Origin of the sequence: Sulfolobus tengchongensis (genome assembly GCF_036967215.1) — an archaeon.
Taxonomy (GTDB): Archaea; Thermoproteota; Thermoprotei_A; order Sulfolobales; family Sulfolobaceae; genus Saccharolobus; species Saccharolobus tengchongensis_A.
The window spans coordinates 1420439-1535781 of the sequence record NZ_CP146016.1; the positions used below are offsets into that span (position 1 = coordinate 1420439).

The following is a 115343-nucleotide window of genomic DNA, read 5'->3' on the forward strand; positions in this document are numbered from 1 at the left end:
GTTTGCTGTTGAGGTATAAGGACGATTTTCTGGGAAGCGTTAAACATCCATTTACTTTAGTTTCCACATGGTTAGCTAGGGTTTACATAAGGTTAGGTGAGATAGATAAGGCTAAGAAGGTTATTGAAAGGTTAATTAACTGTTCCACTTCGTCCTTATTATTAGCAGAGCACGTAGATCAAAATACGTGTGAGCCCAGAGGTAATTTCCCTCAAGCTTTTCCTCATGCGGGATTAGCAATTGCCATAGTGGAATTAGAGGAAAGGTATAAATGAACAGGCTAAAGCAAATCCTAAAAGAGGCGTTAGACGAAGTAGAAGTTTACGGTTCATGGATTTCCCTTTATTATATACTGAAATCAATTGAGAACGATATAGAGAAATTATGTAAGGAGCCAGAAGTCAAATACGATATAACCGTTGATTCGTTAATACTCTTTACGATTTATAGATATAATGATAAGATAGATAAGACTAGATTATTTGCCCTTTCTTTTATATTATATGATTATTTAAGCAAAAATTACAAGGTCCAAGAACCGCTATTTTCAATTAGATGGAATAGGAGATATTTTATATATAGCTACAGAATAGAGTCTCATCTAAATACTTTGCTAAAGAAAGGACTCTTAATAAAAAGGAGAACTGTATATTATTTGAGTGAATTAGGTAAAAATGAGGCCGAGAATTTATCTATTAGGGAGAAAGATATGGTGAAGGTAAATGAGATAGTGAATAATTTTAAGGCACTAAGAAGAGTTAAAGAGATTAGGATATACATACGAAAATATCTGATGGGAAGTTAGCATTCTATTGCGTAAATTAATAGTATTATTAGAAGTAAAGCACGTACATCTTCTACAAATTTGCATTGCAAAATCGTAATAGATGCAAAAGATTCCTTATTTTAATCTCTTATTTTAGCAAGTAAAAATATGGGATATACTTCACTACCTTACAAATTTCACACAATCAATTTCTATACCAATAACTGTTATATATGGTTATAATTTTAGTTGAATCTAAATAAATTAATTTTTATAAATTATATATTTTTACAAGATGAAACTGAAACATCCCTATATTCTGGATGGGATTGGAACCGCCTATGGGGGGAACATCTGTTTTACTTCACATTGCAAGATGGAATGATCTATTCGTAAGGGCAGAGTAGTTTACAAAAATAGGCGGGCAGAAAGACTCTTAGAGTCGAGGAGAAGTCAGAATATAACTCATTAAACTTCCAACGATCTCTCATTCGAGAAAAGTTAAATAGAGATTGCTTAAGATACTCACTGTCAAGTTTTAACTTAAAAACTCTAGATTGAATCTCTTATTGTGAGAGATGAAGCAAGAAAGTGGTTAGAGCAAGCAATAGAGGATCTCAACACAGCCAAAGATATTATTAATGCTGGCCATTATTATGCTTCTGCATTTTGGTCTCAGCAAGCTGCCGAAAAAGCACTAAAAGCTTTCCTAATTGAGAAAGGAAAAATAGTGAGAACTCATGATTTAAATGAAATTGTTGAGATAATTAAGCAAGAACTAGGAGTATCAGTGGACGAGATATTCGAAGATGCAAACAAACTTACTGTACATTATACAATCTCCAGATATCCAGATGCTGCGAACGGTGTTCCAGCAAGAATATATACGAGGTCTGATGCCGAAGAGTTATTGGTTAGAGCTCAAAGGGTGATAGAATGGGTAAAGCGAAATCTACAATAGAAAGCCAAAAACAAATGTTAAAGAGAGCTAAAGAATTTATTATAGAGCTAAAGAGAATTATTAATATAGAAGATATTTACGTAGTTGGTTCAAGAGCCAGAGGAGACTATCTAGATGTAAGTGATATTGATCTAGTCATAATAAGTGATGATTTTAAGAATATGTCCTATATTAACAGAATAGAATTACTATCTAAATATTTAAGACCAAGAATAGAGTTTTTTGCATATACTAGAGAAGAGTGGGAAAATCATTCCTCACCATATGTCAAAGAAATGAAAAAAGAGGCTAAAAGATTAGATGAATTATTGAAGTTATACAATGTAGAGTAATGAAGGAGAGTTAGGAATTCTACAATTATTTTTAACTTAGGAATTTAAAGAATTTCCTCTATATATTTGTTTAGTATCTTCTAGAAAAAATCATAATTAATAACAATTAGAAGATCAGAGTTGTAAAAATTGATTAGGAACGTTTCCTTTGTTACAAAAATTGCGGGCAGAAAGCTTCGCCTTTTTACGGTAGTCCCTAAAATCACCTCCTTAAAAATAAATTGAAGTTAATAAAAAGCGGTTCCATAACTTTAATAAATCGTGATATAAACTCATTCTCTATCTCATTTACAAAGATTAAGGCAAGGAAAAGCTTGAAATCAACCCTCTTGACAACACCCTTGAAAAACAAGAACAAAGAGTACAAAAACATAGCTAAAACGAAAACAAACAAGCGAAAAACCCAACTCCTAGAACAAGTAAAAACAAGAAAACTCTTAATCTCTCTATAAGAAGTCTCAATGGGATTCCTAACCTCATCATACAACCTCAAAACCTCATGTTTAGGTAAATCAAGATTAGTACCCCTAGCAACATACTCAACACGACACTTACCCTTCCTCGTAACCTCACGGGCATGAACAATCAACCTAAAACTAACTTGATCCTTCTCCCTCTTACTCCTTGTAGTATAAGTACCATCATACTCATCATAAATCTTAACATCACCAACTGGAACAGAAATAATGTACTTGAATTGCGAGAGGAACCTTATAACCTCAATACTATAAAAGCCTGCATCAAGTGCTATTATACCGATTTTGAATCCTAGGGAAAGGACTTGTTCCACTAGCATTTTCACTATCTCATCCTTGCTCATTCCACTTGTGTATTGTGTGAACGCTAGGATTATGGTTTTGTCGTTGTGTTTTGTTGTTGCTGTTGCGTAGTTCCATTGGTATCCTTTTTCTCCGCTTCCTAGTCCTTCTACCTTTTTCCCCCAATATTTTATTCCCGTCCAGTCTATGCTTATGTTCACTTCCTCTACTCCTTTTAGTTGTTCTAGTGCAATTTTTTGTATTTCTTGTAGCATTTTGTCTACTAGTTGTATTCCTTGTTCTTCTATGTAATTTCTTATGGTTTGTGGTGATGTTTTGTATTCTTTTGATTTGTTTTCTATTGAGTCTTGCCATATGGAAGCTGATATTAGTGTTTTTGCTGTTTCTTCTCCTTTTCTTCCCTTGAAGTTTAGTAAGGAAAGTGTTATATAGGCTAGTTTTTGAATGTTTATATTGTGGGAGGGTAGGGGGTTCATGGGTATTATCACTATTCTAGTATTACCTACTCTCCCACAAGTATTTTTCTCTCGTTGAGTTCAGTTTGTTTCTTGAGTTTTAATTCGTGTTCTTTTCTGTTATCTTAAAATAAATTTCAAGTAATATTTTTCATAAATTGAATTTGGGGACTACCGTTTTAAGGCGGAGATGAATACCCGCGAAAAGTTAAAATAAAAGCAAAAACAGAAAAACACTCATGCTACAAGCTCCAGAGCGAGCTGTCCGCGAGGACAGCTCCATCGAGGAGGAGATCGTGACAATCAAAATGAAGATCTCCTCCTCGGCTCTGGAGCCCTTAGCCGAGAAATATATGCGTGCCAAGAGGTTCGTTCTACAATGGTTGTATGAACACAAAACCACCTCTCTAAAAGAAGTCCACAAAGCATTGTATGAAGTCCTCAGGGAGAAATTTGGTTTGAAACCAAAACTTGCTCAAGATTGCTATCGTGATGCTATTGCCGTGTATAAGAGTTGGCTAAAGAATCCCAAAAAAGGGAGATTTCCAATCTTAAGGAACGTTTCCTTATGGTTAACGCCAAAAGCTAGTTATACTGTTGATTTCAACACGATGACTGCAAAGATACTGGGAGAGGAAGTGAAAATCATTGGATATCCTCACAATCTTTCACAGTACAAGGACTTCAAAGTGAAAGAAGCAAGACTAGTTAAGAGAGGAGATAATTGGTATCTCAACGTGACAATGAAAAAGAAAGTACAAGTAGAGAAGCAAGTTAAGGGGCTTATGGCTGTTGACATAAACATGGACTTCATCACGTTAGGTAACGAGAGTAAAGTTATAGAAATTCCAACACGTCTAGATGATTCAGCGCATTATAAGAAACTTGCTGAGAATCTGCAGAAAAAGTACCCCAAGAGGTGGAGGGAGAATAAGAGAATTCTCGGTAGGATTAGGAGTTTTCATATAAAGGCGAGGAATATTGTGCAGGATTTTGCCAAAAAGGTTGGTAAGTGGGTAGTTGAGGAAGCAAAGAGGCTAAACGCTAACTACATAGTCCTAGAGGATCTGAATAAGATGATTTCTCATGTGAAGGGGTTGAAGAAGAATTATAGGGAGAAACTATATTTGATGCAATATAGACGTGTTCAACAATGGGTTGAATGGCAGGCTAAGAAGCATGGATTAAATGTAATATATGTTAAGCCAGCGTATAGTTCAACTACTTGTCCCAAGTGTGGAGAGAAAATGGTTGAATCTGGGTATAGGATGCTTAAGTGTGTAAAATGTGGTTTTGAGGATCATCGTGATTTCATAGCTGTAATGAATCTTTGTGCGAGGGGGTCTCTGACCCTCTTAAGTGCCCCTCAAATGAGAGATGTAATCACGAATCGATGAGGGGAATCCTCGCCATTTTGATGGCGGGGAGGAAGTCAGTTTTAGTATGCTTACAACATAAGGTGTGGATTGATAAGTGTTTATTATTGAAAAAGCTATGAAATTGCTCCTTATCTTACTAATTCACTTTAAGATTTCATTACTTCATAGTGTCATCATGAAGTTATAAATTCTGGAACCAGCCCTCTCTCCCATAATACTAACGCTAATGAGCACTTCATCATGTTTATGCTCCTATTAACTGCCTTGGTAGCCCTCTTACTAGCCTATCACGTAGGGATGAGTGGAGGGACTCGTTAGGATTAACTGGAGAAACAACAGTATGTTGGGGTAGGAGGAAGTACAAGTTGTAATCGTCAGTTACCCAAGTTCCCTTCTCTGGGGGATATTGCCTAAGTTCATTGAATGTCTTCTCATCACGATTTCCAACAGAGAAGGAAACATACATACCCTTAGTAGAGAAGAGAAATCCGGTAAAAACCCACTTGTAGAATGCTTTCTTATTCAAATAGGTCCATATTTCATCAACAACTTTAACACCCTCACCCACTACATCCTTAGCCTTACTCCAAAGTTCAGTTAGTTTTTCATACTTTCTCTTGCCATACCTCTTGATCCATGTGAAAACAGTACCTAAAGGCACTTTTAGAACTTAAAATAGCCCTCATGCTCATACTATTTCTAAAGCCTTCTCTCTTACACTTTCATCATAACGATGCTTAGCACCCTTAAGGAATTGCCTACCACAATTCCTACAAAGATACTCCTGCTTACCCCTCACCCTACCCTTTTTAACTACATGATTACTGCCACACGAAGGGCAAGCTATCTCCCTATAAACTGGTTTTCTACCCCTTTTACCCATAGTAATGCTTTAATTATACAAATATTTATACCTTTATGACGACACTATGTGAAAACTCTAAATACTTACTACACGGGCGTTTTACGTCTCCATTGCGAATTGCAAAATTGAATAATAGCAAAAAATTCTAAGAGAATCTATTATTTTCAAGTAATACAATTAAAGGTGTGAATACGAGATATTACTATGAGTTTACAACTCATGAACACGAGGGTGCTTATGCTCGCACCAAAAATAAATAGTGAAAACTGGTTATTGAGCAAAACCTCAGAAGAAATCTAGAGACTAGCCCTCAAAGAAAAATAAGCCCTAAACACAAAAGAGAAAAACAATAAAAAGAAGAAGGGATACCAAAACTACAAATTCATCAAAACTTCTCTATAATGCTAGGATTTGGTCATCCAAGGACGCATAGTATAAGATAACTTTTGGAAATTATTGATGTAAGAGTATGCAATATTCCCTTTTACTTCTTATCAGAAGAACGTGAAATTTGTAGGAAAGTCGTACTTTGCTTTACTTAAGTTCCATGGTAAATTAAAATGCTAAAAGTTCTACATTTGTCTCTTTGTAATGTATTTAAAAATTAAAAGTAGTTTTACATAGTTAGTTAACAGGAAATAATAATATAAATATCTTTACTTATTTATATTATTATTTTTTCTTAATGAGAAATTTTATTATAGCAACTGCAATAACTATTATAATAACACCTATGATACCAAATATTAGCGGATTGAAGGAATAAGAAATTAACCTATTAGATGGTATTGTTGTCGTACTATTTGTTACTTGGTCTGTTGATACTGAGTTGTGTGTATAATTTATTGGTAATTTGTACGTTTCTAAGTATAGTGATGTTATATTTTGAGTTACATTACGTAAAGCATAAGTAATGTAGAGCATATTATCATGTAATAAGAATAATATCTTATTATGACGATATAAAAGTAATGATAGTAAACCATTAACCTTAGTAACGTGAGGTAATTGTATGGTAGTTAAAATACTACCGTTATCACTTAAGATAATTAAATAAGTATTATTATCTTTAACACCAAGTATTATATTTGAAATATGGGAAACTGGTATCACACTTGTGAAATAATAAGGAGTTGTGTAACTATAACTACCATTCATTGTGTAAACAGTAACATTGAATAAGGATGAAGATATATTAACCTCAGATATGAAATAATTTCCATTATAGAATATTTTGTTCTCAAGCGTATCATAACCTGTAAATATTACTGGGATAGTTATAATTTTTGATAATCCTTCCTCTGTTACGAAGTATACTACTAGTTCATTGTCCTTGTAAACAACGAGTGATGGCTCATTACCAAACATCATTAATCCTAATTGAGTGCCATTAACATTGAAAGTACGAGTGACATCACCGTTAAGCAAATTAGCAACAACTAACTTTGAATATCCAATTGTACTATTGATTGCATATAATATATTCCCTACTGCTAATATTAAGGAGGAACCTTTTAAATAAATTCTTGGCATAGGTGGTAAATTAAGTGGTAGTGTAAATTTAGATATTAATTTCCCATTCCAACTATAGTAGTAGAAAGTATAATTTAATATTATTGGATATATCATTGCTACCGGAGATATAGTACAAGAATATATAGCTATTATCACACCATTCTGCGTAGCTAAGCATACTGCTCGTGTCTCTGAAAATTGGTTTGTTGATAAAAATGGTAAGGTAACTGTCTTATTATTGCTAAATGTAATTGACATGGAAGTATTAGTCGTAGTTAATAAGGCAGAATGGTTTCCATAACTCAATACACTAAGTGATAATTTTCCTTTATATTGTAACAACTCCTTTAAATAAGACCCATTATAAACATACACGTAAGTAGACACTGATGTAAAAGTTTTGATTCTTATACCATTGGAAACATTTACGCCAACAGAAGCAGGCACTGGTAGAATACCTTCGTGACCATTGGAAGTGCTTATGCCATATTGTCCAAAAAATCCACCATTATCTGGACTACCATATATAACAAGACAACCTAATGTAAGTTTATATAGGGTTATCTCTATGTATAATTTTCCGTCATAAGTTAATAGACTTCCCGAATATGTATAGTTTGGTTGGCTTTCCTCCTCAATTAGTATTGTTGATGAACCATTCGTGACTTTTACTATATAAAATGTGGTTGAATTATCAGTAGTGTTAAAAACGTCATAAGCTATATAAATTGACCCATTATAGAAGGTGATGGAAAGTGGCATTATTTCTATGTTTTGATTAGATGAGTATAGCACTTGTGTGCCAGCAATTGAAGTTAAAGAAATTGTAAATAAAGATAGAATTAACATCACTGAGATTATATTTCTTCTCATGATTAAGCATTAGATACTATAAGTTTAAAAACCTTATCGTAAGAGTATAAAAATCTAGCTTTTAATATATGAATAGAAAAATCTCTCTTAAGCAATGAAAGAAACTTAAACTAGAATTATATTTATAAAAATAATTTTTAAAAAGGTCTGTTAACTCGCTTTGTCATAACTAGGGGAAAAGTATGAAGAATTTGATTACTGTAGTTTCAATTGTAACGTTTATTCTATCTTTATCGTCATTATCAGCATATTCTTCAGGTGTAAAATTTTTCTTATGTAGGAACTGCTCAATGGACTAATGCCGTAGTAGCAACGGGAATGCACTTCAGCCTTTGGCAATCACAATTACCAATTAGGGAGTTTTTGTAAATGAGACCACTACAGTTGTTATACTTTTAAATTAAAGGATCTTTTTAACCTATTATGTAACAAACTGGAATTACAGAGAATTGATACAGATCACAAGTTATGTAAATATAAGTACTAAAGCCACTGATGGAGTTTATACAATACATGCTTTAATAGAAGCATTATGCTATTACGCTCCTCTCCAAATCTCGATAAACGGTTATGTTAACTTATCTATTACTGGCATATTAAATAGCGAAAATAATGAAACCACATTTACTGTTTTAAATCTTGGTAATGCAAATCGTGGAATTATTGACTTTAATGTACTTGATAATTCAGAATTAAAGTTTATATTAAACAGTTACACTATTCCTAACCTTGAAAAACTAGAAAATTACATAAATAAAGAAAAACAACTAGACGAGAGAGTGTCTGGATTGCATAAAATTCGGCTTGTTTTTGATATAGATAGATAGATAGTATTAAATTAACTCTACGTCTCAAGTTATCACCTTAATCTAAGGTTAATTTGATTAGCTTAGATGTCAGTATCCAGTAAGAAAGGAGAAAAAGAGAGTGAAAGTATTCTGTTAACTCAGATATCCTATCCCCTCAAACTTAAGTATTATCAACACTATTCATTAACGAGACGTATCTCAAATAATTACTCACTGAATTTTTCTCACTTTGAACACTATCTCATCACCTTAAACTCGTAGCAGAGATTATATATATTATATATTTCTTACGATAATTACCAAATTAATTATTCTATAATTTTAAGGAGAATACCATATTTATTTAATAAATCTTTTGCTTTAATGAATTCTTTGCCCGCAGTCACTAGCTCAGTAGCTCCTAATAATATTGCATAACTTATACGAATTAAATCCAAAGTTCTTAGCTTTGCAACATTAGCTAATTTTATTCCATAATAAAATACCTCAAGAATAATGCCTAATGGTGTATTTGTATAATTAGATGTACTTCTAACATTTATGTTAAACTGTGCGAGAATTTTTATTGCATAAGGTAATGGCGAATCATTTAGATTTCTTGATAAATAGCTAATCAGCTCAATTAATCCTAAACCTGAGATAATTCCTCCACTTTCTAATTCTTTTATTGCTTTTTTCTTCTACGATCATTGAGAATCGATAATATAATAACACTTGTATCAAAATATTTCAATATCTCTCCCTTTCTGCTAGAAAGTCTTCTAGAGTTTTATCTATTGTTGGCAGATCAACTTTCCTAGACTTTTCAATAATTTCTTTCCATTCGTTAGCTTCCCTTAAACCTTGAGATATTATAAAATTCAGCGCCTCATTTCTTGACGAAAATATACCAGAAGAGACTAATTCATCAATAGCCTTAACAATTTCCCTCTTCACTCTTATCGAAATGACTTCATTCATAGTATGCTATTTAACGTAAACTAATAAAAGCTTTTTTAGTATCCCTTCTATTCATAAAATGATATATTTAGAAAAAACCTAAAATTTTTAGCTTATCATTTAACAAAGTGTTACTAATATCATTTCTAAACGAATATAATTTCCTTTACATTGTCTAGAATAATTTAGTTAAAAATTGCTTTAAGTCTTAAGGAGAAATCCTCATAACATCTACTACTTAATTATCGTATAAGTACACTAATACTCCCATTATATAGTCGAAAATTATACTATTATGTTACGTTTAGCTTATCCTTAAAAATCTTTAAAGTTAAGCCGCGGCCGGGATTTGAACCCGGGACCTCTGCCTTACCAGGGCAGCGCTCTGGCCAGGCTGAGCTACCGCGGCATCATAATGATTAATCTGCTGAGGATTATAAAAGTATTTGCGGTCAGATTTGGTTGTAAAGGTTAAATTGATTCTCGTATCTGACGGTTAAGATTGAAATTACCCAATATGAACAGAAATAAACATAGAGGAAAGTGAGGTCATTTCAGTAAACACCTTGCTTTTATTATTCTCCCTTATATTATGATCATTCTCACTCCTTTAATTAAAATTAATTGCTTTTGGCTCATCTCTTTTAATGGCATATTTCTTTATGGTTATTCTAACTAACTAGATTCATTGTTAGCAAGCAGGGCACTCTCTTGAGGGAAATTCCCTTCATTCTCTCTATTTCCAAGATTCTAGTACGTCCAATTTACGAACTATGGAAGATATTTTCTTGTGTTTAAAATCTGTCAGTAAAATTAAGATATATTAGTTAATTTCTGTATTTTTTGTCCCGTTTTTGCAAGTGTATTCCCTTAAACCTAACTTTCCTTAAAGGTAGGACGTTAACCTAAAACAATTACCTCTATAGAGAAGACGTGAAAATCCCAACAAAACCCGGGAATAGAATAAAATAAAAAGAAGGAGGAGAAAAATACAAGATTTAGAGAAGGAAAGATTTATAAGGAAAAATAGTAAGAGATGTAACTGTAAAGTAGGGTTTAAAAACTCTCAGTTAATCCTCTATGGAATTGAAAGTCACCCTTTCCTACCCTACCTCCGTCCCGTGAGACCGCAACGTTAATCCTCTATGGAATTGAAAGACACCTACACGTCACCAATACGCCACCATCTCTTACTTAGTTAATCCTCTATGGAATTGAAAGTCTTTCTCCTTTATTGCAACCTCATCCAGCATCTGATTTGTTAATCCTCTATGGAATTGAAAGTTATCTTCTCGCGATACTTTTCGACTAAGTCAGTCTCTTCTTGTTAATCCTCTATGGAATTGAAAGGCGCTCTTCATAGTGAGCAACATCTCACGGCTGACGATGGGGTTAATCCTCTATGGAATTGAAAGAGGGGAGTGCCCCACTGCCCCTAGAGCCGTAACCGTGGTTAATCCTCTATGGAATTGAAAGCTACGTACGTTGTTTATGATGTTCTTTACGAATGTGTTGGTTAATCCTCTATGGAATTGAAAGTTCTTGCTATCTCAACGATTATAGCTGACGTTAACTTCAGCGTTAATCCTCTATGGAATTGAAAGTGGTATTGGATATAACTGAGGTAAGTAAGGGTCATGTGTTGGTTAATCCTCTATGGAATTGAAATACTAATGCCGAATTCTGTGAAACTATTATTAGTTCTAAGTGTTAATCCTCTATGGAATTGAAAGGTTGGTACTACTTCGTTCGTTATCATTTGCCCTGACCCGTTAATCCTCTATGGAATTGAAAGCTGAGATATACGTATACCGTTCTTCTACTCTTTCCTGTTGCTAATCCTCTATGGAATTGAAATAACTGACGATATGAGATGTAATAGGTCTCTATATTTTATATAGAAATTCTTAAAAGTACAATAGTATAATCTGATATATGAATAAATGGATACTACTTTCCTTTTTTGCAGTATTTCTGATTTTAACTAGTCTTCGTTCTTATGCCGTGACTACTGTAACTCCAATTACTCACGTAATTATAATAATAGAGGAGAATCATTCATTTGACAATCTATTTGGAGTGTATCCCTTCGGATATCCTCCAATAATAAATAACGTTACACTATCGGTAATGTGGCCATATGGTTTGTATTCGAATTACACTCAGCTTGTAAAGAGTAATGGAGTATTATCATGGGTCTCCGTACCAGATATACCTTGGCTTCCAATGTCGTATTCTCATCCATATTACGCTGATTCATGGACTACAGCAGATCCCTATGAGGGATGGACTGCTTACCATGGCGATTATTGGTTTGGGAAGCCAATTGGTTTCGTATATTACTCTGGTCCTCAATCAATGGCATACTTTTCCTACCAACAAGCCTGGATACTTTGGGATTACGCTGAAGAATACGTACTTGCGGATAACTACTTTTCTCCGGTCTTAGGGTTAACAGAGCCAAACAGAGTGGCGTATCTAACAGGATTTCCACCTAATTTTTACAGTGATGACGCGTCAGATGTGATTCCGTTTAACGAGACAATTATGTACCAATTACAAATAAACAATATAAGTTGGGGTTACTTTGTTTATATGTTAAATGGAATTCCATTTCCTCTAAATGCATTTACAAGTTTTAACGCGTCTCATGTTTATAACTTGTCTAAGTTCTTTGACGATCTAAAAAACGGTAATTTGCCAGCAGTTAGTTGGGTAATGTTCATAGGAGGAGAGAGTGATAGTTATGATATGCACCCCCCATCTAATATTGCTAGCGGAGAAATTATGTTAACAAAGGTAATAAATGCCGTAATGGAAAGTAAATATTGGAACTCGTCAGCGATATTTATAACGTTTGATGAAGGAGGGGGATATTACGATCAAGTGGTGCCTCCAGCAATTAATTACTATGGATTAGGGCAAAGAATACCCCTATTAATTATCTCTCCTTACGCTAAGGAAGCTTATATCGATAATTATACGCTTTCTGGATACACGCTATTAGCCTTTATAGATTATAATTGGCATCTCCCATGGATAACCAAGTATGTAGAGAACAGTGATTTACAGGGGTTATTATATGCCTTTAATTTCTCGTTTACTGAACCCAGAGCACCAATAATATTGACGTCATCGAATTGGACATACCCCTTACCTTTACAATACCCAGTACATTACGGCTACGTTGCTGTGGTTACAACTTATAAAAGTTATGCGGAAATTTACCCTTCACCGGCTTTAAACCTCCTTTTGCCTCTGGAAATATTAGGCTTAGTTATAATATTGGTTTACTTCCTGTTTAGAAAAGATAACGTAAAGATATTAGCGGTAGGAATGATGTTGCTATTAATGGTTATTAGTGTTTCTCTATACTACTATTCTTTCTATAACATTTACAGCTTTATTTCGGAGTACTTCCTCTTCTCCTCATTTACAAGCTTCCTTATTGTCTTAATGTTGGTTGCTAGGAAACTTATAAGAAGGTGAAATAGTTTGTGTTTACAAGCTTATTTATATTAGTAACTTAGTTTGTGTAACATTTTGAATACCTTACGCTAATTACGAGAAGGACCTTAATTTTCAGATACTTCATCAACTATCCATTACAGAGTAGCGTAAATCTACCGTTTCTGGAAGGAAGTGTTTGCATAATAATTTTTAGGCAAAATCTAGTCTAGTACCCTTCTTCTGTACTTTGTGGGTTTTTCCGAAATTTTTCGTATTTTCTCTATAAACGATGACGTGCTAAATTAGATGGTTCACAAATATAGTTAACAAAGTACTAAAAACAAGAGAAAAACACTAATCACTTTTAGCACCTCTGCTAAGAGAACGCTAAAATTATTTATAGTATTTTCAAGTAATATGGTTTGACTGCTATGCATAGTGAAGTTGACGAGATTGTGGAAATAACTCCCACCCAAATCTCCCTATTTGAGGAAATGTATCCACTTTATCAGCAACTATTTCTTGTAAATGAAGAAGCAGAAACTTTAGAGAACTTAAAAAAGGTATCATAGTTATACCTAGTATAAATTCTCGCTGCATTGTCAACATCTAATGGTTAACACTACTTTTTGGATTATGGTATTTTATCTGATTATATCGTCAACAAATCCCTTGCTGATAAGTAGCGAAACCATTAATGTTTATTTATCATATAATAATTTGTTCCTTACGATCTCTAATAGTAATAAGGCCGAATTCTTAACCAGTGTTACGTTATTTAACACTTCGTTTTTTGTTAATCCCTCTGCGAAAATTATCCTTGATATCTGAATAGCCTTTGGGTTTTGGTCATCTGGTGTGAAGAAGAATTCTACGTTCATCTTAAATAACTCCCTTTTTATTTCACTTATAATATCTGGTCTGTTCTTCAGCTTCTCTTGCTCCAATTCTATTGATACTGCTACAATATAATATGTTGAATCTGGTCTCGGTCTTATAATAGATATTGGCATCATTCCAGATGGGGGAGCTACTGTGAAATGAAAATAAAGATCACTGCTCCTAATGAGTTCAACTTTCATTCCAAGTTCCTTAAACCAATTGAAAATTTCGGTATCCGTTGCCATCATGTACACCTTAACGAGGAATCACCCATTAATGAATCCACGTTATGCTGGGCTGTAATTTCAACTAATTCTTTTAAACTCCTTCTACTCTCCACTTTAGGTAATTGAGAATTTTTATTTTTTATTAATAAAATTGTTCGTATTCCTAAAGAGCTGGTAAATAATGCGTATTCCACGTTAGGTGTTATAAATGCAACTGTAGCTAACGAAGTGTTATATCTTTTGGAAATATAAGTAAGGATCTCTCTAGAAGGAAAGTAATTTCCAGTGTCTTCTGGAGATATCACGTCTTGAATGAAAACGTCTATGTTGTATCTCATCAGTTGTATTTTCACGTCGATTTTAGGCAAATTGGTTATTACGAGTATCCTGCCTCTATAGCTTAATTCATCTAGATATAGAAAATCGGGAAATGGTTTTATGTTTTTAATATCAAAATTATCCATAACTATTTTTACTAATTTGTCAGGGGGATAATATCTGGATAAGGATGATGTAATACTGTTGTAAACCTCTAGGGGAGAAAGGTCAAATATTGATGCCAAATCTAACAGATAGGTTATCATTTGGTATTTACACCCTTTTTAATATTTAAATATCTCTCTATCCAAATTTTAGTTAATAACTTTTGTTTGCAATCATTACAGATATCAGTATACTGGGCAGTTCCCGCAAATCCATATTGTAATAATAGAGTGTCCACTTTATTCTTCACCTTCTCAGATCCTATGGGTTTTCCACAGAACCTACACTTAGTTACGCTCGCTTTATTTACAATTTTCACCTTGAGATCAGATATTCTAGCAAAACCAGTTAGTGTTATTGCATTTTCTGGACAATTTTTCACACATCTCTGAGAGCCTATGCAATAAGGTATATTATAACTTAATTCTAGTACGTTATTGTTCTTAAGTTCTGGAACAAGCATTTGGCATGCTCTCACACATACTCCGCACAATACACATTTAGTAGGATCAACTTCAACGTTATAGACACCAGGGACGAAGTCGTCTTGATTAAGCTGAATTTTCTTAGACATTTCTTCAATTGACCATATTAGGAGTGACCTTCTTCTGCTACGTTGTAATATCACATCTAGAGGTATTTCGGATTTCTCTATTTTAATAGGCTTTAATGTCGAGAGTATTTTCTCTAGTTCTTCATCATCCTTAGCCTTTAAAATATTTAAATTTGTGCCAGGAAAATGAGAGGGTAATTCTTCTAACCTTTTTAAGGCTATCTCTCTACTTTCACATTTAGACGAAACATGAACTATTGGCATTAGTCCAGCAGAATATGATGCCATCACAAAGGAATCGTGAACTCCAGCTGTGCAGGGCATTATAAATGGGAATACACCCTCTGGTATTTCATCTATGATTGAATCCGTAAATAATATTGAAGCCGGCTTTTCCTTATAATGTTGCGTTATCGTATTGATGAATTGTACAACTTGATCAGTTGTCGCTACAGGGATTTCGAGATATCCCAAATACGTTGAGGCAGAACAATATCCACAAGCTGTACATTTTTCTGGATAGGCTACTGATGGACCTTCTGGAGCTTTTACTATTAACCCTTGCGGGCATGACTCAATTGCTTTGTTTATCTCCTTTTCAGCATGAACCTCTGCAAATAACACTGGATATGGCTTATATTCATACATTTTTAATTTCAGAAGGGATCTTCTAGAAACTGAAGAGGAACGAGTAGGCTGAACTCTATAGACTAAGTCCATGAGTTCTGCTCTTATCGAATACGCAGTAAGTAATGTGAAAATGTAATCTTCAGTTTTACCCTTAAACCAATTTGTGGGAATTATTAAGATAGCTAATGGCGAGACTCCTAACTTTTGATCTATATCTTCCATCCACCTTTCCTTTCCGTTCTCATTTACTAATAATAATGCTCTTAACTCGTTATTTCTGATATCCTCTAAGATGTAATCTCCCATTTCTGCTACATAAGATAATTTAGCTTCATCGAAAACCCTTTTTAAGATCTCATCTCCTATTATTTCCCTAGCTTTCTTTGAGACTATTAAACCTGCGTTCAACATTTAATTTACACCTAGATATTTCTTCTCAAATTTTAACCAATGATCAAGCTCAGAACAGACCACCTTATATATTTTAGATCTTGGATCACGAATAACATCGTTAATCCAATCAGGTATCCATGAGAAAATGTGAGTTGTTGCAAAGTTTTTCTCGTCTTGAATAATCCTAAACGGATCTTTACCTTGATTTCTATATTCGTATTCCTCCTCAATTAGTACTGACATAAATGCCAATAATGAGGAAATGTGATCTGGTTCTGGGTTAAACTGTGAGGTGAACCTCATAACAAGATTTCTGCTTTTATAAAATCTTATGACATCATTATACTTAAAAGTAGCTATCTTCTCTCCCATTAAATTAAAGAGTCTCTTACTCTCCACTGGTATTAACGACTTAACTCCAACTCCGGCTATGAAAAGCGTAGAATATTCTATAAGGTAGTTTTTCCTCTCTAAGTCACTAAAAACCTTCCTTATCTCCTTGACTCTAATACCTATCTCCTCTAACTGTTTTCCTATCTCCCTATCAATTAGGTCCAGTTTTTCTTGAAGCTGTTTGTATTCTTCCTCGTAGAATTTGTAAAGGAATAGATCTGCAAACAAATCATAAGTTGCATGTCTTAAATTTAATAAAGCTGTAACTGACAAAATACAATCACCAAATCTAAAAAATTACTCACTTGAAGTTGAATTGGAACTATTTCCTTCAGTATATGTTGAGTTATTCCCCTGCGAACCAAGCTGTACTACTCCGTTTGCTGTCCACACGTTATAATATTCTGCCTCACTTAGTAGTTGCACATCATTATCTGCCGCGTAACTACTTCTCCACGGTAAGTAACCACTAGCCGGCTGGGCTCCAGTTTCTGGTCCTAATACAAATCCTCCTTTATCGTAGAACATTATTGTCCCTGGATCTGTAGGATCAAGAATGTTAGCCCATATTCTAGCCTGTACCATACAGCCATGGATACATGCTGGTATTCTCTCCTCTGGAGGTAATGTTGGATCATAAATTCTATCGAAACAATGAGTACACTTCTTTGTTACACCTTCTACGTAGTCAAAGAATCTATTTCCATATGGGCATGCATATATACAGTATTTTGTGCCTATGCATTCATTATAGTCTACCAATACTATACCATCCTCAGTTCTCTTAAAGGTAGCACCTACTGGGCAAACTTCTGTACAAGGCGCATTAATGCAATGGAAGCAGTTTATTGGAATATTATATACCTTAGTTTGAGGATACGTTCCCACTTCCACATAAAGTACTCTTAACCAGAACATTACATCTAATTCTCCATATGGATTTAGATCTGGCAAAGGTCCAAACATACCTGAGGTGTTCCATTCTTTGCATGACATCTGACAGCCTGCACAACCGAAACATTTGTTTAAGTCAGTTATTATTGCATAGTTCGCCTTTAATTTAAATGGTGGAGCGTGTTGAACTCCACCTTGCCTTATATCCAATTTAATTTGAGGTGTGGATTGAGACATGGGGGATCACCTTAAGAGGGTTCAGTTGCGAAACCATACCTTATCTTATATTGACCTATAGTATATGTGGGGGCTAACGATCCGGGAAAGACATAACTCCATAAACTGGATGAGACTATGTTATTACTATCAAATCGTAAATGAGGTATGGAAACTGGCTGTGCAAATGTGGGTTGAGAGGGAGCGTTATTTATGGATATTTGGCCTCCCATTTGGGTTATTATCGTTGTGAGTATGTCTTTGTTAGAAAAGTCTTGTCCCATGTAGATAAACTTATTGGATATTACTTGAACTTGAGTTGAAGTGCTCTTACCTACAATCTTTATTCTACTATCATGCCATGCGGTCTGTCCAGTAATCGGATCAAGATATAGTATTGGAAACGCATTATCCTTTACCGGATCTAACATTCCTCCTCTAGATGGAGGCATATAGGAAATGTTAGCCCAATTATTCAGAATACTGTATTTTACTTGAGGTGAATCCACACTCTGACTTCTAAACCCTGGTAATGCTTGAGAGGATACTATAACCCAAGCTGCACCGGGTCTAGTTGCGTTATCTAGAAAAGCCACTGCAGTTATAGTCGTTCTTATTCCTCCACTCCACGGCTGGTTAACTGCCTCAAATTGCACCATATCGCCGCTTTGAATTCCCATATTCTTAACATAAGGATCTGCTGCGCTTAGCATAACTGGACTATATGGCATTATAGCAGTTAGCCATGGAACGGTATAGGACCAAGAATGATACGTTCTATCATGTCTTCTGACAAAGAACGTTAATGGATATTCGCTTAAGTTTATACCATCTGGGGTTATATCAGATTCCCATGCCGGTGGAGGATAATAACCACCAAATGGCTTAAAGTAATCTAGGATAGTTTTTCTTAAGGCCTGCCCATAGCTGTCGTTAGGTAATGTTGAATTAACAAGGAAGTTGGGATTTTTAGTTTTTAAATAATAATAGTAATACGCTGCATTATATCCAGTCCACTTCCCTGCTGCTGCTAATCTAAACTTTTGCAAATATTCTAAGTAGATTCTATGTAGATATGGTAAACCAATTGGTCCATAAGCTCCCGGCATGTAGGCTCCCCATCCCAAGAAGTAGAACATATTAACGTTCCTCATGTACCTTATAGAAGGTGGTAGTACGTACACCGCACCGCCTTTTCCTACCTTAACGTACCCTGGGTTAATATCGTCTATTGTCATTTGCCCTGAAGCATATTTATTAATAATGTTTTGTAACATTTTCTCTAATGTAGGCTGAAATTGAATTGGAATCCTAAAATAGTGTTCTACTCCGCTTGATCTATTACTAGCACTTATCTTATACGTCATAGCAGTAGAGAAAGTCTGCCCATTAGGTATGTTACTTAAGATCTGATTAATTACGTTCTCTTGGGTAGAGTTATTAGGCACGAAGGAAGCATAAAGTTTTAACTGTTGCGGGTTTGGCACTTGCTGATCTTTTTCATTTTTTAAGATATATTGGAAATTATCTCCATACCCTGCTAAGAGTATTCCTTGCTTTAAAATAAACATACCCGTAGATATTAAGCCGGGTTGTCCTTGTTGCAATATTGTGGCTCCAGATAGTGGATCGTGCAAAGTTATAGGACTAATTAAAGCCCCACCAGTTATGGGATCTTGTGTGGTATAGAATGGGTTTTTAGTTGGATCGATCGTCTGTCCTTGATTTGGATAAGCTCTTAATATCCATAATAAAGTTAATAATGTATCTCCAGTACTCAAAACTGGATATAGAGATGGAAGAGCTGGCCAGTTTAGTGAATCTGAAGGACCTTGAGGTAATGAAGTAGGTCTGTCGAAGGTGCTATGAAATCCATATACTTCAAGGAATGATAAATCTGGCATTATTAAGTCAACAACATTATTGGTTTCGTGCATGAATAGATCGTACGATACTGTGAAAGGAATTATGTAATTGCCATTACTATCCTTTTCTGTGACCATCTGAAGTATCTCCGCTAAGCTATAAGCATTATTCCAGAATGGTGATGTTATATACCACATCATTGCGTTTATTGTATACGGTATCACTTGGTTGGGATACTTGTTCATAAGATACGTGGTAGGAACTACGGCTGATATTGATCTCTGCGTCGTTAATGGTAATTCCCAAGAGTAACCTCTGTCTACTAATAGAGGTCTTCCATTCTTATACACTACTAGGTCATCAGGACCATCTGGGAATCCATAGGGTCCTGCGCTGACTACGGTAACGTTCTTTATATCTACTGTTCCGTCATTGTAAATATATTCAGTCTTTAGAAATCCACTTCTACCTTTTGGTATTGTAATATTTAACCCTTGTATCGCAGACTCTATATCTGGATCTATTGAGGGCGAATTAGCTAACGGATGAGGAGGTACAGTATGACCGGGTAAATAATGAGGATATGGATATTTGTATCCGTTAGCTCCGGGATTATCCCAGGCTCCGACCATTAACACTAAGTAGTAAAGTGACGCGGCACTCTGAAATCCATTAGCGTGAGCAGCTAGGCCTCTCATAAAATAAATGGAAACTGGTCTTCCTATGACGTGGTCGTGATATCTCCCAAGGTAGTCTATCCACTTCACTGGTTCATATATTGCTTTCTGAAAAGCTGCGTTAGCAATTTCATTAGCTATTCTAACTATAGTTTCATGAGGAATTCCCGATACATTTGCCACATTTAAGGCTCCATATTGTGCAGGCTGAGTGTAAGGAGTATAGGGATCGTAATTAAGAAGTTCCGCTCTAAATAACTCAAACGCAGTAGTAACTGTTAGAGTGATCATTTGCTGAGAACCTAAAGCTTTAGGAACTGTAATTTGTATAGCGGGGACCTTTATTACCGTTCCATTCTTTAACTTGTAAGGTACTTGAATTATCTGGGATTGCATATTTTGGGGAAGCTCATCTAAGGTAAGTATTGGCGCTACTCCATTCTGCCACGGAATATCGACGTATGCATATACATTTCCATCATTACCTAGCACTGCTTCTAACCACGGATTGTTGCTACTGTATTGTGGATTGTTTACATTAACTCTTACATGTAAACCTACATTATTACCTGCTGTTGGATCTGATGGATCTAAGCAATCACCATTTTGTGGATTTGGATTTACAATTACAAGCCATGATAAGTTGGTATAATACCTTAAGAATTCTTCATCAATATGTGGGTATACCGCAGTAGAGGGAATATCTCCTAAATATGAAAGAGATACAAGTTGACCAGAAGGAGTTATAGTTTGCATAACTAATTGTCCAGTGGCTAGATCGTATGCTGGCTGTATTGGCTGAAGTGTTATGGGATTTAATACCGGTTTTGCTTGCCCTATAGAAGCGAGATAAGCCTTATATACATAATAATGAAAGTCTACTAAAACCCTTATCCATCCCATTACTAGAGCTCCATCTGTAGCTGGATTTACGTATAAATGTTCATCAGATACTGAATAGAATCCATATCTTTCTGGTGCTATTGTTACAACTTTACCTCCGTTTTCTCTTATTCTCGCAATTATTCTCCTCATCCAGTTAGGAAAGTGGTCTCCAGCTAATCCGGCCAATATGAAGTATTGAGCTCTCTCTTCATCTGGTCCAGCGTATTCCCAAACCGGTGCTCCAGTTATATAGCAACCAGCTGTATATACGTTCATTGAGCAAAAACCGCCGTGTGCTGCAGCATTTGCTGTACCATAGTTACCAGCGAAGTAACCACCGGTTATACCAGGTATTAGTTGATCTCTCCCTTCCCAAAAGGCTAACGAATGAGGGTTTGTCTCTCTTATTTTAAGCAATCCTTGGAAGTTGCCTATTCCGAGACTCTGTGGATTTAACCCCAATTTACTCCAACTCTGAGCTGATGAGCCATTAACGAGAATGTCAAAGGCTGTGTCATAGTCTATTGCTATCCACTTTCCTGACCCTCTATCTCCAGCTCTTAGCAATGGATATCTAAGTCTAGATGGGGCAAAGTAATAAAATACGTCAGCTGCGCCTCTTGGACATACTCCTCCATCATTAATATGCCATCCTATAGTCCCAGTTACAAATCTTGGAAAACCAGTCGGAGTTCTAACAACTTCTATTGCACATCTTCCCAAGCATTGGAAACAGTTAGTGTATACTATCTCGTCACTAGGATAGTTTAAGGTATAATTAGTTTCTTCTGATAAGCTATCAAAGATTTTCTTAGCTACGCTATTTCCTCCTAATACTAGTCCCGTTACGGCTGCAGTGGCTCCAGCTACTTTAAGAAAATCCCTCCTAGTTAGCTTAAGCATTATATATCTTTGTTCACTTCTCTGTGTTATTTATTTAAATATTCATTTCATTTATGCGATATTTTCACCTAGACATATTTCTATTCATGAATAGATTCTCTATTATCGATTTAGCTGAAGGGTCTAACTTTATCGCGATTTCTATTTCTTTTGAGAAATCAGCTTTCAGTTCTTTGAGGATAAGAGCTTTTAATATGTAGTATATTGCCTTTTCCTCCTTAGTTAATGCGAGATTAATATAAGTCAATGCTTCATTATACATCTTTAAATTATAATAGCAAAATGCGGTCCAGTAATAATGTTCGGGATTGTTAGGTTCGTAGTGAATGGCTATTTTAAACTCGCTTAAGGCTAACTTATAATACCCTGTCTCAAAATATATCTTCCCTTTTAGGGCATGAAGTAAAGGCTCATCTTTCCTAAAATTTAATGCCCGATTTATTTCAGATAGCGCATCTAATCTTAGCCCTACATTATAATAGCATAATGCCCTCAAGATCCTAGCTTCCACATTGGCCGGATTCATTCTTAGCACTTCTGATAACTCAATATTTGCCTCTTCATATCTTTCCAGCTTGAACAATATTCTAGCCTTTTTGAATCTATACTCTGAAGAGAATGGTACAATTTCAAGAGTTCTATTTATGGTCTCCAACGCTTCCTCTAATTTACCCTCATTTTCGAGTATTTCAGCCTTCATTGATAAGATTGAGTAACTATAGGGAAAAGTTTCTACACCTTTTTCTAGCTCTTCTATCGCTTTTCCTACATCTCCAATCTTTAGATAAGCTTGCGCTTTAAGTAAGTAAGCTTCTACTGCTTGTACGTTATCTAGAATTTTAATTACCTCTTCATAATTTTTATTTTCCATTAGCTCTTCTGCTCTTCTAAGTACATCTTCCACAATTTGAAGTAAACTAGTAAGGAAATAAATTTATTGGAAAATATGTATGAAAAATCATATCGATTTAATGAAATGAAACTTTATTTAAATTTTATACCTAATTTAGTTTAGGGCAAGCATGGGTCTATTCACATCACCAGCATCTAACACATCATTTGGTATACAAGCTCCAATAATTCAAATAAACCAATACCCACTATGGGGGGAATATGTAGCTTTAGCGTTATACTTCACTGAAATAGCAGGAATGTTAATGGCTATCATAGGCTTAATGGAAATAAGTGGGAAATTCACCGCATTTGTTAGAAGAGCTTCAGTAGGAGCATTCATTGCTTCAGTTTTAGCCCTACTGTTTTTTGACCTTGATTTAGGTAAACCAGCATCAGCCATTTTGGCACCTGCCGAAGCATTTATTTATTTTGCTTTCTCGTGGATGGCCAGAGGTATTATATTTGTAGGTGGCTTATTACTCTTCTCATTTCTATACATGATACTATCACTACTTAATGTAAAAAATAGATGGGTCAGAGGTATAATAGCCATAATAGGCATGTTTGCGGGTATATTTTCCACTACATATAGTGGATTTGAATTAGCAGCTACTACTGGGATTCCATTTTGGAATAATGGTGGTTTACCTGCACTCTATTTGGCTGACGGAATATTTGCTTCAACGGGACTTGCGTATTTAATCGCATTAGTAGGAAATGGAGAGGATATTATACGTGCTAGAGTTACATTAACCAAACTTATGTTTTACTCAACTATTGGTATATTAGCTACTTGGTTCTTGTTTCTTGCAAGTGTTAATTACCTAAATGTCTTCAATCAAGTAGCATATGGTTATCTGTTATCACAGATCACTTTTTATGTAGATATGGCATTAACTGCGATAACTTTGATAATATCTGGAATTGGGTACATGTCAACCACAAGGTTATTATTAGTATTCAGACAAAAAATGCCAGAATCCGCAGTGGGACAAACACCAATAATTGACATACCAAATTTGATTAAATACATCATGATAGCTGCTGCAGTATTTGCATTAGTTGCCGGATTTCTCACAAGAGCTGATGTATTATTTGCGGGTCAATACGCCTATCAATTATCTCCAATTACCCCATTCCAATCAGTATCAAATCAGCCTATTCCCATAGGTTCCTTTGGTTGGAGAGGTTAATTCAAGTGTATCAATTTTTAATTAGTTAAATTGCTTGTATGTTAAAAGCATCCTATATTATTAGTAATAATGATGAAAAACTAAAATAAATCTTTTTGTCATCCTTCATTAATAATAAATATATATAAGTTGGACTAACATATTTATCATTAATGGCAATAAAAATACTCGACGACCGAGAGATGGAAGTACTAGAACTATTGGTTACTCTTAGCTATGTAACATCCTACAAGTTGTCCAAGATTTCAGAAATTCCAACTGCATCCGTATGGAGAATACTGATTAGGCTGAAATCGTTAAATCTTGTAGCGAAACAAAATAAGGGATTCTTAATTACACCTAGAGGTCTCGTATTTGCATATTATCTGAGTAAGAAGCAATCTGTACGTTTCCAAGCACTTCAACGCCTTAAAGAAGCTTGGAAATATGATGGTTCAACAGAAGAGTTAAAAGGCTTTTTAGATGCGTTAAGCGACTTTTTGAAAAAGTATGAAATTTCTTTAATAAGTATATGCTTTAATCAGCCCCTCTCTGTGATAAGTTTAATGTTACCTAGAGCGAAGGAGTTAGATGAGTCTAGCCAACGCGTATTAGCTAGATTCATGATGAAGATGTTTCCTACGGTTACTCTTCCAAATGGATGCAAAGCAATTATAAGTTTTGATGAAAATGGAGAGCCATATGCATTGGCAACTGACTGCAAGGAAGAGGGTGTTCATATATTTCATAGATGTAGTCTGATTAGTAAATACTTTAAAACCGTAGAGGCCAAGAAACAATGATAGATCTACGTAAGCGATTTCTTAATAATTCCTCTGAGTTAATAAGGCGTGGGATTCATCCTAATGTGCTTTTGAGTGGATGTCAGAGAAAGACTTTACCTAGCTTTAAATTTACAAATTCTAATGGGGATACGAGTAGTGGAGATAATAGGTTAACGCTTTGTATGAAGATGGGAATGAGTGAAACTAAATATTGTGATTTCTTTTACCCGTATACTAAAGGAGATAATCTCTATGTAAAGGAATTTTTGACTAACAGCGGTAAAGGACTACTTCTTGCTGGTGCAGAGGGATTGCTCTTTGTCGATATTATGAATCCAGAGAGGAATAAGGAAATATTAAGATCTATACTATCAAATATGGTAACTGCGTGGGGCGTAGAATGGTATAGAATGGAATTTAAGAATGACTTGGCTGGTTTCGTATGGGGTTTTTCTGATAAAAAACCTCCAATAATCAAGGAAGGAATGTCCGTTGGATTAGTGAATAGACCAGGAGGATTAATGCCAGTAAAAGCGCTTTATAGGGCTTTAAACGGTTTAGCTGAATATTTCGAAAAAAGGGGTATTACAATAAATGACCTTCTTAAGCTATCTGAAGAGACTTTTAATAGGGCTACTAAGGTTCTAAATCTAACTGGAAACGTATTGCCCATAAACATTACAAGGCTTGGAACCACTAATATAAGAGATTTACTTTCAAATTTAGGATATCCTTTAGAAATCCGAATCCCTTCTCCTTGGTATGAGGATATCATGGAAATTATAAGTCCAGTTATTAACGATCCTTTGCAGTCAGAATTGATGATACTCTTAATAGGAGAAAGGAGAGAAGTTGAGTATGCTTTAGAAGAAGCCGAAAAACAAGGGTTTCCATCATTTCTTGTAGGGCACACCTTAGAAAAGGGAAGAGAAAGTAAGATATTACGATGAGATACGTCCAAAAAATTGTATAAGTTTTTTAAAAATTATTTCTATACGCTTTGCCTCTAGCATTTTATAAGCAGTTCATGATTTTACGACCTAGATAAATTTCATTAATCTCAGTTTTATTTGTTTAATTTTATATCTCCTTATAATGAATTTTATAAAGACGATATCTTATCTTAAATACATTATAAATTGTTTAGATGAGTAATTTTAGGTAATGTTTTTAACTTCTTTATTCTCAGATAGCCTCACAAACAGAATGGAGCAGTAGAAGAAGTTTTAAGCTAATTTTTAATGAGTTCGATTTAGGATTTGTATAGTAGTTAACAACAGAAAATCACCTTATTCCTTAATTAAAAATTAATATAAATTCTCTTAATCAATTTTTCTGCCTAAATAGCAAATAACTGGTTAACGTCAGTAAAGGATTGATACCATACACAACTAAATACTTTAAAGTCTACGTCAATTTCTGGTAAAACCCAATTTATGTTTTAGTGTGAAAACTCTTTTATTAGTATACGTCGAATAGTATACTATGAGTGAAGTCATTTCAATAAGGCTGAAGAGAGAAATAATTAAGGCTATTGATGAATTAGTCTCAGCAGGTGTATTTTCATCAAGAAACGAGGCATTAAATTTCATAATATCTGAGGGTTTAAAAGAAGCTAATGAGTGGAAGGACGCAATAGAGAAATCTAAGAAAGTTGCCCTGCCAATAATAGATAAAACTCTTGAAGATTTTTTAGCAGAAAGGGATAGGTATTGAAATATTTTGATACAAGTGTTATTATATTATCAATTCTTAACGACTATAGAAGAGAAAAAGCATTAAGAGAGTTAAGAAGTGGGGGAATTACCTCAGATTTAGGACTAATTGAGCTGGTCAGTTATTTGTCGAGAAATCTAAACGGTTCACCATTACCTTATGCAATAAAAATTCTCTCACAGTTTAACATAAGTGTAAGAAGTTTATTCAGTTACGCAAATACACCGTTAGGAAATATTCTCGAAGTATTTTACAATGGAATAAAATTAGCTGAAACCGTAAAGCTGAAAACTTTAGATTTACTCCATGTCAGCTATGCTATATTGTTAGGGGTTAATGAACTAATTACTGCTGATAAGGAATTCATTAAAGCTGAAAATCTGTTAAACGAGAGAGGGATTATTCTTAAAATCATAGAATAATTTAGTTTTAGTAAATATATAGTCTGTAACTTCTTGAAGTTTTAAGAACCTAGATTATTTGAAATTAACGTTAGTTGAAATGCTTTAGGAGCATCTGTAAACTATCATAGTTTGGCACGTTGTCGTTACTGCAGAGAGTATGAAAAAAAGTAACGTAAGTTTTGGAAAAACCCCCCACAAAGCATACTTGAAATGTTGATAATTCCTGGAAGCTTTATATGCTATTGCCTCTAGCAACCGAACTGATTCATGCTGTGAACTAGTGGAGCCTTTAAGCTAGTCTTTATATATTTTGAAAGCCAAGATATCAGTAATAACTCTCAGGAAATAGTAGTTTGATTCTCTCATAATATTCACATTATCGAATATTGCTGTAATTTATTGCATCACATTTCTCTAAAAGAATTTGATATCCTACAACATTTGTAATAATTTTATTTTACTATTGTAGCTATCCCGTGAACTGCTATAGAGAGTATAAAAACCTAGCTTACAGAGATAAAGATTCTTCCATCTCTCTGGTTAGAGAATAGTTCCCTTAGAGCCTCTTTACCTTCTTCCAATTTAAATGTCTTCCAGGTTTTCACTTTGCAATCCTTGCATAAATCTAACAATTCTACAAAATCTTTCCTATTTCCTCTATTCACTCCCAGTATGCTAATATGCTTAGCATAGAGTTGGCTTATATCAACTTTTACGCTCGCACCTAACAATGTACCGAAGGTAACCAGTTTACCCTTAACTCCAACCACTGAAAAGCTCTTATCCCAAAATTGTTCTCCTAGAGAATTCACCACTATATCAGCCATTTTTCCATTAGTGAACTCTTTAACCTTTTCCTCTACTTCATTGTAATCGACTATCAAATCCGCACCAAAATCCCTTAGCCAGCTTTTTCTCGAAACAGCTATTACTTTTGCACCAAACTTCTTACCTAATTGAACTAGAAACATACCAGTATTACCAGACGCTCCAAATATCACTAACGTTTGCGACGGTCTGAGATCAGCCTCCTTTAACGCGTGGTATGCAGTAAGTGCTGCCACGGTCAGACTAGATCCCATTTCCCAAGAATATTCGTTAGGTAATTTAAACACGTATTTTTCTTCTAGTGCTATGTACTCAGCCCATCCACCATTAGCGTCAACTCCTATTCTGCCACCATTTCTGCAAACAGTCTCATATCCGGCCATGCACATATCGCAAGTCCCATCAAAAATCCTTCCATAGATTGTAACTCTATCCCCAACTTTCACACTTTTCACATGTTCTCCTACTTTAACTACCTCACCACTAAATTCAACTCCGGGTATATGAGGTATTGGATTTACTTTTAGCCTTTCTACAGTGTAATAGTCCACTGGATTAACGCCAGCCATCTTAATTTTAATTAACACTTCATGGTTTCCTATGTCTGGGTCTTTATAGTCCGAATACCTTAGGTTTTCTATGCCGTTTTTATCGAAAACTAAAGCTTTCATCAATTTCAATTCCGCACTATAGTTAATAAGCTAACTTTCAAGACTAGTGTAGGGTATAAATGGATATCTTCTGCAGGTTATGTAGCTGGAGTAACTAGAGATTATATGCTGTGTAAAAAATCATGAGAAAGATAGTAGCAATTTTGCTAATTAGTTACCTCATTATTTTTTAACTTACTCCTAAGGTTACTTACTACCGAGGAGATATGACGTTTATTTCAATGGATGATTTATTAAAAATAACTTGAAATCAAGAATAATTGAGCCTTTTTATATGATATTTCCAGCTTGAATTAAGTGTCCTAAATCTATTTTCCGATTCGTTACTAAGGACATGAAATTATTAAGGCTATATGCTATCGCCTCTAACGACATAATAGTTAACATTGTAAATTCATAGGAGATAAACAATAAAATTAGGGATGTGAAATACTCTTACTGATGTTAATACGAAACGCCAAAACGTTAGACGGAAGATTAGTGAATATCAAGATCGAGAACGAAAAAATTTCTTGTATAGGTGAGTGCAAAGGTGATGATGAAATTATAGATGCCGAAAGTAAATTGGTCATACCACCCTACTTTAACATGCATTTTCATTTAGATAGCGCGTTTACTAGGGTAGTTAATAATAGCGGTACATTATGGGAAGGTATAAAAATATGGCAGGAATTAAGGGATAAGTTAACTGAAGATGAAGTAATAAAGAACGCCTTGACAGCAGTGAAATTAATGGTGACCTATGGAACTTTATGGATAAGAACACATGTTGATGTTACTGAGAAATCGTTTAAGCTTTTAAGGGCTATAAAGAAGGTTAAAGAGCAAAGTAAGGAAATAGCTGATGTGCAAATTACGGCTTTTCCACAAGACGGTATATTTACAGACAAGGGAAACGATGAAGTCCTCAGAAAAGCAGTTGAGGATAAAGAAGTAGATAATGTTGGTCTTATACCTCATAACGAAATTACCAGAGAAGACGGTGTTAGATCTGTAAAGCTGGCCTTTGAATTAGCTAAGGAGTATGATAAGGATGTGGATGGTCATGTAGATGAGACGGACGATCCTAACTCTAGATATTTAGAGGTGGTCGTAAGGGAGACTTTGAATAATGGATGGTATAATAGGGTTACTGCAGGTCATGTCACGGCAATGCATAGTTGGGATTCGGCGTATAGATTTAGAATCCTACCCTTTATTAAGAAAGCAGGAATAACAATAGTACCAAATCCTTTAATTAATATAACGTTACAAGGAAGATTAGAGGGATATCCTAAAAGAAGAGGTATGGCTCCAATAAAGGAGATGATGAGAGCTGGTGTAAATGTAGCATTAGGCCACGATTGTATTATGGATCCTTGGTATCCTTTAGGAATAGGCAATATGCTACAAGTGCTATTTATGGCAATTCACATTGATCAATTAACCGGGTTTAATGAACTCATCTCATCAATCAATTTAATAACTTTTAATGGGGCTAATGCTTGGCATGTAAAGGATTATGGGATTGAGGTAAGTAACACCGCTAATCTTCTAGTAACGGATGCTGATGACGTGTTTGATCTAATTCGCTTCATGAATCCTCCAAGATTTGTAATAAGAAGGGGGAAGATTGTCGCTAAGGAAGGTAAATATGTTTTATTTAATGGTAAATGGGAAGAAGTAAAAAGGAAACCTTAATCGATTATGATGTGGGTATGATTGCAGAAATTTACGGAAATTCCTTAACGCCTAAATTTTATAAAGGGACTCTTGCATTAGAGCCTTCATAAGAATAAAATCTGTGCCTTTTTCATCGAGACTACAGCTGACTAATTTTTCATCATGCATGTTCTCTCATATGCAAGCAATTGCAAATGGTGTCGCACTTACTAAGTAGCTGTTTCATCAGTAGTTTTATTTAATTAATGGAGACTATTACTAAGTTTAGGAATCATAAATGCGTAATTTATAACCATACCACATCTATATCTGACCTGCTCATATATCTTAAGAAGTTTTTATTAACTGCTTATGAAAAAGACTATCCATATGGACTTTGGGGTTTTCTTAGCCGCGTTAGGAATATCTCTTCTCGAATTAACAGAAGCCGGAGCTATAGCAGCAATATACCATAATATTTATAAGAATAATTTGCCCTTTATTTACGCAGCAATAGGTGTTGCGATAGTATTAATACCAACGTTCACTGTAGGTAGACTGATTTATCTAGTCCCATTGAACTATGTACTTTTAGTATCAGCAGTTATCTTATTCTACTTTGGTTATAGACTGATAAGGAGCGCGAGGAGATCTTTCAAGGGAATTAGGAAAAGAAGTGGAGAGGAAAAGGAAGAGGGAATATCAGTAGTTTTAACGGTTTCCGCTATCGAGGGATTAGAGGCTTCCCTAGTAATTTTAGCATTATTACCTCAAAGCTATATTTCAGCCTTGATGGGTACATTATTGGCAATAATGTTAGTGGTGATTCTCACTGCGTTATTGAAATCACAAGTGGCTAGGATTAGATTACCTCACCTGAAATTCGTTCTTTCGGCATTACTCTTTAGTTTAGGCACGCTATGGTTAGGTGAGGTAGTGTTTGATTTACCAGATATAATTTTACCGTTATTCTTTGTAGCCTATTTAGGGATAAATTATCTCATAGTGAAACTATAAATTAATAAATAATAACAAAGAATAAATAATTATTTTTCCTCTACTAAGTAGTTAGTCAATACCCCAATCTGGCTTATTTCAGCGTCAATCACATCTCCAGGCTTTAAATACTTCCCAGTTGCTAACGCTACTCCAGGGGGCGTCCCAGTAGATATTATATCCCCCGGTTTCAGAGTTATTCCATTTGATAAGTATTCTATAATTTGATCAATTTTGAATATCATATCCTCGGTATATCCCTCTTGTCTTATCTCACCGTTTACTCTTAATGTCAATTTCAATGAATGGGGATTTGGTATTTCATCCTTGGTAACTATCCATGGTCCCATTGGTGCAGCAGTATCCATTCCTTTACCATGAACCCATCTCATCCCATACGGAGATTCTGGAGGAAACTGCTTATCCCTAAAGCTTATGTCGTTAAAAACTGTGTAACCAAACACGTAGCTATAGGCCTCAGAAGATCTGATATACTTACCTCTTTTACCAATTATAACTGCTAATTCTATCTCATAGTCAACCTTTTGTGAAGCTTTAGGGTAAATTATAGGTTGTCTATGTCCAACTAGTGTGTTATTGAACTTGGTGAAGATGTATGGTTCTTTAGGCGGTGGTGTATTAGCTTCTTGACCATGAGCCCTGTAATTTACCGCTAAAAGAAAGATCTTTTCCGGATTAGGTATTGGAGGGTAATATATAACTTGATTGGGATCATAAGATACCTTAGCCTTTACCTCTCTTAAATCATTTAAGACCTTATTTATTAAGTAGAGTGCACCGTTACCTCCCTCAATAAGTTCCTTCATGTCATAGAACCAGTTTGGCGGTTTAGCGTCATATAATATTTCATAAGCCTTTGCTAAGTCAATTACTTTACCATTATCATAAACTCCTACTCTTTTAGCTTCTTGCGGAGTTGGCGAAAAGAGTAATAATTTGACCATAATGGTATCTTATTGTAAACCTTTATATAAATTATCTTCGCGTCAATAACCTAGATGGTATACTATTTGGGCTCACATGTACTCTCAGAACAGTGGGCATTTTAACTGACCAACTTACTGCTTCTTCAGCGGCCTTCTTTAGCTCTTCTCTATTCTTCACCTCTATAACCCTTACACCTATTCCTTCTAAAACCTTAGTATAATCTATGGGAAACACGTTTGTAGTAAAAGTAGCCCCATATCTGATGTTCTGATTCATCCTCAGAAAATGCTGTACGCCGTCTTCTACTAGAACTGTTAAGAAGCTAATCTTATTTTCGACAGCAGTAATTAGCTCATTAAAACATGCTTGAAAACCCATATCACCTATAATGCTTACCACTTGTCTTTCTGGAGAGGCAATCTTAGCACCTATCCCCGCTGGAATAGCAGAACCCATTGCGTTAAAGATTAGCGAATTAAAATAAGAATTAGGTTTGTAAACTTTTATATCCATAGCCATAACTTGATTAGTTCCCGCATCCGCTATAATTACCCTCTCTTCATCTAATGTTTCATTAAGAACCTTAGCTAAATAGTCGTGAGTTATCTCATTTTGAGGAAGATCAATTCTAGTACTCTCTTCGACTTTGTAATTCCACTTAGGTAATTTTTTTATTTTTTCTACGATTTCCTCTAAAAATGCCTCAGCACTAGCTCTTATTGTAATATCTGCCTTTATGGAAGTATTGAAAACTGTAATATCAGGATCAACGTGAAGTACTCTTTTTGGTAACTTTATACCCCATCTTCCAGTCTCAAGGTCATTGAAAGATGTACCTAAAGCAATTAAACAGTCTCCAGGAATCTCTTTAAGGCCAAATATTGTACCTGAGTACAAAGGATGATTCTCTGGAATACTTCCCTTTCCTCTTATAGTAGTTAGAACTGGGATGCCAAGTTTTTCTATATATGAAACTATATTAGATCGTGATGCTCCATATCCTAATAGAAGAATAGGTCTTGAACATTCATTTAGAAAATTTATAGCCTCTTTTAATTCATCTTCAGTCGGGTAGACCAGAGTCCTATTTACCCTCTTTATCTTACCATCCTCTATTTCACTTTTCTCATCTAGAATATCAACCGGAATTTCAATATATACTGGTCCCATTTTATCTTCGAGAGCTATTCTGAAAGATTTTTCAATAACTAATGGTATCTCATTTGGAGAGTAAACTCTAAATGACGCTTTAGTTATCTGTCTAGCTACTTCAAACTGCGCGTCATAATAGCCTATATCATGAAGTTGCCTTCTGTGTCTGTATCTAAACTCTTTATTAAACGAAATTAGAATTAAAGGTGAACCTTCTGAGTAAGCTTCGGCTAATCCAGTTAGAGAATTTGTGAAACCGGGACCATTAACTGAAATGAATATTCCAACGTTTCCCTTTAATCTAGCGTAATAATCTGCCATTATCGCTCCACCGTACTCTAATCTAGGCATGTAATACTTGATCTCTCCAATGCCTACTTTCTTTCTTAACTCTTCATATAGCGATAAACCATGTGTTCCGGGTATTCCGAAAATGTCAGTTACTTGAGACGATATTGCATCAATTATGAGTTCTGCAGACGTTTTGCCCATAAAGTAATATTGCAGATAACATAAATTAATTTAACTTTATATTGGTGATTGAGGTATTATCAGCGTAAAAGTCAATTATGAGACATCTTGATAATACGATTGACTTTAGGATAATTTAATGTTTGTAACGAGATTTTACCATTTCAATCTATTTAAAAATTTTTGCCTTTATTAGTTATTAAAGATTATTGCTAAATATAGTTCAATATCTATTAACTCTCCCAAATCGGTCTATATTCATGATAAGGTGTTTCATCTGAAGCCTCAGAAAGTACCTCTTCGATTTCCTTCCTAGTAATATTTCCCCTATATTTTAATATCACAAGTGCTTTAAGTTCCTTAAAATCAGGTTTAATCTCTATATCTTCCACACTTCCAATAGATTTCAATGCCCTTTTTACCTTATTAACACAATTATTGCAGTAGACTCCCGAAACCCAAAATCTTAGTTCCCCTATGTTTAAATTTTTTAATACCTTATCGATTTCTGACATATGTTAATATTAGTTGTTAATCTTAATAAACTTTATATTACATAGAACGTGGATATACGTAAGTAGTTTCTCTTAGATTGTTGGTAAAGGGTAAAAAGCAAGTCGCGTAATGTGAGAGATAAAAGTTTAAAATTTTTTTTCCGTTTTTATGATAGCTATAAATGCTGTATATAACTTAATTGTGAATATGATAAGAGTAATTCCTGCATTTATTAAGAATTGAATTATTTATAGGATATAGTAATGTTATATATGTTATTTTTATATTTTCAAAAAATTCAAAAGGTCATTGCATCGCACTCTTAAAGAAATAATTAATTTCAAAAAAATTATTAGGAGAATGTGATTACAAGTTGGTGGTGTTCAGTAACAGTAGTGGAATTCGAACGTAACATTAAAACTGATGAAAAGTTATACCAAATAAAATTTAATCGTAACTTTTGAAAGAAAAATACACTTAATGCATAATATTACGCAATTAAGGATGGGAAAAGTCTTATATCGATCTAAAAGTAGCACTGAATTTCATGACTATGATCGAATACCCCGTTTTTAGGTGAGGTTTACTCTCTGTTATTTTATCGATGATACTTTTTCTCGAATTTTTTAAATATAAAAACGATAAATTAAATTTAAAAATATTAGTATATTTAGTTAGTTTGATTCATAATAAGTCATAATCCGCTCTAGCTTCAAATTAAAAGTAGTTTTTTATTTTTGCTCAAAAATATACAATGTAGAATGGAGCCTGAAAGGTTTAGTTCGGACTCCGCAAAAGCTATCATATCGCAGTTCGTAGGATTTCTCTTAGATTCCTATGATTTAACTATGATCTTAAGCATAGCACCAGTGTTAGCTAAAGTTCTCTTACCCCCAGAATCAGCACTTTTAGCAACATTTAATGTGATTCTCTCTTACTCTCTTACTATAATATTTAGGCCGTTGGGATCTGCAATATTTGGGAATTTAGGAGACAAAATAGGTAGAAGGGCTGATCTAATAATCACAGTTATAGGATTGGGGTTAGCTAGCGCGTTGACTTCGGCATTACCAACATATGCCCAAATAGGAATATGGTCATTCATATTATTTGTCTTAATTAGAATAGTAGTAGGAATATTTGCGGGTGGCGAGTATTCAGCTGGACATCCATTTGCCATGGAATGGACACCCTATAAGTGGAGAGGGTTAATAAGTGGTCTAGTACAAGGAGGTTTCTCATTTGGTGCTGCCCTAGCTGCAGTAGTTGAAGGTGCTTTCATAGATATTTATGGGTTATCTGGAGTAGAAAATTTCGCATGGAGATATGTTTTCTTAACAGCATTAGCGCCTGCGGTAATAGCACTAGCAATAAGACTATCCATGAAGGAAACTCCAGTGTTTGAAGACGTTAAAAATAAGAATTTGATTAGACGAACGCCATTTTTCGACTTATTCAGAAAGCCCTATAGAAGAGACTTCTTACAAGTAATGTTGTACATGACTGGCATGTTCTTTTTCGCATATTCATTATTTGCATATGTACCAGCGATATTAGAGCATCAACCTTCTACATTCTCACTAGGTACAGCAGAGACCATATATTCATTCGGTACTTATGCAGCTTTTGCGGGTGCTCTTTTCTTTGGAGCAATGTCTCAGTATTTAGGAAGAAGAAGATTAACTATAATATGGGCAATATTAACTTTCATACTGTCAATTCCAGTATATTACTTACTATTTAACTCTGCTAAGGTTGGTAATTTCGTCATAGCATCTCTAGCATCAATACTTATAGGTATAATAACTCAAGGACCATGGGGGATAATACCGATATACCTTTCTGAGAGGTTTAAGGCATCTATGAGGGCTTCTGGAGTGGGATTTGGTTACTCTTCTGGCATATTCATAGGAGGTTGGTTTAGTATTTACGTGCCATTAATGCATAATTATCTATTCACTTCTATCGATACTCCAACTAACATATGGTTTTCCACAGCTGTACTATTAATGATAGGTGCTGTATTAGTAGGAATTGGACAGTATATAGGACCAGAAACATTAGGAACTAAATTAGTTGAAGAGTCTCAAAAGGTTTGAAAAAAAGTTAAAATTATTTTTTATCTATCTTTTTTGTTTAAAAATTAAACTTCAAATATCTTTATTTTATCTTTTCTCACGTACACTAAGACCTCATCACCAGCACTCATTGGATGATCAGAATAGGTTACAATTTCCTCCTCAGAATTTAAAGGACTCACCGTAATCCTAAACAACCCCCCTTGATACCCCACAACCTTTACCCTCCCCTTACCAACTAAAACCCAACCATCATCCCTAACCACATCCCTAGACAATTTAACATCCTCAGGCCTAATACCAATCACAATCTTATCACTTTGAACACTTATGGGGAACTTAAAACTACCCACCACAACCCCCTCATTCGTAACCTTACCCTCCAACTCATTAATCTCCCCAATCAAACTAGCCACTTGAACAGACACTGGCTTCTCATACACCTCCTCCGGCCTACCAACTTGAACAAGCCTACCCTTAACCAACACCCCCACCCTATCAGCAATAGCGAAAATATCAGCAGGATCATGACTCACTATAAGCAAAGTAACACCCAACCTACTCTGCACCTCCTTAACCAAAGCCCTCGCACTATCCCTCATCCTCGCATCCAAATTACTAAAGGGCTCATCCAATAACAACAACGAAGGATCCTTAACCAAAGCCCTAGCAAGTGCAACCCTCTGCTGCTGACCCCCCGACAACTCCCTAGGATAATGATTAAGAACATGATGAATATCCAAAATCTTAGCAACCTCCTCAACCCTCCTCCTAATCTCATCCTTACTCATCCTCATATTAGTCAAAGGAAACGCAATATTCTCAAACGCAGTCAAATTAGGATACAAAGCCCAAGTCTGAAAAACCATACCAATCTTCCTATCCTCAGGCGGAACAATCAACCTCCCGTTCGACGCAACCAACCTATCATCAAAGTAAAGCTCACCACTAGAGGGAACATCCAAACCAGCAACTATCCTCATAAACGTAGTCTTCCCAGCACCACTAGGACCCAAAATTCCAAACCTTTCACCATTCTCAATAATCACACTAACATTATCTAACGCAACAACCCTACCTCTCTTAAAAACCTTAGAAATACCCTTAGCAACAATTCTAACCATAATTACACCCCTTTGCCTCCACCACCTAATGCGATTAAACCTCTTATGAAATATCTTCCAAGAAATATAAATATTGCTAGTGGTATTATGCTAGCTAACATTGCTGCAGCAAACGTATCATTATATAATGTACCATATCCTCCAGTGTAAGACTCAACTGCAACCGATATTAATCTCATACCTGGTGTAGTTACCAATACTAATGGTATAAAGAAATTATTCCAAGATTGTATTATTATGAATATTAGAGTAGAGATAAAACCCGGTAAAGAGAGCGGGAAAACAATTTTTATAAATATCTTAAGATCTCCAGTTCCATCCATTTTAGCGGCTTCTACTAGACTTCTAGGGATAACCGAAATAAACATTGACATCAGTAATGCTCCAGTAGGTATATAGAAAATCAGCATAGCAAATATTATCCCTATATAAGTATCTAGGACACCCATACTTACTATTAGCCTTGTCAAGGGTATTAAAGTGGCTTGATATGGAATAAAAGTGGCTAATGATATTAATGAAAATAATACGTCACTGATAGTTGATGATAACCTACTAAATGAATATGAAAGTGTATAGAAGAAATATGCACCCATCGCTCCTAAGAAGGCTGAAACTAAGGAGGTCGGTATGACAACTATCAAACTGTTTAACAATGGCTTCGCTAATGTGCCAAATACTGAAATATATGCACTAATAGAAAATACATGCGGAGGTACTAGTACAGGTGTAGATAAAACTTCTAGATTACTCTTGAAGCCATTTATCACCATCGCGTATACTGGTATTAACCATATTATGCTTATTATTGCTAGTACTAAGTAATGCAAAGTAGCCCTTACTACTGGTCTCATTTCCTTATCCACCTCCTGATTATAATTAAGGCATATGGTATAATGATAACAGTAGCTATTAATGTGATTATGGTAGCTACGGCAGTTGCTTGAGAGAAGAACTCTACGCTAAATAGGTAATACATATACACTACGGCAGTTTGTAGAAAAATGTTAGTTGGACCCCCCGACAAGATATAAGGTAGACTAAATATTCTGAAGGAAAATAAGAACAATAATGCAGTCGCAATGACAAACGAATTAAAGGAATTAGGGATAAGAAGTCTATATAGTATCTTAAAGGCACTTGCACCATCTAATCTCGCAGCCTCTACTATGGTCTTATCTATGTTCATAAATCCTGCTAGATAGAACAATGCTGCTATACCAGTATATGCCCAGACTGATATTAATATAAGACTAGGGAACATAGTTGAAGTTGATGAAAGCCATGGAAATTGTGGTAGTCCAATTTTAACCAATAACCAGTCTATTCCTATGTTTATATTATATAACCATAACCATATTAGACCATTTACCGCCATTGATATAGCCAGTGGATATATTATAATTGACATGAAAACAGACCTAGCTTTATTAGAGCTCAAAAAGTAAAGTAAAGCTGCTAAAAGAATCCCTAAAACATTCCCTATAGCCACTAAACTAGCTGACAATTCTAATGAGTGAGCTAACGAATTGGTAAATTGAAAAGCCTTTATTACATTTGCATATGTTTGTAAACCTACAAAAGTTGGCTTAGGATTTAGTAACGACCAATTCATAAATGATACTACAGCATTCCATACCACTAAATAGAGTAGTATAGCGGAAAAAAATGCTGTGGGAATAACAAGAACTATTGTCCCCTTTTTCATCAAGATATAAGTATATTAGGAGACGTATAAATTAATATGTAGAATATTTGTGATACGAAGTCTACTATTCACAGAGAAATATTAAATTATTGATAATTGGTGTTAAATATAATATATTTAGCTAAAAAAGAATCATGAAAAAACTTTATTAAGTATGATTGAGGGTATTAGGATTGTATGAGGAAGTATCCATATAGTTTGATTAGGGGGTTATCTTCAACACAAATAGCAATAATAGTAGCAGTAGTGGTAATAGTTATAGTAATAGGAGTAGTTGCTGGATTACTACTAACAAGAAAACCAACACCAACAGTAATAACAACCACAACAACCTTCACAACAACTACAACAACAAGTATTACCACAACAACAAGTATTCCAACTACTACAACAACCACTGGACCCCTAGTATTTTACACATGGTGGGCTACGGAAGGAAAAGTAGCCCTTAATCATCTGATTCCGGCATTTGATAATGCTACTGGGTTACAGCTTCAACCAAACGTAGTACCTGGAGCTGGAGGTACAAACGCAAAATATGCAATCCTGGCTTTAATTGAAGCAGGAAAACCACCGGCTGCGTTTCAAGTTCACTTCGGGCCAGAAATGGTTAGTTACGTTGAGGCAGCACCAAATGGAGTGAACTCATTCGTTAACATGACTCCTTATGCAGAGAACTGGGGATTAATGAATAATTCAGTTTATGCAGTATTGCAGGCAGGTGCATTTAACGGTACTTTACTATCAATACCAGTAAACGTTCATAGGGGTGCGTTATTGTGGGTTAATATGCAGTTGCTTAGAGAATATAATCTACCATTCCCCTACAACTTCAGTACTCTAGTATATGATACAGTGCAATTGGCAAATCATGGCATACATCCATGGATAGTACCGGGAGGAGATGGAGGATGGGATCAATTCAACCTATGGGAAGACATATTCCTATACTTAGCAGGACCACAATTGTATAACGAAATGATTTACGGAACAATCAATTTCAACAACGCAACAGTACAAAAATTAATAAATGAGACAAACTATTGGTTCCTAAACTTCACAAGCTACGACTACCCAGGATGGCAATCAATGACGTGGACACAAGGACTAACACTACTAGTACAAGGAAAAGTCGCATTCCAAGCAAATGGGAACTGGCTCACGAATTATGCTTATGACTTCTTAAACACCACAGCCTACCCACCACTACCACAATACATAAACAACTCAAGCGTAACACTAATCGAAACACCATTCCCAGGAACACAACACTATTATGCTTTAGTTATAGATTCTATTGGAATTCCAGTAGGACCTCAAGAACAACAAGCATTACAGTTAGCCCACTTCTGGTCATCCTATCAAGGTCAACAAATATGGACAAAGTGGAAGGCAGTTACTTATTACAAGAATGCTACGGACTGGTTTAATACTCCTGCTCAGTGGTATGATTATCAGCAGTTGCTTAATACTTCTGAGCAGGATTTCGTTTATCAGTTGTCGGATGGTGGTGTTTTTGATGACGTTTTTGCCCAGATTAATTCTGGGTTGTTGACTTTGCAGGAGGTTGGTCCTGCTGGTTTGTCCGCATGGAATTCCACATTGGTTTCTGCGATGCATGAGGAGGAGAGTGAGTGGTTGGCTGCGGCTAAGCTAGGATTGGGATATTTGGGCTTCCCTGGTCATCCATTTGCTGGTTATTATCCACCATGGGTTACGAACCCAACTGCGTATGGATTGAAGCCTACTAGTCATGAGGTTAGTAGTGGTGTTAGTATGGGTCAAATATTGCCAATTATGTTAATAAGTGTTGGTGGAGGATTATTGATAAGTGAGGCTGTAATTTCAAGGTATATAAGGTTCCCCAAACTTTAAAGATATTTTTCTTTTCTTTTTCATTGTTTATAATTATTTTTTCTTTGGAACCTTGTGTGTATATCTTGTATGAAACACTTGTTATAGAGTATAAATATTCGTAACTGAATTTAAACAGCGATTTACCGTTTCAAAAAAGCTTAAACAAAGAATATACATAATTTATATTGAGAAAAATATCTTAAACATATGATATATCATTATGCAAATTAGTTTGTAGAGTTTCTAAACAGTTAACGTTAAAATGCCATAATACCAACGATAGTGATGTCCTCTGAGAAAAGGAAATATATTATATACAAGTTACAAAAATGTGTGGAGAAAGTTTGTTAAGTGTGAATGAATCGTCATAACATTTTTAAATGGAAATTTTTGAAACGATGTTATAGACCTCAGAATCAACTGTTCACAATGGCAATTCTATCAATCATAATTGTCAGAATGTGAATGTAAAGTTGATTCATTAGTTCTGGAGCCTATAGTTGAAAGGTATATGAGCGCAAAAACCACTTATATATAAGTATGGTTTTGAGGATCATCATGATTATATAAGAACTATACAATTTATATGAGGGTCGAGACGACCTTATTCATCGGGTTTGTATAACTCAAACCCGACTAATATGTTTTATATGAGATTGTAGGAGGTGAAACATATAATGCCTTAAGCTGGATAAAATTACTTTACTAAAGTATAAGTTTGATAAATAAAGTATTAGCATACTATGTTTTGTTATTAAAGAAAATTTATAAGTTAGCAGGAGGAGATAATAATTATGTGTTACGAGAAATATGAGAAAGCTATGATACAACAAAGAAAAGCTAAGAAACAGCAGAAAGTGATCGCACCAATATCCGCTAGATAAATTATCTACAGTTTTTGTTTTTATTATATTTTAGTTTGATATATTTTTTATATAATTTGTTAACTTCCTTACTGTTTACTTTATCTCCATGTGGTCTTAATCCACCGCTAAACTTGATAGGAATATGAAGAATTTCATGTATCATAACCTTGATTTTATTCTCTTCTGATAGTTTATCAAATTTTTCTGAGATGAGTTCTATCACATAAAGTGGTTCTAAGTCAAAAGTTTCTAGGATAGCTTTAGGAACTGCCCAAATTCTCGCCACAGCCTTTGTATTGGAGCCATAAGAGTAAACTACCCTCACTCTATCCAAATCTATGTGATCTAATTTGAGTGTGTCTACGATATCCTTTAATAGTTCTTCTTCTTTTTTGGATCTAACGTATTTTATCATATGTTTAAGTTCAATATTATGTTAATCAATTTATCTACGATAATACTTAATATCTTCGCACCTAGATTTTCATCAATTCGCACTTTCATTCCGCTATTTAGAACTCCGAATTCATTTGATTCCTTACTAGAATAGTAAATAAATGCGCCTTCTTTAACTTCATAGTTTTTTATTTCATCGATCTTCTCGATTCTAACAAGTTTTCTGTTTATTGTGTAAATTTTAGACGTTTCGATACTACCTGCATGAAGGTCGTTTACATTGAACATATTCCTTTCTTCTTCATCAAAAGTATTGAAAACTATTACTTTGGCGTCATTATGTTTCATGTTAAATTCTCTTTGAACTAATGGAAGAAAGTATGTATTACCACCATGCCCATTAACAATCACGATTCTTTTCAATCCTAAATCTGTGGCAATACTTTCTAAAATATCTCTAAATAATGAAATTGCAGTCTGGAATGTTAGGGTGACAAATGGGAATCCTTTATGTTCCAAGGAAACACCATAATATATTGTAGGAAAAAGAAGTACTCTATCCCTAAGTTTCTCTTCTACTTTAGATGCTACATATTCCGAAATTATACTATCAGTTCCCATTGGCAAATGGGGTCCATGTTGTTCGATACTACCAACTGGTATTAATGCTATCATATCCTTTTTGATCTCGTCTCTTGTAATCTCTATAAGCTTCATATAATCAAAATGAGTCTTATCCAATGATAGATAAATATTGCTGTTATTTGGTTATCACGTAAAGATAAAAATATCAAAAAGAATATATTAATGATATGGCCTCCTCGAGTAACAGTTCAACAATACTGATAGGATTAAGTAGCAGTACTTTGCAACTAATTCTGGAGATAATACTTACAATACTCTTCTTCCTTGTTCCCATAATTTTCTGGATATATTTCTCTAGAAGAATGATGATGGGAAATAGGGGAAGTTTATCTAGAAGCAATAAGCCTAGGATTTACGTTCCTAATATAAGATGGGATGAGGTTTATGATTTGAAGGAGGTTAAGATGAGGTTAGAGGAAATAGTCAAGATGGTTCAAGATGGTAGAGCATATGGGGTTATTTTATTTGGTCCTCCTGGAACTGGAAAGACTACTATAGCTAAGGCTTTAGCGAATAAGTTAGGCTGGGCCTATTTTGAACTAAGACCAAGCAAGATATTGAGTAAATGGTATGGAGAAAGTGAGTTTCTTCTAGATAATTTCTTTGATCAAGTTGAATTAAATACGCCTTGTGTGGTATTTATAGATGAACTAGATAGTTTAGCAATGAACAGACAAACTGATTTGCATGAAGTAACGCATAGACTCGTTAATATATTGCTAATGCGACTTCAAGATTTGCACGATAAAAACCTGAGAGTTCTGATTATAGGAGCGACTAATGTGCCGCAGGAAATCGATGAGGCTTTTCTGAGGCCTGGTAGATTCGATGAGGTGATTTATGTTTCGTTACCGAATGAGGAGAGTAGAGAGGAAATATGGAAAGGATACATAAAGAGGGATGGAATTGATTATAAATTGTTAGCTAAGAAAAGTGAACGATTTTCTCCCGCAGATATTAAAAATATTGTAGATAGAGTAATGAGTAAAAACAATAACCCTAAAACTGAGGATTTCGTAAGAGAGATTGAAAATTACAAGCCTTCTATTCAACTTTCCACTGTGGTTAAATTCGAGAACGTTGCTAGAAAATATGAGAGAAGCAAGCTGATTATTAAGACTTATGGTGTTCCTAATGTGACATGGAATGATTTGGGAGATCTGGAAGAGGTGAAGAGGATAATAAGGGAATCAATAGTGTTACCAATCACAAATAAGGAATTCGCCGAGAAATTGGGAATATATCCAGTAAAAGGTATATTACTTTATGGTCCTCCTGGAACTGGAAAGACCAGTATTGCGAGAGCCCTAGCGAATGATTTAAGGTTCAATTTCATAGAAATTTCTGGAGAGGAAGTGAGTAGTGCTGGTCCTTTAGATGCTCCAAAAATAATAGCTGAAAAGTTTTACGTTGCTCTAGATAATTCACCAGCTATTATATTTATAGATGAAATAGATATGATAGCTAGAAATAGGATGGCTAATGAATGGAGGAATGCTTTAACGGAATTATTAAGACAAATGGATGGCTTAAGGGAGATTCACAACGTGATAGTAGTAGGAGCTACAAATAGGCCTTGGGATCTAGATCCTGCAATACTAAGAGCTGGAAGGTTCGATAAGATAATTTATGTTCCACCTCCAAATAAAGAAGGAAGAGAGAAAATACTAGAAGTATTAACTAGAGATTTTACAGTAAGTAAGGAAGTAATTTCTAAGGTTGCAGAAATTACAGAATACTATACTCCAGCTGACCTAAAACTCATTATCGAGGAAATTAAGAGGAATTTATTGAGGGAGGCTTCTCAAAGTGGAAACTTGAGGACAGAGATAACATTAGATGATTTCTTGGAAGTATTAAAGAGAGTTAGACCAAGTTTAGATGCACAAACATTAGCACTTTATGAGAAGTTCGGGTATGAAAGAAAGTGAAAAGATTACACTATATATCAGTATATCTAACAATTTTCTTCTTAACAAAGTTTTGATGAAGATGATGTATATTGTAATTACAGTCTAAAACTTCTAACTAAAAATCGAGCATGAAATTTTACGGCATGTCTTTATATCCAGATGTAAGTAAGAGAGATAGATTTTACTCATGGAAAACAGAATTGTTTTTACGCTTATGAGAAAAGATTTAATTTTAAGATTTACATCAACTCTTATTGTGAAAAGCTGGATAAAGGCGCTACTTGGTATTTCGATCCTTTTGATTTTATTTGAGGCTCTAATTCTTTACAGTATTGACCTAGTTTCATATCCTTTTCTGCTTTATTCCTCATTTCTATACTTCCTTTCTCTATTACTTGCACTTTATCTAGGTGATTTCAATGAACGTAAGAGGGCTAAGAAGAAATGATATTATTTACCCAGCGATATTCGTAGTAATTTTCTTGATAGCCTTAAGAAATTATTTGGTATCTCCTCCTTATACTCTAGGAGACACAACTATACTTTCACAATCAAATCCCGGTTTATATTCCCCATTTGCTACAATACAATATTATCTATCTCTCATCTTAGGTGAAAATAGTTTAATAAAATTGTTAAATTTCCTTGCATTCATCATAGCTCCCATTAGTATTTATTTTACATTAGGACGCAAAAATGATATAATCAAGAATCTAGTTCTCCCGCTAATTTTTACGTTAAATCCCTTTGCGTTATCAATTTTTTATGCTGGAGATGGTGAAAGTGTATTATTAGTATACTCTCTTCAACCTTTAGTATTTTATCTAACATATAAAATGCTAACAGATGAGAAAAATATTAATAAGTATTTTATTTACTTATCAATAGTAGAAGTTATAGGGCAAATATTCTTCTTTCAGATGTTTTTATTTTCCTTCTTCTTTCAACTACCTTTAATACTTCTTTCAATACGTGAGAAAAAATACATCTTCTTTATTTATCCCATTTTAGCTGATTTTATAGGTTTTCTTTCTGAGGTATCAGAGGAAATAGGGCTTTATATCGGAGTAGTTCCTAGTGTTTTAGTATCGCCTGCTAATACATTAACTAAATTGGGATTAGCTTATTATTCTACTGTAGTATCAGCTCTCTTATTTGCAATTGCTATAATTACAATATTTGTTTATAAGAATAAATATTCGCTGGCGTTAATGAGTTCAGTTGGTTTCTTATTGTTAATTTACGCTATTTTACAAAACTTCACATTTCATATCCCCGTTATATCGGCATTATTAGCTGCAATTACCACTTTTCAGACAAAAGTTTATTTAATAAGCTTTGGATTAATTGATCTTAGTTTATTCTATTTGAGAAAAACTAAAGAGTTAATAGTTCCGCTACTTCTATTAATGTTGATAGTACTATTGCCAAATACTGGAGGTTTACAAGCAACTACATATTCGATTTTTTCATTTAAACCCCAACCAATACCTAGTTGGTATTATGAGCTATATGATTTCCTTTCACAAAACGCTCCAGGAAACGTTTATTCCACTACCGCTCAGTACCCATACTTACAATATTTACCCGGGTTCAGTGGTTTTATTCCCGGTTTAGATTTCATACATAACTTAACATCTAATCCATTTTATGGAGCTAAGTTTATACTCTCCTCATTTCAGTTAAATGATCCTTCACTTGAATTGGTTAAAACATTTGGCCCTATTCTAGTATACTATAATCAAAATTACACCGGATTAGTACACTATCTTAATGGTACTCCAGTTTCAAACTATAGTATATCAAAAGGAGAGATAATAGTAAGTGTACCTAAAGGCAATTTACCCGTAATAGTTTCATTGCCATATTCAAAGTTTTGGACTAATGCAGAGAACTATAATGGTTTTCTTGAACTTACAAGCACCATATCCTATAACTGGTTAGTGGGGTTGGAATATAAGCTGTTCTTTGTAAGTTTACTATTCTTCATTTTACCCTTCGTTATGCTACTTTTAGAAAAAACTCCCATGAAGGATCTCATAGTCGGCCGCTGACACGGCCTTCATTCTCAACCTCCATGGGTATCTAAGAGTATTTATGGTTGTATCATTATTATATATTTAATCTTAAAGTGATGGTGATTATATGCTATGAAATTGAGATACTATCGTAGCTACTGTAGTTAATTTACGAGGAGAATTGTTTTTCAGATTAGAAAAGAACTCTTATTTTATATGCTATTAGTGCTTGGTATATTATATTAATATTGATTATATCTATGATAACTTAATGTCATCTTCTAACTTATAATCTTTACAAAAAAGTGATAGAATTAAGTCCTATTGCAATCGAAAGATCTAAAAACATTTATTACCCTTACATGTAGTTTTAACAGTATGGACTATAAACCCTTCATAAAGATCCTTATAACTTTAGTAATATTGGCATTAGTGGATTATTTAGCTAGCGTTATCCTAAAGACACTTGTATTTTACTTTCCTAAAATATCTGCCTATGCTGGCGACGCGTTTACTGCAATAACAGTTATTATAATAGCCATAGGAGGATTCTACATAATAAGAACGCTTCAAGGACTGATTTATTCTCAATTTTTAATAAAATTGGAGAGAGGAACTGCGTCCACCATAAAAGTAGCGCTTGATATAGTATTTTATACGATCCTGGTCCTTGTAATTTTGGCAGCATTAAAGGTAAACTTAACTGGAGTACTGGTAGGTGGAGCAGTAGGTGGTATTGTTATAGGTTTAGCAGTTCAGACTATTGCCCAAAATGTATTATCTGGAGTACTTGTAACTGCAAGTAAGACCATAAAGGTAAACGATTCAGTTTCCTTAATATCATGGATATGGGGAAATCCAATAATTGGAGAGGTAAATAAGATTTCAATACTCTTTACAGAAATAAAGACCATCTACGGTAATATTATACGAATACCAAATTCTGCATTTCTAGGCAATACTGTATTTCAAAAATTGGAATCTGAGCACTCTCTAACATATCCCTATCAGTTGCTTGTAAATGCGGACGTTTCAGCTAATGATTTAATAGATTTAGCGAGATCGTATATTCAAGATTCATTTTCTAAGCTTAAAACATCATTACCTGAAGTCTATTTTACGGGCAAAAACGGAGGTACGAATTCTTTTACGGTAATTTTGCACTTTGATAACTTAAGCCAATTAAACGATTTATTAAATGCAGTTAATAGGGCTTTTGATAAGGCCTATTGGGATCTTAAGAAAAGGGGTTAAATACACTAATATTGGAGATTAAGGGGCTGCAAGTCCATCCGTAAAATAACTAACCCCCTAAAGTGTAAATGCCTATGTGATATTTTCCTTACAAAACCCTCTACAGCGGTAAAAGTAAGCAGGGACTTCTTATGGACCCAAGACCTCCTCTGCGCGTGGTGCTAATGAATTAGACGGAATCTCAGCTGTGGCTTGGCTGAGAAGCAGGCGTGTGGTGAGAGAATTCTACATCAGCTGGGGTGGAGCAGTTTACTCTTAGAGGGTAATTATGAGTTACGTTAATTATTTTTGAGATTCACTTAGTTTAACAGCTATTTAAACTCACGTTCTCATCTGAAGCCGCAGTAATTTAGAAATACCAACTAATTTATTCAAGTCAAAGCAAAACAATAATAAATCATAAATATAAAAACTGGTATAATATAAAATTTTACTGACTTACCTTTAGAAGTTCAATAATCTTCTCTCTAGCCACATTCAGATTTTCTCTTATTTTTAGGAATTCTTCAATGTGCACCATTAATATTTTACCCTTTTCCGTAATTTCGTACATTTTACGTCCATTTTCGGTTTTAGAAGTTAAAGCACCGATTTTTATTAATTTATCAAGATATTTTTGGGCTACAGTATAATTTATGCCAGCTCCATAAATTACTTTTGTCACGCCACACTCTTGATTACAACTCTTCAGTATATCAAGCATTATTTCCATTGTTCCTCTTTTACGTCGTTCAACAGGCATAATATAATATATGATAGGAAGTTTATAAATATTATCGGAAAATTTTTTCATTAAGAGGATATTATAGGAATATTGTGAGGTTTAGAATACTGAGTTAAATTCTAATATGGCTATTATATTCAATTTAATCTATCATGATAAAAGTTCTTATGGCAAAATAAGGTCAAAAGGAATATAACTTTTAGAGCAAAGATTTTTAAATAACATTAATTATGTTTAGGAAAGTCTTTTATAATGTTATGCTTAAATAGCCAAGGTTATGTAATTATTCATATATTGTGAATTTGCAGGAAGAAAAAATGTAAATTGATGTAGTTATGTAAATTTTATTTCACAAGATATTTATATCATACCATAAGGATTTATAATGTAACTTTTTATAGTAAGAGTATTAAAAAACAAATTCATTTTTATTATTGGAATAAGAAACTCTTTGGCATTTTAGTATAATTCATACATTGCAATTAAATTAAAAACTATAGTGGAAGAGTCATTCCTAGGGCAAAGTTAGATATTGCTGCAAAAGTGAGATACATTAACCATACTGCAGTGATTAAGTGGAAGCCACCTTTAATTCTTGTCCAAGTTCTTGATGCCAATAAGCTAGCTGGTATATCTGAGATGTAAACTAAAGTTAACAGTGTAAAGAGAATACCTACTGGTATATCTCCTACTTTATAGAATACAAACGCACCTATAATGGATAGCCATAGAAATGCAATAGCCATATAGCCATCAACTCGTGTATCTCCTCCATAATGTTTATTTAAACCCATTGCAAACCAGTGAACTCCGTATGCGGTGAACGCAACTGCAGCCATATATATTGCATTAGAGGTTGAGATGTTAAATAAAGTTATATAGATCCATAATATTAGCCCGGTTATGAATTGCATGAAACCAGGCATCCAAATTCCCTATTGACCCAATGATTTCCCTAGCGCCTCTGAGTTGTTAGGATAGTTAGTTACTTCCCATCCGCCATAAACAAAATATCCAGTTCCTAAACCAAAAAATCCAACTGCTAAGGGCAGAAGAGGCAAACCCATTTTTCCTCAATAGTTAAAGACCTAATTGTGATTATAAAGTTATCTAGAGAAATTCTACTGAAATTTGCTATTTTAGAGGAATATCAAATAAAGCCATAATTTTTAATGTTTAATACTAATTTATTCATACTATACGAAACCGTTATGTAAATTAAATATTTTCTTATAATTATAGATATTAATAGAAGATAACTGATAACTTCCGTACTATGTTGCTTTAAATGGCCTAGATCACAAGCTTGGAGTGCTAGTTCTCTTAGTAAAAGATTGTATATAAAGTAAATGTAAAGCAGAATTAAATAAAAATTTTGAATCTACAAAAAGGATATGGAGGACATGCTAAAATCATTGGCAAAGTCAAATTGATATCAATAAAAACGCGTATTTTCAAAGATGTTACTAAAGATAGGATTGTCATATTAAGTGATCAATATAGATGTATTATTCCTTATTTTTCTCCTACTCATTAACAAGTAAAGGTTAGGAAAGAGTTTTTAGAAAAGAAGATATTTAACCTAACTATAGACAAATACAATCCACTAATTAGAGCATTAGTAGAACTACATGTTATTGATGAGTAAAGATCTAAAGAATATTCTAAGAATAATAGAAAATTAAGTGAAATTAAGTAAAAAAGTATATTTTAAATAAGATATAAAAATTAAGTAGAATTAGTGACCCTTAAAATTGATAAAAATACCAAAACCATATTATACCCAAATACTTGTTATGTAAATGAGTTTAATATGAACTTAATCAAATATGCCTATCTAAATTTAACAAAAAATCTTTTCTACTAAAAATGTTTAATGAATTAACTTTTTAAAAGAGTAATGGAAAAGTCTAATTGTGACCGTGAAACTACTAATTGACAATAAAGAGATATTAGCAGATGAGGGAGAGACCATATTATCAGTGCTAAAAAGAAACGGAATTTATGTTCCTCATATATGCTATAACGAAGGATTAGTCCCAATAGAGAGTTGTGACTCATGTATAGTTGAGGTCAACGGAAGGCTGGTAAGAGCATGTTCTACAAAGATATCGGATGGAATGAAAATATCAGTAAATAGCCCTCAAGCTACTAAGGCTAGAAAGGAAGCTATTTCAAGGATCTTAAGATACCATAAATTGTATTGTAGTATGTGTGAGAATAACAACGGTGATTGTGTACTTCACGAGGCTGTAATAAAGTTGGGAATAAACTCTCAAAGATACATCGAGAAGCCCTACCCAGTTGATGATACTGGACCATTTTACGTTTACGATCCATCACAATGTATACTTTGTGGTAGATGTGTAGAGGCATGCCAGGACTTTGCAGTTAATGAGGTAATATGGATCAATTGGGATCTGAATCCTCCTAGAGTTGTATGGGATAATGGAAACCCAATAGGGAACTCGTCATGTGTAAATTGCGGTACTTGTGTAACTGTTTGTCCAGTCAACGCACTGATGGAGAAATCTATGTTAAATGAAGCAGGTTATCTTACATGGATAAATAAGGATTTAAAGAAAAAGGCAATAGAGGCTATAGGAAAAGCAGAAGATAACTTCAGTCTTTTAATGACATTTAGTGAGTTAGAAGCTAAAGCTAGAGAGTCACAGATAAAGAGAACTAAAACTGTTTGTATATACTGTGGTGTTGGATGTTCATTTGAAATTTGGACTAAGGGAAGAAAGATACTGAAGGTAGAGCCTAAACCAGAATCCCCAGCTAATGGTATCTTAACTTGTGTGAAGGGAAAATTCGGATGGGACTTTGTTAATAGTCCAGAAAGGATAACTAAGCCCCTAATAAGAGAAGGAGACAAATTTAGAGAAGCTACTTGGGAAGAAGCAATTTCTTATATAGCTAAGAGATTGAGGGAAATAAAAGAGAGATATGGGCCAGATTCTATTGGCTTTATTGCTTCAGATAAGATGAGCAATGAGGAGGCATATTTATTGCAGAAACTCGCTAGGGCGGTAATAGGTACTAATAATGTAGATAATTCAGCTAGATATTGTCAAGCTCCAGCTACTGTTGGTCTATGGAGAACTGTAGGTATTGGTGCTGATTCTGGTACAATTAAAGATATTGAAAATGCGGATCTTATCATTATCGTAGGACATAATACCACTGAAAGTCATCCGGTTATAGGAAGTAAGGTAAAGAGGGCAAAGAAGATTAAAGGAGCTAAGATTGCGGTAATGGATGTAAGGAGGCATGAGATAGCTGAGAAAGCCGATCTGTTTATTAAACCTAAGCCTGGAACTGACGCTGCAGTTCTAGCTGGGGTTGCAAAATATCTTATTGACCAAGGATGGATAGATAAAGAGTTTATTGAGAAGAGAGTTAATGGTTTTGATGAGTTTAAGGAGTCCATAAAAGGATTTACGTTAGATTATGTCGAAAGTATAAGTGGAGTTCCAAGAGAACAGATAATCAAACTAGCTGAAATGATACATAACGCAAAGAGTGTTGCAGTACTATGGGGAATGGGTGTAACTCAACATTTAGGTGGTGCTGATACGTCAACGATAATTTCTGATTTATTGTTAATTACTGGTAATTATGGAAAACCGGGAAGTGGAGCATTCCCCATGAGAGGTCATAACAATGTTCAAGGAGTTAGTGATTTTGGTTGTTTGCCAAATTACTTACCGGGATATCAAAAATTAGACGATGAAAACGTCATTAGGAAGTTTGAGGATGCATGGGGAGTGAAGCTGAACAAAAAAGCTGGATTACAGATACCACAAATGATAGAAGGAGTGTTAGAAGGAAAGGTGCATGCGTTGTATATCGTAGGTGAGGATACGGTAATGGTGGATTGTGGAACCCCATTGACTAAACAATCATTGGAGAAAGTTGATTTCTTGATAGTTCAAGACATGTTTATGACTGAAACAGCTAAATTAGCTGATGTTATACTGCCAGCTTCAGCTAGTTTAGAAAAGGATGGTACATTTGTCAATACTGAAAGAAGAATACAAAGATTCTATAAAGCTATGGAACCTTTAGGAGATTCTAAACCAGATTGGGAAATAATACAGATGATAGCTAACGCATTAGGTGCAAATTGGAATTATAGACATCCCTCAGAAATAATGGATGAGATAGCTAAACTCTGTCCAATATTTTCTGGAGTAAGTTATTCAAGGCTAGAGGGATTTAACAGTCTATTATGGCCAGTTAATGAGGATGGAACTGATACTCCACTGCTTTATACAAACGCCTTTGCTACTCCCGATGGTAAAGCTATATTATACCCATTAAGTTGGAAACCACCAGAACTTAAGGATGAAGTTCACAAAGTCGTGGTTAATACTGGGAGAGTATTAGAACATTTTCACGTAGGTAATATGACTAGAAGAGTTGAGGGTCTAAGGAAAAAAGTTCCTGAAACCTTTGTCGAGGTCTCTAAAGAATTAGCCTCTAAGTATTCCATTAAGAATGGAGACTTAGTATTGGTTAAGTCTAAGTTTGGTGGCGAAATAAAGGCTAGAGCTATAGTTAGTGATAGAGTTGAAGGTGATGAAATTTTCATACCGTTATATGCTTCAGATCCTTCAAAAGGCGTCAATAATTTGACTGGAATGATAATTGATAAAGCAAGTGGTACTCCAGGATATAAGGATACGCCAGTGGTGATTGAGAAGATTGAAGAAGGTAAAGGTAAAAGTCCATTACCTTTAGATAATTGGAGATATCATATAAAGGAAAGGAAGAGTCAGATAGGTATTGAGGTGGAGAAGAAATGGAGGAGAGAGGAGTTCAAACCATTGACAAGTTAGTAGAAGAGTTAATTGAAAGTAAAGAAGCAATAGAGTCCTTCCTTAAGCTAATTAATAGTTTACAAAAAACTGGGATCCTGCCGTTGTTAGTTGGTATTCTAAATAGCTTTGACGAAAATTTAGCATTCCTAGCTGAGCAAAACTCAATGCTAATAAGGAATGTTAATGTGATTTATGCAGTATTAAGCGGAAAAGAGGAAACTAAGGAAATTAGTCTAAGTGAGTTATTGCGAGAACTCAATGATCCAGATGTTAAAAGAGGGTTATATCTATTATTAAAGATACTTAAGGCGATAGGTAGTGCAAGTAAAGAGGGTTAATTTAGTAAGGGTTAAGGGAAACGAGGAATATAGCGATAATGATTTCGTGGCAGTAGAGGAGCCGTTGAATATAAGGACATGTTTTAGAGAGTGTGAGGACTTTGCAATCATTATGCGAACTCCAGGTAATGATATAGAGCTTTCTTTAGGTTTTTTGTATTCTGAAAACGTAATAAGTTCTACACAAGATATTAAAAATATTAGGCAAGTTGAAGATAATATTGTGGAAGTTTGGCTAAATAAGCCTCTTGGTGTGAGAAAAAGGGATTTAATTGTAAATTCAAGTTGTGGAGTTTGTGGAAGAGCGTTTCTATATACATTAAATATCCTAAAATCAAATTTAAAAGTTAAAAAGGAAATAATTTATTCTCTGCCAGAAAAGTTAAAAGAGGGACAAAATGCATTTAATGTCACTGGAGGGCTTCATGCTACTGCACTATTTGACGCTAATGGTGAGCTATTGTATTTATACGAGGATGTTGGAAGACATAATGCTGTTGATAAAGTTGTTGGAAAGCTTATGATGGAGAACAAATTACCGGCTAGCTCTTACATTATGCAGGTTAGTGGTAGATTAGGTTATGAGATAGTTAGTAAAGGGGTAAAGGCTGGAATACCGGTAATATGTGGAATTTCAGCCCCTACTAGTTTAGCTGTAGAAATTGCTGAAGAAGCCGGTGTGGCCCTTATAGGGTTTTTGAGAGGTAAAAGTTTTAATGTTTATACACATAAGGAAAGAATATTATAAAAATGTAATGACCTAAGTTTTAATGATCTTAAAGAGGTAATATTTTAAACTAATTAAAATAAGATAAGACTATGAAATATACATATTCATTAGATGAAGTAGGTTTGCCAATGGTTTCCGTTGTGGGTAGGAAAAGTGCCTATTTAGGAGAATTGTATAAGATGGGCTTTAACGTACCTAAAGGATTTATAATATCTTCTAGAGGGGTCAACGATGCGATAAAAGATCTTCAAGAGGAAATTCATAACATATTATCTTCTGTCAACTTAAACGATACAACAGATCTGGAAAAGAAGAGCGATATGATAAAAAGTATGATAATAAAATCTAACTTGCCAGAAGAGATGGAAAAAGAAGTTCAAGAAAGATTCATTGAACTAGGTTCAAATTACGTTGCTGTAAGAGCTACAGCTACATCACCTTTAAGCGGGGCTAGTTTTGCTGGAGAGTATGAAACTGATCTATTTGTAACTAAAGAAAATCTCATTTCAAGTATTAAGAGAGTAATTGCATCATATTTTAATCCTAGGGCAATAGCTTATAGAATATTGACCCATAATGAAGCAGGAATGGCGATTTTAATTCAAACTATGATAAATCCTACCAGTGCAGGAACAGCTTTTTCCATACATCCATTAACAGAAGAACCAGATTACGTATTTATCGAATCTTCATTTGGGCTTGGAGAAAGTGTAACTAAAGGCATGGTTACCCCTGACCAATATATAATAAGTAAGTCAACAAGATCTGTAGTAAGCAAAAGAATATCAGAAAAAAGTATTAAGTTAATTTATGACTTTGATGAACGTAAAATAAAAAGTATTGAACTAGATAAGAACGAAGCGTCTGCTGAGAGTTTAAGTTACCAAGATGCCATAAGAATCGCTAACATGACGATTGCAATAGAGAATGTATTCAAAAGAAGTATAAACATAGAATGGGCTATCGAAGATAAAAAAGTATATTTACTGGAAGTTAGGGGAGTTAGGCGATTATATCCGGAATTCTAGCCATATCTTAGTGCTATACCTAATCCATATCTGGGATATTTCCACATAATATTTGCATAAGGACATGCGACTCTACAAGCTCCACATTCTACACAATTTTCATAAGACACTATAATCTTCTGATTTATCCATGAATATACATTAGCAGGACAAACCGTAATGCAAGGTTGAGGAACTCCGTTAACTTCTGCGCATTTCAGACATTTGTTAGGATCAATGATTGCTAAATGTGGTTGTTCATCTTTCTTATATCTTAGAGTGTAAAGTTTTTCCTCAATTCTCATGATTTTAACACCCCCATACCTAATATTAAATGCTTTAGTAATTTGGAGGTATCTAATTTAACCTTAGAAAAGTCACTGTAAACCCAACCATGCAAGAGATCATTGATAGTCTTGACATAATATTTGAAGTTTTCTTCTTCTACAAGTTCCTTAACTAATGGTCTAGCATTTACAACCCTCTTGATTTCCCTATTCTTCATTAATTCAGTTTCATATCTGCTACATTCATAAGTTTCTAAGGCAGCTTTTCCAGCTAAAGTACCAGAAGCTACTGCAGGACCTATTCCATTAAAAGTAAGCGGATCCACTAAACCTAAACTGTCTCCAGCTAAATAAACCTTTCCGGAACAGCCTTTCCACGATGGGAAACCATATTCTGGTATGATCTTAGCTGAATATTCCCTTAAGGAAGATCCCTTAATTAGCTCGTTTAAACCCAATCTTTCCTTGACTTCATCTAGCACAGTGTATGGAGTTACTTTTCTCTTTATTAGTATTTTCATTGGAACTCCAACACCTATTGCTATAGCATCCTTATATACGTATAGGAAACCAGCGTAGGGTACAGGATCAGTTCCTAAAATCCTCCAACTCGCTCCTTCATCATCAGCCTTAAATCCGAATCTCTTGTTTACTTCATCTTTATTTAGACTATATACCTCCTTTACCGCTTGCACTGTCTGTTCTGGGGTTAAATCAGGTCTTATGTTAGCTTTGATTGAGACCAAAGCGTTTACACCTTCAGCTAATACTATTCTGTCAGCTCCAATTTCACCTCTATCAGTGATCACTTTATACCCATCAGATTCCCTCTCAATTCCCAATACTGTAGTCTTCGTTATTAAAAGCGCACCAGCCTTCTCTGCTTGTTGAGCCATCCACTTATCTAACTTTAACCTTCCTGCAGTAGCTAAATTTGACTCTACATTTACATTTATTCTAACTCTGTTAGAATCACTTAATAAGATTAGATCGACATTTTTAACTTTCCTCTCTATTGGTATTGATGATATATCATAAATCGAGGAGAAATCTTCCAGTCTTATCATCGCTCCAGAAACATTCTTAGATCCTGGTTCTGGCCCTCTCTCAAGTAAAAGAACTTTAGCTCCTCCTCTAGCTGCAGTCAGAGCAGCAGAAGAACCTGCGGGTCCAGCTCCTACTACAACTACGTCAAATTTCAACTCTTAGCTCACCTCTTTATTTTTAAGTAATTGGATCATTTTTGGCACAATCTCAAATATATCTCCAACTACTCCGAAATCACAATTCTCAAATATTGGCGCACTCGGATCTAAGTTTATTGCACCTATTTTTCTAGAAGACAATATACCCACTAAATGTTGAACAGCACCGGAAATTCCTAATGCGATGTAAACTTTAGGTCTTATCGTAGTTCCAGTCTGACCAACTTGTCTATCTTTAGGATACCAGCCCATATCTGCTAATGGTTTTGACACTCCAACTACGCCTCCTAACAATGAGGCAAGCTCTTCAGCCATTTTTATGTTTTCTGGACTTCTTATACCTCTGCCTACTCCGATTACTATATCAGCTTCAGCTAGAATGTTCCTCTTTTCTATAATTCTATAATCTAATACTTTCAATCTAGTGAATAGATCATCTATCTCTTCCCTTACTAGTTCTCCTTTTCTTCCTGGAACTTTCGGTAATGGCATAAACACACCAGCCCTTACTGTAACCATTACTGGTCTGTGTCTTGGGCATACTATTGTGGACATTTCCTTACCTCCAAAATCTGGCCTAGTTGATAGCAGAACTCCTTTATCGTCAACATCGAAATTAGTACAGTCAGCTATTAAACCAGTGTTAACTTCAATAGCAGTAGTTGAGGCTAGCTCTCTAGCGTTTCTAGTTCCTGGGAAGAATACTGCTTCTGGCTTATACTTCTTTATTAGGGTAGATAGTGCTCTCGTATATACTTCATTATCGTATTTATCAAACCCTTTAGTCTCAGCGAAATAAACCTTATCTGCACCATATTCAAAAACCTCATCTATTAAGGACTTTGTAGCCTCTCCACCCACTATAGCTGCTGATAAGCTAGTATCCATTAAATCAGCTATCCTTCTAGCCTCTCCCATTATTTCAAATGATGCTCTATTCGGCTTTTCTCCAATGTGATCTATATATACCCAAATTTCTCCATTTACTTTCACTTTAGGCTTGGGCTTTACATACTCCTTTAAAGTACTCTCCTCCTCTTTTAACGCTTCGAAAATCTTATCCAAAAACCATTTTGCTGCTTTTTCTACATCTTTTTTACCATCTATTACTTCAGCTTTTCTAGTCTTAGGTGGTGGTTGAACCTTTATAACCTTAGTGGGAGAACCGGCTAAACCAATTTTGTCCGGTTCAGCCTTAATATCATCCTTATTCCAGACAGTAATTTTTGCAGTTTTAGCTTTAATCAAGCTCATTATATCTGGTTGTCTAGGTTTGTTTGCGGTTTCAAGGATAGTTATTGCAGCAGGAATTGGAGCCTCTATAACTTCTTCATCAAATTCAGTAGTTCTTGTAACTACTATTTTCTGTTTATCTAAACTCTTTATTTCACTAACATATCCAATTACTGGAATTCCAAGCCACTTTCCAGTCTGAGGTCCAACTTGTTCAGTTTCACCATCTACTGCCCTCCTTCCAAAAATTATGAGATCAGCCCCACCTAATTTTTGAATTGCCTTAGATATTGTATATGAAGTTGCCCATGTATCCGCTCCTGCCATAGCTCTATCGCTTATAAGGTAAGCTTCATCGATTCCCATAGCAAGAGCTTCCCTTAATGCAGCTTCAGCTTGAGAAGGACCCATTGTTAACACTATAGTCTTTGCCCCATATCTTTCCTTTAATCTAACAGCCTCCTCTATAGCGTGCAAATCGGGGGGATTAATAACAGCGGGAACTCCTTCCCTTACTAAATTATTCGTTACAGGGTCAATTCGTAGGTCGTCAGCATCTGGAACTTGCTTTATTGAGACAACAATTTTGAGTTCCGGCAACTCTATCTCACATATGAATGTTATTGATAGTTTTTAAGATTTCATAAATAGATATTACAACATGATGCTAGCCAAAAACTCGTATAAACCGCTTATGGAGAGTATAAAGGTTTCGCTTTAATTTATCTCAGTACTATTTTTTGTAAATTATTTAGACTAACTTATACCAACTGAGATTGTCAATTGTGGGTAATTTTACGTGAGGGAATCTTAAGAATATAACGTGAAAGTTATTGAGAATAAATGTCAATTCCTCATCTTCAATTTTGAACAAAGACTTTCATCTAATGCTTTGTGGGATTTTTCAAAATTTACGTTACTTTTTGTATTCTCCTCATGGTAAAAATAACGTTCAAAACCAGATACTTTACAAACACCCCACAAAGTATTCATCTAACGCGTAATTTCCAGTTATTTTACTACTTATTTATAAAAAGATTTCATATAACTTACTAATTAGATATCAAAGCTCGTTATGTAACTACTAATATATAAATTATTGATATTATATAGCCTATGATGTAAAAATACACATTGAGATTTAAGAAATGGAGAAATTATAGAATTTATCTACATGCTGATATAATGTCAGCTCTCTTCAATTTCTTCATAACCAAAAAATAGAGTTAGTAAAGACTAACTACTAAGAGACCTTAGTTACTAAAGAAATTAAAGAAAGAAAAAGAAATTATTGTTAAAATATAGATTATTTAATCTTATGTAACTCTTCTTTCCTTTAATATATCTTCAATATCTGTAGTTGGCTTTCCTTCAAACTCTATTACATCATTGGCTGGAGGATTGTCCAGATATGATGGTGACCTCTCAGCAATTCTTTGTTCATAAGTTGACACTAATTCATTTTGATAGAACACACCAATGGGTATTCTATCTCCCCATTCCATACTCTTAATTATAGCTTTGCTCATTTTTTCTTCTGCTTCTTCAGGCTTTTTAACTACAGGATCCCAGGTTGGATCGTCATCAAGTTTGTAAACTCTCTTATCATAATATTCCTTAGTGTGGATATCGTTATATGTTGGGCATGGCTGTAAAACGTCAATCATTGCTAAGCCTTTATGCTTTATAGCCTTCTTTATTAATTCTTTCAAATGCTTTACATCGTAAGCGTATCCTCTAGCAACAAAAGTGTAGCCAGAGCTAATGGCAAGTGCTATAGGATTAACATCAGAATTAATGTTGGGTTTAGGCAAACTCTTTGTCTTAACACCCAGTTTGAGTGTTGGTGACGCTTGCCCTTTAGTTAATCCATAAACTCCATTATCATGGACTATTACAGTTATATCTACGTTTCTTCTACCTGCACTTACAAAGTGCCCAACACCAATACCTAATTGGTCTCCATCTCCTCCATTAACTATAACTTCTAATGATGGGTTAGCTAATTTTATGCCTAAAGCAAATGTTAATGCTCTACCGTGAAGTGTGTGCACACCACTGGTTGGTAATCTCATGAAATGTGGTATTTTTCCAGAGCAACCTATACCACTAACTAATATCACTTTCTTAGGATCTAATCCCAGTTCCTGAATTGCTTGCTGTTCAGCACTTAGTATACCGAAATTGCCACATCCAGGGCACCAATCATTCCACTCTACTTTAAGCCCCGCCATGTAACACCACCCTCTTTTCTCCTTTTTGTACAATTTGTTTTATACCTTCCTTTACCTCATCCCTCATCATGGGTCTACCATTCCACTTTAATATGTAATGTGTAGGTTCAATTCCAGTATTTAACTTCAACACTTCACCAGCCTGTCCAAAGTAATTACTCTCAACATCGATTATAAACTCTTTCCCGCTCAACAACTTCTTCATTAAGTTCTTAGGGAATGGATTGAACATCCTTATCTGAATCAGCATTGGTTTAATTCCCTCATTCTCTAATTCTTCCATAGCATCTAATATGGCTCCTTTCGGAGAACCCCAAGTTATAATTGCTATTTTAGAGTTAGTATCACCATAAACCTTAACTCTATCCTCTTCTGGAATTTCCTTATCGGCAGTGAATAATTTCTTGATTCTTTTCTCATACATTCTCTCTCTGTTCTTTGAAGCTTCCGATATGAAGCCATATTCTTCATGTTCGTCTCCAGTATAGTGGATTCTAGTTGTACCTAATGGAGCAAATGGAGAGATGCCATCATCAGTTATTTCAAACCTCTTTAATTCTGGAATATTTGCGTTAATTATGATTTTGCCTCTCTCTATTTTCACGTTCTCCATTCCAAGGAACTTTTTAGGAATGATTGAATATGAGTTAGCTAAGGCTTTATCAACTAGATGAATAACGGGAGTCTGATATTTTTGGGCTAAATTGAGAGCCCATGTCGCGTCCTGGAAAGCTTCCATATGATCACCAGAGGCTATGACTATTTTAGGAAACTCACCGTGTCCTGCATTTAGTGCGAACATTAAGTCAGCTTGTGATGTTCTAGTTGGTTGGCCAGTGGACGGACCTCCTCTAATGTAATAAGTTATTACAACTGGTACTTCGTTCATCCCAGCCCAGCCTATTCCCTCTACCATTAGTGAAAATCCTGGGCCGGAAGTAGCAGTAGCTGCTCTGACACCAGTTAAAGCTGCACCAGATGCCATATTTATTGCAGCTAATTCGTCTTCAGCCTGTACTACTACTACTGTAGATTTTCTCTTTTCCCCAGTCTTAGGATCTATAGTGAATACTGTCTGGTGTGCCTCTATATATACACTCTCATCGCTAGCCGGAGTAATTGGGTAATAAGATTGGAATCTTAATCCGCCATAAATCTTACCTATTGCCACTGCAGTGTTTCCATCTAGATTTATCTTCTCTTCGTTGTTTGGCAATTCTGGTAAGTTGTAAATTGGCTGAATGTTCTGCATTGTTAATTGGGCTGCAACGGTATTTATTTTAGCGAAAATTTCCTGCTTAAAGGTTCTAGATATAGAGTTGAACAAATGTTGGTCCTTTAATCCCAGAAGTTTATATGAGGCTGCTATTGCTATGGTGTTCTTCGCTCTATCAGCTACACTTAACTGCACTTTTGCTTGATCAGCGACCTTCTTTAATATTTCTTGGTAATCTATTGGTATTACCTTTATTCCTTTATCCTTCTTTAGATAATTTATCACATCCTTAACTGTAGTACCATAACCTTTCTCCTTCAAGAAGTGGATAATTTCTTCAGCAATTTCTGGTTCCATACTTTGAACTTGCTCTACTTTAGTATTTTCCACCTCTGTGTTATATATTAGAACGTCCTTTATCTCATTAAAGTGTTGGAATATGGTCTCCGCATCAAAACTAGTCAGTATTTCAACTTGCTGTGCTATACTCCTAGGAGGTTTATCACTTATTGTTAAGTTAAAATATGAGTGTCTTCCTTTAATGTTTGAGTAATACTCCCTATTTCCATAAATGTAGTACCCGTTTGCGGCTACGGCGTTGCCGAAGATGTTTGCTGATGTATCTACGCCTGATCCTTGGGCACCGCCTATCATCCAACTTATTCGCATGAGGTATCAGTATATAATTATAGATATTATGGTAAATAAGAGTATCCCTACTAAAAATATGAACATACTTCCTAATGTTTAAAAACAATGGTAAGGAGAGATATTATGTTATGTAAATCTAATAAAAACTTAAAAGACTGTATTCACTTGGAATCGCTATATAATTTAAACTTTTGATAGAGGAGTTATAATCTCTTAAGAAAAGATTAAATCGGAGATGAGAAACATAAACTCTTTTAACACGAAGATGATAGCCTTGAAGAAATTATTTAGAACTTGGATAATAATTGTATTAAATACATTTTTTAGTAATAGTTTCTATATTATCTTTTTTCTCCGCTAAAGTTTGGTAAACTATAAGTGAGAAAGGATAATGGCGATTGCTACTAATGTTTTTGACAAACCAACTAATTCACACCATAAACTCGTAGAAGAAGTCATGTAAGCTTCTAAACATACTGTATACATTTTTAAGTTTCATTGTGTTAATATTTAATATGAGTAAAAGAGAAGTATTGGTAAGATTTGAAGACGATAATTCAGCTTATCTAATAAGTGATGACGGATTAATAAGAAAAGGTGTAAACGCAAGTACAATTGACGTACTTATCGTTAAACAAATTAATGGAAATAAAGTAGATCAAGCTATTAAAATTGGGTACAAGTTATTTGAGTGCAATAGTGAGAATAAAGAGGAGTGTTTAGTGAAGTTGCTAAATTCTCTTTTTCCTTATTGTAAGACCTGCAAATTTGCGTGATAAAAACTATTCATTTAAACTAGGTTTGTTAATAAATCATTTTAAATTTATATGACTTAGATTGTGTGCTTAAATATTACAGTAATCTATTTAAACCCCAACTGATAAGTATAAGTAAGATGAGTGAACAAGTAAAGATAAGGAAGGCTACAAAAGAGGATTGGGAGAAGATATACAAACTATATAATTCCTTGAGCGACGAAGATCTGTATTTGAGGTTCTTTCACTTATATAGGATAACAGAGGATGACGCTAAAAGAATTGCATCAAATGAGGATCATGTTACCTATTTAGCGGAAATTGATGGAAACGTAATAGGAGAAGCCTCTCTACATAAAGATGGTGAATTCTCCTTGGTGGTAAATAGGAACTATAGAAATCTAGGAGTAGGCACATTATTGGTTAAAAAGCTTATTGAAGAGGCTAGGGAAATGAAATTGAGTGTAATAAAATTCTATACACTACCAGAAAACATCCCAATGATAAAAATTGGTAGAAAATTAGGGTTTAAGTTGAGATTTCATGAAGATGAAGTTTACGGAGAAATGAGATTAACTGAAAAAGAACTAGAAGTTGTCCCAATGGAGTGACTTTATTATAGTCTAAAATGAGTAAATAGCATGAAACTATATCAAATAGTGATAGCAGTAGTCGCGGTTGCCCTAATAATTGCCGGTATAGTAATTTTGTTACATAATAGTAATTTCACGCAACAAGTTAACGTCTCAAAGGTAGTATTTCCTACCCAATCTCAAATCTCTTCTACCTTGGGAAAAGGATGGAACATAACTGGGCTATATGAAGAAAATTACAGCAATGCTGTTTATCAGCAATATCCCGGTGCTACTTCCCTATATCAAGAATATATTCAAAAGGGAAATCAGTCAGTTACGATTGATGTTCTTCAGCTAAATACAACAACTACATTAAAGGGAATAAAAGTTGGTAAATATCTCATTCTTGCAAATATAACTGGGAATTCCACTCCATTTGATCTAAGTAAGTTAGAAAGTCTCGAGGTCGAAACATTAAGGGATGGAAATGGTTTAACTCCAACTCTTAATCCATTACTAATACCTGCTAATCAAACCATTACGCTTCTAGAGTTCGGAAATGCAACTACGCAAAACTACACCTTGTACTTTGAGACTATATCTTATAATAATTATTATACTACAATAGATATAGCGAAATCGTCTAACATAACTTATTTGTTTAACTATCTATTAATGAGTGCGGGTCAAAATGTAACAATCTCATCTATTAATGGTGCAAAGTACTTTAATCTAAGTTTTGTTAGCCAATATGGTGGTGTATACTATACTGTAGGGATGAAAGATAATTACTTGGTATTCGTACAATCACAATCTTCTCAAGCTTTTCAATTCTTCATAAAAGTGATAAATGAGGTTTAGCGATAGGCGACTAGTAAATTTTTTCCTTGAGAAAAAGATAATAATTTGCTTTGATGTAGGGTTTCTCGTATATCTTACCTCACCGCTATTCTGGATTTTTACGTTCACATCTAGACTAATTCGCAGAATTTCGTGGAAACAGTTTACCACTGCTTCAAACTATTTTTTACGGGAACAGAACTTCACTATGACGAGAAAATGAAAGTTCCAACCAAATATAACAGTTTACTTAAGGTCAATTGGATTATGATAAGGAATTAATAATAGCTAATCTATTATATGAAATTAATTTTTAAACGCTTATAATGAACTAAAAATTGCTCGTAAATGATAAACGCATTCGAATTTCAAGATATTTATTTGATTATAGCTTCTGTCTATGGATACGCTTTCTCATCAAATATTCTCGTAACTAAAATGACTAAGATTTATTAGTACGTAGATAATCTCGCTGTGCTCTTCTTTATAACTCATTTCCAGGACTGTTCTTCATAAATGATCATGTAAAGGTGCCATGATTAAAGACCCATATCGTAAAAGGACTTTCCGAAAACATCAGCGTATTTATAATTGCTAGTGAAGAATAGCGAAAGGGTATCTGATCTAGGTTAGAGTAAATTACTTTTTATTGTGGTAAACTTTTTAAAATAAAAGGATAATCGTGCTTTGTGAACAAGGAAAAGGTTTGGAATAGAGTAATCATACCCATTTTGGAAAACCTTATTGCCCCGTATTCTGTTCTCAGAAGGATTTACATTCAATTGATCCTGATGAGTACTGCCGTACTTATTAATGCTTTAGTATTCGTTACATATCAACATTTAGATTGGATCTCGGCAATTTATGCAGGAGTTAACGTTGTAACTACAGTTGGGTTATATTCGCCTAATATATTTCAAATGCCTTCAATTGAGAAGATAATATTGACTTTGACTATTATTCTCGCAGTAGGATTATATACCAGTATAGTCCAATCTATAATAGCTACTTTAATAAGCAGAACAACGTGGAACGATGCGAAGGCCAGATGGAAGGGAAAGCATATGAGAAAGCACACTGTTATAATAGGAGATGGAAGTGAGATTTTAAGTGCAGTAAGAAGGTTAGAAAGACTTGGCGTAGATTATATAGTGTTAACTAATTCTAAAGATATTGCAACAAATATCAGAGGAGATAGTGTAATACTGGCAGATCCAAAGAATGATAATAGCCTATTAACAGCGGGGATAGCTGAAGCTAGAAATGCGATAATTGTAATGAATGACGATATGGAAGCGTTGTTGATAACACTTAAGATACAAAAGCTTAATCCACCTCTTCAAGTCGTTGTGGCAATTAGAGATGCTTCTTTATCAGACTTATTTAAAACCGCTGGGGCAGATCTCGTTATACCTAGAGAAGATATAGTAGGGAGAATAGCCGCTGCAGCAGCTGTCTCCAGTAACATAGCTGGTCTAATATTTCCAGATAGAGTTAGCGATTTAATAATTGGAATATTTCAAGTAAGGAAAAAGAGGAAAATCAGTGAATTACCAAATGATATAATACCCCTAGCTATAATAAGAAACAATAAAATAGATCCATATTTCCATAGAGATACTGAACTTGAAGTGGGTGACGAATTAATAGTTTTAGGTAATCCATCAATATTTAAGAAGGTGAAAGAAATTTTGGAATAGCTTGCATATTAAAATGAAGTCAATGGTTCACTCTAAGTAAAATCGTAATTCTGTACTCGCTAACTTGCTATAGAAATAAAAGCTAATAATTAGTATTTTTAAGTTTTAGTTAAGCCAATTGGCGCCTTATAAAAGCTAAAGCAAGTTCTATATATATATAAAAATAAATAAAAAATCAGTTAGCTAGTATCTTCATCTCCTTACCTATCTTCACTAGCTTTGCTAGGTTAACTAAGTTTTCCAATAATTGCTTGAGGAATTTTTTAGCGTCCTCATCCATTAGATTTCCATTTTCGTCAAACTTTTTATGAGCGAAAGTTACGAATACTTCTGGTCTATTGACTGGTATCATGTTTAAGAACACAAAGATCTGTCTCAGATGATATTGTGCTCTAGCTCCACCTAACATACCTATGGAAGCGCTGATTACAGCAACCGGTTTACCATCAAAGGCATTATCGTTTGGAGGAAACGACGCCCAATCTATAGCGTTCTTTAATACTCCAGGTATCGAATAATTATATTCTGGAGTCGCTATTAGCAAAGCGTCTGCAGACTTTATCTTAGCCTTAAATGTTTTCACTATCTCTGGTGGTTCTAAATCTGGATTAAATGGTGGTATTCCCTCTAAGTCGAAGATTTCCATAGTAGCATTACTAGGCAATAACGCTTGTGCTACTTTCAATAGTTTTTTATTATACGAGTCTTTCCTTAAACTGCCTGCAAAGGCTAATATCTTAACGTGTTCCATGGTTAATATTTACTTAGTCAAGTAAATTTAAAGTCGACGCATTATGACTATTTTATAAGGGATTTTTTAAGATAATTAAGGGATAGTTTATAAATTGTATAGAATTCGACTCTTTATGTAATGATAAATAAAATCATTTAAAGATATTCTTTTATTAAAAATCTTTTATGACGAGTAGCTTCACTGCAGAAATGTTTTGGGTTTGAGTCTCATTACATTTCATACAATTTGTATTTAATTTTCAATTATCATGGAAACTAAGACAATTGAAAGAAATATTCAATTTTTATCATTAAAGAGTAGTAATTAGAAAAAGAGTTTTAAAATTTTATTCTGATGCACTTTGAGCTTCCTCATACTCCTTATCGCTAACCCTCTCTAACCACTCAGCTGTTTTGCCGTTAAGTTTTTCTTGGATAGCAATATGTGTCATTGCAGTTGTAGCTGTGGCACCGTGCCAATGCTTCACTCCAGGAGGAGTCCATATAACGTCACCAGCTTTAATTTTCCTTGGAGGATTACCCCATGTTTGAATAATACCACAGCCATAGGTCACGATTAACAGTTGTCCTAATGGATGAAAATGCCAATTGGTACGAGCTCCAGGTTCAAAAGTAACACTTGCAGCAACTACTCTTGCTGGCTCATCTGCCTCATATAACGGATCAATGCGGACGTTCCCGACAAAGAATCTCGGGTCGCCTTTATTAGAAGGTTGAGATCCACATTTTCTAATAGTTAAATCCATTCTCTCATTCCTCATTCTTAATAAAATGTAATATCTGCAAATAAAAATTTTATACTAAACTGGTTAAATAGATTAACACAGATATTAGTACTACTATACATACATTGTCTAATTAACTTAAATAACTGAGCGCTGTGGGGGCATTTAAATGTATTCTAATCTGACGTTTTTATGGATAGTTTGTTGATTTTCAAAACTTAACTTACGTTATTTTTAGCACTTTCTTCATAGAAAAACGTATTAGACCAGATAGTTTGCAAATACCCTACAAAGCATTTTATGAAAGGAAAATTCCAAAACTATCATTAATCTGATACATAATATTTTTCTCTTTAGTTTTATAGTCTAGTAGATTTCATAAACCAAATAATGCATTTTATTTACTCAAAGCGTCCATCAACCCTTTTAGGTTAACCTCTAATTGTTTTCTGAGTATCTCCCCACCTATTCCCCCTATATCCAATTCATTCACATCAATTGTTCTCCTCTCAATCATTTGTTCCAAATGTTGTTCTAATACGTTAGGAGTGACTAAACCACCATGGCCTAATCCTACTACTTTTGGTTTTAATGATATTTGCAGTTTTAAACTATTTATGTAATTTTCGTAATCTAATGGTGGAGGTGTTGTGGGTATTACCACACCATTAAAGTATGCTCCACCACTATCTCCAGTGAACAGAATATCATCTACCATTACTGAAAGATGATGCTTAGCGTGACCTGGAGTGTAAATTACCTTAAGAGTTTTCCCATCTCCTAAGTCAATAGTTTCTCCACCATTAACCTCTACTACTCTATCCGGATCAATTTTCTTGAATTCTCCATAAATATAATATAAATCGCCCAGTACCTCCTCTGAACTTCGATTTAATCTCTTTACCCCATCATCGCTTGTTAGGTACTTTTTGAAACCACTTTTTACCATAACCTTAACATTTTTGTAAGTTTCTAAGATCTCTGGCAATAATCCAATATGATCTATATGGATGTGTGTAAGAATTACTAAATCAAGTTTATCTAAAAATGATGAATCCATTACTGAATTGCTTACTCCCGCATCTATCATTACGTTGAGCTTTTCCCCACATACTACGTAAATAGTAGTGAGTTCTGGAAACTCGTAAGGACCAGCTGGTACTGCATGTAATCCTCTGCATGGCATAAAGAGAACTAAGTAAAGCTAGTTAATAAGAAGATATGCTTTCTATAACTAACTTATATCCCACTGTACTTTGTTGGGTTTTTCAAAACTTACGCTACTTTTCCCCATATTCTCCTCGTAAAAAAGAACGTTGCCAAACAGATAGTTTCCTACTAATTCATAGTGTAAATTAGTTGAGTTGTTAGAGGCGAAGAATGTAATGCCTACAAATACCCCCATAAAGCAATCAGATTGTACTCCCATCTGCTACATTTTGTTAATCTTGGAAAAACAAATTACTTAATAATATTGCTGTATAATTCTAGTTGGATAGTATTACGTAGTTTTGCTCATCCATTTCATTTTGAATCTTTCCTTCCTTTTTCATTTCATTATTTCTTTTCTTTTGCTTCTTCCTCTTTAACTTCTTTTATGGCTTCTTGGGCTATCTTAAAAGCTTCCATAGCCGCTGGTAAACCACAGTATACTCCAACTTGTAATAATACTTCTTTTATTTCCTCTTCAGTGCATCCATTTCTTATTGCCCCTTTTATGTGCAATTTTAGCTCATTTTGCCTATTTAACGCACTAAGTATCCCAATATTTATTAGACTTCTTATTTTTCTAGGAATAACCTCATCTCTCGTCCATATTAATCCCCAAGCGAAAATTGTAACCATTTCTTGCAGTTCCTTATTGAAATCTGTAGCCTCGCGTAAGGACCTCTCAACGTATTCCTTACCCATTACTTTTTTCCTGACTTCTAATCCCTTCTCATACAATGCCTTTAGCTCAGGATCTTTATCTAATAAACTACCCATGTTTATTCCTTATTATAATCTAAATGGAATTATAAAAATGTACACTTAAATAAAATATCTAATATTCTGAGCTATTTACCTTGTGAAATAATCTATTATAACTTTTCTTACACTCTCATCTAATCTTTTAACGTCACTTTCTCTCAGTTTCCAGCCTAAACTTCCTAAATTCTCCTTCAGATGATCTTCATTTGTTGTATTGAAAATTGCAAATACGTTTTCTTTACTAATAAGCCAATTTAGGACTACTTGTGCAGGAGTCTTACCCAATTCTTTAGCTATTGATTTAATCTCTTCCACTAATGGTTCTAGGTTTTTGACATATGCTTCCCTAGCTAAAACGTACCACTTATACTCATTTCTGATTTCCTTTCTCCCTATGAGATAACCTAATCCTAAGGAATCGTAGGCTAGTAGCGCTATATTTTCCCTTAGCATGTATGGCAATACCTCCTTTTCGACGTCTCTGAACAAAACGTTATAGTGAAGTTCGTTAGCTACTACATCAGTCTTAGATAGATGTTCCCTAAATTCTCTCAGTAGCGGTAAAGAGAAGTTACTTAAGCCTATATATCTAATTTTCCCATCATTAAATAGCTTCTCCATTGCCTTGGCTGTTTCTCTTATGGGTACGTAATGATTAGGCCAGTGAACTAAATATAGGTCAATATAGTTCGTGTCGAGCCTCTTTAGGCTACCTTCTGCAGCCCTTAACACATCATCGTATCGAAGATGATCTATTGAAACCTTTGTTATTATGAAAACATCCTCTCTCTTAAAACGTTTTATGGCTTTACCTATCACAGTTTCTGACAAACCATTGCCATATGATTCCGCAGTATCGATAGCGTTTACACCTAATTCAACTGCCTTCCCTATTATTCTTACAGCATTGTTCTCATCTATTATTGAAGGAGTACCGTATTCCCATGAACCTAAAATTAGTGGAGAAATCTTTTCATTAGACCAACCTAATATCTTTGTTTCCATAGATAACACAACTTACCCTAACAATTAAAACTTTAACTGAAAGCTTGTTAACTTATCGCTCACGCTAATAATTTAGGGAAGACTTTACCCTAGCCTTCACGTAAATTGCATGCTTACATTTGACTGCTTGTACGTAGTGGTAGTAGAGTACTCATACTGAATGTAAACCTCTATTCAATTTGTAACCATAGTTGCAAAATTCTGTATAACTGTCCCATAATGTCATCAAATAGTTAAAAATTTTAGGTAGTTATATTTTCTCTATAAGGAGCAAAAGATAATACTTGCGTGAAATAAAGTGTGAAAATAAATGCAAAAAGCCTAGAATAATTTATGCCTTCATGGTAACGCTATGGACTGTCTTATTTATACTTTTTATGAGGGGCTTTTCATCTTTACCACAAAGTTTAGAACATAATTATCAAAAGATCTCTATTTCAGTCTCAAATATGTCCTTTGGTAAGTAAGCTGTAACAATCCAGTTTGGAACATCCACGACTTCACTAACCCTAAGATTTACGGCGACGCTAGCTAATATATACGCCTCTACTGGAGCCATATACTTAGACAATATTGAAATTATACCCTTTATAGCTTTCTTGGACGCATTCCATAAATTAGGATCTATCCCCGGATAAGCTATATATTCTCCATATTCCATTTCCTTTACTTTCTTTGTAACGAAGAGTGGTTGAGTTATCCCAAGGTTCTTTATCAGCCTAACTCTCATTGTAACCTCCATAGGAGCCTCTATTGCGGTGCCACAAACTTCACCATCACCTTGAGCCAAATGAGTATCTCCTATTGAGAGCAAAGCCCCTTTAACGAACACAGGAAGATATAACCTAGTTCCTACTGTTAAGTGCTTTATATCCATATTTCCCCCATTTTCTCTGGGAGGTATTGTACTTAATTTACCCCTATAAGGCAACGCAGTGCCAATTACGCCGGGAAAAGGATAAATTGGTATTTTCACATTTAGGTCTCCAAACTTAGCGTAAGCGTACTTTTCATCAACTTTCCAAATTTTTAACGCAGGACCTTGAAGGTCTATTGGTGCGGTATATTGCTCGTCAGCCAGAAATCCGAAACCGGGAAGTACACCAGTCCATCCCCATCCCTTATGCTTAAACTCCAAGAATTCTATTTCTATTGCATCACCCGGTTCTGCATTCTTGACTTCTATTGGCCCAGTTAGCGGGTGAATTTTAGAAAAGTCTAACTTAAGGAGATCTTTTTCATTAGATGTTGGTGTAACCTGACCATCTGATGCTTCCTTAGTTTCCACAGTAATTATATCTCCATCAGTTATACTCATTATGGGAGTTAACGAATTATCCCATTTATTGTGGGTTATGGCGTGAATCGTATATTGCATAATTAATATATTCTGCAGTTAATTTATAAATTATCAAGATAAGGATGAGTTGACATTTTTTAATATCTTTCCTTTTCTGATGCCATGATAACCTATAGGTCTAAAAATTTTTGCAACAATCAAGGTGTTGTTTAAGTTATAGACCTCATGCACTAGATTTCAAACTTGATGAAGAAAATTAATATCATTAATTTGATTTCTATTTTATCTTGATAACGAGAACACATATATAAAAATTTTTGACTACGAGTACACTTACACTCTTGATTAAAGGAATTACCCATTTCTTTATAATGATTCAGCTAAAAGCTTATCAGCGATAAAGTACTTTTCATTTTCCTTAACTTTTTGTTAATCTCTTTCAAAGGTAAACCTAATGATTTTTCAATAACTCTATATCTTTTTTTCTCTGTCAAAAATATCTTTCAATGTTCTCTTTGGTCTCGGATCAAACAACGCTATAACTTACCCCCTCCTAAGTTACTTAGGGGGTACTAAGTAATGAAGATTAACCGTTATAGTTGAACTCCTTCAACCATAAACAATTTAAACTATATCAGCTTAGGGTTTCATGGTATTATATTCTCCCAGTCTCTCATAAGTATTACCCTCTTTTTATCTCTTAGCCAAATTCAACTAATTTCTAATATTTCCATAGTATTTTATATTTCTTTAATTCAAGAGAAACTGATATTATTCAATTTTATACAAGTAGGATACTCTCTTGACAGTTTTCGATGGGTTTATTAAATGTAGGGTTCAAAAAGTTATCGTGATTAACAATGGGAACAGCAGGGGGATAATGAACAGGGGCCAAACTGAGGCTTGATGAGCAATCTAGACGCTAACCTCTGCCTTTATTTTTAGGTAATATTTTTGTGTCACAGTACTTAAACTTTTCTCTCCATACCAAATACCAATTTTCGCTAGTTATATATTTGTTAGTAATTCTTATGATGCACCTATTATTAGCTCACTTTTTTAGTTATGCCATGCTTTCGTCCTATCTTTTCCAACTCCTTAAAAATTTGGGTGCGACATTAACTTTTATTTTTCATATAATTTTTTGCTTTTTCCGTATTGTTTTGTGGGGGATTTGTAAACTATCTGGTTTAACATCATTTTTACCATAAGGAGAATCCAAAGAGTAACGTAGGTTTTGAAAAAGCCCGCAAAGCATTTTCGTATCTTTTTCCCATTTATAACAACTATGTATTACTTTAAGATAGTATTTAGCTGATCTCTTATCACTTTTTTATCTAGTTTTCCAGTACTAGTTTTAGGTATTGATTCGACGAATATTATTTTATCTGGTAACCACCATTTTGGAAATCTATTCAATGATTTCAAGTATTCAATGATTTCCTGTTCTGTAACTTCCTTTCCAGGCTTCTTAACTACTAGTGCTATTGGTCTCTCGCCCCATTTCTCATCTTTCACTCCAACTACTACAGCTTCTAGTACTTTTTCATATGACATTATTGCATTTTCCAAATCTACGCTACTTATCCATTCTCCACCACTTTTAATTAAATCCTTGAGCCTATCCACTACTTTAACACTTCCATTTTGATTTATTTTAGCTACATCACCAGTTCTAAACCACCTATTATTAACTAATATGTTAGATGGATTGTTAAAGTACTTTTTAGTTACAAACGCCCCTCTGGCAACCAACTCTCCTACTGATTTCCCATCCCAAGGCAATTCCTTTCCTTCAGGATCCATTAACGTAATTTCGAAGGCGGGAATTGGGTAACCTTGCTCAGACATTTTCTCTATATCATCACTCTTATTAATTGTGGCTATAGCCTCGGTTTCTGTCATACCCCAAGCATGATACGTTTTAACTCCTAACTCTTTTAGTTTCTTAATTAATCCTAAAGGTGGTTCTGCTCCCCCTGTAACTACGACTTTTAATGGAGATAAATCCAATGATTCTCTCTCAACGTAAGCTACTACATCTATCCAAACAGTGGGAGCACCTACCCCGACAGTTACCTTATGATCCTTTATTAATTTTACAATATCCTCCGCCTTAGGTCTAGGACCAGGTAAAACTAATCTGGCTCCGGTCATTAGTGAGGCAAAAGGTAAATCCCACGCTGATATATGAAACATTGGCACTATTGGTAATACAGTATCTGAGGAGGAAATACCTAATACGTCACTTGCAAGTAAAGATAAAGAATGAATAAACACACTCCTATGACTGTATATAACTCCCTTAGGTTTTCCGGTTGTTCCAGAAGTAAAACAAGCAATTGCGCCTTGCTTCTCATCTACGTCTGGAAAGTCACTAAATGGTTCTTGCGAATCCACTTCTTCGTCATATTTTTCATCAAAAATGAAAATTGGCAACGCATTGTTTTTGTAAGTTATGTCCTTATCTAGGAATATAGCTCTATCTTCCATCTCTCTGATTACGTAATCCATCTCTGACTCATGAAACCTTACATTAACCGTATGTAAAATTCCGCCTAATAGTGGGACTGCGAAGTATAGTTCTAAATGGCGATGTGTATTCCAAGCTATTGACGCAACTCTCTCACCAGCTAACTTTCGATTAGTTAGCAATGTGGCTAATTTCCTAACCCTTAATGCGAAATCAGCGTATGTATAACGTTTTATTCCCTCATGTGTTCTAGATATTATCTCCCTATCTCTGTATAACTTTTCTACTCTCCAGAAGATGGACTTTATATTGAGATTATAGTCCATTATTGTTGAATCCATAAGTGATATTTACATTTTAGATTAATAAGCTTTAGCATATTTAAATATAATTATTTAACAAGATAATCGTTTATATTGCTTTATTTAGCCGTTAAAGAAAACATCTAGATGCTCATTAGCTTAGCCATTGTTTTTCTAGATTCGTAGTGCCATCATGAAGGCATAAATTACTTCTATTATGTTCATGTTCAGCTAGTTCCGAAATTTATATCTTAACGATGACATTATACCGATGTGGACTTTCACTCTCTTAACTCCCAGAGAGTTAAATACAAGAAAATAACATTACTAAATAGTTAGAATGATAACAACTTTTAGATGTCCAATATGTAAAAGAAGGAATACCGCTTTATTGATCAAATCAGCATCTTCCTTCCAGCCAGTCATATACTTATATCCAGAAGAACATATATGCTTCCATATTTGCGATAAAATTAAAATTGAAATTTGCAATGAATATATCGAAATTGCAAGTTATTATGGAACTTATTCCAGAGATGCTATAAACAAGCTCAAGGAGATAGTTAAAAAGATAGAGGACTTAGCAAGTTCAAGGGATGAAGAACTTGGTAAAATGATCAGAGAAGGTGAGGAGCTAATTAAAAAAGCAAAAAATGAGTGTGCAAACCTAGAAAACAATAGTAGTTTGTATTATAAATGTTTAGTAGAAAAGGGAATAGATGATGGGAGACAAAAGATTATCGATGCGTTAACTAGGTTTTATTTTAAGGAAGAGTAATTAATTAACGTACAAATAAAGCCCTTGTTGAATGCAAAGGATTTGGCTAAGCCTTATCTTTTTAACGAGTTACGTAAAAAGTTAAGCTGTCTATTAAGAGGAAGTTGTCCCCATAAATTTTGGCTATTAGAAGCGATAGTATGTCACTTCCTAACTTGAGTACACACTTTATGGAACGTCTTGATGACGAGAATCGTAAAACAACAAATAATTTTAATCGAACAGTTTTCCTACTATTTGATAAATCTCATCTGCTAAAGTTTTGTAAATATTTGTAATATTCATCAGCACTTTTATCCCAATCGTATTTCAAGGATTCCTCGTAACTGGTTTTCCACATCTTTTTCATCATATCTTCATTACTAAGTAGTTCATTTATGATTTTGCTCATACCTTCAATATTCTTATATTCAACCACGTAACCATTTACCCCATTATTGATTATTTCTGGTAAGGACCCTTTATTATAAGCTACAACTGGAGTACCGCAAGCATTAGCCTCTACTGTTACCATACTCCAACCCTCTATGAAAGACGTAACTATAACAATCCACGCTGATTGATATAGTTGAATCTTCCTTTCTTCATTGACTCTTCCCAAATACTTACCATTAACTTCCTTAATCTTTCTAGAAACCTCATCCTCTAAATCCCCACCACCAACCATAATAAGTTTGGCCTTTACTCTCTTAGCGATTTCTATTGCATCTAAAGGGTTTTTATATTTCTTTAACCTCCCTATCCATAGAATAGTAGGTTCTTCTGCCTTTTTACCTGGCTTATACAAATTGTGATCAATACCATTATAGATTACCTTAATCCTTTCTTCCCTAACTCCAACTCTTTCCACTAGATCTCTTTTAGTAGTATTGGAAACTGCTATTAAATTCTCGTAATTTTTAACATTCCTTTCCAATAACGCGACAACTCTAGCCATTAATGGATTTAATTCGTATTTAACAACATCCTGGTGAACGTGATGAATTAACGCTATCGAATTTTTGTTAACTAAATAAGAATAAAAGGGGACTGCATGAGCAACACTATCAATTACTACTTCGTATTTTCTTGCCTCACTAGGAGCTTTAAAATGTAACGTTAAGGGGTTACCCTTTCTCAATATTTTAATACCCTCAATTTCCTCTTCTCTTGGCAATCCATTTACTTCCTCAGCTAGCCAAGTTACGTTAATTCCTTTTCTAACGAGCCTTCTAGAAATTTCGTAAATTACTTGCTCAGCTCCACCAGATTTGGGATGCTTTAAATCCCTGTGATTAACTACTAATAAGTTCACACTAACATAAAAATCCTAACCGTATTTATAACTTATACCTCCTTCTGGAAAAGTGAACTTAATGGCACCATACGGGCAAGCTACTAATGCTGCTCCGCACTCTAAACATCTTTCATAGTGTACTATTATTCTTCCATCTGGAGATGGCTCATAGGTACCAGCTGGACAGACCTTAGTACAAGGTTTATCTTTACATGTCAGGCAAATATCGGTATTTACTTGTATGTGAGAGTTCTTATCGACATTATACTTATTTAATCCTAATCTCTTCAAAAGATTTACCGTCATATAAATAACCTCATAATATCTGATAACATCTTTGTAGTATTTACGTTTTCGTTTTTACTTTCAGTTATTAAGACGTTTATGGGTCTCTCCTTTCCATCACTTGTTACTGTAAATAGTTTACTCAAGGTATTACACAAGATTTTAGGATATTTTGTAAATATCTCCTCCTCATTTAAGACCTTAAATGACCTCAAGGCTGTTTTTAAGTCTCGTAATACAAATGATTCTTTCAACATTTCGTAATAAATATCTGTTTTACTGTAATCGTTCATTTCTTTAATCTTTTTCAAAGCTTTCCCAGCTACAATTCCAGAACCTATTGCCAAATCCATTCCCCTGATATTGAATCCATCGTTTATTAAAAATCCTGCCGCATCACCTACAACTATTAAGTTCCTATCGTAAAGGTTACTTAATTTGTCATAACCGTAATAGGGAATTAAATGTGCCGAGTACTCCAAGATGTTCCCCTCTATTCCCAAAGCTTCTCTAAATCTTTCCACTATTTCATGTGATGGTAAGTTTGAATTATAAAGTGATTCGACTTTTATTGTAACTCCAACAGATAACGTATCCTTGTTTGTGTAAACGAAACCGCCTCCTTTCAGATTTCCTATGAGCCCCATTATTGTTCTAGCCTCTCCTTCATCTTCCGGTAAATTTGGTTTCACATCTAAAATCTCCTTTACCCCTAACATCAGCGTTTTTGGTTCCAATTTTTTTATTCCTAGAAACCTAGATACGGGTGAAGTTACTCCACCTGCATCTACAATTAACGGAGCTTTAAGCTCTCCCCTATTAGTTTCCACCACAATGTAATCCTTCTCTCGCCTAGCGTTAGTAACTAATGTGGAATAAGAGATTAAAACACCTTCATTTTCAGCTTCCTTCGCCAACCATTGATCAAATTTAGCTCTAAGAATGGTATAACTATTCTTAGTCTTATGTTCAAACGAAAAGGTGATTTTCTTTCCTTCATCACAGAATACTTCATAAGTTTCCTTCGTTACTGGTCTTTCTAATGGAGCCCTTTCAAGCGCATCTGGAAATAATTGCAATAAGGCGTGGGTATACATTCTTCCTCCAGAAACGTTCTTAGACCCAGAGTATTCGCCCCTTTCTAATACAATTGTGGAAAGCCCTTCTCTATTCGCAGTAATAGCCGTGGAAAGCCCGGCTAAACCACCGCCGACTATTATAACATCAGCATCAAAGCTCATATGCCTATATATTGAAAGGTCATATATATGTATTTGGCTTTCCCACATTAACTTTTTTAATCATATTTAATAATATTTCATTTCCATCACTTATGATATATAATGTGTGAAGTATTAACGCCTTTAGCTTATTTTCCCTACACACCTTCATTTCCTCAACGCTTCTTCTAACTAGGTCCGCAAAGGGAGAATCCGACTTGTGAAGAAACTCGTTATCGCTTCTAAACTCTTTTATCTCCTTCTCTATTTCAGCTAGAAGGTCTATTATTCTATCTTGATCCTTATAATCTCTGGCTATGCTTAATAACTCATTACCAGCCTCTATGATGTTACCCTCGTTAAGCTTATCAATTATGGCTACCAGTTTGCCAAACATAAAAAATGGTTAGCATTCCTTCCTTATTTACTTAACTATTATAACAGTAACCTTAGATTCTTGAGCTATCTTATTGGATACACTACCTAAAATTAATCGTTGTATTTTAGATAAACCTCTACTTCCAACTACTATTACATCTATTTGATTATCTGAAGCGAATTGTAGAATGGTATTTGCAGGATCTCCCTCAAGCGTTATTCCATCAGCTTCAACTCCTCTTTCTTTTGCCTTTTCGACTGCTTTCTTAATATCCTTTTTAGCTTTCTCTTCTAAGGATCTAGTAGCCTCCAATGGTGGAAGAACCCCCGCGTTATAAAATACCGTAAGGTCTATTACTTCAACTATGTATAATTTAGCGGAAAACTTGCTAGCTAATTCTATAGCGAAGTCTAAGGCTCTTTCAGCGTTTTGAGAACCATCGTAACCAACTAAAATTCTCTTCATAGGTACTTTTGATAGTAGTATAAATTTAAAATTAACTTCTATAAGCAATTTGTGAATTTGTTTCTAATATAACCTTTTATAATAGAAATTTACTTTATTATAAATAGTGCAATCCTTCAGTTTCGAAATGTTCGTTGAGTCTTCCATTCCATACATGAAGGATAAAAATATAATGCAACTTGAATCTGAACGATATTTTGCAAAATTATTGGGTTATGGTCATTTTATAAACTAACCCAGTTTACTACATCGCTACAGAAAGGACGTTAAAAAATAGCTAGGGTTTTAAAAATTCAAATAAAATAAAAACACAAAGCAGTTGATTAATTAGGTAATGAAGTTTGTTAAAGTTTCATGAACTACTCTACCCTTATCGCTAGATCCAAAAATCAACTCCTTGAAAATTGGTCAGAGTTGCTTTATTTTGTAGGGTTTTTCAAAAACTTACATTGATATTCTCTCCATAGCAAAAATAACGTACCAAATTAGATAGATTAATAATACTCCATGAAGCACTTCCTTTGTGAAGTTTTTCAAAATTGTGGACACAAATTCGTTATTCCAATCCTCTAGTCTAGGTATTAATATCGTCTACGGATGGCAATAACGCAATCAAGTTGAATATATCTTAAAACTATTTTTGATACCTAACGATGAAACTTATTCAACTAGATTTTTCACACCTTGCTAATGCGCCTTATCCCCATATTTTTGCTTTTACCTTGACGTAACCTCTCTCCCCACTCTATCCTTCCCACTGAGACATGACATTGTTGTGGCTTATAGGTAAATGATTACTTTAATTAGAAAAAATATATCAGCAGGAAATGATAATGTGAATATTATATTTCTGTATTTTTTGTCCCGTTTTTGCAAGTGTATTCCCTTAAACCTAACTTTCCTTGAAGGTAGGACGTTAACCTGAAACAATTACCTCTATAGAGAAGAAGTGAAAATCCCTACAAAACCCGGGAATAGAATAAAATAAAGAGAAGGAGAGAAAAATACAAGATGAAGAAAAGAGAAAAAACTTATTAAGAAGAAAGGAGAGTGATAGGCGTTAATGAGGGTTTAAAAACCCTCAGTTAATCCTCTATGGAATTGAAAGTCCTTTATTTCAACTACCGTTATACCGCGCTATATTGACGAAGTTAATCCTCTATGGAATTGAAAGTTGAGATCCAGTAGCTGGATAGTTGCTAGTAAAAGAAGCAGGGTTAATCCTCTATGGAATTGAAAGTTCTGCATATATGCAAATATGGAAAAAATCACTATAGAAGAAGTTAATCCTCTATGGAATTGAAAGAGTATTCTTGTGTATAAACACCAAACGGTAAGACATTGTTTGTTAATCCTCTATGGAATTGAAAGGTCTATGAGGGTGTTGGACACCCACGAGATAAGGAAGGAGAGGTTAATCCTCTATGGAATTGAAAGAAAAATTTTCTTCCTTTTGCAAAAGAAAGGTGTAAAGGATTGTTAATCCTCTATGGAATTGAAAGGAAAAGTTACTGCTAGAATTCATAGATGCCATAAAGTTCAAGTTAATCCTCTATGGAATTGAAAGTTTGTTAGCGTCAGTAGCGTCGTTGGAAAGAAGACCCAGTTAATCCTCTATGGAATTGAAAGGATCTCTCATGATCTCTTTTAGACTATTTTCGATCTTAAAAGTGTTAATCCTCTATGGAATTGAAAGATTTTTATCAGCATGTGTTTGTCGGCTTTAAACGTTATTACGTTAATCCTCTATGGAATTGAAAGTTCAGGACTGCTGCCAGGATCATTGGTTTTTGCGTTTGGTGTTAATCCTCTATGGAATTGAAAGTAACCCGATCCTATTTGGTCGAACCTAAACTCGAAGGGATAGTTAATCCTCTATGGAATTGAAAGACTGTAATTTGGTAAGATGTTATATGTATTGTAATATTTATGTTAATCCTCTATGGAATTGAAAGAAGTTATCAAGTTTAAAGTTCAGAGTAGACAGAGAGGCGTGTTAATCCTCTATGGAATTGAAAGTAGAAACTGAGAACGCGCGGATAATAGTTGTCGATCTTGATAAGTTAATCCTCTATGGAATTGAAAGTCATTTATGAGTGGGATGAGGTAAGGTATGTCTGGTGGCATGGTTAATCCTCTATGGAATTGAAAGGTCTCCACAAGGAGTCTGAAGTACGTCTTTGCAGCCACATGTTAATCCTCTATGGAATTGAAAGCGGCAGCTGGAGTCCCAGGTGCTGAATCCAGAGACCGCAGCGTTAATCCTCTATGGAATTGAAAGAGGTGTATCCTCCCGTTTAAGACCTTCCACAGACCAGATTTAGTTAATCCTCTATGGAATTGAAAGAAGTATAAAATTCATAAAAGAATTAGAGGAGGAGTGTGAAAGTTAATCCTCTATGGAATTGAAAGTTGAACTATTTCGTATACTAGTTCTTCTTCTAATTCATTCATGTTAATCCTCTATGGAATTGAAAGAATTTGATTCTGCGCCAAAAAACGCGTCCTTGTACCGCAGGTAAATCCTCTATGGAATTGAAAGAATCTTATATGCAATTGAAAATTCAGCGTTTGATTGTATCATCTCATTAGGTCCATGGTCTTATGGATTTTAGAGAAGAAATTAACTTATCCAAGAAGTAACTTTTCTCCCTGAAGTGAGCGTCAATAGCTTTCCAGTCCTCTTCAGATAATCTCCAACCCATGGCACCGGCGTTTTCCTCAACATGAGGTATTTTAGTAGCCTTAACTATTGGTATCACATTATTTCTAGAGATATACCAGTTTAGGGCAACTTGAGTAGCGGTTTTACCATATTTTTTACCTATATTTGCTAGAAATTCATTACTGGACAATGTACTGTTTTCTAATGGAGTATAGGCCATGTACATTAACCCGTTTTGTTCGGCATAAGATAATGCCTTTCTCTCATCATCCCTATTTAATAGACTATAGTGATTCTGAATAGCTACAATATCATATTTACTAGAGCATTCCACAGCTCTCTCTATGCCGTCTACATCAAAATTACTAAGTCCGAAAAACCTTATCACACCATCATCAACTAACCTCTCAAAGGCCTTAATAGTCTTACATATGGGAACTCTTGAAGGTGCGTGAAGTAAATAAAGGTCAATATAGGAACCTATTCTTTTGGAACTGTTTTTAGCTGATTTTATTACGTTATCATAATCTGCATGACTAGGCCAAACCTTAGAGACTATAAACAAATCCTCCCTACTAAATTCCTTTATGGCTTCTCCAACTAACTCCTCAGCGTGGCCATTACCATACATTTCAGCAGTATCAATAACCCTTATACCCAACTCAATTGCTCTTTTAATAGCACTCACCCATTGATTATCCATACTGTGGGAGGCATACCAATATCCCCCACCAATTCTCCAAGTCCCAAAAGCTAATGACGATACGGTAAAATACTTAAATTTCTTAACATCGTTCATAAATATACCTTAAATTAGCTCTTTATAAAAATATTGCTCATATCTTAATTCCTAAAGCATCGAAGTAACGATTATCCAATAATCCTCCTCCATCTCCCTTCGCGGTCACTGTAGGGAAATTGAACGCTCTTACTTTACTTACCCACTAACATTTGGGAATTAACCATCCGTATCTAGGGTTGGACGCAAAAGTAAATTGCACTAAGAGTATTCAAATTTCACGCTTCTACGCAAACTGTTTTTAACTACTTCCTAGAGATAGTTTCCAGATTTAAAGGTCATTGAGATTCCATTTCACGTTAGTAAAGTTATATGTAAATAAGAGTTTGTATGTCATAATGATAGAAAAGGATATTAAGAACATTATTTAATTTAATTAATATGATTATAAAACCTGAGCCGTCTCTAAAAGATCTATCCTACCTAATTGAGAACTCTGGATTAAAGCCGAGTGATTTGCTAAGTATGTATAAGAGGATGATGACAATAAGGTACTTTGAGGAATCTATAAGGAAAATATACCATGAGGGAAAGAATCCGTTCAATATGGCCTCTGGCATAATAAGAGGAGAGATGCATTTATCCATAGGACAAGAAGCGGTTGCTGTAGGAACTTTATATGGCAGTAGAGATGAGGATGCAGTTATAAGCACGCATAGACCTCATCATCACGCTATTGCCAAAGGCGTTGATTTGAATAAGTTAGCGGCGGAGATTTTGGGTAAGGTTACTGGACTATGTAAGGGTAAAGGTGGACATATGCATCTATTTGATAGATCTAAGAATTTCGCATGTAGTGGAATTGTAGGTGCCTCATTTCCGCAAGCTGCTGGTGCGGCTTTCGCATTTAAATACTTAGGGAAGGATAACGTTGCATTTGCGTTTGCAGGTGAGGGAGCTGCGAACCATGGCACATTTGCAGAAACTTTAAACATCGCTAGCGCGTGGGAATTACCACTAATCATAGTTATAGAGGACAATAAATATGCAGATTCTACTCCGAAATCCTTTGTTATGTCTACTACTTTTCATTACCAAAGAGGATTAGCTTACAACGTACCTTCATATCTAGTTGATGGAATGGATGTGATAGATGTTTACTCTGTAGCTAAAAAGGCAATAGAGAGAGCTAGAAAAGGGTTTGGTCCTACTTTGATAGAAGCTTTAACATATAGGTACGTAGGACATTTCGAGGGAGATGGTGAGGAATATAGAACTAAAGAGGAAGTGGAATTCTGGAGTTCATTAGATCCCATAAGAAGATTAGAAAATAGACTATTACGTTTAAATTACGCTGATAGCGATATGTTAGCTAAATTAAGAGAAGAGGCAAGAAAACAAGTTCAAGACGCTATTGACTTCGCTATGAAAAGTCCGTATCCGGAACCAATTGAGGCTATAAGAGGTGTTTTTGCTTGAAGATTAGGGGAATAGCACAAGCAATTGCCGAGGCTATAAGGCAAGAAATGGAGAGAAACGATAGGATTGTAGTATTAGGTGAAGATGTTACCTATTGGGGAGCAGTTTTTGGATTTACAATGGGTCTTTTCGATAAATTTGGAAGAAAACGGGTTATTGATACGCCAATTACGGAGCAGACATTCATGGGAATAGGCGTAGGAGCTGCCTCAGCTGGTTTACATCCAGTAATTTCCCTCATGTTCGTTGACTTTCTAGGTGCGGGTTTCGATCAGATGTTCAATCACATGGCTAAGAATTATTATATGAGTGGTGGTCAATATCCAATGCCAGTTACTATAATAACTGCTATAGGTGGTGGATATGGCGATTCGTCTCAACACTCTCAAGTGCTTTATTCACTTTTCGCTCACCTTCCAGGATTTAAAGTAGTTGTACCTTCAACGCCATATGATGCCAAAGGTTTAACGATTAGAGCATTGAGAGATAATAATCCAGTTGTTATTTTCGGCCATAAGTTATTGACCGGATTACCTTTTTTGCCGTTTGAAGGGATTGAAGAGGAAGTTCCTGATGAACCGTATGAAGTTGAATTTGGAAAGGCTGCTATAAGGAGAGAAGGTAGTGATTTAACGATAATATCCGCTGGGCTAATGGTTCATAGAAGCTTAAAGGCTTCAGAGCTTTTAGAAAAGGATGGAATTTCGGTTGAAGTAATAGATTTAAGAACATTAGTACCATTAGATGAGGAAACTATAGTTAAGTCTGCTAAGAAGACTGGAAGGGTATTGATAGTTGATGAGGATTATATGAGTTACGGGATGACTGGGGAAATAGCCTTCAGAATTCAAGCTAAGGCATTAAGGGACATTAAAGTTCCAATTGCTAGATTAGCAGTCCCAGACGTACCAATACCGTTTTCAGAGCCCCTAGAGAATGCTGTAATCCCTAGTGTAAATAGTATATATAATGAGGCAAAGAAATTACTTACCATAAAAGAATGATATAAGTGCTTTTTATTTATAGTAAATGCAACATGATTTTTTATCTCTTACAACGTAGTGGTTTAAGCGTAGCTACGATGATTAGCGTTATTAGAATTACCAAGAAATTATCTGCACAATATTTTGTGGGGTTTTTAAGATCTGCGTGACTCTTCCATATTCTCTTTATAGTGGAAGGAACGTTTTAGACCAGATAGTTCACAAATATCCCACAAAGCACTTACAAAGAAATCATAAACTGGCAACCGTAGATTGATATGTAAACTAGCAGAAATAATAATTATAAACTCTCGAGAGAGTCTCCGGATTGCATAAAATTCGGCTTATTTTAATATAAAGTATAAAATTAATTCTATGTTCCAAGTTATCACCTTAATCCAATGTTAAATTGATTAACTTGGATACCAATTTGCTCAACTTAAGTATTACTCGTATTTTTCATTAGTGGGATAGATTTCAAATAATTATTCACTGAATTTTACTCACTCCGGACACTCTCTCGAGGAGTAACTTATTTATCTCCCATTACAGTCTGACTTCCTCCCCGCCATTAAAATGGCGAGGGTTCCTCCCATTGGTTCGGGTTTACATCCCGCATCTGGGAGGCAGTCGAGAGGGTCAGAGACCCCCTCCCATACAAATTACACACAGCTATATAATCACGATGATCCTCAAAACCACACTTCTCACACTTAAGCATCCTATATCCATTTCCTTTCAGCTTATATCCACATCTAGGGCAAGTAGTTGAACTATACGCTGGTTTAACGTATATCACGTTCAATCCATGCTTCTTTGCTTCCCACTCAATCCAGTGCTGCACGCGTCTGTATTGCATCAAATATAATCTATCTCTGTAGTCTTTCTTCAACCCTTTCACATGAGAAATCATCTTGTTCAAGTCTTCCAACACGATGTAGTTAGCACCCAATCTCTTTGCTTCCTCAACCACCCATTTGCCAACTTTCCTAGCAAAGTCCTGCACAATATTCTTCGCCTTTATATGAAAGCTCCTAATCCTATTGAGAATCCTCTTATTCTCCCTCCACCTTCTTTGATATTTCTTCTGCAGATTCTCAGCTAATTTCCTAAAATGAAAAGCATTATGGAGACGTGTCGGAATTTCTATAACTTGTTTATCATTACCTAACGTGATGAAGTCCATGTTTATGTCAACAGCCATAAGCCCTTTAACTTGCTTCTCTACTTGTACTTTCTTTTTCATTGTCACGTTAAGATACCAATAATCTCCTCTCTTAACTAGTCTTGCTTCTTTCACTTTGAAGTCCTTGTACTGTGTGAGATTATGAGGATAACCAATAATCTTTACTTCTTCTCCCAGTATCTTTGCTGTCATCGTGTTGAAATCAACGGTATAACTTGCCTTTGGAGTTAACCATAAGGAGATGTTTCTTAAGATTGGAAATCTCCCTTTTTTGGGATTCTCTAACCAACTTTTGTATGTAGCTATAGCATCACGATAGCAATCTTGAGCAAGTTTTGACTTCAAACCAAATTTCTCCCTGAGGACTTCATACAATGCTTTGTGGACTTCTTTTAGAGAGGTGGTTTTGTGTTCATATAACCATTGTAGAACGAACCTCTTGGCACGCATATACTTTTCAGCTAAGGGCTCCAGAGCCGGGGAGGAGATCTTCATTTTGATTGTCACGATCTTCTCCTCGATGGAACTGTCCTCGCGGACAGCTCGCTCTGGAGCTTGTAGCATGAGTGTTTTTCTGTTTTTGTTTTTATTTTAACTTTTCGTGGGTATTCATCTCCGTCTTAAAAAGGCGAAGCTTTCTGCCCGCATTTTTGTAGACATCGTTAGGAGAAGTCCTAGTTAAGTTATTATTATGGAAAAGTATTTAATCTGGAAAATAAACCGTCTTCCTATGATTTATGTATTTCAAGGTCTACAAGGATACGTTATTTTGCTTTTGCTCATGGTAGGGGAAGGAATAGGACTTCCCTTACCAAGTGAGGTCATAATGCCCTTGGTGGGGTATTATTCATATCTAGGTAGTATATCACTCTACGTAGGTATAATAGTGGGGACATTAGGGAGTCTTATAGGATCTATCATAGCATATATAATAGGCTATAAACTAGGATTGCCTTTTCTTAGAAGATATGGAAAGTATATTTTGATAGATAGTCATAGGGTAGATGCTCTGCATAGATGGTTCTTAAAATACGGAGATGTAGCGGTATTTGGCTTTAGATTCGTTCCAGAATTAAGGGCATTGATTTCTTATCCAGCTGGAGTAGCACAAATGAGAATACTAAAATTCATCGGATTCACACTCTTGGGCCATATAATTTGGGATGTTACTCTATCCCTTTTAGGTTATCATTTAGCAAATCAGATTAACTACGTCATAAGTTTAGCTGAAAAATTTGGAGTATATGCATTGGTCGTCACAATCCTCTTAATACTTATATATCTAGTTGCAAGAGTCCTAATAATGAGGAGAAGTCATTAGAACAATTTCGTTAGAGTGCTTTTTAGACCATTGTTTTTATATGTAATTTCTAACGAAATAAATAATTTTTTAGGGAAAGTGATTCATATTTTTAGATAATTGAGAATAAAGGAGTAAAATCATAAATTTCCCACTCTTTAATAGTTTGTGGATTTTCTGAAAATTGAGGCTATTCTCTCTATCAGGACTATTCATAGAATTATCGTCTAGTTTTCAAATGATACACACACTAACTCTTTAATACTACAATACAATTAATTGTTGATCTAGAATTATCTTCTTTCTTCTTTTTTATAAAAGTTAATTATAAATAATGATTTCAAGAGTCCTTCCATGTGGGGTATGTCATTAAGTAATGCGATGTCTTAACTAAAAGACTAATCACTATGTTACTGCTGATAATTATTCTCTCTCTATCTATATGTTCCTAAATAAATAAGAAGTTCAGCGAATATCTCACAATTAGTTAAAGAGACTTCATAATATTCCATTTCAAAGTTATGTTCAGTTATAGGGTAACGATCTCTTACACGTAATCATTCAAAACATTAGTTTAAAACAATTTATCTTTTTCTACATACTATAATTTCTGATTTCATGATCTAGTATAAAACTCAATCTAATTCACATCACAAACTATGAATTATCTATGTGACCTATCACGTTTTTATCATCGAGAAGAATTTCAGTTATCTATCTGTGCTTATATGTGTTAATTGTTTCAATGGGATCTTAAAATAACTGGAACAAAAGGTATTTAATTAGCTAATTAAACTTTTACTTATGAGTTCATGTGAAATCTTCCCATTAATTTCAAAACTAAGTGCTGAAGGTAAAAGGTTCGCCATAGTATCAATTTACAAAGGAAATAGGTTAGAAAGGACCTTGGTAGCTGATGGAAGAGTTCTTCTTGGAAGTTTAGATAAGGAATTGATCGAGCTGTCTTTACAGGCATTGGAAAAGGGACAAGTTATCCAAAGGGAAATTGGAAATACTAAGGTAGTTATTGAGCCCATAGAGCCGAGACCAGCCATAATAGTAGTTGGCTCTGGTATAATAGCTAAGTTCATAGCGAAGTTGGCAGTAGATATGGGTTATTACGTTGGTGTAGTTGGTTCTGGTGACGTTAAAGAGGAGGACTTTGCTGGGGTTTACGCTATCTCAAACGATTTGAACATATTGGAGCAAATGGTGAGCGAGGATTCTATAGTAATTGTGGCAAATGAGGGAGGTAAACCTTATGATATAGATGCACTGTATATTGCAATGAAGAAGAAAGCTAGATTTGTGGGATTATTAGCAAGCCAAAAAAGAGCAGCCTTAATGATTGCCCTTTTGATGAAGAGGGGTATTCCATTAGACGAGATAAAGAAGAGATTACATTCACCATTAGGATTAGATATTGGGTCAAAGACTGCTGAGGAAATTGCTTTAAGTATCCTATCTGAAGTAGTACTAGAACTTAGGGGAGGAAGTGGAAAGCGTTTGCAGGAAGTTAAGAATCCTTACTTACTATTAGATGATGCATTAGCTGGAAAAATTGAAGATAAATGTATGTTCGTTCCAAAGTCTATGAGTGAGCAGTAAATATATTTTTTAATAATCAACTACATTTTTTAATAGATGAAAGCTGCTATACTTAATCAATTTAATTCTCCTTTTTCGATAGGTAACGCAGAAGCTAGAGGAATTGGAGTGAAGGTTAATGTAGCTTATACTGGAATATGCGGAAGGGATCTAGTAATCTGGAAAGGGGGTTTTAGGAACCTTAAATTACCACTAATTTTAGGGCATGAAATAGTGGGATATTATAAGGGAAAACCAGTAGCAATATATCCAAACTTATACTGTGGAAATTGTGAGTATTGCAAAAGTGGGAAAGAGAACTTATGCGACAATGCGTTAATTTTGGGTGAGGGGGAAATAACTGGTGGTTATGCTGAAGAAGTTATTGTCCCGGAAAGAAATATTATACCATTACCAGATGACAAGCTGGAAAAATACGCTGCTGCAATGGATCCAGTTGCAACTGCAATTCACGCTTCTAAACTTGCAAATCTCGATAAGAATAGTAAAGTTTTAGTTACTGGAGCAGGAGGAGGCGTTGGTATTCACTTAGTACAATATTTGAAGAATTTAGGTGTTACGAATGTATATGGCTTAACTTCTAAAGGTGAAAAACTAAGAGAATTAGGAGTTATACCAATTAGTGACTTAAAAGGCGAGAAGTTTGATGTAGTGTTTGAAATTGTGGGATCAAAGACAATTAATGATTCTCTAAGGGCTTTAAAGAAAGAGGGTACATTAGTTTTAATAGGAAATACTGAAGGGGAGCCCATTACACTGCAAAGACCAGCTATGACTATTATGAGACAACATAAGATAGTTGGATCTGCATCATACACTAAGGCTGAATATGAGGAGGCTATAAAGTTAATAGGTGAAGGTAAAATAAAAGCAATATACGAGATTTACGAGTTGGAAAGGGTTAATGAGGCTTACAAGAGACTAATAGAGAGGAAAGTTCTGGGACGAGCTGTATTGAAGGTAATGTGACCTTCTTAGATCTACTAGTTTTATCGCGGTTATAACCTAAGAATTTTCTCTTACCATTGTTTTTTCTACCCGTCAATCGGTTTACAATAGTTAACTTAAACCCGTATTAGTTACAATTCTTTCAGTTGAAACGTCTATTTAGGATAGAAAGAGTTATAATTAGTCTAGTAGGTCATATGAATATATGGTTTTACCTTTCAATAGTGTGGAGACTTTTTCTATAAACGTTTCTGAGAAACATGAGTTATTTAGAAGGGCTGTAAGGGAATTCATGGAAAGAGAAGTTGCACCACATGTAGAAAAGGGAGAAAAAGAAGGTACAATACCTAAAGAGATCCTGGAGAAGGCTAAGGAAATAGGGCTTTATGGTGTAAGTGTTCCAGAACAATATGGAGGACAAGGCGGAGATACGTTAATGACGGCAATAGCCCAAGAGGAAATATCTAGAGTATGGCCTTCGTTGTCTACGAGAATATCCGTTGGAGGATTATTTATGACCCCTATACTCCTTTTCGGTAATGAAGAACAGAAGAAGAAATACGTTATTCCAGTAGCAAGGGGAGATAAAGTAGCAGCGTTTGCAAATACAGAACCATCGGCAGGATCTGATGTTGCAGGTATTCAAACTACGGCTAAAAAAGTAAATGGTAAGTACGTTATTAATGGAAGGAAAATCTTCATCACTAATGGTGGAATAGCTGATTACTACGTAGTTACCGCCAGGACGTCACCCCCAGATCCAAATACAAGATGGAAGGGTATCTCAATGTTCATTGTTGAGAGGGAATGGAAAGGAGTAAAAGTGTTGAATAGAATAGAGACTATGGGATTAAGGGCATCGAATACTGCTGAGTTAGCATTTGAAGATGTAGAAGTTCCTGCGGAAAACCTGTTAGGAGAAGAGGGAATGGGTTTCAAATACGCTATGGCTACTTTCGATAGAACTAGAGTTGGTGTAGCCGCTCAAGGAGTTGGTGTAGCTCAGGCTGCATTGGAAAGAATGGTTACTTATGCAACTCAGAGATTTGCATTCCAAAGCCCATTAATTGGATTTCAAATGGTACAAGAGAAGATTGCGGAATCGTTGACTGAAGTTAACACTGCTAGACTGCTAACTTATTGGGCTGCTAGTTTGTTTGACAGAGGTTTGGAAAATGAAGCAATTGTTGCAGCTTCTATGGCTAAATTGTATGCAACTGATATCGCGGAGAAAGTTGCTATAAGAGCGATAACTGTTCATGGTGGATATGGAGTTGCTACTTCTACTGGAGTTGAGAGATTATTAAGAGATGTTGAGGTTATGAGGATATATGAAGGTGCTAACGATATACAAAAGCTAGTAATTCTAAGGGAAACTGCGAGAAGATTACTCGGAATTAAGATGTAAAAATTTTTATATTTGTTTTTCAAAGTATTATAACATGAGTAGCGAATATTACGAATACCAATTAACAATAGATAAGATATTAGATTCTGGTTCTAGAAGTTTTCCAAATCGTGAAATAGTATACAGAGATATTAGAAGATATACCTTTCAGTCGTTCGCAAATTCTGTAAAGAGATTTGCCAATGGACTAAGGAAAATTGGAGTCAAAAAGGGAGATAGAATAGGAGTAATAGACTGGGATACTGACGTTTATCTTCATTCGTATTATGCGATACCCATGATAGGAGCAGTCCTACATACGGTTAACATCAGGTATCCGTTAGAATTAATTGCCAAAACTATTCTCCACGCAGAGGATAAATTCTTGTTAGTAAGAGATGAATTCGTACCGCTTATAGAAAAGGCAAAAGGAATAATGCCAGTGGGAATGAAAGTAATAACCTACAGTGACGCTAAAGAGAAAGTTAAGAGTTCATTAGAAAATACTGTTGATTTTTGGGAACTAATACAATCGAATGAACCTCTAGAAGAGGACACTCAAGTTAATGAGAATGATATGGCTACAATATTTTACACCTCGGGTACAACAGGCGAGCCTAAGGGAGTGTGGTTCAGTCATAGGAAAATAGTATTACATGCAATGAGTGTAACGTTAGTTGGAGCTAGACCGCCATTAAGCCTAACCTCAAACGATGTATATATGATATTAGTTCCAATGTTTCACGTTCACGCTTGGGGATATCCCTTCGTGGCTTTATTAGCTGGAGTTAAATACGTGTTACCTGGCAAATACGATTACGGATTCATACTGAGGTTAATGGATAAGGAAAATGTCACATATTCCGCAATGGTACCAACTATTTTGTACTTAATTTTAACGAATCCCGACGCACCTAAATACCTTCATGTATTTAAGAGATGGAAAATAACAATAGGAGGTTCGGCATTACCAGAAGGGTTAGCTAAAAAAGCTAAAGAGTTAGGCATAACCGTAATAGGCGGTTATGGATTATCCGAAACTTGTCCAGTATTATCAGTGGGCTATTACAACTCCCAGATAGAAGGTTTAGATGAAAATACTAAATTCATGGAGCAAATTAGCACTGGAGCACCAATACCTTTGGTTCAAATAAAAGTTGTTGATCCAACTACTGGAAAAGAGAAAGAGGTAGGAAAGATAGGCGAAATAGTGGTTAGAGCACCTTGGTTAACTCAAGAATATTATAAAGATCCGGAGAAGACTAAAGCCTTATGGAAAGGAGGATGGTTGCATACTGGAGATCTAGCATATATGGATCAATATGGATATTTACACATAGTAGATAGGGAGAAGGACGCTATTAAGAGTGGAGGAGAATTCATACCATCACTTCTTTTAGAGAACGCAATATCATTACATCCTAAAGTATCACAAGTTGCCGTTGTTGGGATAAAGGATGAGAAGTGGGGAGAAAGACCAGTAGCATTCATAGTTCCTAAGGAGAAATTAACTGAAGAAGAATTAAGGGAATTTCTATTGAATTTAGCTAATGAGGGAAGAATACAGAAATGGTGGATTCCAGATAAATTCATATTTATAAATTCAATGCCATTGACTTCAACTAATAAGATAGATAAGAAAGTTCTAAGAGACATGGCACAAACTAAATAAACGATCAAGTGGTAGATTAAATTATGAGAAATGTAGCAATTATTGGAACTGGTCATACGAAATTTGGAGTAAGAACCGATGTTAACTTACAAGAATTAGCTTGGGAAGCTGTAAAACAAGCATTAGAGGAAGCTAATTTGGATCAGAATGAAATTCAGTATTTTGCGGTAGGTAATGTGGGAAATTGGAGCTCCGAGGAATTACCAGCCGTAGTAATAGGAGAATATTGTAATCTCACGCCTAAAGGTACTATGAGAGTTGAAGCAGCTTGCGCTACTGGAAGTGCTGCGTTAAGAGATGCTTATATGGCTGTAAAGTCTGGAGAAGTTGATATTGCGCTAGTTGTAGGAGTAGAGCAAATGCATCAAGCGCCTAATCCTCAAGTGGTGGAATTAATTGGTAGAGCTGGTGATTATTTCTGGGAATTTGAAAACTTTGGGCTAACTTTTCCAGGATATTACGCTCTTCACGCTTCAGCTTACATGGCTAAATATGGAGCAAAGGAAGAGGATTTAGGCAAGATAGCGATAAAGAACCATTATTATGGGGCAAGGAATCCCTATGCTCAATTCCAAAAAGAGATAAGTATGGATGACTATTTAAAATCTAAACCAGTGGCTTATCCTCTAAAACTTTTAGATTCTTCTCCAATTACTGATGGTGCAGCTGCAGTAATTTTGGCTTCAGAGGAAGTAGCAAAAAAGATAACAGACTCTCCAGTATGGATAGTTTCACAAGGAGTAGCGAGCGGGACAGCGAATTTGAGTAGAAGAAGCGACTTTACGCACATTGAGGCAGCATTCCTGGCTGCTCAACAAGCCTATAGAAAGGCTGGAATTGATTTTAATGAAGCTTGGAAGTATTTTGATGTGGCTGAAGTCCATGATTGTTTCACCATAGCGGAGATAATGGCGTATGAAGATTTAGGATTCGCAAAGAGAGGTGAAGGATACCTTTTAGCAAGGGAAGAACAAACGTACATAGGAGGGAGGATACCGGTAAACGTAGATGGTGGATTAAAGGCTAAAGGACATCCCATAGGTGCAACTGGCGTAAGTATGGCAGTATCCATAACTAGGCAATTATTGCAAAGAGCCCATAAAGGAACGCAAGTGGAAGTTAAAAACGGAATGGGAATAGCACATAATGTGGGAGGAACTGGACATTACGCATATGTTACAATATTCTCAACTAGGAGGCCTTCCACATGAGTTTGAATGAAATAAGGGATAGGTTACAAAGGGAGATTTCTCAATCGCTAACTGCACTTAATAACGTAGTGAAGACCACTGGGTTGCCAATAGTTAATGAACAGAAGACTAATAATCCGCTTTGGGTCGATGTCAGAGAAATAGATCTAAGATATCAAATTCCCGTTAAAAAGGTTAGTAAGTTCTTCGAAGGTTTAAAGGAAGGTAAGGTATTAGCTACCAAATGTCCAAAATGTAATTCAATATATTTTCCTCCTCAAGATGATTGCCCAAAATGTAAGATTTCTAACCTAGATTGGATTGAGATGCCTAAGGAAGGTGAAATTGTAGCTTTTACTGTAATTAACGTTAAACCTCCTTCTTTCTCTCACTATCAAGATTACATAGTGGGAATCGCGAGAATGAGTAATGGTGTTAATGTATTAGCTTGGGTAAGGTCAAAAGAAGTAAGAATTGGAATGAAGGTTAGACTTGAGGTAGTAAAAAGGGAACCAGAGGGTTATTTAACGTATGAGTTAATCCCCATAGGGTAAAATGCATGATAAAGAACGTAGCTGTAATAGGAGCGGGAACAATGGGACATGGAATTGCTGAAGTAGTAGCCATTGCAGGATATAGTGTTTATCTAAGTGATGTTTCTCAAGAAATATTAAATAATGCGTTAGAAAAAATTAGGTGGAGTTTAGGGAAGCTATATGAGAAGGGGCAATTGAAGGAGAGCGATAAGACAATAATTGATAGGATTAGGACTACTGTGGGAATTACTAATGAGTTAAAGGAGGTGGATTTTGTAATAGAAGCAGTGCCTGAAAAATTAGATTTAAAGCGACAAATATTTTCTAGACTTGAAGAGATAGTTGCTGACACTACAATATTGTCAACTAATACTAGTAGTTTACCAATTACTGAAATAGCCTCTGCTGTCAGAAGGCAAGAAAGGGTAGTTGGTACACACTTCTTTAACCCTCCAGTAATAATGCAATTAGTTGAGGTAATAAGAGGTAATAGAACTTCTGATAATACGCTCAATACTGCATACGAGTTCATAAAGACCCTTAATAAGAAGCCAATATTGGTACATAAGGATGTACCGGGGTTTGTTGTGAATAGAGTGCTATTGAGGATTATAACTAATGCATGTATGCTAGTGGAAAAGAATATTGCGGACTATAGGACTGTGGATGCAGTAGCACGATACAAACTAGGTCTCCCAATGGGAATATTTGAGCTTGTAGATTATACTGGAGTAGACGTTAACTATTACGTCAGCTCTGCTATGATAGAAAGAGGGTTTAAGGCATATCAGTGCAAAATCTTAGAGGAAATGACAAAGAGAGGAGAGTTAGGAGTTAAAAGCGGTAAAGGTTTCTACACATATCCATCTAACAGATACGTTAAAGTTAACTTATCCCCAGATCTCGCTGAAAAGTTAAATCCGTTATATCTAATTGCCCCAGCAATTAAAGAGGCAAATTGGATGGTTGAAGAAGGTATTGCGAGTAAAGAGGATATAGATTTAGGCGTCAAATTAGGGTTAAACTTCCCTAAGGGTATTTTCGATTATGAAAGAGAATTCGGAAAGGAAAACGTAACTAGAGCGTTAGAAGAACTAAAGAGAATTTCTGGTGAAGAAGAATATTTATAATAGATAAGTAAAAAATCTTTGCTTATCTACTTAATTTTCTTTACGAAATCACAATATATTTCTCTAAATCCCATCTTTCTATAGAACGATACTGCTATTAAATTTCTAGATGGGAATTGGGCTGCTAATATTTCTATACCCCTTTCCCTAAGCTCATCCTCTATAAACTTCACTATTTCATTACCTACTCCCTGCCTTCTGTATGAAGGGTGGACGTAAAATTCCCTAATTACCGCTTCCTTGTCTGGAACATAGAATAACCTATCTACTATCATAACCCTAGCCGCGCCTACTATTTTGCCCTGATCTTCTGCTATAACTAACATTTCATTTGAATCATCAAGGCTCTTTTCTACCATCTTGCTAACTCTTTCCTCTAAGTTTTCTGGTACTAGTAATAATGGATCAAATTCACTATTTAATCTATACATCCTACTGAAAAAGTCTACTAAAGTTCTAGAATCTTCTTTGGTGGCCTTTCTTACGGTGACCATGTGGATACCACCAGATTCATTATCTTCCTAGCCCTTAATATTCTCTGCTTAGCCATTTCTCTAAATTCTTCCCTAGTCTTCTTAACCCTCGCTAAACCTAATTCCACTGCTTTACTCGCAACTGCAGCAGCTTCCTCATAAAAGGCATCCCACTCATCCATTCTAGGAATAATATAGTTTTCATTTATTCCTTTATCCCTAGCATATTTTGCAAGAGCCTCAGAAGCAGCAATTATCATTTCATCCGTAACTGCCTTAGCTCTACTATCTAAAATTCCCCTAAATATTGCTGGAAATATTAAGGAGTTATTGACTTGATTGGGGAAATCACTCCTACCAGTAGCCACTATTTTAGCCCCAGCCTCTTTAGCCTCTTGTGGCCATATTTCGGGTACTGGGTTTGCCAATGCGAATACTATGGAATCCTTATTCATCAAACTTATCCATTCTTTCTTAATCACATTTGGCCCTGGAGTTGATGCAGCTACGACTACATCTGCACCATTAAATGCGTCCTTTATTTCCTTAGCTTCCCACTTATTTGTCTTTATAGCTAGCTCATACTTCCACTTATGATATAACATTAAGTGATCCACATCTTCTCTATCAGCATATAGTGGACCTTTACTATCTATCATCACCATATTTTCATATTTGAATCCATATTTGGCCAAAATCCTAGCGGCAGCAATATTAGAAGCACCAGTACCATAAAATACCACTTTACTCTCTCTTGGATCCTTATTGGTTAAAATCATGGCATTTATCAAACCAGCTAAAATGGCACCAGCAGTACCTTGCTGATCATCATGCCACACCGGTATATTTAAAATCGATTGTAACTTTTCCAGAATGTAGAAACATTTTGGTGATTCTATATCTTCTAAGTTTATACCACCAAAGGATGTTTCTAATGCCTTTACGACATTTACAAATTCATCAGCACTCTTTACATTAATTGGTAATGGAATAGCATCTACACCACCTAGATATTTGAATAAAAGAGCCTTACCCTCCATTACTGGCATTGCGGCTATGGGACCTATGTTTCCCAATCCTAAAACCCTTGTACCATCTGTTACAACTCCTATTGTATTCCATCTACTTGTTAACTCAAAGCTCTTATCTGGATCCTTATAAATGGCCTTAGATACTTCAGCTACTCCAGGGGTATATATAAGGGCGAAATCATTATAAGAGGTAATGGGGATTTTAGGATATATCTCTATTTTCCCCTCATATTTCTTCGAAAGTTCTATTGGATCTGGCATGATAAAAGATATACTGTAAACAAATTTATAAATAAATACGCTTACTCTTTTTAGATAGCTTTAAAGTTTGCCAACAGACAGTCAACACGTGAAAGTAATAAAATATCTAATACCTTACGTACTGATAAGCTCGTTCAACTACTACTTTGCAAAAGAGGCCATTATATCATCGTCTCCAATATCATTTAATTTGATCAGATATGTGGTGTCTTCTATAATTTTTATCTCTATAAGTAGAAAATTAATTTTCAATAAAGACGTTATTCAATTAGCCATTTATACTACAGCATCTTCGCTTTTGTGGGCTCTAGGCTTAGAATACGTTAGTCCTGCTGAATCCGCAGTATTGAGCTACACGATGCCGTTATTTTCTCTACCAATAGCATTCCTAGTCCTATCAGAGACTCCTAGCGTAATTGAAATTGCTGGATTAGCTATAGGTTTCCTTGGTGTAGTTCTTTATGGATTACCGCTTACTCATGGATTCACGCTACTGGGTTCAATTATAACGATAATTAACGCCATATTTTGGGCATTATTTTCTGTATTTTATAGAAAATTAAGAGATTATAATCCTCTAACAGTAAATGCTAGTCAGTTTATAATAGGAAGTATCATTTTGGCAATTTTATTACCTATTGACCCTAGAATTGATCCCAATACGCAATTCATTTACGGCATCTCATATACATCAATACTAGGTGGGGCCTTGTCGTTTTTCTTATGGAATATGATGGTCAAGTTAGAGAAAATACCTAAGGTTACAATTTTGAGCTTTTCAGTGCCAATACTAACTACCTTTGTGGAATACGCTCTTTATGATAATCCTCCCCTCCCTATACAACTAGCTGGAATCTTTCTTATGTTCTTAGGAATTATAGTATCAAGAATTAGAAGTTTATCGAAGTAAAGCTTTTAGCTTAATACTAATATTAGAAACTATGGCAAAAGTCCTATTCTTAATAATGTCTGGAGATGAGAAGTTCGATTTAGCTATGAGAATGGCCTATAATTCAATCAAGAATAAGAGATTCGAGGATGTTAAGGTTATTTATTTTGGACCAAGCCAAAAAAGGCTAACACAATTAGACGGTGATTTAAAGAATATGTTCCAAGAAATGCTCCAAAACAAAGCTGTTGATTCAGCATGCATAGGTGTTGCACAAGCAATGAACATAAAGCCTCATCTGGAAAACATGGGAGTGCAATTATTACCTGCTGGAGAGAGAGTTTCCTACTATGTCAACCAAGGTTATGAGGTCATAACATTTTGAAAAATAGTCAATTATGGTTAGCTGGTGCGGGATTAACAATACTACAAATTTTAATAGGTAATGTGATGCTTTTTTATGGAATTCTTCCTTCACTGTTAGGTTTACATATAGTACTAGCGATCGCTATTCTAATTATAGCAATATATGGTTATTTAAAGTCTAAATTAGGAATAGAGAGGAGAATACTAATGGGGAACGTAGGCTTAATTATAGTCATAAGCGTATTGGGATATTTGTATACTTTTGATAGCAATGCAATAATTCTCATATTTCATTTCATCTTGGCTCTGGGAATCCTATCTAACTTTTCAGTATTGTACGGATTTGATAGAGGTCAAAACTATAAGTGAGTAGTCCGAGCTACTTTATGGTTTTTAGCTCTCTGGTGGGCTAAGGGGATGAAAGTGTATCTTGAAGTGAGAATGTACTTCATAAGGCGGAGTACTTCCCAAAACTCACATTACCTTTCACATTGCTCTCCTATATAAGGACATGGAAATCTTCTGGTCTTTGTGCTCAATCCTAGCTAGGAGCATACAAAATTTTTAACCGAAAGATCCATTACTGAATACTATAATATGGCAACGTTTTAAACCAGATAGTTTACCAATACTCCTACTAATTCAAATTGTAAATTAGTTGAATTGTTAGAGGCGACAGCATGTAGCGCCTTCACAAGACAAACTAAGTTTTCAAAAAATTGAGAGGATCTTCACACGAATAAAACGTCTCAAACTAGGAGAGATCCTTCAATTGGAGTCGACTATATTATGTACAATAGATATATTTAGTATAACCAAATTTTATTTAAGGTAAAAATAGTTGATAATCAAAATCCAACTGCAATTGATTTATAAGTAACTAAACTTAAATAATATATGATGCTATTCATTCTCTGGTTCAAAATAAAACAACCAGAAAGCATTTCTCAAAAACAATTAATGGAAATATGGAAAAGGGAAGCTGAAGCTGCTATGCCTGCAGTTAAGGCTGGCAAAATTAAAGGCCTTTACAAAGTAACAGGGAAAAGGGAGGTAATAGCGATAATTGACGTCAATTCTCATGAAGAATTGGATGAAATCTTAGAAAATTTGCCGATAGTTAAGGAGTTAGGCCACTCATTGTCAATAGAGGTTACCGCAATACATCCTTATGAAAACTTTTATGAACTAATGAAAAAATTAATACAATAATTAACAAAAAATTAATTAATTTTATTCAATTTTTTATTTCATTATAGGCCCACCTAAGGGTGGGTTCTTACCTAGACTTTCAGCTACAACTATAGCTAAACCGGTGTACCAAGCAGCTATTGCAGTTAATATACCTACGTACCCTCCAGCGTGAGATAACCCTACATTTCCAATCATTGCTCCGATTCCCAGCAAGAAAAACGTTATCCATAATAGCAGAAACGTTACAAATAAACCTAGATTTGCCTTAAATGTGCCGAACCACATTACAAGTGTGAAGATACCAAATGCTATTAATACTAATCCTATACCTTGCGCCGTGATCCCTCCAAAAAATCCTCCAGCAGTTAAGAAGTACCATTCCCAAAATGCACCATATGTGAAAAAGGCCGTATATCCGAAGGTATTACCCGCCCTCCATTCTAATATTCCAGCCAATAACTGAGCTAGACCCCCATAAAACGCAGCTAATCCTAAAACTACTGATGCTCCTTGTGTTAATAACCCCGCATTAAAGGTGGATAGAACAAGCGTTGTTAAGGCGAATCCAGATAATCCTAGCGGGGCTGGATTAGCTCTTTTTTGTTCTGTCATTTATCATATATAATTATACGTTACTTATAAACTTTATTACATTTAATCATCTCATAAATACTTATAAACTTAAAACACTTATTTATTGTGTATGTCAGTAACGTGGGCTTTACCTTTTGATCAAAAAATAACACCAAAATTAAACGTCAATAAGGTAGTAAGCATAAATACTTACAAGGAGATTCACAGTCAAACTGTTAAGGACTATAAACAGTTCTGGTCATCAGTTGCGTCAGAGCTAGATTGGTTCAAACCTTGGGAGAAGCCATTAGATGATACTAACCCACCGTTTTATAAATGGTTTGTTGGCGGGGAAATTAACGCATCTTACCTAGCAGTTGACAGACATGCTAAAAGCTGGAGAAAGAATAAAGTTGCAATAATATGGGAGGGAGAACCAACAGATGAAAAAGGCAATCCCAAAGAAATAAGAAAACTTACTTATTATGATTTATATAGAGAAGTTAATAGAGTAGCATATCTCCTCAAACAGAAATATGGACTAAAGAAAGGTGATGCTATAGCTATTTATTTACCAATGATACCAGAGTTACCCATATTTATGTTAGCTGCGGCTAGAATAGGAGTAGTGTTTACAGTTGTATTTTCTGGATTTAGTGCAGACGCCTTAGCTAATAGAATTAACGATGCTGAGGCTAAATTACTAGTAACTGCTGATGGAGGATGGAGAAGAGGAAAGGTGATAGATCTAAAGGGTATTGCGGACAAGGCATTAGAGAAAACTCCTACAGTAAAAGACGTAATAGTTGTTAGAAGAATAGGAAATAGGGTTAACATGGTAGAGGGGAGAGATAAGTACTTTGATGAGGTAATGAAAGATGTACCGCAGAACGCTTATGTAGAACCGGAGAGGATGAAATCAGAAGATCCACTATATATACTATACACCTCTGGTACTACAGGCAAGCCTAAGGGAATAGTTCATGACACTGGAGGTTATATGACACTACTGCATGCAACTATGAAATGGGTATTTGATGTTAGAGATGACGATATTTACTGGTGTACTGCAGATATTGGCTGGGTTACTGGTCATTCTTATATAGTGTTTGGCCCCCTAATGGAGGGAGTAACAGAAGTACTTTATGAGGGAGCATTAGACTATCCTCAACCCGATAGGTGGGTCTCAATTATCGAGAGATATGGGGTGACAATACTCTATACTTCACCTACTGCAATAAGGAGCTTTATGAAGTTTGGTGACAATTGGGTTAAGGCTCATAATGTATCCACTGTGAGGCTAATGCACTCCGTCGGAGAGCCAATTAACCCTGAGGCTTGGGAATGGTTATGGAAGTTAGTGGGAAGAGAGGAAGTACCTTTTGGTAGCACTTGGTGGATGACTGAAACTGGAGGTATTATGATTTCTCATTTACCAGGCTTATACTTAGTTCCTATGAAACCTGGTACCAATGGACCACCAATACTAGGTATAGATGCTGATGTGGTAAATGAAGATGGAAAGCCAGTTAACCCAGAGGAAAGAGGTTATTTGGTCATCAAGAATCCTTGGCCAGGAATGCCACTAACAATCTATAAGGATCCAGAAAGATATGTGAAAGTATATTGGAGTAGATTCCCAGGGATGTTCTATGCAGGTGATTACGCTGTTAAAGATAAGGATGGATATTTCTGGATATTAGGAAGAGCAGATGAGGTAATTAAGGTAGCAGGGCACAGATTGGGTACATATGAATTAGAATCCGCCTTAATTGAACATCCTGCAGTTGCTGAGGCTGCTGTAGTAGGTGTTCCAGACCCAGTTAAAGGAGAGGTACCTTATGCTTTTGTGATACTAAGACAAGGTTATAGTCCTAGTCCGCAATTAACTCAAGAAATATTGAAGACTGTAAGAGAGAAGGTAGGCCCAATTGCGACAATAGATAAGGTATTCTTTGTAGGGAAATTACCTAAGACTAGAAGCGGAAAGATAATGAGGAGAGTAGTTAAGGCTGTTGCAACTAAGGCTGAAATAGGAGACGTAACTACATTAGAAGATGAGGCATCCGTTGACGAGGTTAAGAAAGCACTTGAGGAGTTTAAGGCTGAGTTCGAAAAGGTAAACAAGTAAGTTTGGTATTAAAAGTAAAATTTTTTTCTTATTCCCCCATCTATCCAATCTATGGATATTCAAAAGTTATTTGAAGAGAATGACCATGTATTTAAATATATAGGTGCGACAATTCTAGAAATGAAAGAGGGATACGCGAAGTTACAAATACCTTATAGGATTGAGTTATGTAGAAGAGGAAATGTTCTGAATGGTGGAATAATAATGACATCTATGGATTTTGCAGGTGGTTTAGCAACTATGACAGTAAACGATGGTATAGATCAAGTAACGCAAGAGCTGAAGGTTAACTTCTTAGAACCCATGTACAAAGGTCCCTTTATAGTTGAAGGTAAGGTAATAAGAAGAGGTAAAACTACTGTGGTAGTCGAAATTACTTTTAAAGATGCTGATGGTAGAATTGGTGCAATTGGGTTAGGAACCTGGTATATATTGAGAGATAAGAAAGTGAGTATTGGTAAGTAATAATACTTTATCTTTGCACAAATAATAAAATTTAATAATGTTTGGTTACAAACATAATTATAAATGGCTTTACCATCAGTTTTCGCCCCATTTAAGAGAGACCCAACGTTCTATCCGTCTCCTAAAATGGCAATGAAGTCTAGCCCAGAGGATTTAGCTTATGTAGCGTGTTTATATACTGGAACTGGAATAAATAGGGCCGACTTTATTGCGGTAATTGACGTTAATCCAAATTCAGAAACGTATTCTAAAATAGTTCATAAGGTGGAATTACCTTATACTAACGATGAACTCCACCATTTTGGGTGGAATGCTTGTAGCTCAGCATTATGCCCTAATGGAAGACCGAATGCGGAAAGAAGATTTTTAGTAGTACCGGGTCTCAGATCTTCAAGGATTTACATAATTGATACTAAACTAAACCCTAGAGAACCTAATATAGTCAAAATTATTGAACCAGAAGAGGTAAAGAAGATTTCAGGTTACAGTAGACTACATACAGTACATTGTGGTCCAGATGCGATCTACATTAGCGCATTAGGTAATGAGGTTGGAGAGGGGCCTGGCGGTATTTTAATGCTTGATCATTACAGTTTTGAACCATTAGGTAAATGGGAAATATATAGAGGAGATCAATATTTAGCTTACGATTTTTGGTGGAATTTACCAAATGAAATAATGGTAACAAGCGAATGGGCAGTTCCAAATACTATTGAAAATGGACTTAAACTAGAACATCTTAAGGACAAATATGGTAATAGAATACATTTCTGGGATTTGAGAAAAAGGAAGAAAATTGCTAGTGTAGTTCTTGGTGACGAGAATAGAATGGCATTAGAGTTAAGGCCACTTCACGATCCTACAAAGTTAATGGGGTTCATAAACATGGTAGTCAGCTTGAAGGATTTAAGTAGTTCAATTTGGTTATGGTTTTATGAAGATGGAAAGTGGAATGCAGAAAAGGTTATCGAGATACCCGCTGAACCAACTGAAGGTGGTTTACCAGATATACTAAAGCCATTCAAAGCCGTCCCGCCATTAGTTACTGATATTGATCTGAGCCTAGATGATAAGTTCTTGTACGTAAGCCTCTGGGGAATAGGAGAGGTTAGACAATACGATGTAAGTAATCCCTTTAAACCTATCCTTACTGGGAAAGTTAAATTAGGTGGAATATTACATAGAGCTGAACATCCTTCCGGACGTAAGTTAACTGGAGCTCCACAAATGTTAGAGATTAGTAGAGATGGTAAGCGAGTCTATGTAACTAACTCACTATATAGTACGTGGGATAATCAATTCTATCCAGAGGGATTAAAGGGATGGATGGTTAAATTGAATGCTAATCCAGAAGGAGGATTAGATGTGGATAAAGAGTTCTTTGTGGATTTTGGAGAAGCTAGGTCACATCAAGTGAGATTAAGGGGTGGAGATGCTTCTTCCGATTCTTATTGCTACCCTTAGCATAGGCTTAATAGAAGGGCTAGATCCCTATAAGGGATTACTTTTTTCATACTACTTTCATGCCTTCAATAAAATTAGGGAATCCTATCTGATACCAATTCTAACTGCTCTTACGTACTATTTAGTGGGTACATTAGCAGTATTAACTATTAACGTCAATTATAATGGACTGACTGGAACACTGATAGCTTCGTTGCTGATTACTCATATACTAATAAAGATCTTAATGGGCAAAATTCTACATTACCCTGGCAATATGAGACCAAGAATTATAAACGTTATTGTGTGGTCACTCGTTAATTCAATAATCCAAATGAACATGATAGTCCTTTTGGCTCTTTCTCTATTTTCTAAACTAAACCTTGTATTGATAATACTGACTGCTATTATATCGAGAGAATCTATTTTTCTAATATCAATAAAATATAACAGAAAAATTCTATTAACGTTAACTAACTATAATTTCGACTACTTTTACTCTATTGTAATTGCCTTTTTATGTGTTGTAATTATTCTACCTCTATTGTGACATTCTTGTCGTTATTAAATAGTTCATGTAAAGCTATCCATATTCTGGCTTTATCACAATATCTGTTACTTTTTACGAGAATTCTTGTATTTTTATTATCACTATAAATTTCCACTTTAGCATTTGGGTCATATTTCTTAACTATCTCCTTAATGGTATCCAGCATAATATATAATAAACCATGAGAGATTTTAAGGTTATGATAAACAAGAAAGGAATAATAATAATGACGGTGTTTTCGATTATATATGCTATTCTCGAATTAGGAATGAGATGGGATCCTTCTTCCATGTCGAACGCACCAGCTTGGATGAAAAGCGTTTTCACACAGACAGTTTCACTTTATTTTTATAGGATACTTTATATTTTGATTTTCTCTTTTCCTTCATATTTGGCTTCAAGTAAACTTATTTCAATTGATACAATCTGGTACTTGATATACGGCTCAGTAGCAGAAGACGCGATATATTGGATTTTAGATTTGAGAATACCCTATTCTTGGGCATGGTTTTACCCCGTATATTATGGAATACCAATTGATGACGTAATAGGGTTAGTTGCTCTATTCATAATAATTAAGTACAAGGAATTGAGGAGGAAAATATGGAGATAGTGGTTAGATATTTTATTATTAAAAAATAATAAATACAATATAAAGTGAAACCTAGATATATTCTGTTTCTTGAAGTAAAAACGTACTTTTAGGAGTTTGATGAATGGAATAATAGCACTAATTCTACAAAGAGTCAATCTCATATCACGTTCTTTATCTTCTTCAAGAATATATAGTATAAGACGGATGAGATGAAACCGAAAGACGATATTATACCCCATAATATTGTAGGCGTGTAAATGTAATAGCTCATCAATTCGCTGATTAATGAAGAACCAATTATCCTACCTATTCCAGTAACCATGCTATATAGACCCATCTGCCTTCCTCTAGACCTTTGGCTAGCCAATGAATTCGCTATTGCTTGGGAAAGAGGAGTTACTATCATTTCCGCAATTGTTATAACAACGATATCTAATGAGGCTAAGTAAAAATTAGTTACTAAGGCTATACTAAAGTAACCTAAACCATATATTATCATTCCTATTGAAATTAGCTTAATTCTCTTGTTTATAAACCTACCCATGAGATCTTGGAACGCTACTATCATAATTCCATTTATAGCGAATAATATTCCGACTTGAAATTCAGTAAAATGAAGTACTGTATTATAATATGTTAATATTCCAAAACCTAATTGACCTACTATTATAAACGTTAAAAAGGTAGGAATTAAGAACATCAGAAAGTCCCTATTTATATTAAAGCTAAGAATACTTCCCTCACCTTTAAAATCCGGTAAAAGCTTAATCAAAGGTATTGAAACTAAAATTATAACACTAGAGACGAGTAGTAATAGTCTAAATCCAAATGTGGTAAATATATAACCGCCAATTAATGGACCTACTGCCCAGCCTGCATTGATTCCGACCCTTTGTCTACTAAAAGCTTTAACTAAGTTATTAGCCCCCTTATATATATCACCTACTATTGCAGTGGAGGAAATGTTATAAACATTATTAAAATACGTCTGTAGTAGAATTAGTCCTGCTATAGGAATAGGGAGGTTAATTAAATACGCTAGAAATAATGCTAACGAGGATAAAATTATTGAAATAGTCATGGTGTTCTTTCTTCCCAGAAAGTCCGTTATAATCCCACCACTTATGGATCCGATAATATTTACTGAAGCTTGAATCAAGTAAAATATTGATACGAAATCTAACGAGAAGCCATATACTTTATACAATGCAAATCCAATGAAAGGCCATATCAGAGATCCGCCTAATGATCTAAAACCTCCTATAAGTGCAATCTTATTTATTTGATCCACTCCTATTTTACTTCTTAACAGCCAAATAAGCTTATTGTTAATAAAATAGTGTCAATTCAATAATTTACTTAAATTAATAATTAATTATTCTATCCGATTAAAATAAAGTTGATGATAATATGTTCAGTTTCCTTGCCTTGAGTGGTTTCCCGTAAAGGAGATGGAGAAGGATGATTGGGTAGTAATGACTTCGATGAACTTCAAGGATCGAGAGTTGAATACAAAGAGATTCAATGAGAGCCAAACCTTTTAATGAAAGTAGTATAAACCCAAATTGAGGCTCTTTTCTTAATTCATAAGCCATCAAGCCAAAGGAGAACACATCACTATTATTGGATATTAGGAAATAAAGTGGTATTAAATATCATTTCACCGCTATTACAACTATTAATAGAGCAAAGAAAATGATACTAAGAAAAATTAGTATCGATGTGATATGTCCGAAGTTTAAGGTATATCCTACACCGTTTCTCTTAGGAACCCATATTCTCGGATCTTTGGGGTTAACGTATATTATTCCTCCCTTCCAGTATTTATCGTCCATTAAGACACCTTCACTCACCTTAACTTCACCTAAATAGCTAGCACCCTCTACACCAATCCTTATTATTAAAGACGATATGAGGACAAACATCAATGAAAGAAATGTAGTAATGATGATTTCAAATTGATAAGAAGTTATTATGGTCCATACGAAGAGGGAAACTGAAGTGAAAGTTAAAGATACGAAAATACTAACAATTCCCAGTAAGATCATTATACCCTCTTTAAACTTCTTAAAGGCAACGTAGCTTTCCTTAGGATATGAGGGATTTACCAAATTACTGGTCCTCACTACTAATGTTCCCAGCAACGTGAAAAGAGTAAGAACTATGGCGTTAACTATTTCTACCCTATAGTAATTTAGGGGAGTCTTAAGAACGTATGAGACATATCCGTTTCCACTAACGTGATAAGGTATCAACTGTGGAGCGGAACTGTAAAACACTAAACCGAAGATCATGGTAGAAACGAAGATTATCCAAGCTACTGAAAGGGGAATTATAACGCTTCTGTTGATCTTTCTCTCAGTATCTACTATGAAATATCTAATTGTTATCGTTGGGAGTGTTCCTCTACTCTTAATTACGACCTTCCTCCAATAAATGACAATAATAATGAGTAGAATACTGTAAATTAAGACGGAGAAGAAACCCAAAAAGTAAGAGACTATAAGAGAAAGAGCTGTTACTCCTAAGAGCGATAGTCTATACCCTTTTATTATTTCCTTGCCTTTCTCTTTTTTAAAGTCCTCGGTAACCCTAGCTCCAATAAGCAAATCTGGTGGTTGTAATTTAGGCAGAAGCCAATAGTTTAAGAAGATGAATGCGAAAATTACGTAAAGTACAACATTAATGATTATCAAGTTCTCACCTCAGTTAGACTTTTTATGAACGAAATTAGCTCTTCCGTTTTGACCCCACTAGCAATTGCTCTATATACCGCTTCTTTCATCAATGTCTTCCATTTCTCATCCTTGATTTCAGTTTTAACTATAAACCTCTTCTTGTAAACCGTGACGAAACCTTCACTTTCAAGATATTTGTAAGCTTTTTCAACAGTTAACATATTAACGCCTATCATCGACGCTAACTCTCTTATGGATGGTAATGGATCTCCAGGCTTCAACATACCGAGGGCGATGAGCTCAATAATTTGATCAGCAATTTGTTCGTAGATTTGCTTCTTGGAGTTGAGATCAATCTTAACTGCTATATATGTCATATAACAAATATAACAATACGAGTTATAAAGTTTTTCTGGATTACTTGTTTTAGCGGATAAGTTTTGATATGAATAAAACTACTTCTATTAGTTTACTTTATGAGTTCTCAGACAAAGTTAGATCTCAAAGAAGAGTCTATGTAGAGTTATTAGATGAATCTCTTTATAAACTGAGAAATTTATGAATATCACTTCTAAATTTAACTATTCTAACTCATAATCTAAATCTTATAGGAGAACTTTAAAATTAACAATAAATTATCTATGTCAGAATAATGAGATTTATCTTATCTTAACTTTTTTATTTTCTATAAGATAATTTAAATATATTTCATTTACAAATATCCTAGCAAATCTAACTTCATCAAAACCTAAACTGGCTCCCTTTTTCTCCCTTAGTTTGAAATTTATTATCTCGTATCTAGACGTCATAGAAAGAACTACATCCTCATGAGAGTTTATGAAATTTGGGTCCATTAAGTTTTCCCTAGGCTTTACGATCATAAAGCTACCCGCATTTAGCACTCTAACTCCTTTTCCAGCTAAACTTGCCATAGGCCCTAACATTTTTTCGATAACTGTAATGTACTTTATACCTAGTCTAACCCTATGCTTTAGAAGTTCACCGTAAACTTTGGCTGGAGGAAGTTTTACAATGTTTCCGAATCTTCTCATGCCTTCTATGAACCAGGTATTGGGCTCTACAATTAATACGTTATAAGTATGATAGTCGGATTTGCTCGCCATAACTAAGTCAACATTCTTAGAGACTGTGCTTAACTCATTCCTTAATTTATTAACACTTTCCATCCATATCAAATCATCATTTGAAACTATTACCCATCGTGGACTGTACTGCATCGCGTATTTTACTCCAGCATTTACACTCCGTGCATAATTAAAAAACGGTCCTTTACTCTCTACATATATAATGTGTATCTCTTTATATAGGGCTTTTACTGTAGATGCTAGCTTCCCAGACGCATCAGCAGTGGGGATTACTGCAATAATTTCTTTATCTCCTTCAACTTCCTTAAATGTAATATCAGCTGATGGTCTTTTTAGCATCCAATTAAGAATATCATCTCTATTTGAAATAGAGTATAACTTATATAGATCATTAATATCACCTCCGAATAATTTTTCTATTTCTTCCGGTGACATTGAAACACCTTTTTACCAATCATGAAAATAAATCTCTTAACTAATTCTCACTCTTCCACAATTTTTCTATAAAGTATCATAGACGAGAGAGTAACCATGGGAACACCTATACCGGGTTGTGTATATTGACCTACATAATACAAATTTTTCAACTTTTTATTCTGCATGGGTGGCCTAAAAGGCCCCGTCTGAGTTAGTGTGTGAGCCAATCCAAATGCAGTACCCCTATAGGCATTATAATCAGTTTTAAAGTCAGCAGGGGTGTAAACTCTTAAATATTTTATTTCGAAATTGGAGTTAGTTTTTTCCTTAAAATCTTTTATTACGAAGTTTACATAATTTATAGCTTGATTATGAGTAATATTTTCATTGGGTGAAATTGGAATTAGAAATACTAAGTCTTTTCCTTCTAAAGTATCATCTGTCGCTTTTCTATAGCTTACGTAATAGGACATGTTATTGAGGTCTGGTAACATCCCATTATCTATTGAGTCGAAGTGGCTTCTCCACTCCCCGTTTATTACCACAGTGTGATGAGGAACATTAATACTACCTTCTGCTCCAATATATGCTAAGATCGCTGAGGGCGAAACTTTCTTATTACTCCAATAATTAACGTTTCTGAAATCATAGGGAAGAACTGACTCCGTGTAATGATAATCCATATTAGAAATAAATATATCTCCTTCTACGCATCTTTCATCATTTCCTACACAATTGACTTTATTCCCGTTTATCTTTATTTTACTAATATTAAATCCAAACTTAAACTCAACTCCAGTCTTTCTACATAGCTCAAATAAATTGGTCACGTATCCCGCAAATCCACCTTTAGGATAATAGACTCCTTTCCCAAATATTGCATAATTTACTATTGAATAGAAAGCGGGTATATTATAAGGAGATCCTCCTAGAAATACTGATGAAAATCCCATAGATTTTAACATTATATCAGTTTTAAAATACATCCTATTAAATTGGTCTAATGTGTATAAAATGGGAAATTTTTTCAGAGCCAATATTAATTCTCTATCTAAGAAATCAATTAAAGTAAGTTCTTTATAAAGAAATCTATTTAAGGCAACTTTATAAAGGTATCCAGTATCTAGTAAATATTGCTCTAGTGGTCCATCCTCATTACTGAGATCGGAAACGAACGTTATTGACTCATGTTCTCTTTCTAAAGGCTTTCCCTTTATAATCTTCACTTTTGGTTCAACCTCAGTTATGGGATAAGAAGATTCTCCTGCTTCATGAAAGAACGAGTTGAAAATTTCAGGCATTAAATACCAGGAAGGACCCATATCAAAGCTAAACTCCCCCACCTTAAACCATCTCGCTCTCCCACCTGGCTGGTTGAGTTTCTCTAAAACTAAAACCTCAAATCCTTTTTTAGCCAATAGTAAAGCTAATGATAGCCCACCTATTCCTGCCCCCATTATTATAGCTCTCATTAACGTTTCGCCTCAATATGTTCATATTCTAATGGAAGCTTGTCAATACCTCTAATTACAAAAAGAAATCCCCAATTTCCCTCACCATTAGCGTGATGTATATCGTGGGTTAGTATCAACAATCTAAAAGGTTCATGTTTTAGTCCCCATGATCTGAGATGAATATGCCTATCATGAATAATCATATCGTGAATAATGAAATATGATATCCCATACCCAGTTATACCTAGACCCGCATAGAAGAGTAAGGGATTATTGCTTATAAGTCCTTTTAGTAATAAAAATAACGCAACGATTGCAAAAACTAAACCAAAAAAGTCATTTTTCTCTATTTCACTCTGCTTATCTCTATGATGATCCTCGTGTATTTTCCAAAGTAATCCGTGCATTATATATTTATGAGTTAACCTGGCGATAAACTCCATTAATATGAAGAAGAAGGTAAACACGCCTATGTTCAATAAAACTTGTAGCATATGTAGAGCAATTACAGTCTGATTATAAATATATGAAAGAAAATTTTAAACAGTTAATTAAAAGGACTTTAGACGCTTCTCCTAAATACATATATTTAAAGTTATATTAAATGTAAGTTAACGACATTATTTATCATCCCCCATCCTGCAAAAAATGGGAAAAAATGTGATAAATGAGTACCTACTTAAGATCTTTAGAAAAGGAAGCGTAACGTATTACAACAGCTCTTTATTATTTCCGCGTAAGATTAGAGAAGATGTCACAAAACTCTATGCCTTCGTAAGAGTTTTCGATGATCTAGTTGATTCTATTCCACCTAAAGTGGATGAGTTTTATAAGCTAAGAAGGATGTATGAGAAGGAAAGAGACGGCATTAAAACGGGAAATCTCGTCTTAAGCAATTTTGTAGAACTTCAGGAGAGAAAATCGTTTAGAGAGGAGTGGGTTGAGTCCTTTTTAGATTCGATGGAAAGCGACATTTACAAGCATTATTACTATACTATAGATGAAACTCTTAAATACATGTACGGCTCAGCAGAAGTTGTAGGACTATTTATGCTGAAAATACTTGATTTACCAGAGGAATCTTCAAAGTACGCTATGCTCTTAGGTAGAAGTATGCAGTACCTAAATTTTATTAGAGATGTCAAAGAAGATCTTCAACTTGGGAGGCAGTATCTACCAATTTCTGAAATGGAGAAATTCGGTATTAAAACGTTAGAGGAATGTAACCAAGGATTTAAAGAGTATATTAGGTTTCAGATAAAGAGGTACTTCGAATTTCAGTCCAACGCGGAAAAGGGATTTAAGTACATACCTCCTAGATTCCTAATACCGATAAAAACAGCATCAGACATGTATAAGTGGACTGCATCGGTTATATGGCGAAATCCGTGTATAGTTCAGCATTTAAAAGTGAGACCTAGAAGAGAAAAGGTCCTTTTAGTTGGCGTTAAAAACGGTATTGGCGTATATTTATGGAGATTACTTTCTTTCTTCCTAGGTTTGCCTATTTAGAAATAGATTCGCTTATATTCTTTCCCACACTCTTAATCTCCTTAGTTTTCTTGAGGGGGAAAAGAAATTATTTAGCTTTACTTAAATCTATTTTATTGGTTGATCCATTTTACTTGTTATGGGACTTCATAGCGACATGGAAGGACTCGTGGAGTTTTAACCCTCAGTATGTTATGGGAATATACGTAATAGATCTGCCTATAGAAGAAATAATATTCTTTTTAGTTACTCCATTTGCTACACTTACGATATATGACTTTATGAGAGATAGGATAGCCAAGAATATTTTTATAAAACATAGCGAGAATGATAGAATTATTAAGACCGAGTTAATATTGTCATCATTATTTTTATTAACAGTGGGATTTATTATCCTGCCATCTCATTCCTATACAGCTATTGATCTAATCTATTTATCGTCGTTTCTATTACTTTCCTCATTTCAAAATCCACATATTTTTGCATCAAAATATTTTTGGGAATTTATGGGGCTTACATATATTCCTTTCTTTATATTTGACTTTTTCTTAACATATTTACCAGTCGTAATATATGGGCCTAGAAGCATATTAGGCATAAGGGTTATAAGTATACCTATAGAGGATTTTATTTATTCTTTCTCTATGATAGGATTTTATTTAATTTTCTATATTTATTTTTCAGAAAAAATAACCTCTTAGGAGCTTAAAAATAAACGCTTTCTATCAGGCTACTTCGTCATCGCTCTAAGAATAAAAGTAAAAAACCTCGTACGATAAGGCACCTTACTCTTAGATTAGCGGAAGACGAGCAATACGAGGTTCATAAAAGTTATTGGATTAATGCGTTATGCCTAAGTTTCTCGATTTATAGCCAAATTATTTTGAAAATGAGTTTCATAGTATCGTATAACCTTAAGTTAGATGTAGAGGTTAATAGGAGTATGTAAAAACAGTCTAGCGTTAGCTTATTAAGATCAAAAGAGCATTACTATATGTGTATACTTACGAAGAAAATGGCAAGAAGATACTTGTCCCTGATGGCATGTCAATTATTAAATTACCTGTTGTTAGTATCAACACGTCAGTGACAAATTTCTTTGGTGTAGTAATGGAAACTCAACTAGTGATCAAACCAGAATCGGAAATCTCCTTCTATGTAGAAATTCCATTGGATTTAGGGATATTTGTAACCGATGGAAAAAGGTACAGACAGATGTTTGTGGAGGAAAGGTTTCCGAAAAAATACTCACTTTATGGATCTATTCAAAATGGTTTAATTTACAGATATTGGGTATCAAAAGTATATGAAGAGCCGAGAGATCTAGAAAATAACTTAGCTCTGACGAAAGTTGAGGTCAAAAATGAAGATGCCACAATTGGAGACATTAGGCTTATAATATTTGACGTAAGGTACTTTTCACTCTTTGAATATAACAACAAGATAGTTGGAGAAACATTGCGTGTTGAAAGATTAAAAAAGGGTTTGGCTTTAGTTAAGTCTACAAACAGACCTACCATAAATGGAGCTAGGTTGATGCCTCATACACCATTAGATGTAATAGGTAAGTATGTCGAAATGGAAGAGGGTACGTGAAATTGGAATTCCCACTTATTTATTTGGAAGCTATAATTATTATAGTTATTTCTGTGATTATAGCTAAATTCTTATCAACTATTATTAGGAGAAGACTTCACGGAGAACTCCCAGTTCATGTAATACGCAATTTGACTAATGGAGTCTACTACATAATAATTGCGATAGGAGTAGGAGTCGCAATCGGTATATCCGGTATAAACATAACAAGTATTTTAGTTGCAGGCGGTGTTGTAGGTATAATTTTAGGTTTAGCGCTTCAAAGCACTCTATCCAACTTCTTTGCCGGTATTCTAATAATAACTGAGAGACCGTTTAAAATCGGAGATTTCATAAACTACCAAAATACTATAGGAGTAGTAGTGGATATAGGCCTTCTTTCTACAAAACTCTA

At 34.9% G+C, this 115343-nt stretch carries 104 protein-coding genes, 1 tRNA gene, 1 pseudogene and 2 CRISPR repeat arrays (2 of these 108 running past the window's edge); of the genes and pseudogenes, 53 read left to right on the plus strand and 53 right to left on the minus strand.

The window, feature by feature from the left end; genetic code table 11:
- From treH2 to V6M85_RS06825, 4 genes are all read left to right on the plus strand, one after another.
- Positions 1-275: the 3' end of an alpha,alpha-trehalase TreH2 gene (gene treH2 / locus V6M85_RS06810; RefSeq protein WP_338598218.1), read on the plus strand. 1480 nt of this gene lie to the left of the window's left edge; 275 of the gene's 1755 nt are visible here — the last part of the coding sequence; its start codon lies off the left edge, out of view; it ends in the stop codon at positions 273-275.
- Positions 272-805, plus strand: a complete 534-nt coding sequence (locus tag V6M85_RS06815) for a hypothetical protein (protein WP_338598221.1) — start codon at positions 272-274, stop codon at positions 803-805. Before treH2 ends, V6M85_RS06815 begins: the two co-directional genes overlap by 4 nt.
- A 532-nt stretch (positions 806-1337) precedes the next feature.
- Positions 1338-1727 (plus strand): HEPN domain-containing protein, encoded by a 390-nt coding sequence (locus V6M85_RS06820; protein ID WP_338598223.1) that lies wholly within the window; start codon positions 1338-1340, stop codon positions 1725-1727.
- Positions 1703-2059 (plus strand): nucleotidyltransferase domain-containing protein, encoded by a 357-nt coding sequence (locus V6M85_RS06825; protein WP_338598225.1) that lies wholly within the window; start codon positions 1703-1705, stop codon positions 2057-2059. Before V6M85_RS06820 ends, V6M85_RS06825 begins: the two co-directional genes overlap by 25 nt.
- A gap of 202 nt (positions 2060-2261) precedes the next feature.
- Here V6M85_RS06825 and V6M85_RS06830 read toward each other — a convergent pair whose 3' ends face one another.
- A complete protein-coding gene (locus tag V6M85_RS06830) occupies positions 2262-3314 on the minus strand; it encodes an ISH3 family transposase (RefSeq protein WP_338598227.1) in 1053 nt (350 codons plus the stop codon).
- Between the two features lie 218 nt (positions 3315-3532).
- Here V6M85_RS06830 and V6M85_RS06835 point away from each other — a divergent pair, with 218 nt between their 5' ends.
- Positions 3533-4690, plus strand: coding sequence for an RNA-guided endonuclease TnpB family protein (locus tag V6M85_RS06835; protein WP_338598230.1), 1158 nt, complete (start codon positions 3533-3535; stop codon positions 4688-4690).
- 155 nt (positions 4691-4845) lie between these two features.
- Here V6M85_RS06835 and V6M85_RS14190 read toward each other — a convergent pair.
- A pseudogene (locus tag V6M85_RS14190) lies at positions 4846-5555 on the minus strand (transposase-like zinc-binding domain-containing protein).
- A 654-nt stretch (positions 5556-6209) separates the two neighbouring features.
- Positions 6210-7925, minus strand: coding sequence for a hypothetical protein (locus V6M85_RS06850; RefSeq protein WP_338598235.1), 1716 nt, complete (start codon positions 7923-7925; stop codon positions 6210-6212).
- A 449-nt stretch (positions 7926-8374) separates the two neighbouring features.
- Between V6M85_RS06850 and V6M85_RS06855 the strand changes: the two genes are divergently transcribed.
- Positions 8375-8752, plus strand: a complete 378-nt coding sequence (locus V6M85_RS06855; protein ID WP_338598237.1) for a hypothetical protein — start codon at positions 8375-8377, stop codon at positions 8750-8752.
- A gap of 711 nt (positions 8753-9463) precedes the next feature.
- Here the strand turns inward: V6M85_RS06855 and V6M85_RS06860 are convergent.
- Together V6M85_RS06860 and V6M85_RS06865 are read right to left on the minus strand one after the other, a co-directional pair.
- Complete coding sequence (locus tag V6M85_RS06860) at positions 9464-9694, minus strand: hypothetical protein (RefSeq protein WP_338598239.1); 231 nt, start codon at positions 9692-9694, stop codon at positions 9464-9466.
- A gap of 313 nt (positions 9695-10007) precedes the next feature.
- Positions 10008-10082 (minus strand) — tRNA-Thr (locus tag V6M85_RS06865).
- Positions 10083-10742: 660 nt separating this feature from the next.
- Positions 10743-11531: a CRISPR direct-repeat array (repeat unit 24 nt; unit sequence GTTAATCCTCTATGGAATTGAAAG).
- Between the two features lie 77 nt (positions 11532-11608).
- Between V6M85_RS06865 and V6M85_RS06870 the strand changes: the two genes are divergently transcribed.
- Positions 11609-13162: a phospholipase C gene (locus V6M85_RS06870; protein ID WP_338598242.1), complete on the plus strand. Its 1554-nt coding sequence runs from the start codon at positions 11609-11611 to the stop codon at positions 13160-13162.
- 392 nt (positions 13163-13554) lie between these two features.
- Entirely contained in the window at positions 13555-13695 is a 141-nt protein-coding gene (locus V6M85_RS06875) for a hypothetical protein (protein WP_338598245.1), read from the plus strand.
- 129 nt (positions 13696-13824) lie between these two features.
- Here the strand turns inward: V6M85_RS06875 and V6M85_RS06880 are convergent, their stop codons facing one another.
- From V6M85_RS06880 to V6M85_RS06910, 7 genes are all read right to left on the minus strand, one after another.
- The gene (locus tag V6M85_RS06880) at positions 13825-14250 is read right to left on the minus strand and encodes a DUF2299 domain-containing protein (RefSeq protein ID WP_338598248.1); all 426 of its coding nucleotides are present in this window, start codon (positions 14248-14250) and stop codon (positions 13825-13827) included.
- On the minus strand, positions 14250-14816 hold the full coding sequence (locus V6M85_RS06885) for an HAD family hydrolase (RefSeq protein ID WP_338598249.1): 567 nt from the start codon (positions 14814-14816) through the stop codon (positions 14250-14252). Before V6M85_RS06885 ends, V6M85_RS06880 begins: the two co-directional genes overlap by 1 nt.
- Positions 14813-16309 carry a 4Fe-4S binding protein gene (locus V6M85_RS06890; protein ID WP_338598251.1) on the minus strand — a complete coding sequence of 499 codons (1497 nt, stop codon included), beginning with the start codon at positions 16307-16309 and terminating at the stop codon, positions 14813-14815. Before V6M85_RS06890 ends, V6M85_RS06885 begins: the two co-directional genes overlap by 4 nt.
- Complete coding sequence (locus V6M85_RS06895; protein WP_338598252.1) at positions 16310-16957, minus strand: molecular chaperone TorD family protein; 648 nt, start codon at positions 16955-16957, stop codon at positions 16310-16312.
- Positions 16958-16981: 24 nt separating this feature from the next.
- The gene (locus V6M85_RS06900) at positions 16982-17815 is read right to left on the minus strand and encodes a 4Fe-4S dicluster domain-containing protein (protein WP_338598254.1); all 834 of its coding nucleotides are present in this window, start codon (positions 17813-17815) and stop codon (positions 16982-16984) included.
- Positions 17816-17826: 11 nt separating this feature from the next.
- The gene (locus V6M85_RS06905) at positions 17827-22125 is read right to left on the minus strand and encodes a twin-arginine translocation signal domain-containing protein (protein WP_338598257.1); all 4299 of its coding nucleotides are present in this window, start codon (positions 22123-22125) and stop codon (positions 17827-17829) included.
- Between the two features lie 64 nt (positions 22126-22189).
- Entirely contained in the window at positions 22190-23029 is an 840-nt protein-coding gene (locus tag V6M85_RS06910) for a tetratricopeptide repeat protein (RefSeq protein ID WP_338598260.1), read from the minus strand.
- A gap of 118 nt (positions 23030-23147) precedes the next feature.
- Between V6M85_RS06910 and nrfD the strand changes: the two genes are divergently transcribed.
- The 5 genes from nrfD (at position 23148) to V6M85_RS06935 (ending at position 27114) form a co-directional block, all read left to right on the plus strand.
- The gene (gene nrfD / locus V6M85_RS06915) at positions 23148-24212 is read left to right on the plus strand and encodes an NrfD/PsrC family molybdoenzyme membrane anchor subunit (protein WP_338598262.1); all 1065 of its coding nucleotides are present in this window, start codon (positions 23148-23150) and stop codon (positions 24210-24212) included.
- Positions 24213-24364: 152 nt separating this feature from the next.
- Entirely contained in the window at positions 24365-24994 is a 630-nt protein-coding gene (locus V6M85_RS06920; RefSeq protein ID WP_338598263.1) for a hypothetical protein, read from the plus strand.
- Complete coding sequence (locus tag V6M85_RS06925) at positions 24991-25926, plus strand: hypothetical protein (RefSeq protein ID WP_338598265.1); 936 nt, start codon at positions 24991-24993, stop codon at positions 25924-25926. Before V6M85_RS06920 ends, V6M85_RS06925 begins: the two co-directional genes overlap by 4 nt.
- Positions 25927-26461: 535 nt before the next feature.
- Positions 26462-26692: a ribbon-helix-helix domain-containing protein gene (locus V6M85_RS06930; protein WP_338598267.1), complete on the plus strand. Its 231-nt coding sequence runs from the start codon at positions 26462-26464 to the stop codon at positions 26690-26692.
- Positions 26689-27114 carry a type II toxin-antitoxin system VapC family toxin gene (locus V6M85_RS06935; protein ID WP_338598269.1) on the plus strand — a complete coding sequence of 142 codons (426 nt, stop codon included), beginning with the start codon at positions 26689-26691 and terminating at the stop codon, positions 27112-27114. Before V6M85_RS06930 ends, V6M85_RS06935 begins: the two co-directional genes overlap by 4 nt.
- Before the next feature lie 485 nt (positions 27115-27599).
- Here V6M85_RS06935 and V6M85_RS06940 read toward each other — a convergent pair whose 3' ends face one another.
- On the minus strand, positions 27600-28595 hold the full coding sequence (locus V6M85_RS06940) for an alcohol dehydrogenase catalytic domain-containing protein (protein WP_338598271.1): 996 nt from the start codon (positions 28593-28595) through the stop codon (positions 27600-27602).
- 438 nt (positions 28596-29033) lie between these two features.
- Between V6M85_RS06940 and V6M85_RS06945 the strand changes: the two genes are divergently transcribed.
- Positions 29034-30275 (plus strand): amidohydrolase family protein, encoded by a 1242-nt coding sequence (locus V6M85_RS06945; protein ID WP_338604666.1) that lies wholly within the window; start codon positions 29034-29036, stop codon positions 30273-30275.
- Between the two features lie 351 nt (positions 30276-30626).
- Positions 30627-31253 (plus strand): hypothetical protein, encoded by a 627-nt coding sequence (locus tag V6M85_RS06950; RefSeq protein WP_338598273.1) that lies wholly within the window; start codon positions 30627-30629, stop codon positions 31251-31253.
- Positions 31254-31282: 29 nt separating this feature from the next.
- Here the strand turns inward: V6M85_RS06950 and V6M85_RS06955 are convergent, their stop codons facing one another.
- From V6M85_RS06955 to V6M85_RS06965, 3 genes are all read right to left on the minus strand, one after another.
- On the minus strand, positions 31283-32197 hold the full coding sequence (locus V6M85_RS06955) for a fumarylacetoacetate hydrolase family protein (RefSeq protein ID WP_338598274.1): 915 nt from the start codon (positions 32195-32197) through the stop codon (positions 31283-31285).
- A 31-nt stretch (positions 32198-32228) separates the two neighbouring features.
- Positions 32229-33824 carry a thiamine pyrophosphate-binding protein gene (locus tag V6M85_RS06960; protein ID WP_338598276.1) on the minus strand — a complete coding sequence of 532 codons (1596 nt, stop codon included), beginning with the start codon at positions 33822-33824 and terminating at the stop codon, positions 32229-32231.
- A 212-nt stretch (positions 33825-34036) separates the two neighbouring features.
- On the minus strand, positions 34037-34318 hold the full coding sequence (locus V6M85_RS06965; RefSeq protein WP_338598278.1) for a heavy metal-associated domain-containing protein: 282 nt from the start codon (positions 34316-34318) through the stop codon (positions 34037-34039).
- A gap of 741 nt (positions 34319-35059) precedes the next feature.
- On the opposite strand from V6M85_RS06965, the gene V6M85_RS06970 reads away from it, so the two are divergent.
- Complete coding sequence (locus V6M85_RS06970) at positions 35060-36397, plus strand: MFS transporter (protein ID WP_338598280.1); 1338 nt, start codon at positions 35060-35062, stop codon at positions 36395-36397.
- 44 nt (positions 36398-36441) lie between these two features.
- Here the strand turns inward: V6M85_RS06970 and glcV are convergent, their stop codons facing one another.
- Genes glcV through glcT form a run of 3 tightly spaced genes read right to left on the minus strand, consistent with a single transcriptional unit; the run spans position 36442 to position 39208 of the window.
- Complete coding sequence (glcV, locus tag V6M85_RS06975; protein ID WP_338598282.1) at positions 36442-37500, minus strand: glucose ABC transporter ATP-binding protein GlcV; 1059 nt, start codon at positions 37498-37500, stop codon at positions 36442-36444.
- 2 nt (positions 37501-37502) lie between these two features.
- Positions 37503-38354, minus strand: coding sequence for a glucose ABC transporter permease GlcU (glcU, locus tag V6M85_RS06980; protein ID WP_338598284.1), 852 nt, complete (start codon positions 38352-38354; stop codon positions 37503-37505).
- The gene (glcT, locus tag V6M85_RS06985; RefSeq protein WP_338598286.1) at positions 38351-39208 is read right to left on the minus strand and encodes a glucose ABC transporter permease GlcT; all 858 of its coding nucleotides are present in this window, start codon (positions 39206-39208) and stop codon (positions 38351-38353) included. The genes glcU and glcT overlap by 4 nt, the downstream gene beginning before the upstream one ends.
- A 177-nt stretch (positions 39209-39385) precedes the next feature.
- Between glcT and glcS the strand changes: the two genes are divergently transcribed.
- Positions 39386-41083, plus strand: a complete 1698-nt coding sequence (gene glcS / locus V6M85_RS06990) for a glucose ABC transporter substrate-binding protein GlcS (protein WP_338598288.1) — start codon at positions 39386-39388, stop codon at positions 41081-41083.
- Between the two features lie 867 nt (positions 41084-41950).
- Here glcS and V6M85_RS06995 read toward each other — a convergent pair.
- The gene (locus V6M85_RS06995) at positions 41951-42346 is read right to left on the minus strand and encodes a putative metallopeptidase (protein WP_338598290.1); all 396 of its coding nucleotides are present in this window, start codon (positions 42344-42346) and stop codon (positions 41951-41953) included.
- The gene (locus V6M85_RS07000) at positions 42343-43044 is read right to left on the minus strand and encodes a creatininase family protein (protein ID WP_338598292.1); all 702 of its coding nucleotides are present in this window, start codon (positions 43042-43044) and stop codon (positions 42343-42345) included. The genes V6M85_RS06995 and V6M85_RS07000 overlap by 4 nt, the downstream gene beginning before the upstream one ends.
- A 95-nt stretch (positions 43045-43139) precedes the next feature.
- On the opposite strand from V6M85_RS07000, the gene V6M85_RS07005 reads away from it, so the two are divergent.
- The 4 genes from V6M85_RS07005 (at position 43140) to V6M85_RS07020 (ending at position 48157) form a co-directional block, all read left to right on the plus strand.
- A complete protein-coding gene (locus V6M85_RS07005) occupies positions 43140-44903 on the plus strand; it encodes an ATP-binding protein (RefSeq protein WP_338598294.1) in 1764 nt (587 codons plus the stop codon).
- Between the two features lie 238 nt (positions 44904-45141).
- Positions 45142-45333: a hypothetical protein gene (locus V6M85_RS07010; RefSeq protein WP_338598296.1), complete on the plus strand. Its 192-nt coding sequence runs from the start codon at positions 45142-45144 to the stop codon at positions 45331-45333.
- On the plus strand, positions 45305-46939 hold the full coding sequence (locus tag V6M85_RS07015) for a hypothetical protein (protein ID WP_338598297.1): 1635 nt from the start codon (positions 45305-45307) through the stop codon (positions 46937-46939). Before V6M85_RS07010 ends, V6M85_RS07015 begins: the two co-directional genes overlap by 29 nt.
- A 342-nt stretch (positions 46940-47281) precedes the next feature.
- The gene (locus V6M85_RS07020) at positions 47282-48157 is read left to right on the plus strand and encodes a mechanosensitive ion channel family protein (protein WP_338598299.1); all 876 of its coding nucleotides are present in this window, start codon (positions 47282-47284) and stop codon (positions 48155-48157) included.
- A 430-nt stretch (positions 48158-48587) separates the two neighbouring features.
- Here V6M85_RS07020 and V6M85_RS07025 read toward each other — a convergent pair whose 3' ends face one another.
- The 3 genes from V6M85_RS07025 to V6M85_RS07035 all read right to left on the minus strand — a co-directional run bounded on the left by V6M85_RS07025 (position 48588) and on the right by V6M85_RS07035 (position 49948).
- Positions 48588-48899 (minus strand): DUF4364 family protein, encoded by a 312-nt coding sequence (locus V6M85_RS07025; protein ID WP_338598300.1) that lies wholly within the window; start codon positions 48897-48899, stop codon positions 48588-48590.
- A 476-nt stretch (positions 48900-49375) separates the two neighbouring features.
- Positions 49376-49807: a hypothetical protein gene (locus V6M85_RS07030; protein WP_338598302.1), complete on the minus strand. Its 432-nt coding sequence runs from the start codon at positions 49805-49807 to the stop codon at positions 49376-49378.
- A gap of 9 nt (positions 49808-49816) precedes the next feature.
- Entirely contained in the window at positions 49817-49948 is a 132-nt protein-coding gene (locus V6M85_RS07035) for a hypothetical protein (protein ID WP_338598303.1), read from the minus strand.
- A gap of 849 nt (positions 49949-50797) precedes the next feature.
- On the opposite strand from V6M85_RS07035, the gene fdhF reads away from it, so the two are divergent.
- The 4 genes from fdhF to V6M85_RS07055 all read left to right on the plus strand — a co-directional run bounded on the left by fdhF (position 50798) and on the right by V6M85_RS07055 (position 55806).
- Complete coding sequence (fdhF, locus tag V6M85_RS07040) at positions 50798-53728, plus strand: formate dehydrogenase subunit alpha (protein WP_422398053.1); 2931 nt, start codon at positions 50798-50800, stop codon at positions 53726-53728.
- On the plus strand, positions 53692-54048 hold the full coding sequence (locus tag V6M85_RS07045) for a DUF1641 domain-containing protein (protein ID WP_338598304.1): 357 nt from the start codon (positions 53692-53694) through the stop codon (positions 54046-54048). Before fdhF ends, V6M85_RS07045 begins: the two co-directional genes overlap by 37 nt.
- Positions 54029-54796: a formate dehydrogenase accessory sulfurtransferase FdhD gene (gene fdhD, locus V6M85_RS07050; protein ID WP_338598305.1), complete on the plus strand. Its 768-nt coding sequence runs from the start codon at positions 54029-54031 to the stop codon at positions 54794-54796. Before V6M85_RS07045 ends, fdhD begins: the two co-directional genes overlap by 20 nt.
- 71 nt (positions 54797-54867) lie before the next feature.
- Positions 54868-55806 (plus strand): PEP/pyruvate-binding domain-containing protein, encoded by a 939-nt coding sequence (locus V6M85_RS07055; RefSeq protein ID WP_338598306.1) that lies wholly within the window; start codon positions 54868-54870, stop codon positions 55804-55806.
- Here V6M85_RS07055 and V6M85_RS07060 read toward each other — a convergent pair.
- The 5 genes from V6M85_RS07060 to V6M85_RS07080 all read right to left on the minus strand — a co-directional run bounded on the left by V6M85_RS07060 (position 55803) and on the right by V6M85_RS07080 (position 62629).
- The gene (locus V6M85_RS07060) at positions 55803-56090 is read right to left on the minus strand and encodes a ferredoxin family protein (RefSeq protein WP_338598307.1); all 288 of its coding nucleotides are present in this window, start codon (positions 56088-56090) and stop codon (positions 55803-55805) included. The two genes, V6M85_RS07055 and V6M85_RS07060, sit on opposite strands and share 4 nt — an antisense overlap.
- The gene (locus V6M85_RS07065; protein ID WP_338598309.1) at positions 56087-57274 is read right to left on the minus strand and encodes an NAD(P)/FAD-dependent oxidoreductase; all 1188 of its coding nucleotides are present in this window, start codon (positions 57272-57274) and stop codon (positions 56087-56089) included. The genes V6M85_RS07060 and V6M85_RS07065 overlap by 4 nt, the downstream gene beginning before the upstream one ends.
- Positions 57275-57277: 3 nt before the next feature.
- On the minus strand, positions 57278-59110 hold the full coding sequence (locus V6M85_RS07070) for an FAD-binding protein (protein WP_338598310.1): 1833 nt from the start codon (positions 59108-59110) through the stop codon (positions 57278-57280).
- Between the two features lie 716 nt (positions 59111-59826).
- Positions 59827-60744 carry a 2-oxoacid:ferredoxin oxidoreductase subunit beta gene (locus tag V6M85_RS07075; protein WP_338598312.1) on the minus strand — a complete coding sequence of 306 codons (918 nt, stop codon included), beginning with the start codon at positions 60742-60744 and terminating at the stop codon, positions 59827-59829.
- Complete coding sequence (locus tag V6M85_RS07080) at positions 60731-62629, minus strand: 2-oxoacid:ferredoxin oxidoreductase subunit alpha (RefSeq protein ID WP_338598314.1); 1899 nt, start codon at positions 62627-62629, stop codon at positions 60731-60733. The genes V6M85_RS07075 and V6M85_RS07080 overlap by 14 nt, the downstream gene beginning before the upstream one ends.
- A gap of 497 nt (positions 62630-63126) precedes the next feature.
- Between V6M85_RS07080 and V6M85_RS07085 the strand changes: the two genes are divergently transcribed.
- The 4 genes from V6M85_RS07085 (at position 63127) to V6M85_RS07100 (ending at position 66481) form a co-directional block, all read left to right on the plus strand.
- Entirely contained in the window at positions 63127-63387 is a 261-nt protein-coding gene (locus tag V6M85_RS07085) for a hypothetical protein (RefSeq protein WP_338598315.1), read from the plus strand.
- A 119-nt stretch (positions 63388-63506) separates the two neighbouring features.
- A complete protein-coding gene (locus V6M85_RS07090) occupies positions 63507-63977 on the plus strand; it encodes a GNAT family N-acetyltransferase (protein WP_338598317.1) in 471 nt (156 codons plus the stop codon).
- Between the two features lie 30 nt (positions 63978-64007).
- On the plus strand, positions 64008-64802 hold the full coding sequence (locus V6M85_RS07095; RefSeq protein ID WP_338598319.1) for a hypothetical protein: 795 nt from the start codon (positions 64008-64010) through the stop codon (positions 64800-64802).
- Positions 64803-65470: 668 nt separating this feature from the next.
- On the plus strand, positions 65471-66481 hold the full coding sequence (locus V6M85_RS07100; RefSeq protein ID WP_338598321.1) for an NAD(P)-binding protein: 1011 nt from the start codon (positions 65471-65473) through the stop codon (positions 66479-66481).
- Between the two features lie 175 nt (positions 66482-66656).
- Here V6M85_RS07100 and V6M85_RS07105 read toward each other — a convergent pair whose 3' ends face one another.
- From V6M85_RS07105 to V6M85_RS07135, 7 genes are all read right to left on the minus strand, one after another.
- On the minus strand, positions 66657-67232 hold the full coding sequence (locus tag V6M85_RS07105; RefSeq protein WP_338598323.1) for an NAD(P)H-dependent oxidoreductase: 576 nt from the start codon (positions 67230-67232) through the stop codon (positions 66657-66659).
- 328 nt (positions 67233-67560) lie between these two features.
- A complete protein-coding gene (locus tag V6M85_RS07110; RefSeq protein ID WP_338598325.1) occupies positions 67561-67995 on the minus strand; it encodes a (R)-mandelonitrile lyase in 435 nt (144 codons plus the stop codon).
- A gap of 361 nt (positions 67996-68356) precedes the next feature.
- A complete protein-coding gene (locus V6M85_RS07115) occupies positions 68357-69145 on the minus strand; it encodes an MBL fold metallo-hydrolase (RefSeq protein ID WP_338598327.1) in 789 nt (262 codons plus the stop codon).
- A gap of 371 nt (positions 69146-69516) precedes the next feature.
- Positions 69517-69945: a carboxymuconolactone decarboxylase family protein gene (locus tag V6M85_RS07120; RefSeq protein ID WP_338598328.1), complete on the minus strand. Its 429-nt coding sequence runs from the start codon at positions 69943-69945 to the stop codon at positions 69517-69519.
- A 75-nt stretch (positions 69946-70020) separates the two neighbouring features.
- Positions 70021-70935, minus strand: a complete 915-nt coding sequence (locus V6M85_RS07125; protein ID WP_338598329.1) for an aldo/keto reductase — start codon at positions 70933-70935, stop codon at positions 70021-70023.
- A 421-nt stretch (positions 70936-71356) separates the two neighbouring features.
- Complete coding sequence (locus V6M85_RS07130) at positions 71357-72313, minus strand: acetamidase/formamidase family protein (RefSeq protein WP_338598331.1); 957 nt, start codon at positions 72311-72313, stop codon at positions 71357-71359.
- 1215 nt (positions 72314-73528) lie between these two features.
- Positions 73529-75049: a long-chain fatty acid--CoA ligase gene (locus tag V6M85_RS07135; protein WP_338598333.1), complete on the minus strand. Its 1521-nt coding sequence runs from the start codon at positions 75047-75049 to the stop codon at positions 73529-73531.
- Between the two features lie 301 nt (positions 75050-75350).
- Here V6M85_RS07135 and V6M85_RS07140 point away from each other — a divergent pair, with 301 nt between their 5' ends.
- A complete protein-coding gene (locus V6M85_RS07140; RefSeq protein WP_338598335.1) occupies positions 75351-75788 on the plus strand; it encodes a hypothetical protein in 438 nt (145 codons plus the stop codon).
- Between the two features lie 247 nt (positions 75789-76035).
- Here V6M85_RS07140 and V6M85_RS07145 read toward each other — a convergent pair whose 3' ends face one another.
- From V6M85_RS07145 to V6M85_RS07170, 6 genes are all read right to left on the minus strand, one after another.
- Entirely contained in the window at positions 76036-77082 is a 1047-nt protein-coding gene (locus V6M85_RS07145; protein WP_338598336.1) for a glycosyltransferase family 4 protein, read from the minus strand.
- Positions 77083-77097: 15 nt separating this feature from the next.
- The gene (locus V6M85_RS07150) at positions 77098-77370 is read right to left on the minus strand and encodes a ferredoxin family protein (protein WP_338598338.1); all 273 of its coding nucleotides are present in this window, start codon (positions 77368-77370) and stop codon (positions 77098-77100) included.
- Positions 77367-78590: an NAD(P)/FAD-dependent oxidoreductase gene (locus V6M85_RS07155; RefSeq protein WP_338598339.1), complete on the minus strand. Its 1224-nt coding sequence runs from the start codon at positions 78588-78590 to the stop codon at positions 77367-77369. The genes V6M85_RS07150 and V6M85_RS07155 overlap by 4 nt, the downstream gene beginning before the upstream one ends.
- 19 nt (positions 78591-78609) lie before the next feature.
- Entirely contained in the window at positions 78610-78966 is a 357-nt protein-coding gene (locus V6M85_RS07160) for a hypothetical protein (RefSeq protein ID WP_338598341.1), read from the minus strand.
- Positions 78967-78993: 27 nt separating this feature from the next.
- The gene (locus tag V6M85_RS07165; RefSeq protein WP_338598343.1) at positions 78994-79413 is read right to left on the minus strand and encodes a universal stress protein; all 420 of its coding nucleotides are present in this window, start codon (positions 79411-79413) and stop codon (positions 78994-78996) included.
- Between the two features lie 1084 nt (positions 79414-80497).
- Positions 80498-81955: a CRISPR direct-repeat array (repeat unit 24 nt; unit sequence GTTAATCCTCTATGGAATTGAAAG).
- Positions 81956-82001: 46 nt separating this feature from the next.
- Positions 82002-82877, minus strand: coding sequence for an aldo/keto reductase (locus tag V6M85_RS07170; RefSeq protein ID WP_338598345.1), 876 nt, complete (start codon positions 82875-82877; stop codon positions 82002-82004).
- 381 nt (positions 82878-83258) lie between these two features.
- Between V6M85_RS07170 and V6M85_RS07175 the strand changes: the two genes are divergently transcribed.
- Positions 83259-84296 (plus strand): thiamine pyrophosphate-dependent dehydrogenase E1 component subunit alpha, encoded by a 1038-nt coding sequence (locus tag V6M85_RS07175; protein WP_338598347.1) that lies wholly within the window; start codon positions 83259-83261, stop codon positions 84294-84296.
- Positions 84293-85300, plus strand: coding sequence for an alpha-ketoacid dehydrogenase subunit beta (locus V6M85_RS07180; RefSeq protein WP_338598349.1), 1008 nt, complete (start codon positions 84293-84295; stop codon positions 85298-85300). The genes V6M85_RS07175 and V6M85_RS07180 overlap by 4 nt, the downstream gene beginning before the upstream one ends.
- 550 nt (positions 85301-85850) lie before the next feature.
- On the opposite strand, the gene V6M85_RS07185 is transcribed toward V6M85_RS07180, so the two are convergent.
- Positions 85851-87029, minus strand: a complete 1179-nt coding sequence (locus V6M85_RS07185) for an RNA-guided endonuclease TnpB family protein (RefSeq protein WP_338598350.1) — start codon at positions 87027-87029, stop codon at positions 85851-85853.
- A 166-nt stretch (positions 87030-87195) separates the two neighbouring features.
- On the opposite strand from V6M85_RS07185, the gene V6M85_RS07190 reads away from it, so the two are divergent.
- From V6M85_RS07190 to V6M85_RS07225, 8 genes are all read left to right on the plus strand, one after another.
- Positions 87196-87786, plus strand: coding sequence for a DedA family protein (locus V6M85_RS07190; RefSeq protein ID WP_338598351.1), 591 nt, complete (start codon positions 87196-87198; stop codon positions 87784-87786).
- Positions 87787-88569: 783 nt separating this feature from the next.
- Complete coding sequence (locus V6M85_RS07195; RefSeq protein WP_338598352.1) at positions 88570-89373, plus strand: XdhC family protein; 804 nt, start codon at positions 88570-88572, stop codon at positions 89371-89373.
- 36 nt (positions 89374-89409) lie between these two features.
- Entirely contained in the window at positions 89410-90342 is a 933-nt protein-coding gene (locus V6M85_RS07200; protein ID WP_338598354.1) for an alcohol dehydrogenase catalytic domain-containing protein, read from the plus strand.
- Positions 90343-90526: 184 nt separating this feature from the next.
- Complete coding sequence (locus V6M85_RS07205) at positions 90527-91729, plus strand: acyl-CoA dehydrogenase family protein (protein ID WP_338598356.1); 1203 nt, start codon at positions 90527-90529, stop codon at positions 91727-91729.
- Between the two features lie 34 nt (positions 91730-91763).
- Entirely contained in the window at positions 91764-93380 is a 1617-nt protein-coding gene (locus V6M85_RS07210) for a long-chain fatty acid--CoA ligase (RefSeq protein WP_338598357.1), read from the plus strand.
- A 23-nt stretch (positions 93381-93403) separates the two neighbouring features.
- A complete protein-coding gene (locus V6M85_RS07215) occupies positions 93404-94591 on the plus strand; it encodes a thiolase domain-containing protein (RefSeq protein WP_338598359.1) in 1188 nt (395 codons plus the stop codon).
- Positions 94588-95124 (plus strand): Zn-ribbon domain-containing OB-fold protein, encoded by a 537-nt coding sequence (locus V6M85_RS07220; RefSeq protein ID WP_338598361.1) that lies wholly within the window; start codon positions 94588-94590, stop codon positions 95122-95124. Before V6M85_RS07215 ends, V6M85_RS07220 begins: the two co-directional genes overlap by 4 nt.
- A 5-nt stretch (positions 95125-95129) precedes the next feature.
- Entirely contained in the window at positions 95130-96236 is a 1107-nt protein-coding gene (locus V6M85_RS07225; RefSeq protein WP_338598363.1) for a 3-hydroxyacyl-CoA dehydrogenase family protein, read from the plus strand.
- A gap of 26 nt (positions 96237-96262) precedes the next feature.
- On the opposite strand, the gene V6M85_RS07230 is transcribed toward V6M85_RS07225, so the two are convergent.
- Both V6M85_RS07230 and V6M85_RS07235 read right to left on the minus strand, forming a co-directional pair.
- A complete protein-coding gene (locus V6M85_RS07230; protein ID WP_338598365.1) occupies positions 96263-96730 on the minus strand; it encodes a GNAT family N-acetyltransferase in 468 nt (155 codons plus the stop codon).
- Entirely contained in the window at positions 96718-98001 is a 1284-nt protein-coding gene (locus V6M85_RS07235; protein ID WP_338598366.1) for an NADP-dependent malic enzyme, read from the minus strand. The genes V6M85_RS07230 and V6M85_RS07235 overlap by 13 nt, the downstream gene beginning before the upstream one ends.
- 88 nt (positions 98002-98089) lie before the next feature.
- Here V6M85_RS07235 and V6M85_RS07240 point away from each other — a divergent pair, with 88 nt between their 5' ends.
- From V6M85_RS07240 to V6M85_RS07255, 4 genes are all read left to right on the plus strand, one after another.
- On the plus strand, positions 98090-98911 hold the full coding sequence (locus V6M85_RS07240; protein WP_338598367.1) for a DMT family transporter: 822 nt from the start codon (positions 98090-98092) through the stop codon (positions 98909-98911).
- 31 nt (positions 98912-98942) lie between these two features.
- Positions 98943-99275 (plus strand): hypothetical protein, encoded by a 333-nt coding sequence (locus tag V6M85_RS07245; protein WP_338598368.1) that lies wholly within the window; start codon positions 98943-98945, stop codon positions 99273-99275.
- The gene (locus V6M85_RS07250; RefSeq protein ID WP_338598370.1) at positions 99272-99625 is read left to right on the plus strand and encodes a hypothetical protein; all 354 of its coding nucleotides are present in this window, start codon (positions 99272-99274) and stop codon (positions 99623-99625) included. Before V6M85_RS07245 ends, V6M85_RS07250 begins: the two co-directional genes overlap by 4 nt.
- A 531-nt stretch (positions 99626-100156) precedes the next feature.
- Positions 100157-100468, plus strand: a complete 312-nt coding sequence (locus V6M85_RS07255; RefSeq protein ID WP_338604672.1) for a muconolactone Delta-isomerase — start codon at positions 100157-100159, stop codon at positions 100466-100468.
- Positions 100469-100501: 33 nt separating this feature from the next.
- On the opposite strand, the gene V6M85_RS07260 is transcribed toward V6M85_RS07255, so the two are convergent.
- The gene (locus V6M85_RS07260; RefSeq protein WP_338598372.1) at positions 100502-101062 is read right to left on the minus strand and encodes an acetate uptake transporter; all 561 of its coding nucleotides are present in this window, start codon (positions 101060-101062) and stop codon (positions 100502-100504) included.
- Between the two features lie 91 nt (positions 101063-101153).
- Here V6M85_RS07260 and acs point away from each other — a divergent pair, with 91 nt between their 5' ends.
- The 4 genes from acs to V6M85_RS07280 all read left to right on the plus strand — a co-directional run bounded on the left by acs (position 101154) and on the right by V6M85_RS07280 (position 105612).
- On the plus strand, positions 101154-103154 hold the full coding sequence (acs, locus tag V6M85_RS07265; protein WP_338598374.1) for an acetate--CoA ligase: 2001 nt from the start codon (positions 101154-101156) through the stop codon (positions 103152-103154).
- Positions 103155-103205: 51 nt separating this feature from the next.
- Positions 103206-103619 carry a PaaI family thioesterase gene (locus V6M85_RS07270; RefSeq protein WP_338598376.1) on the plus strand — a complete coding sequence of 138 codons (414 nt, stop codon included), beginning with the start codon at positions 103206-103208 and terminating at the stop codon, positions 103617-103619.
- 63 nt (positions 103620-103682) lie between these two features.
- On the plus strand, positions 103683-105083 hold the full coding sequence (locus V6M85_RS07275) for a selenium-binding family protein (RefSeq protein WP_338598378.1): 1401 nt from the start codon (positions 103683-103685) through the stop codon (positions 105081-105083).
- A complete protein-coding gene (locus V6M85_RS07280) occupies positions 105052-105612 on the plus strand; it encodes a hypothetical protein (protein ID WP_338598379.1) in 561 nt (186 codons plus the stop codon). Before V6M85_RS07275 ends, V6M85_RS07280 begins: the two co-directional genes overlap by 32 nt.
- On the opposite strand, the gene V6M85_RS07285 is transcribed toward V6M85_RS07280, so the two are convergent.
- Positions 105593-105778, minus strand: a complete 186-nt coding sequence (locus tag V6M85_RS07285; RefSeq protein ID WP_338598381.1) for a hypothetical protein — start codon at positions 105776-105778, stop codon at positions 105593-105595. The two genes, V6M85_RS07280 and V6M85_RS07285, sit on opposite strands and share 20 nt — an antisense overlap.
- Positions 105779-105811: 33 nt before the next feature.
- Here V6M85_RS07285 and V6M85_RS07290 point away from each other — a divergent pair, with 33 nt between their 5' ends.
- The gene (locus V6M85_RS07290) at positions 105812-106225 is read left to right on the plus strand and encodes a hypothetical protein (RefSeq protein ID WP_338598383.1); all 414 of its coding nucleotides are present in this window, start codon (positions 105812-105814) and stop codon (positions 106223-106225) included.
- Between the two features lie 139 nt (positions 106226-106364).
- Here V6M85_RS07290 and V6M85_RS07295 read toward each other — a convergent pair whose 3' ends face one another.
- From V6M85_RS07295 to V6M85_RS07320, 6 genes are all read right to left on the minus strand, one after another.
- The gene (locus V6M85_RS07295; protein WP_338598385.1) at positions 106365-107498 is read right to left on the minus strand and encodes an MFS transporter; all 1134 of its coding nucleotides are present in this window, start codon (positions 107496-107498) and stop codon (positions 106365-106367) included.
- 364 nt (positions 107499-107862) lie between these two features.
- A complete protein-coding gene (locus V6M85_RS07300) occupies positions 107863-108903 on the minus strand; it encodes a DUF5808 domain-containing protein (protein WP_338598387.1) in 1041 nt (346 codons plus the stop codon).
- The gene (locus tag V6M85_RS07305) at positions 108900-109262 is read right to left on the minus strand and encodes a GntR family transcriptional regulator (protein WP_338598389.1); all 363 of its coding nucleotides are present in this window, start codon (positions 109260-109262) and stop codon (positions 108900-108902) included. Before V6M85_RS07305 ends, V6M85_RS07300 begins: the two co-directional genes overlap by 4 nt.
- 282 nt (positions 109263-109544) lie before the next feature.
- Entirely contained in the window at positions 109545-110426 is an 882-nt protein-coding gene (locus tag V6M85_RS07310; RefSeq protein WP_338598391.1) for a hypothetical protein, read from the minus strand.
- A 47-nt stretch (positions 110427-110473) separates the two neighbouring features.
- A complete protein-coding gene (locus V6M85_RS07315) occupies positions 110474-111880 on the minus strand; it encodes an NAD(P)/FAD-dependent oxidoreductase (protein WP_338598392.1) in 1407 nt (468 codons plus the stop codon).
- Positions 111880-112356: a sterol desaturase family protein gene (locus V6M85_RS07320; RefSeq protein WP_338598393.1), complete on the minus strand. Its 477-nt coding sequence runs from the start codon at positions 112354-112356 to the stop codon at positions 111880-111882. Before V6M85_RS07320 ends, V6M85_RS07315 begins: the two co-directional genes overlap by 1 nt.
- A gap of 154 nt (positions 112357-112510) precedes the next feature.
- Between V6M85_RS07320 and V6M85_RS07325 the strand changes: the two genes are divergently transcribed.
- From V6M85_RS07325 to V6M85_RS07340, 4 genes are all read left to right on the plus strand, one after another.
- Positions 112511-113374: a phytoene/squalene synthase family protein gene (locus V6M85_RS07325; protein WP_422398055.1), complete on the plus strand. Its 864-nt coding sequence runs from the start codon at positions 112511-112513 to the stop codon at positions 113372-113374.
- Positions 113335-114054 carry a lycopene cyclase domain-containing protein gene (locus V6M85_RS07330; RefSeq protein WP_338598395.1) on the plus strand — a complete coding sequence of 240 codons (720 nt, stop codon included), beginning with the start codon at positions 113335-113337 and terminating at the stop codon, positions 114052-114054. The genes V6M85_RS07325 and V6M85_RS07330 overlap by 40 nt, the downstream gene beginning before the upstream one ends.
- 295 nt (positions 114055-114349) lie before the next feature.
- A complete protein-coding gene (locus tag V6M85_RS07335; protein ID WP_338598397.1) occupies positions 114350-114949 on the plus strand; it encodes a DUF432 domain-containing protein in 600 nt (199 codons plus the stop codon).
- 2 nt (positions 114950-114951) lie between these two features.
- Positions 114952-115343: the 5' portion of a mechanosensitive ion channel family protein gene (locus V6M85_RS07340; protein ID WP_338598399.1), read on the plus strand. Its footprint extends 412 nt past the window's final position; the window shows 392 of its 804 coding nt (coding positions 1-392); its start codon is at positions 114952-114954; its stop codon lies off the right edge, out of view.

Coding starts and splice junctions, on each gene's coding strand:
- V6M85_RS07305 (WP_338598389.1), bottom strand. CDS start 109,262: ATGACATATATAGCAGTTAAGATTGATCTCAACTCCAAGAAGCAAATC.
- V6M85_RS06890 (WP_338598251.1), bottom strand. CDS start 16,309: ATGTTGAACGCAGGTTTAATAGTCTCAAAGAAAGCTAGGGAAATAATA.
- V6M85_RS07315 (WP_338598392.1), bottom strand. CDS start 111,880: ATGAGAGCTATAATAATGGGGGCAGGAATAGGTGGGCTATCATTAGCT.
- V6M85_RS07075 (WP_338598312.1), bottom strand. CDS start 60,744: ATGGCGGGGCTTAAAGTAGAGTGGAATGATTGGTGCCCTGGATGTGGC.
- V6M85_RS07025 (WP_338598300.1), bottom strand. CDS start 48,899: ATGCCTGTTGAACGACGTAAAAGAGGAACAATGGAAATAATGCTTGAT.
- V6M85_RS07155 (WP_338598339.1), bottom strand. CDS start 78,590: ATGAGCTTTGATGCTGATGTTATAATAGTCGGCGGTGGTTTAGCCGGG.
- glcU (WP_338598284.1), bottom strand. CDS start 38,354: ATGAGACCAGTAGTAAGGGCTACTTTGCATTACTTAGTACTAGCAATA.
- V6M85_RS06905 (WP_338598257.1), bottom strand. CDS start 22,125: ATGCTTAAGCTAACTAGGAGGGATTTTCTTAAAGTAGCTGGAGCCACT.
- V6M85_RS07190 (WP_338598351.1), top strand. CDS start 87,196: ATGATTTATGTATTTCAAGGTCTACAAGGATACGTTATTTTGCTTTTG.
- V6M85_RS06830 (WP_338598227.1), bottom strand. CDS start 3,314: ATGAACCCCCTACCCTCCCACAATATAAACATTCAAAAACTAGCCTAT.
- V6M85_RS07090 (WP_338598317.1), top strand. CDS start 63,507: ATGAGTGAACAAGTAAAGATAAGGAAGGCTACAAAAGAGGATTGGGAG.
- V6M85_RS07310 (WP_338598391.1), bottom strand. CDS start 110,426: ATGTCACCGGAAGAAATAGAAAAATTATTCGGAGGTGATATTAATGAT.
- V6M85_RS07175 (WP_338598347.1), top strand. CDS start 83,259: ATGATTATAAAACCTGAGCCGTCTCTAAAAGATCTATCCTACCTAATT.
- V6M85_RS07005 (WP_338598294.1), top strand. CDS start 43,140: ATGGCCTCCTCGAGTAACAGTTCAACAATACTGATAGGATTAAGTAGC.
- V6M85_RS07185 (WP_338598350.1), bottom strand. CDS start 87,029: ATGCTACAAGCTCCAGAGCGAGCTGTCCGCGAGGACAGTTCCATCGAG.
- V6M85_RS07055 (WP_338598306.1), top strand. CDS start 54,868: ATGAAATATACATATTCATTAGATGAAGTAGGTTTGCCAATGGTTTCC.
- V6M85_RS07125 (WP_338598329.1), bottom strand. CDS start 70,935: ATGGAAACAAAGATATTAGGTTGGTCTAATGAAAAGATTTCTCCACTA.
- V6M85_RS07280 (WP_338598379.1), top strand. CDS start 105,052: ATGCTTCTTCCGATTCTTATTGCTACCCTTAGCATAGGCTTAATAGAA.
- V6M85_RS07140 (WP_338598335.1), top strand. CDS start 75,351: ATGATAACAACTTTTAGATGTCCAATATGTAAAAGAAGGAATACCGCT.
- V6M85_RS07120 (WP_338598328.1), bottom strand. CDS start 69,945: ATGGGTAGTTTATTAGATAAAGATCCTGAGCTAAAGGCATTGTATGAG.
- V6M85_RS07080 (WP_338598314.1), bottom strand. CDS start 62,629: ATGCGAATAAGTTGGATGATAGGCGGTGCCCAAGGATCAGGCGTAGAT.
- V6M85_RS06875 (WP_338598245.1), top strand. CDS start 13,555: ATGCATAGTGAAGTTGACGAGATTGTGGAAATAACTCCCACCCAAATC.
- V6M85_RS06900 (WP_338598254.1), bottom strand. CDS start 17,815: ATGTCTCAATCCACACCTCAAATTAAATTGGATATAAGGCAAGGTGGA.
- V6M85_RS06960 (WP_338598276.1), bottom strand. CDS start 33,824: ATGGGCAAAACGTCTGCAGAACTCATAATTGATGCAATATCGTCTCAA.
- V6M85_RS07200 (WP_338598354.1), top strand. CDS start 89,410: ATGAAAGCTGCTATACTTAATCAATTTAATTCTCCTTTTTCGATAGGT.
- V6M85_RS06950 (WP_338598273.1), top strand. CDS start 30,627: ATGGACTTTGGGGTTTTCTTAGCCGCGTTAGGAATATCTCTTCTCGAA.
- V6M85_RS07255 (WP_338604672.1), top strand. CDS start 100,157: ATGCTATTCATTCTCTGGTTCAAAATAAAACAACCAGAAAGCATTTCT.
- V6M85_RS07220 (WP_338598361.1), top strand. CDS start 94,588: ATGAGTTTGAATGAAATAAGGGATAGGTTACAAAGGGAGATTTCTCAA.
- V6M85_RS07160 (WP_338598341.1), bottom strand. CDS start 78,966: ATGTTTGGCAAACTGGTAGCCATAATTGATAAGCTTAACGAGGGTAAC.
- V6M85_RS07035 (WP_338598303.1), bottom strand. CDS start 49,948: ATGGGTTTGCCTCTTCTGCCCTTAGCAGTTGGATTTTTTGGTTTAGGA.
- V6M85_RS07030 (WP_338598302.1), bottom strand. CDS start 49,807: ATGCCTGGTTTCATGCAATTCATAACCGGGCTAATATTATGGATCTAT.
- glcV (WP_338598282.1), bottom strand. CDS start 37,500: ATGGTTAGAATTGTTGCTAAGGGTATTTCTAAGGTTTTTAAGAGAGGT.
- V6M85_RS07320 (WP_338598393.1), bottom strand. CDS start 112,356: ATGCTACAAGTTTTATTGAACATAGGCGTGTTTACCTTCTTCTTCATA.
- V6M85_RS07060 (WP_338598307.1), bottom strand. CDS start 56,090: ATGAGAATTGAGGAAAAACTTTACACTCTAAGATATAAGAAAGATGAA.
- V6M85_RS07235 (WP_338598366.1), bottom strand. CDS start 98,001: ATGCCAGATCCAATAGAACTTTCGAAGAAATATGAGGGGAAAATAGAG.
- V6M85_RS07330 (WP_338598395.1), top strand. CDS start 113,335: ATGGAGATTACTTTCTTTCTTCCTAGGTTTGCCTATTTAGAAATAGAT.
- V6M85_RS06885 (WP_338598249.1), bottom strand. CDS start 14,816: ATGATAACCTATCTGTTAGATTTGGCATCAATATTTGACCTTTCTCCC.
- V6M85_RS06940 (WP_338598271.1), bottom strand. CDS start 28,595: ATGAAAGCTTTAGTTTTCGATAAAAACGGCATAGAAAACCTAAGGTAT.
- V6M85_RS07260 (WP_338598372.1), bottom strand. CDS start 101,062: ATGACAGAACAAAAAAGAGCTAATCCAGCCCCGCTAGGATTATCTGGA.
- V6M85_RS06870 (WP_338598242.1), top strand. CDS start 11,609: ATGAATAAATGGATACTACTTTCCTTTTTTGCAGTATTTCTGATTTTA.
- V6M85_RS07135 (WP_338598333.1), bottom strand. CDS start 75,049: ATGGATTCAACAATAATGGACTATAATCTCAATATAAAGTCCATCTTC.
- V6M85_RS07205 (WP_338598356.1), top strand. CDS start 90,527: ATGGTTTTACCTTTCAATAGTGTGGAGACTTTTTCTATAAACGTTTCT.
- V6M85_RS07195 (WP_338598352.1), top strand. CDS start 88,570: ATGAGTTCATGTGAAATCTTCCCATTAATTTCAAAACTAAGTGCTGAA.
- V6M85_RS07275 (WP_338598378.1), top strand. CDS start 103,683: ATGGCTTTACCATCAGTTTTCGCCCCATTTAAGAGAGACCCAACGTTC.
- V6M85_RS07150 (WP_338598338.1), bottom strand. CDS start 77,370: ATGACGGTAAATCTTTTGAAGAGATTAGGATTAAATAAGTATAATGTC.
- V6M85_RS07290 (WP_338598383.1), top strand. CDS start 105,812: ATGATAAACAAGAAAGGAATAATAATAATGACGGTGTTTTCGATTATA.
- V6M85_RS07130 (WP_338598331.1), bottom strand. CDS start 72,313: ATGCAATATACGATTCACGCCATAACCCACAATAAATGGGATAATTCG.
- V6M85_RS07110 (WP_338598325.1), bottom strand. CDS start 67,995: ATGAGGAATGAGAGAATGGATTTAACTATTAGAAAATGTGGATCTCAA.
- V6M85_RS06880 (WP_338598248.1), bottom strand. CDS start 14,250: ATGGCAACGGATACCGAAATTTTCAATTGGTTTAAGGAACTTGGAATG.
- V6M85_RS07225 (WP_338598363.1), top strand. CDS start 95,130: ATGATAAAGAACGTAGCTGTAATAGGAGCGGGAACAATGGGACATGGA.
- V6M85_RS06825 (WP_338598225.1), top strand. CDS start 1,703: ATGGGTAAAGCGAAATCTACAATAGAAAGCCAAAAACAAATGTTAAAG.
- V6M85_RS07015 (WP_338598297.1), top strand. CDS start 45,305: ATGAACGTAAGAGGGCTAAGAAGAAATGATATTATTTACCCAGCGATA.
- V6M85_RS07285 (WP_338598381.1), bottom strand. CDS start 105,778: ATGCTGGATACCATTAAGGAGATAGTTAAGAAATATGACCCAAATGCT.
- V6M85_RS07045 (WP_338598304.1), top strand. CDS start 53,692: ATGGAGGAGAGAGGAGTTCAAACCATTGACAAGTTAGTAGAAGAGTTA.
- V6M85_RS06850 (WP_338598235.1), bottom strand. CDS start 7,925: ATGAGAAGAAATATAATCTCAGTGATGTTAATTCTATCTTTATTTACA.
- V6M85_RS06860 (WP_338598239.1), bottom strand. CDS start 9,694: ATGAATGAAGTCATTTCGATAAGAGTGAAGAGGGAAATTGTTAAGGCT.
- V6M85_RS07215 (WP_338598359.1), top strand. CDS start 93,404: ATGAGAAATGTAGCAATTATTGGAACTGGTCATACGAAATTTGGAGTA.
- V6M85_RS07165 (WP_338598343.1), bottom strand. CDS start 79,413: ATGAAGAGAATTTTAGTTGGTTACGATGGTTCTCAAAACGCTGAAAGA.
- V6M85_RS06995 (WP_338598290.1), bottom strand. CDS start 42,346: ATGATAAAATACGTTAGATCCAAAAAAGAAGAAGAACTATTAAAGGAT.
- glcT (WP_338598286.1), bottom strand. CDS start 39,208: ATGAAAAAGGGGACAATAGTTCTTGTTATTCCCACAGCATTTTTTTCC.
- V6M85_RS07105 (WP_338598323.1), bottom strand. CDS start 67,232: ATGGAACACGTTAAGATATTAGCCTTTGCAGGCAGTTTAAGGAAAGAC.
- V6M85_RS06815 (WP_338598221.1), top strand. CDS start 272: ATGAACAGGCTAAAGCAAATCCTAAAAGAGGCGTTAGACGAAGTAGAA.
- V6M85_RS07000 (WP_338598292.1), bottom strand. CDS start 43,044: ATGAAGCTTATAGAGATTACAAGAGACGAGATCAAAAAGGATATGATA.
- acs (WP_338598374.1), top strand. CDS start 101,154: ATGTCAGTAACGTGGGCTTTACCTTTTGATCAAAAAATAACACCAAAA.
- V6M85_RS06925 (WP_338598265.1), top strand. CDS start 24,991: ATGATAGATCTACGTAAGCGATTTCTTAATAATTCCTCTGAGTTAATA.
- V6M85_RS06835 (WP_338598230.1), top strand. CDS start 3,533: ATGCTACAAGCTCCAGAGCGAGCTGTCCGCGAGGACAGCTCCATCGAG.
- V6M85_RS07020 (WP_338598299.1), top strand. CDS start 47,282: ATGGACTATAAACCCTTCATAAAGATCCTTATAACTTTAGTAATATTG.
- glcS (WP_338598288.1), top strand. CDS start 39,386: ATGAGGAAGTATCCATATAGTTTGATTAGGGGGTTATCTTCAACACAA.
- V6M85_RS06965 (WP_338598278.1), bottom strand. CDS start 34,318: ATGTCAGAAATCGATAAGGTATTAAAAAATTTAAACATAGGGGAACTA.
- V6M85_RS07115 (WP_338598327.1), bottom strand. CDS start 69,145: ATGCCATGCAGAGGATTACATGCAGTACCAGCTGGTCCTTACGAGTTT.
- V6M85_RS07095 (WP_338598319.1), top strand. CDS start 64,008: ATGAAACTATATCAAATAGTGATAGCAGTAGTCGCGGTTGCCCTAATA.
- V6M85_RS07245 (WP_338598368.1), top strand. CDS start 98,943: ATGGCAAAAGTCCTATTCTTAATAATGTCTGGAGATGAGAAGTTCGAT.
- V6M85_RS07230 (WP_338598365.1), bottom strand. CDS start 96,730: ATGGTCACCGTAAGAAAGGCCACCAAAGAAGATTCTAGAACTTTAGTA.
- nrfD (WP_338598262.1), top strand. CDS start 23,148: ATGGGTCTATTCACATCACCAGCATCTAACACATCATTTGGTATACAA.
- V6M85_RS07210 (WP_338598357.1), top strand. CDS start 91,764: ATGAGTAGCGAATATTACGAATACCAATTAACAATAGATAAGATATTA.
- V6M85_RS07170 (WP_338598345.1), bottom strand. CDS start 82,877: ATGAACGATGTTAAGAAATTTAAGTATTTTACCGTATCGTCATTAGCT.
- V6M85_RS06920 (WP_338598263.1), top strand. CDS start 24,365: ATGGCAATAAAAATACTCGACGACCGAGAGATGGAAGTACTAGAACTA.
- V6M85_RS06970 (WP_338598280.1), top strand. CDS start 35,060: ATGGAGCCTGAAAGGTTTAGTTCGGACTCCGCAAAAGCTATCATATCG.
- V6M85_RS06955 (WP_338598274.1), bottom strand. CDS start 32,197: ATGGTCAAATTATTACTCTTTTCGCCAACTCCGCAAGAAGCTAAAAGA.
- V6M85_RS07325 (WP_422398055.1), top strand. CDS start 112,511: ATGGGAAAAAATGTGATAAATGAGTACCTACTTAAGATCTTTAGAAAA.
- V6M85_RS06930 (WP_338598267.1), top strand. CDS start 26,462: ATGAGTGAAGTCATTTCAATAAGGCTGAAGAGAGAAATAATTAAGGCT.
- V6M85_RS07085 (WP_338598315.1), top strand. CDS start 63,127: ATGAGTAAAAGAGAAGTATTGGTAAGATTTGAAGACGATAATTCAGCT.
- V6M85_RS07270 (WP_338598376.1), top strand. CDS start 103,206: ATGGATATTCAAAAGTTATTTGAAGAGAATGACCATGTATTTAAATAT.